Origin of the sequence: Shewanella chilikensis (assembly GCF_002836945.1) — a bacterium.
Taxonomy (GTDB): Bacteria; Pseudomonadota; Gammaproteobacteria; order Enterobacterales; family Shewanellaceae; genus Shewanella; species Shewanella chilikensis.
The window spans coordinates 1-115,343 of sequence record NZ_NIJM01000004.1; the positions used below are offsets into that span (position 1 = coordinate 1).

Annotated in this window: 106 protein-coding genes and 4 tRNA genes (1 of these 110 running past the window's edge); 56 read left to right on the forward strand and 54 right to left on the reverse strand. The window is 50.9% G+C overall.

All coding sequences use genetic code 11. From position 1 onward, the window contains the following. Positions 1–197: 197 nt before the first annotated feature. The 4 genes from CX651_RS02075 to CX651_RS02090 form a co-directional block, all read right to left on the reverse strand. Positions 198–273 (reverse strand) — tRNA-Thr (locus CX651_RS02075). A gap of 9 nt (positions 274–282) precedes the next feature. Beyond that, positions 283–356 (reverse strand) — tRNA-Gly (locus CX651_RS02080). 35 nt (positions 357–391) lie between these two features. Beyond that, a tRNA-Tyr gene (locus CX651_RS02085) sits at positions 392–476 on the reverse strand. Positions 477–484: 8 nt separating this feature from the next. After that, positions 485–560 (reverse strand) — tRNA-Thr (locus tag CX651_RS02090). Between the two features lie 233 nt (positions 561–793). Between CX651_RS02090 and coaA the strand changes: the two genes are divergently transcribed. Then, positions 794–1,741 carry a type I pantothenate kinase gene (gene coaA, locus CX651_RS02095; RefSeq protein ID WP_039036033.1) on the forward strand — a complete coding sequence of 316 codons (948 nt, stop codon included), beginning with the start codon at positions 794–796 and terminating at the stop codon, positions 1,739–1,741. On the opposite strand, the gene birA is transcribed toward coaA, so the two are convergent. The 6 genes from birA to CX651_RS02125 form a co-directional block, all read right to left on the reverse strand. Then, the gene (gene birA, locus CX651_RS02100; RefSeq protein ID WP_101053117.1) at positions 1,742–2,701 is read right to left on the reverse strand and encodes a bifunctional biotin--[acetyl-CoA-carboxylase] ligase/biotin operon repressor BirA; all 960 of its coding nucleotides are present in this window, start codon (positions 2,699–2,701) and stop codon (positions 1,742–1,744) included. Positions 2,702–2,703: 2 nt separating this feature from the next. Continuing rightward, entirely contained in the window at positions 2,704–3,729 is a 1,026-nt protein-coding gene (gene murB / locus CX651_RS02105; protein WP_101053119.1) for a UDP-N-acetylmuramate dehydrogenase, read from the reverse strand. A gap of 299 nt (positions 3,730–4,028) precedes the next feature. After that, positions 4,029–5,402 carry a M16 family metallopeptidase gene (locus CX651_RS02110; protein WP_373296787.1) on the reverse strand — a complete coding sequence of 458 codons (1,374 nt, stop codon included), beginning with the start codon at positions 5,400–5,402 and terminating at the stop codon, positions 4,029–4,031. Positions 5,403–5,458: 56 nt separating this feature from the next. Next, positions 5,459–6,787: a M16 family metallopeptidase gene (locus CX651_RS02115; protein WP_101053123.1), complete on the reverse strand. Its 1,329-nt coding sequence runs from the start codon at positions 6,785–6,787 to the stop codon at positions 5,459–5,461. 127 nt (positions 6,788–6,914) lie between these two features. Beyond that, positions 6,915–7,130 (reverse strand): hypothetical protein, encoded by a 216-nt coding sequence (locus tag CX651_RS19790; RefSeq protein ID WP_146225985.1) that lies wholly within the window; start codon positions 7,128–7,130, stop codon positions 6,915–6,917. Positions 7,131–7,411: 281 nt separating this feature from the next. Further along, entirely contained in the window at positions 7,412–7,765 is a 354-nt protein-coding gene (locus CX651_RS02125) for a hypothetical protein (protein WP_226565614.1), read from the reverse strand. A gap of 332 nt (positions 7,766–8,097) precedes the next feature. Between CX651_RS02125 and CX651_RS02130 the strand changes: the two genes are divergently transcribed. Next, complete coding sequence (locus CX651_RS02130; RefSeq protein WP_101053127.1) at positions 8,098–10,200, forward strand: putative bifunctional diguanylate cyclase/phosphodiesterase; 2,103 nt, start codon at positions 8,098–8,100, stop codon at positions 10,198–10,200. 186 nt (positions 10,201–10,386) lie between these two features. On the opposite strand, the gene CX651_RS02135 is transcribed toward CX651_RS02130, so the two are convergent. Next, positions 10,387–10,977 (reverse strand): tRNA-uridine aminocarboxypropyltransferase, encoded by a 591-nt coding sequence (locus CX651_RS02135; protein WP_101053129.1) that lies wholly within the window; start codon positions 10,975–10,977, stop codon positions 10,387–10,389. 454 nt (positions 10,978–11,431) lie between these two features. After that, positions 11,432–12,280 (reverse strand): PfkB family carbohydrate kinase, encoded by an 849-nt coding sequence (locus CX651_RS02140; protein ID WP_101053131.1) that lies wholly within the window; start codon positions 12,278–12,280, stop codon positions 11,432–11,434. 343 nt (positions 12,281–12,623) lie between these two features. Between CX651_RS02140 and CX651_RS02145 the strand changes: the two genes are divergently transcribed. Then, complete coding sequence (locus CX651_RS02145; RefSeq protein ID WP_101053133.1) at positions 12,624–13,790, forward strand: MFS transporter; 1,167 nt, start codon at positions 12,624–12,626, stop codon at positions 13,788–13,790. 75 nt (positions 13,791–13,865) lie between these two features. Here CX651_RS02145 and CX651_RS02150 read toward each other — a convergent pair whose 3' ends face one another. Then, positions 13,866–14,774, reverse strand: coding sequence for a patatin-like phospholipase family protein (locus CX651_RS02150; RefSeq protein WP_101053135.1), 909 nt, complete (start codon positions 14,772–14,774; stop codon positions 13,866–13,868). A gap of 332 nt (positions 14,775–15,106) precedes the next feature. Here CX651_RS02150 and CX651_RS19795 point away from each other — a divergent pair, with 332 nt between their 5' ends. Both CX651_RS19795 and CX651_RS20315 read left to right on the forward strand, forming a co-directional pair. Then, positions 15,107–15,280 (forward strand): hypothetical protein, encoded by a 174-nt coding sequence (locus CX651_RS19795; RefSeq protein ID WP_157822656.1) that lies wholly within the window; start codon positions 15,107–15,109, stop codon positions 15,278–15,280. Positions 15,281–15,459: 179 nt separating this feature from the next. Then, on the forward strand, positions 15,460–15,771 hold the full coding sequence (locus tag CX651_RS20315) for an excalibur calcium-binding domain-containing protein (protein WP_373296786.1): 312 nt from the start codon (positions 15,460–15,462) through the stop codon (positions 15,769–15,771). 243 nt (positions 15,772–16,014) lie between these two features. Here CX651_RS20315 and CX651_RS02160 read toward each other — a convergent pair whose 3' ends face one another. Further along, positions 16,015–16,938, reverse strand: a complete 924-nt coding sequence (locus CX651_RS02160; protein WP_101053137.1) for a LysR family transcriptional regulator — start codon at positions 16,936–16,938, stop codon at positions 16,015–16,017. A 179-nt stretch (positions 16,939–17,117) separates the two neighbouring features. Here CX651_RS02160 and CX651_RS02165 point away from each other — a divergent pair, with 179 nt between their 5' ends. Both CX651_RS02165 and CX651_RS02170 read left to right on the forward strand, forming a co-directional pair. Beyond that, on the forward strand, positions 17,118–19,094 hold the full coding sequence (locus tag CX651_RS02165; protein ID WP_101053138.1) for a ligand-gated channel protein: 1,977 nt from the start codon (positions 17,118–17,120) through the stop codon (positions 19,092–19,094). 174 nt (positions 19,095–19,268) lie between these two features. Next, positions 19,269–20,795, forward strand: a complete 1,527-nt coding sequence (locus tag CX651_RS02170) for an SEL1-like repeat protein (protein WP_101053140.1) — start codon at positions 19,269–19,271, stop codon at positions 20,793–20,795. 87 nt (positions 20,796–20,882) lie between these two features. Here the strand turns inward: CX651_RS02170 and CX651_RS02175 are convergent, their stop codons facing one another. After that, a complete protein-coding gene (locus CX651_RS02175) occupies positions 20,883–21,227 on the reverse strand; it encodes a hypothetical protein (protein WP_198552039.1) in 345 nt (114 codons plus the stop codon). 318 nt (positions 21,228–21,545) lie between these two features. On the opposite strand from CX651_RS02175, the gene CX651_RS20225 reads away from it, so the two are divergent. After that, positions 21,546–22,088, forward strand: coding sequence for a type II secretion system protein (locus CX651_RS20225; RefSeq protein WP_101053142.1), 543 nt, complete (start codon positions 21,546–21,548; stop codon positions 22,086–22,088). On the opposite strand, the gene CX651_RS02185 is transcribed toward CX651_RS20225, so the two are convergent. Beyond that, positions 22,085–22,954: an AraC family transcriptional regulator gene (locus CX651_RS02185; protein WP_101053144.1), complete on the reverse strand. Its 870-nt coding sequence runs from the start codon at positions 22,952–22,954 to the stop codon at positions 22,085–22,087. The genes CX651_RS20225 and CX651_RS02185 overlap by 4 nt on opposite strands. Positions 22,955–23,147: 193 nt before the next feature. On the opposite strand from CX651_RS02185, the gene CX651_RS02190 reads away from it, so the two are divergent. Next, the gene (locus CX651_RS02190; RefSeq protein WP_101053146.1) at positions 23,148–24,305 is read left to right on the forward strand and encodes an iron-containing alcohol dehydrogenase; all 1,158 of its coding nucleotides are present in this window, start codon (positions 23,148–23,150) and stop codon (positions 24,303–24,305) included. A 205-nt stretch (positions 24,306–24,510) separates the two neighbouring features. Here CX651_RS02190 and rpoH read toward each other — a convergent pair whose 3' ends face one another. From rpoH to ftsY, 4 genes are all read right to left on the reverse strand, one after another. Continuing rightward, entirely contained in the window at positions 24,511–25,368 is an 858-nt protein-coding gene (gene rpoH / locus CX651_RS02195; RefSeq protein ID WP_028780766.1) for an RNA polymerase sigma factor RpoH, read from the reverse strand. A gap of 171 nt (positions 25,369–25,539) precedes the next feature. Beyond that, the gene (ftsX, locus tag CX651_RS02200; RefSeq protein ID WP_101053148.1) at positions 25,540–26,505 is read right to left on the reverse strand and encodes a permease-like cell division protein FtsX; all 966 of its coding nucleotides are present in this window, start codon (positions 26,503–26,505) and stop codon (positions 25,540–25,542) included. Between the two features lie 3 nt (positions 26,506–26,508). Continuing rightward, positions 26,509–27,201: a cell division ATP-binding protein FtsE gene (gene ftsE, locus CX651_RS02205; RefSeq protein WP_025012145.1), complete on the reverse strand. Its 693-nt coding sequence runs from the start codon at positions 27,199–27,201 to the stop codon at positions 26,509–26,511. A 3-nt stretch (positions 27,202–27,204) separates the two neighbouring features. Further along, entirely contained in the window at positions 27,205–28,950 is a 1,746-nt protein-coding gene (gene ftsY / locus CX651_RS02210; protein ID WP_101053150.1) for a signal recognition particle-docking protein FtsY, read from the reverse strand. A gap of 225 nt (positions 28,951–29,175) precedes the next feature. Between ftsY and rsmD the strand changes: the two genes are divergently transcribed. Both rsmD and CX651_RS02220 read left to right on the forward strand, forming a co-directional pair. Then, positions 29,176–29,763 carry a 16S rRNA (guanine(966)-N(2))-methyltransferase RsmD gene (rsmD, locus tag CX651_RS02215; protein ID WP_025888876.1) on the forward strand — a complete coding sequence of 196 codons (588 nt, stop codon included), beginning with the start codon at positions 29,176–29,178 and terminating at the stop codon, positions 29,761–29,763. Continuing rightward, on the forward strand, positions 29,760–30,062 hold the full coding sequence (locus CX651_RS02220; RefSeq protein WP_044735467.1) for a DUF1145 domain-containing protein: 303 nt from the start codon (positions 29,760–29,762) through the stop codon (positions 30,060–30,062). Before rsmD ends, CX651_RS02220 begins: the two co-directional genes overlap by 4 nt. On the opposite strand, the gene CX651_RS02225 is transcribed toward CX651_RS02220, so the two are convergent. From CX651_RS02225 to CX651_RS02235, 3 genes are read right to left on the reverse strand one after another with little or no spacing between them, the layout of a single operon-like run. After that, entirely contained in the window at positions 30,053–30,535 is a 483-nt protein-coding gene (locus CX651_RS02225) for a hypothetical protein (RefSeq protein ID WP_101053152.1), read from the reverse strand. The two genes, CX651_RS02220 and CX651_RS02225, sit on opposite strands and share 10 nt — an antisense overlap. A gap of 47 nt (positions 30,536–30,582) precedes the next feature. Next, the gene (locus CX651_RS02230) at positions 30,583–30,918 is read right to left on the reverse strand and encodes a DUF4870 domain-containing protein (protein ID WP_037436274.1); all 336 of its coding nucleotides are present in this window, start codon (positions 30,916–30,918) and stop codon (positions 30,583–30,585) included. 17 nt (positions 30,919–30,935) lie between these two features. Continuing rightward, positions 30,936–31,640, reverse strand: coding sequence for an MOSC domain-containing protein (locus tag CX651_RS02235; RefSeq protein ID WP_101053154.1), 705 nt, complete (start codon positions 31,638–31,640; stop codon positions 30,936–30,938). A 147-nt stretch (positions 31,641–31,787) separates the two neighbouring features. On the opposite strand from CX651_RS02235, the gene CX651_RS02240 reads away from it, so the two are divergent. The 3 genes from CX651_RS02240 (at position 31,788) to CX651_RS02250 (ending at position 35,006) form a co-directional block, all read left to right on the forward strand. Next, positions 31,788–32,576, forward strand: a complete 789-nt coding sequence (locus CX651_RS02240) for a MipA/OmpV family protein (protein WP_157822657.1) — start codon at positions 31,788–31,790, stop codon at positions 32,574–32,576. A gap of 427 nt (positions 32,577–33,003) precedes the next feature. Then, positions 33,004–33,699 carry a response regulator gene (locus CX651_RS02245; RefSeq protein WP_101053158.1) on the forward strand — a complete coding sequence of 232 codons (696 nt, stop codon included), beginning with the start codon at positions 33,004–33,006 and terminating at the stop codon, positions 33,697–33,699. Further along, positions 33,699–35,006, forward strand: a complete 1,308-nt coding sequence (locus tag CX651_RS02250; RefSeq protein WP_101053160.1) for an ATP-binding protein — start codon at positions 33,699–33,701, stop codon at positions 35,004–35,006. The genes CX651_RS02245 and CX651_RS02250 overlap by 1 nt, the downstream gene beginning before the upstream one ends. A gap of 214 nt (positions 35,007–35,220) precedes the next feature. Here the strand turns inward: CX651_RS02250 and CX651_RS02255 are convergent, their stop codons facing one another. After that, positions 35,221–36,429 carry a multidrug effflux MFS transporter gene (locus CX651_RS02255; RefSeq protein ID WP_101053162.1) on the reverse strand — a complete coding sequence of 403 codons (1,209 nt, stop codon included), beginning with the start codon at positions 36,427–36,429 and terminating at the stop codon, positions 35,221–35,223. A 113-nt stretch (positions 36,430–36,542) separates the two neighbouring features. Here CX651_RS02255 and CX651_RS02260 point away from each other — a divergent pair, with 113 nt between their 5' ends. Beyond that, complete coding sequence (locus tag CX651_RS02260) at positions 36,543–37,502, forward strand: LysR family transcriptional regulator (RefSeq protein WP_025888907.1); 960 nt, start codon at positions 36,543–36,545, stop codon at positions 37,500–37,502. Between the two features lie 24 nt (positions 37,503–37,526). Here CX651_RS02260 and CX651_RS02265 read toward each other — a convergent pair whose 3' ends face one another. After that, a complete protein-coding gene (locus CX651_RS02265; RefSeq protein ID WP_101053164.1) occupies positions 37,527–39,398 on the reverse strand; it encodes a methyl-accepting chemotaxis protein in 1,872 nt (623 codons plus the stop codon). Positions 39,399–39,716: 318 nt separating this feature from the next. On the opposite strand from CX651_RS02265, the gene CX651_RS02270 reads away from it, so the two are divergent. Further along, the gene (locus CX651_RS02270) at positions 39,717–40,016 is read left to right on the forward strand and encodes a hypothetical protein (RefSeq protein WP_101053166.1); all 300 of its coding nucleotides are present in this window, start codon (positions 39,717–39,719) and stop codon (positions 40,014–40,016) included. Here the strand turns inward: CX651_RS02270 and CX651_RS02275 are convergent. Together CX651_RS02275 and CX651_RS02280 are read right to left on the reverse strand one after the other, a co-directional pair. Beyond that, positions 40,013–41,425, reverse strand: a complete 1,413-nt coding sequence (locus tag CX651_RS02275; protein ID WP_101053168.1) for a tetratricopeptide repeat protein — start codon at positions 41,423–41,425, stop codon at positions 40,013–40,015. The two genes, CX651_RS02270 and CX651_RS02275, sit on opposite strands and share 4 nt — an antisense overlap. A 47-nt stretch (positions 41,426–41,472) precedes the next feature. Then, the gene (locus CX651_RS02280) at positions 41,473–42,171 is read right to left on the reverse strand and encodes a hypothetical protein (protein WP_101053170.1); all 699 of its coding nucleotides are present in this window, start codon (positions 42,169–42,171) and stop codon (positions 41,473–41,475) included. Positions 42,172–42,358: 187 nt separating this feature from the next. Here CX651_RS02280 and CX651_RS02285 point away from each other — a divergent pair, with 187 nt between their 5' ends. Together CX651_RS02285 and CX651_RS02290 are read left to right on the forward strand one after the other, a co-directional pair. Continuing rightward, entirely contained in the window at positions 42,359–42,889 is a 531-nt protein-coding gene (locus tag CX651_RS02285; protein WP_101053173.1) for a DUF2780 domain-containing protein, read from the forward strand. Positions 42,890–43,059: 170 nt separating this feature from the next. Then, entirely contained in the window at positions 43,060–43,515 is a 456-nt protein-coding gene (locus tag CX651_RS02290; protein ID WP_101053174.1) for a tellurite resistance TerB family protein, read from the forward strand. Between the two features lie 34 nt (positions 43,516–43,549). Here CX651_RS02290 and yjeH read toward each other — a convergent pair whose 3' ends face one another. Beyond that, entirely contained in the window at positions 43,550–44,815 is a 1,266-nt protein-coding gene (gene yjeH / locus CX651_RS02295) for an L-methionine/branched-chain amino acid transporter (protein ID WP_101053177.1), read from the reverse strand. A gap of 141 nt (positions 44,816–44,956) precedes the next feature. Here yjeH and CX651_RS02300 point away from each other — a divergent pair, with 141 nt between their 5' ends. Next, complete coding sequence (locus CX651_RS02300; RefSeq protein WP_028780007.1) at positions 44,957–45,382, forward strand: Lrp/AsnC family transcriptional regulator; 426 nt, start codon at positions 44,957–44,959, stop codon at positions 45,380–45,382. A 194-nt stretch (positions 45,383–45,576) separates the two neighbouring features. Here CX651_RS02300 and CX651_RS02305 read toward each other — a convergent pair whose 3' ends face one another. The 5 genes from CX651_RS02305 to CX651_RS02325 form a co-directional block, all read right to left on the reverse strand. Then, entirely contained in the window at positions 45,577–45,867 is a 291-nt protein-coding gene (locus CX651_RS02305; protein WP_025010747.1) for a cytochrome c3 family protein, read from the reverse strand. A 22-nt stretch (positions 45,868–45,889) separates the two neighbouring features. Next, positions 45,890–46,831 carry a cytochrome c nitrite reductase subunit NrfD gene (gene nrfD, locus CX651_RS02310; RefSeq protein WP_101053179.1) on the reverse strand — a complete coding sequence of 314 codons (942 nt, stop codon included), beginning with the start codon at positions 46,829–46,831 and terminating at the stop codon, positions 45,890–45,892. Then, entirely contained in the window at positions 46,828–47,511 is a 684-nt protein-coding gene (locus CX651_RS02315) for a 4Fe-4S dicluster domain-containing protein (protein ID WP_025010745.1), read from the reverse strand. The genes nrfD and CX651_RS02315 overlap by 4 nt, the downstream gene beginning before the upstream one ends. A gap of 12 nt (positions 47,512–47,523) precedes the next feature. Next, the gene (locus tag CX651_RS02320; RefSeq protein WP_039035724.1) at positions 47,524–47,985 is read right to left on the reverse strand and encodes a cytochrome c3 family protein; all 462 of its coding nucleotides are present in this window, start codon (positions 47,983–47,985) and stop codon (positions 47,524–47,526) included. Between the two features lie 75 nt (positions 47,986–48,060). Continuing rightward, positions 48,061–48,525, reverse strand: coding sequence for a hypothetical protein (locus CX651_RS02325; protein ID WP_101053181.1), 465 nt, complete (start codon positions 48,523–48,525; stop codon positions 48,061–48,063). 642 nt (positions 48,526–49,167) lie between these two features. On the opposite strand from CX651_RS02325, the gene CX651_RS02330 reads away from it, so the two are divergent. The 5 genes from CX651_RS02330 to menE all read left to right on the forward strand — a co-directional run bounded on the left by CX651_RS02330 (position 49,168) and on the right by menE (position 55,048). Then, entirely contained in the window at positions 49,168–49,890 is a 723-nt protein-coding gene (locus CX651_RS02330) for a LysR family transcriptional regulator substrate-binding protein (RefSeq protein ID WP_224866838.1), read from the forward strand. Between the two features lie 139 nt (positions 49,891–50,029). Beyond that, positions 50,030–51,751, forward strand: a complete 1,722-nt coding sequence (gene menD, locus CX651_RS02335; protein WP_101053185.1) for a 2-succinyl-5-enolpyruvyl-6-hydroxy-3-cyclohexene-1-carboxylic-acid synthase — start codon at positions 50,030–50,032, stop codon at positions 51,749–51,751. Next, entirely contained in the window at positions 51,751–52,539 is a 789-nt protein-coding gene (gene menH, locus CX651_RS02340) for a 2-succinyl-6-hydroxy-2,4-cyclohexadiene-1-carboxylate synthase (protein WP_101053187.1), read from the forward strand. Before menD ends, menH begins: the two co-directional genes overlap by 1 nt. Continuing rightward, complete coding sequence (menC, locus tag CX651_RS02345; protein ID WP_101053189.1) at positions 52,539–53,582, forward strand: o-succinylbenzoate synthase; 1,044 nt, start codon at positions 52,539–52,541, stop codon at positions 53,580–53,582. Before menH ends, menC begins: the two co-directional genes overlap by 1 nt. 53 nt (positions 53,583–53,635) lie before the next feature. Beyond that, entirely contained in the window at positions 53,636–55,048 is a 1,413-nt protein-coding gene (gene menE, locus CX651_RS02350; protein ID WP_101053191.1) for an o-succinylbenzoate--CoA ligase, read from the forward strand. On the opposite strand, the gene CX651_RS02355 is transcribed toward menE, so the two are convergent. After that, complete coding sequence (locus tag CX651_RS02355) at positions 55,031–56,245, reverse strand: EAL domain-containing response regulator (RefSeq protein ID WP_101053193.1); 1,215 nt, start codon at positions 56,243–56,245, stop codon at positions 55,031–55,033. The genes menE and CX651_RS02355 overlap by 18 nt on opposite strands. A 309-nt stretch (positions 56,246–56,554) precedes the next feature. Between CX651_RS02355 and CX651_RS02360 the strand changes: the two genes are divergently transcribed. The 6 genes from CX651_RS02360 (at position 56,555) to CX651_RS02385 (ending at position 66,392) form a co-directional block, all read left to right on the forward strand. Continuing rightward, positions 56,555–57,178 (forward strand): response regulator transcription factor, encoded by a 624-nt coding sequence (locus CX651_RS02360; RefSeq protein WP_101053195.1) that lies wholly within the window; start codon positions 56,555–56,557, stop codon positions 57,176–57,178. Continuing rightward, positions 57,175–60,801 (forward strand): ATP-binding protein, encoded by a 3,627-nt coding sequence (locus CX651_RS02365; protein ID WP_101053197.1) that lies wholly within the window; start codon positions 57,175–57,177, stop codon positions 60,799–60,801. Before CX651_RS02360 ends, CX651_RS02365 begins: the two co-directional genes overlap by 4 nt. 505 nt (positions 60,802–61,306) lie before the next feature. Beyond that, complete coding sequence (locus tag CX651_RS02370) at positions 61,307–61,864, forward strand: fimbrial protein (protein ID WP_101053199.1); 558 nt, start codon at positions 61,307–61,309, stop codon at positions 61,862–61,864. A 65-nt stretch (positions 61,865–61,929) separates the two neighbouring features. Further along, on the forward strand, positions 61,930–62,634 hold the full coding sequence (locus CX651_RS02375) for a fimbrial biogenesis chaperone (RefSeq protein ID WP_198552041.1): 705 nt from the start codon (positions 61,930–61,932) through the stop codon (positions 62,632–62,634). Positions 62,635–62,694: 60 nt separating this feature from the next. Then, on the forward strand, positions 62,695–65,229 hold the full coding sequence (locus tag CX651_RS02380) for a fimbria/pilus outer membrane usher protein (protein ID WP_146225984.1): 2,535 nt from the start codon (positions 62,695–62,697) through the stop codon (positions 65,227–65,229). 56 nt (positions 65,230–65,285) lie between these two features. Further along, positions 65,286–66,392, forward strand: coding sequence for a fimbrial protein (locus tag CX651_RS02385; protein WP_101053205.1), 1,107 nt, complete (start codon positions 65,286–65,288; stop codon positions 66,390–66,392). 109 nt (positions 66,393–66,501) lie between these two features. Here the strand turns inward: CX651_RS02385 and CX651_RS19800 are convergent, their stop codons facing one another. Further along, positions 66,502–66,840 carry a hypothetical protein gene (locus CX651_RS19800; RefSeq protein ID WP_146225983.1) on the reverse strand — a complete coding sequence of 113 codons (339 nt, stop codon included), beginning with the start codon at positions 66,838–66,840 and terminating at the stop codon, positions 66,502–66,504. Positions 66,841–67,302: 462 nt separating this feature from the next. Beyond that, positions 67,303–67,917: an HTH-type transcriptional repressor FabR gene (gene fabR / locus CX651_RS02390; protein WP_025010659.1), complete on the reverse strand. Its 615-nt coding sequence runs from the start codon at positions 67,915–67,917 to the stop codon at positions 67,303–67,305. A 143-nt stretch (positions 67,918–68,060) separates the two neighbouring features. Between fabR and CX651_RS02395 the strand changes: the two genes are divergently transcribed. From CX651_RS02395 to mnmH, 3 genes are all read left to right on the forward strand, one after another. Next, positions 68,061–69,167 carry an acyl-CoA desaturase gene (locus CX651_RS02395; protein WP_101053207.1) on the forward strand — a complete coding sequence of 369 codons (1,107 nt, stop codon included), beginning with the start codon at positions 68,061–68,063 and terminating at the stop codon, positions 69,165–69,167. A 132-nt stretch (positions 69,168–69,299) separates the two neighbouring features. Next, positions 69,300–70,343: a selenide, water dikinase SelD gene (selD, locus tag CX651_RS02400; protein WP_101053209.1), complete on the forward strand. Its 1,044-nt coding sequence runs from the start codon at positions 69,300–69,302 to the stop codon at positions 70,341–70,343. Continuing rightward, positions 70,340–71,455, forward strand: a complete 1,116-nt coding sequence (mnmH, locus tag CX651_RS02405; protein ID WP_101053211.1) for a tRNA 2-selenouridine(34) synthase MnmH — start codon at positions 70,340–70,342, stop codon at positions 71,453–71,455. The genes selD and mnmH overlap by 4 nt, the downstream gene beginning before the upstream one ends. A gap of 67 nt (positions 71,456–71,522) precedes the next feature. Here the strand turns inward: mnmH and CX651_RS02410 are convergent, their stop codons facing one another. From CX651_RS02410 to CX651_RS02430, 5 genes are all read right to left on the reverse strand, one after another. Continuing rightward, positions 71,523–73,394, reverse strand: coding sequence for an MFS transporter (locus tag CX651_RS02410; protein ID WP_101053213.1), 1,872 nt, complete (start codon positions 73,392–73,394; stop codon positions 71,523–71,525). Further along, entirely contained in the window at positions 73,385–73,999 is a 615-nt protein-coding gene (locus CX651_RS02415) for a TetR/AcrR family transcriptional regulator (RefSeq protein WP_157822658.1), read from the reverse strand. Before CX651_RS02415 ends, CX651_RS02410 begins: the two co-directional genes overlap by 10 nt. Before the next feature lie 243 nt (positions 74,000–74,242). Further along, complete coding sequence (gene gorA, locus CX651_RS02420) at positions 74,243–75,598, reverse strand: glutathione-disulfide reductase (RefSeq protein ID WP_101053217.1); 1,356 nt, start codon at positions 75,596–75,598, stop codon at positions 74,243–74,245. Between the two features lie 128 nt (positions 75,599–75,726). Further along, positions 75,727–76,263, reverse strand: a complete 537-nt coding sequence (locus CX651_RS02425) for a hypothetical protein (RefSeq protein WP_101053219.1) — start codon at positions 76,261–76,263, stop codon at positions 75,727–75,729. A gap of 80 nt (positions 76,264–76,343) precedes the next feature. Continuing rightward, entirely contained in the window at positions 76,344–77,051 is a 708-nt protein-coding gene (locus tag CX651_RS02430; protein ID WP_101053221.1) for a hypothetical protein, read from the reverse strand. Between the two features lie 316 nt (positions 77,052–77,367). Between CX651_RS02430 and prlC the strand changes: the two genes are divergently transcribed. Next, positions 77,368–79,407, forward strand: coding sequence for an oligopeptidase A (gene prlC / locus CX651_RS02435; RefSeq protein ID WP_101053223.1), 2,040 nt, complete (start codon positions 77,368–77,370; stop codon positions 79,405–79,407). 114 nt (positions 79,408–79,521) lie between these two features. Next, positions 79,522–80,052, forward strand: coding sequence for a thioesterase family protein (locus tag CX651_RS02440; RefSeq protein WP_025009092.1), 531 nt, complete (start codon positions 79,522–79,524; stop codon positions 80,050–80,052). Positions 80,053–80,060: 8 nt separating this feature from the next. Here the strand turns inward: CX651_RS02440 and CX651_RS02445 are convergent, their stop codons facing one another. Continuing rightward, positions 80,061–80,714: a glutathione S-transferase family protein gene (locus CX651_RS02445; protein WP_101053225.1), complete on the reverse strand. Its 654-nt coding sequence runs from the start codon at positions 80,712–80,714 to the stop codon at positions 80,061–80,063. 353 nt (positions 80,715–81,067) lie between these two features. On the opposite strand from CX651_RS02445, the gene CX651_RS02450 reads away from it, so the two are divergent. Beyond that, a complete protein-coding gene (locus CX651_RS02450) occupies positions 81,068–81,757 on the forward strand; it encodes a DNA-3-methyladenine glycosylase I (RefSeq protein WP_101053227.1) in 690 nt (229 codons plus the stop codon). A 678-nt stretch (positions 81,758–82,435) separates the two neighbouring features. Here the strand turns inward: CX651_RS02450 and CX651_RS02455 are convergent. Both CX651_RS02455 and CX651_RS02460 read right to left on the reverse strand, forming a co-directional pair. After that, positions 82,436–84,544, reverse strand: coding sequence for a sensor histidine kinase (locus CX651_RS02455; RefSeq protein WP_101053229.1), 2,109 nt, complete (start codon positions 84,542–84,544; stop codon positions 82,436–82,438). A gap of 2 nt (positions 84,545–84,546) precedes the next feature. Beyond that, positions 84,547–85,929 (reverse strand): sigma-54-dependent transcriptional regulator, encoded by a 1,383-nt coding sequence (locus CX651_RS02460; protein WP_039035395.1) that lies wholly within the window; start codon positions 85,927–85,929, stop codon positions 84,547–84,549. A gap of 280 nt (positions 85,930–86,209) precedes the next feature. On the opposite strand from CX651_RS02460, the gene CX651_RS02465 reads away from it, so the two are divergent. The 8 genes from CX651_RS02465 to mutM are packed head-to-tail and all read left to right on the forward strand — an operon-like array spanning position 86,210 to position 93,173. Beyond that, positions 86,210–87,022: a substrate-binding domain-containing protein gene (locus CX651_RS02465; RefSeq protein ID WP_101053231.1), complete on the forward strand. Its 813-nt coding sequence runs from the start codon at positions 86,210–86,212 to the stop codon at positions 87,020–87,022. After that, complete coding sequence (locus tag CX651_RS02470) at positions 87,019–87,726, forward strand: ABC transporter permease (RefSeq protein ID WP_101053233.1); 708 nt, start codon at positions 87,019–87,021, stop codon at positions 87,724–87,726. The genes CX651_RS02465 and CX651_RS02470 overlap by 4 nt, the downstream gene beginning before the upstream one ends. Before the next feature lie 8 nt (positions 87,727–87,734). After that, positions 87,735–88,442 carry an ABC transporter ATP-binding protein gene (locus tag CX651_RS02475; protein WP_101053235.1) on the forward strand — a complete coding sequence of 236 codons (708 nt, stop codon included), beginning with the start codon at positions 87,735–87,737 and terminating at the stop codon, positions 88,440–88,442. Continuing rightward, positions 88,426–89,019 carry a molybdenum cofactor guanylyltransferase MobA gene (gene mobA / locus CX651_RS02480; protein WP_101053238.1) on the forward strand — a complete coding sequence of 198 codons (594 nt, stop codon included), beginning with the start codon at positions 88,426–88,428 and terminating at the stop codon, positions 89,017–89,019. Before CX651_RS02475 ends, mobA begins: the two co-directional genes overlap by 17 nt. 9 nt (positions 89,020–89,028) lie before the next feature. Beyond that, positions 89,029–90,834, forward strand: a complete 1,806-nt coding sequence (locus CX651_RS02485) for a bifunctional molybdopterin-guanine dinucleotide biosynthesis adaptor protein MobB/molybdopterin molybdotransferase MoeA (RefSeq protein ID WP_101053240.1) — start codon at positions 89,029–89,031, stop codon at positions 90,832–90,834. Between the two features lie 8 nt (positions 90,835–90,842). Next, positions 90,843–91,829 carry a GTP 3',8-cyclase MoaA gene (gene moaA / locus CX651_RS02490; RefSeq protein ID WP_101053242.1) on the forward strand — a complete coding sequence of 329 codons (987 nt, stop codon included), beginning with the start codon at positions 90,843–90,845 and terminating at the stop codon, positions 91,827–91,829. Positions 91,830–91,882: 53 nt separating this feature from the next. Continuing rightward, positions 91,883–92,341, forward strand: a complete 459-nt coding sequence (locus CX651_RS02495; protein WP_101053244.1) for a hypothetical protein — start codon at positions 91,883–91,885, stop codon at positions 92,339–92,341. A 16-nt stretch (positions 92,342–92,357) separates the two neighbouring features. Continuing rightward, complete coding sequence (gene mutM, locus CX651_RS02500) at positions 92,358–93,173, forward strand: bifunctional DNA-formamidopyrimidine glycosylase/DNA-(apurinic or apyrimidinic site) lyase (RefSeq protein WP_045283807.1); 816 nt, start codon at positions 92,358–92,360, stop codon at positions 93,171–93,173. Between the two features lie 7 nt (positions 93,174–93,180). On the opposite strand, the gene CX651_RS02505 is transcribed toward mutM, so the two are convergent. The 5 genes from CX651_RS02505 to coaD all read right to left on the reverse strand — a co-directional run bounded on the left by CX651_RS02505 (position 93,181) and on the right by coaD (position 98,499). Next, complete coding sequence (locus tag CX651_RS02505) at positions 93,181–94,902, reverse strand: ArnT family glycosyltransferase (protein ID WP_101053246.1); 1,722 nt, start codon at positions 94,900–94,902, stop codon at positions 93,181–93,183. Beyond that, entirely contained in the window at positions 94,902–95,576 is a 675-nt protein-coding gene (locus CX651_RS02510; RefSeq protein ID WP_071475709.1) for a TVP38/TMEM64 family protein, read from the reverse strand. The genes CX651_RS02505 and CX651_RS02510 overlap by 1 nt, the downstream gene beginning before the upstream one ends. A 1-nt stretch (position 95,577) precedes the next feature. After that, positions 95,578–96,309: a glycosyltransferase family 2 protein gene (locus CX651_RS02515; protein WP_101053311.1), complete on the reverse strand. Its 732-nt coding sequence runs from the start codon at positions 96,307–96,309 to the stop codon at positions 95,578–95,580. 199 nt (positions 96,310–96,508) lie between these two features. Continuing rightward, a complete protein-coding gene (locus CX651_RS02520) occupies positions 96,509–98,002 on the reverse strand; it encodes a capsule assembly Wzi family protein (protein ID WP_101053248.1) in 1,494 nt (497 codons plus the stop codon). Positions 98,003–98,007: 5 nt separating this feature from the next. Continuing rightward, positions 98,008–98,499, reverse strand: coding sequence for a pantetheine-phosphate adenylyltransferase (coaD, locus tag CX651_RS02525; protein ID WP_101053250.1), 492 nt, complete (start codon positions 98,497–98,499; stop codon positions 98,008–98,010). A gap of 313 nt (positions 98,500–98,812) precedes the next feature. Here coaD and CX651_RS02530 point away from each other — a divergent pair, with 313 nt between their 5' ends. From CX651_RS02530 to CX651_RS02550, 5 genes are read left to right on the forward strand one after another with little or no spacing between them, the layout of a single operon-like run. Then, positions 98,813–99,847 carry a glycosyltransferase family 9 protein gene (locus tag CX651_RS02530; RefSeq protein WP_101053252.1) on the forward strand — a complete coding sequence of 345 codons (1,035 nt, stop codon included), beginning with the start codon at positions 98,813–98,815 and terminating at the stop codon, positions 99,845–99,847. A gap of 51 nt (positions 99,848–99,898) precedes the next feature. Next, complete coding sequence (gene rfaD, locus CX651_RS02535) at positions 99,899–100,852, forward strand: ADP-glyceromanno-heptose 6-epimerase (protein ID WP_101053254.1); 954 nt, start codon at positions 99,899–99,901, stop codon at positions 100,850–100,852. A gap of 25 nt (positions 100,853–100,877) precedes the next feature. Beyond that, the gene (locus CX651_RS02540) at positions 100,878–101,738 is read left to right on the forward strand and encodes a glycosyltransferase (RefSeq protein ID WP_224866810.1); all 861 of its coding nucleotides are present in this window, start codon (positions 100,878–100,880) and stop codon (positions 101,736–101,738) included. A gap of 17 nt (positions 101,739–101,755) precedes the next feature. Further along, positions 101,756–102,532 carry a glycosyltransferase family 25 protein gene (locus tag CX651_RS02545; RefSeq protein WP_101053256.1) on the forward strand — a complete coding sequence of 259 codons (777 nt, stop codon included), beginning with the start codon at positions 101,756–101,758 and terminating at the stop codon, positions 102,530–102,532. A gap of 8 nt (positions 102,533–102,540) precedes the next feature. Continuing rightward, entirely contained in the window at positions 102,541–103,686 is a 1,146-nt protein-coding gene (locus tag CX651_RS02550; protein WP_101053258.1) for a glycosyltransferase family 9 protein, read from the forward strand. A gap of 173 nt (positions 103,687–103,859) precedes the next feature. Here CX651_RS02550 and CX651_RS02555 read toward each other — a convergent pair whose 3' ends face one another. From CX651_RS02555 to CX651_RS02565, 3 genes are all read right to left on the reverse strand, one after another. Next, on the reverse strand, positions 103,860–104,960 hold the full coding sequence (locus CX651_RS02555) for a glycosyltransferase (RefSeq protein WP_101053260.1): 1,101 nt from the start codon (positions 104,958–104,960) through the stop codon (positions 103,860–103,862). Continuing rightward, positions 104,953–106,026: a glycosyltransferase family 9 protein gene (locus CX651_RS02560; RefSeq protein WP_229839740.1), complete on the reverse strand. Its 1,074-nt coding sequence runs from the start codon at positions 106,024–106,026 to the stop codon at positions 104,953–104,955. Before CX651_RS02560 ends, CX651_RS02555 begins: the two co-directional genes overlap by 8 nt. 154 nt (positions 106,027–106,180) lie before the next feature. Then, on the reverse strand, positions 106,181–107,227 hold the full coding sequence (locus CX651_RS02565; RefSeq protein WP_101053264.1) for a glycosyltransferase family 9 protein: 1,047 nt from the start codon (positions 107,225–107,227) through the stop codon (positions 106,181–106,183). An 85-nt stretch (positions 107,228–107,312) separates the two neighbouring features. On the opposite strand from CX651_RS02565, the gene CX651_RS02570 reads away from it, so the two are divergent. Further along, positions 107,313–108,035 carry a 3-deoxy-D-manno-octulosonic acid kinase gene (locus CX651_RS02570; protein WP_101053266.1) on the forward strand — a complete coding sequence of 241 codons (723 nt, stop codon included), beginning with the start codon at positions 107,313–107,315 and terminating at the stop codon, positions 108,033–108,035. On the opposite strand, the gene waaA is transcribed toward CX651_RS02570, so the two are convergent. Then, a complete protein-coding gene (gene waaA, locus CX651_RS02575) occupies positions 108,005–109,285 on the reverse strand; it encodes a lipid IV(A) 3-deoxy-D-manno-octulosonic acid transferase (protein WP_101053268.1) in 1,281 nt (426 codons plus the stop codon). The two genes, CX651_RS02570 and waaA, sit on opposite strands and share 31 nt — an antisense overlap. Before the next feature lie 119 nt (positions 109,286–109,404). Here waaA and CX651_RS02580 point away from each other — a divergent pair, with 119 nt between their 5' ends. The 5 genes from CX651_RS02580 to glpG all read left to right on the forward strand — a co-directional run bounded on the left by CX651_RS02580 (position 109,405) and on the right by glpG (position 113,786). Further along, positions 109,405–110,049 carry a TetR/AcrR family transcriptional regulator gene (locus CX651_RS02580; RefSeq protein ID WP_101053270.1) on the forward strand — a complete coding sequence of 215 codons (645 nt, stop codon included), beginning with the start codon at positions 109,405–109,407 and terminating at the stop codon, positions 110,047–110,049. Between the two features lie 276 nt (positions 110,050–110,325). Beyond that, positions 110,326–111,519, forward strand: coding sequence for a glycine C-acetyltransferase (locus tag CX651_RS02585; protein WP_101053272.1), 1,194 nt, complete (start codon positions 110,326–110,328; stop codon positions 111,517–111,519). Positions 111,520–111,542: 23 nt separating this feature from the next. Further along, positions 111,543–112,568: an L-threonine 3-dehydrogenase gene (gene tdh, locus CX651_RS02590; RefSeq protein WP_101053274.1), complete on the forward strand. Its 1,026-nt coding sequence runs from the start codon at positions 111,543–111,545 to the stop codon at positions 112,566–112,568. A gap of 78 nt (positions 112,569–112,646) precedes the next feature. Continuing rightward, complete coding sequence (gene glpE, locus CX651_RS02595) at positions 112,647–112,949, forward strand: thiosulfate sulfurtransferase GlpE (protein WP_025888989.1); 303 nt, start codon at positions 112,647–112,649, stop codon at positions 112,947–112,949. A gap of 3 nt (positions 112,950–112,952) precedes the next feature. Further along, positions 112,953–113,786, forward strand: a complete 834-nt coding sequence (gene glpG / locus CX651_RS02600) for a rhomboid family intramembrane serine protease GlpG (RefSeq protein ID WP_101053276.1) — start codon at positions 112,953–112,955, stop codon at positions 113,784–113,786. A gap of 112 nt (positions 113,787–113,898) precedes the next feature. On the opposite strand, the gene elbB is transcribed toward glpG, so the two are convergent. Further along, positions 113,899–114,552, reverse strand: a complete 654-nt coding sequence (gene elbB / locus CX651_RS02605; protein ID WP_101053278.1) for an isoprenoid biosynthesis glyoxalase ElbB — start codon at positions 114,550–114,552, stop codon at positions 113,899–113,901. Positions 114,553–114,937: 385 nt separating this feature from the next. On the opposite strand from elbB, the gene polA reads away from it, so the two are divergent. Then, a protein-coding gene (polA, locus tag CX651_RS02610; RefSeq protein ID WP_101053280.1) for a DNA polymerase I crosses the window boundary here: on the forward strand, positions 114,938–115,343 show its beginning. It continues 2,363 nt past the right edge of the window; the window shows 406 of its 2,769 coding nt (coding positions 1–406); it begins with the start codon at positions 114,938–114,940; the stop codon falls past the right edge of the window.

Below are 115,343 nucleotides of genomic sequence, written 5' to 3' on the forward strand. Positions count from 1 at the left end.
GAGTGGTTTTACCATGGTCAACGTGACCAATGGTGCCCACGTTAACGTGGGGCTTACTACGTTCAAATTTAGCTTTAGACATGGTATTGCCTCAATCTAAGATTTTCTGGTGGTGAAACCATATATAGTGAAAAAGTCCGATGCAAATGAATGTCATCGAACAGATTATAAAGGTAGAAGTAGAATTTAAGAGAGGCTGGTGCTGATAGGCAGATTCGAACTGCCGACCTCATCCTTACCAAGGATGCGCTCTACCACCTGAGCCATATCAGCATGCAAATTTGGAGCGGGCAGCGGGAATCGAACCCGCGTTATCAGCTTGGAAGGCTGGAGTAATACCATTATACGATGCCCGCGCAACCTACTTAAGGCTACCTACTTACCTTGAAAATGGTGGAGGGAGAAGGATTCGAACCTTCGAAGGCGGAGCCGTCAGATTTACAGTCTGATCCCTTTGGCCACTCGGGAACCCCTCCAATAAAATTGGTGCCGGCACCAAGAGTCGAACTCGGGACCTACTGATTACAAGTCAGTTGCTCTACCAACTGAGCTATGCCGGCACTTCATTTCGGTAGCGGATATTAGGTAAATGTTGGGTCGAGTGCAATAGTAAATTGGTTTTTTTTCGCAAAAAAGCCCTGAATGGTGTTTTTTTACTCTGGCACTGCGTAGCGATTAGACTTCCCCCTAACCCTTTGTACACGGGATAAACAATTCGGTCTGGCATAGGGATTTTTTATTGTTCACGAATAATTCATGGTGTACTGTGCCTTGCCTGAGCAGAGGAAATCAGATGACAACAGCCAACTCAATTCAACAGGCATTGTATATGCCTTTTCACCGCCAGCAATGGGCCGAACTTCGTGAGTCTGTGCCTTTGACCTTGAGCGAAACCGAATTGAAGAAGCTGCGGGGGATTAACGAAAAAGTTTCCCTCACAGAAGTTACCGACATCTATCTGCCCCTCAGCCGTCTGCTTAACTTGATCGTTGGCGCCAAGCAGCAAAGAGGTTTGGTGTTAAATGAGTTTTTGGGGCAAACCCCAGCGAAGAGCCCATACATTATCAGTATTGCCGGCAGTGTCGCCGTAGGGAAAAGCACTACAGCCCGTATCCTGCAGGCACTGTTGAGCCATTGGCCCGAACACCCTAAAGTCGATCTGATTACCACTGATGGTTTTCTCTACCCGCTGGCCGAGCTGAAACAAAAAGGGTTGTTGCAGCGTAAGGGCTTTCCGGAAAGCTATGACATGAAGCTATTGGTGGAGTTTATCGCCGCCATTAAGTCAGGCGCCGAGTTGGTCGAGGCTCCTCTATATTCCCACATCAGTTACGACCGGCTTCCCGAAGTGCAGCAGGTCAGACAGCCGGACATTTTGATCCTGGAAGGCTTGAATGTACTGCAGACAGAGCTGGATTCTCCAGTGAGTATCAAGCGGCCTTTTGTTTCTGATTTCGTAGACTTCTCTATCTATGTAGATGCGGACGAATCACTGCTGAAACATTGGTATATAGACAGGTTCCTGCAGTTCCGGCATACAGCTTTTGCCAATGAACGCTCCTATTTCCACCACTATGCCAAGCTGAGCGATGCCGAAGCCGAACATATAGCCGCCAATATCTGGGACACTATCAACGGCCCGAACCTGAATCTGAATATCGAGCCCACCCGCGAGCGGGCACATCTTATTCTGAAAAAAGGTCAGGACCACCTGATGGATCAAGTGCTACTGCGAAAATAATCAAGCACCGCGTAAACTGATTTCCCCACCAACAAAATGCTGTGTGCCTGTATCTGTCTGCAGGATAACGCCGCCTTGCTCATCCACTCCCAGGTAGTGGCCGCTAATCTGCTGCTCACCCAGCAGCAGTTTGACCTGTTGACCGGCAAAGATATCGGCACTCTGCCACCTGGTGCTGAATGCCGCCAATCCTTGAGTTTCAAACAGCTTAATATCTTTCAATAACTGTTGGTAAAGATTAATAGCCAACTCCGTCTTGTCCGGCATAGAATCAAGGCCACTGAGATCGCTCCAGGGTTGATCCAGTTGTTCACCCAGTTCAGCAGGCATAGCCATATTCAAGCCTATTCCGATCACCAGATCGCATTCGCTGTCGGCAGTACCACTCATTTCAATCAGTACACCGGCAAGTTTACGGCCATCGAGATAGATATCATTGGGCCACTTCACTCCCAAACCTGTAATACCGAAAGACTCCAACACACTAACCAGAGAACAGGCGACCACCAGACTTAAGCCCATCGCCTGGGAAAGACCTTGAGAGAACTGCCAGTACAGGGAAAAGTAGAGGTGACTGCCGTAGGGCGACAACCACTGGCGTCCTCTACGCCCTCGTCCAGCCGATTGGTACTCGGCAATACAGAGATCACCATTACTCAATTCATCGACATGGTTGAGCAGGAAGGTGTTGGTACCAGCCAACTCATCAAAGTAAAAGCAGCGGTTATCTATAGCGGAAAGCAAACGCGGCTTGTCGATAAGATGCAAACTTCTCGCTAACTTATAACCTTTGCCTTTCACGCTGAAAATATCGATCCCAAAGGCGGCCAAGGCGCTGATATGCTTGCTGACGGCGGTACGGCTGATACCGAGCTGTTCGGCCAGTATCTCGCCGGAAACAAACTCACCCTGCTGCAACAGCTGTAATATTTCCCGCTTGCGCTTCCACTGTTCGGTCATCGTCAGAGACTCCTCTCTCCTGTTGCCGCAAAAATTCGCGGCTCGGGTAGTAATTCAACACCGAAACGCGTTTGCACTTGCCTGATAATTTCCCGCGCCAAATTAGCCACATCTTCACCGCTGGCGCCGCCTTTATTCACCAGCACCAAGGCTTGCTTATCATGAACTGCGGCAGCTCCCATCTGGAAACCTTTCAAACCTGCCTTATCGATAAGCCAGCCCGCGGCCAACTTAACAGTACCATCCTGCTGAGCATAACCCACCAAATCAGGAAAGCGTTCGGCCAACTTAAGATAGTCGGCAGCAGCAACCACTGGATTCTTGAAAAAGCTGCCAGCATTGCCAAGCACGGTAGGGTTAGGCAGTTTTTCCTGACGAACCTGACATACCTGCTTAAAAATCATAGGCGCGGTCACTTTTGTCTCTTCAGCAAGTGACTGCAACGGCCCATAACTCAGTTTGGGCTGCCAGTCTTTAGGCAGTTTCAAGCCGACAGAGGTGATCACAGCCCTGCCCTTGAGCTCGTTTTTGAAAATTGACTCTCGATAGCCAAAACCACAATCAGCGGCCTCGAGACGAGTTATCCCCCCGGTTTGCAGATCCAGATACTCAACCCAGTCACATACCTGGCACAGTTCAACCCCATAGGCACCTATGTTTTGAATCGGCGCAGCACCAACCGTTCCAGGGATAAGAGCCATATTCTCAAGTCCCGGCATCCCCAGCTTAAGCGTTTCACAAACCAATTCATGCCAGTTTTCACCGGCGGCAACCTTTAAATAGAAATGCGCTTGGTCCTCACTGACGTCGATTCCCTTGGTAGCGACTTGAATCACGCTCCCTTGATAATCCTCAAGCAACAATAGATTACTGCCGCCACCGAGGATCAGCATAGGGACATCATCATCCTTGTGCTGCATACAAGCCCGGACAAGCTCAGCGGTAGAACTCACTCTGATGAGTTCCCGACAATAACAATCGATTCCAAAAGTGTTCAAGGATTTAAGGGAGTGGACTAGGGCTGACATCTAAAGCTTTCACTGCAAATAAAAGCAGCATTGTAACGGGATTAACCGACTATTTCAGCCTTCAGCGGTTAAACATACTCAAACAAGTCAATCGTCTATCCAATAGAACTGATATCACACTTTAGCGTTCAACAGGAAACTCATTAGGGGGACTATGATGTAGCGATCATAGTGGTAAAAAGCTTCCGGTGTTATGACAGGCAATTGCAGATTAACTTTACCGGGAATGTGTCTGAATCACTGTGCTCCAAGCAAGACAGTCAAACAACAAGAAGCGTTGTTTGACTGCCATGAAAGGATTAACCGCCGAAACCGACATCCTTGATATCGACCCGGGTCACCTCGCCATACTTGGCCGCTATCGGGGCTATCTTGTCGCCACTGCCAATCAGCACCATCTGCAACTTATCCTTGGGGAAGTAGTTGTCAACCAACTGCTTGGTCTGCGCCAGAGTCAGTCCATCCACCCGTTGCTGGAATTGATTGATATAGGACTCATCAAAACCGTACAGGTACATGTCTGACAGCAGACCTGCCAACTGGCCGCTGGTTTCAAACTTGGGCGGGAACTGGCCTTTGACGTAGGCCTTGGCCGAATCCAGAGTCTGCTGATCTATCCCTTTCTGCCACAGGCGGCTGTAGGTCTTGAGTGCCAAGTCAATGGCTTCCTCTGTAGTAGCCGACTTGGTGAAAGTACTGATCATAAACACCCCTGAGTCACGATAGGGGACGAAACCCGAGCGCGCGCCATAGGTTAAACCGGCATTCACCCTCAGCTCATCGTTGAGCCAGGAGGTAAAACGGCCACCGAGTATGGTGTTGACCACAGTCAGGCCCACATAGTCAGGGTTATCCTGAGTCACACCCAGGCCACCTATGGTGAAGGTGGTCTCTATCGCGTCCGACTTATCCACCAGCAAGACTCGGCTGGCAGACAGAGTCGGCAGCCCCTGCTTGAGGTCAACGGCACGCAGCGATTCACTGTTGCTCCATTGACCGAATGCCGCCTGCAGCTTGGCCTTCATCTGCGCCGGGTCGAAATCGCCCACCACGCTGATAGCGGTATTGGCCGGTTGATAGTAGCCCTTGTGGAAGGCTCTCAGCTGGTTGACCGTCAACTGGGACACAGATTCGCTGGTTCCCGAAGTGGCATTGCCATAAGGATGCTGACCGAAGACCAACTTGTTGAAGTAGCGCCCAATCACAGACTTGGGACTCTCTTTCTCCTGCGCCAGCTCGGCGACTCTGCGGTTCTTGAGTTTATCAAACTCGCTAGCATCAAAGTCGGGACGGGTCAGCACATCGGCAAACAATCCCAGCATGGTATCAGCATCTTTGGCCATAAAATCGGCACTGAGGTAACTGCCCTCACGGCCGGCATCGGCATTCAGACTGGCACCGAGAAAGTCCACCTCCTGCTCTATGCTGGCCTTGGTGCGACCGGCGGCGCCAAGCAACAAGCCCTGAGCCGTCACCTCTGCCACACCGGCTGTGGTGTCATTGACGCTGCCGACTTTCACCACGGCGTTCAGGGTGATCAACGGCACCTCTTTCTGCGGCATCAGCATCAGCGTCAGGCCGTTACCCAGAGTGACTCTTTCATAAGTTGGCAGTACAAAGTGGCCGGTATCCTGGCTCACCTTCACCTGGGTAGACTGACAACCTGAAACCATCAAGGCTGCAGCAATGGCCACGGCGCCCAGAGAGGCCTTGAGAGAAAAAACCTTGCTCATTGATCCGCCTCCTCTTGTGCAGCCAGTACCCCCACAGTGCGGTTGGCCCGGCGCAGGTATGTTTCTGCCACCCTTTGAATGTCGGCCACTGTGACCTGGTTATAGGCATCCGGTGCCTGGAACAGCTTGTCGAAGCTACCGAAATAAAGTTCGTAGGTGCCCAGGGTATTGGCCTTGCCATTGATGGTTTCCATACTGCGATAGAAATCCATCAGCTTGATATTTTTGGCTTTTTCCAACTCTTCAACCTTAACGCCGTCACGGGCAATACGGTTGACCTCTTCAATCAATGCCTGTTCCAGAGTGGTGGCGCTGACACCTGGGGCCGCCACCCCAAGGATGTACAACAGGTTGGGGTCAAAAGACATGGGCATATAAGTCTCGGCGGCAATCGCCAACTGCTGGTCCACCAAAGCCTTGTAGAGACGCGAGCTGTTGCCTTCACTCAGAATCGAGGTCAGCAGATCCAGCGCGTAATAGTCTTTATTGGTGGTGGCCGGTACGTGATAGGCCAGCATGATATTAGGCGTGCTGACAGACTCTTTCTTGACGAAGACCCGTCGTTCCCCTTTTTGCAGCGGCTCGACTGTCTTCACCGCCTTGGGTGGCTCTTGCGCCGGGATAGGGCCAAAGTAACGCTGGGCCAGACGCTTGACCTCGGCCAGCTTAACGTCACCGGCAATCACCACAACCGCATTGTTGGGGGCATAGTAGGTCTTGTGATACTGCACCAGATCTTCCAAGGTCCAGGCCGCAATATCAGATTCATGGCCAATCACTGACCAGCTATAAGGATGCGCCCTGAAGGCCACACCTTTTACCTCTTCCTGCAGGGTACGCCAGTTGGAGTTTTCCAGCCCTGTGGTACGTTCTGAGGCAACTACGCCGCGCTCACTCTCTACCATCTCTGCATTGATATCCAGCGCCGCAATCCGATCGGCTTCCAGATCAAAAATGGTTTCCAGAGCATTGGAAGGGAACCAGTCGGTATAAACGGTCACGTTTTCAGTAGTGTAGGCGTTGTTGGCGCCACCGGCCGCTTCCATGGTGCGGTCAAACATCTTGGGGCCGTATTTCTTGGAGCCATTGAACATCATATGCTCGAAGAAGTGAGAGATCCCTGTGATCCCGGGCACCTCGTTGCGTGAGCCCACCTTCCAAAACAGATACATGTTGGCATTGGGAATGGATGAATCTTCCAATACCATGATTTTCATGCCGTTATTCAGGGTAAAACTCTGAATATCTTCGGCCGTGGTCGCCTGTGTTGTCGCCGCCCCAAGAAGGCTGGCTGACATCAGCAGGGCGGTCAGCGTACGCTTCATTGGGTCGCTCCTTGGCTGATTGCTGATTTCAAAAGATCCAATATCGGGTAAAAAAGCACTGCAAATCAAGTAACAAGTGATACAGAATTGTCAGATTTTGTAAGCAAAGTGCTTTATCCCGTACGGTTTATTTGCTGCTTAAGCTGGAGAGTGCCAGTGTGGTCAACGCCTCTATCCCCGTATTGAACGCTGCTTCATCGGCATAGAAATAGGGGGAGTGATTGCTGGCCGCCGTTGACGGGTCAGTCCCCTTAGGCGTTACCCCAAGAAAGAAGAAAACTCCCGGGGTTTCTTGCGCGTAGAAAGCAAAGTTCTCAGCCCATGTGATAAGCCCGGGTTCCACCAGCCTCTCCCCTTGCCGACCACTTGCTCCAGCAAGGGCCTGACTTCGGCTACCAATTCAGCACTGTTCACCAGCACAGGATAGCCTTGGACTGCCTCTGTCTTCGCCTCAGTGCCATTGGCTTGCGCTATCATTTCAGCGGTCTTGCTCAGTTGCCGTTTAATATTGGCTCGGCTAGAGGTTCTACTAATAGTAAATTGAGCGTCAGCCGTTATTGAAGACCTCCAAGTTTAGTTAAACGGCAAACACTTTAACTTGGGGGGCTGAAGTACTGATTTGGCTTAAGGCTCTATTTTCTTCTGTTTCAGCTTCTTCATCTTGGGCTCGTCGATTTTACGCTCTTTGGCCGCCGCCTCTTTGGCTTCCTGCAGGTATTTCTGTTCCCGCTGCGCCCTCTCATCAAACTGTTTACTGGCTTTTAACCTTTGCTCCTCCTGCCAATCTCCCGATTGCTGGCGTTTGAGCACCTTCTGTTCCCGCTCGGCAGTTTCCGTGGCGGCGGCCCTGGCTTTTTCCAGTTGCTCCTGCTCCAGACGCCGGGCATCTTCACTGGCCTTTTCACTCAGTTGAGTCAAATCAGCCGCACTCACGCCAAAGGCCAGCAACCAGCTCAATAACAGTATTAATCTCGCCAAAATTCGCTCCTGCTTAGAGAGAACAAAAATCCATCTTCCAAGGACTATCACACATTTTTTCACCAGTTTGACCGATAATGAAGGTTTTTAGCAACAAAACGAAATTTTGATTGAGCCAAAGAGTAGATCTGTTTAGCTTTAAACTAACGGATTGAAATGCTGTTCCACATAACCGTTTGCCCAACCAATAAGCTATAGGGTGCAAGGCAGGTCACCACATAGTCGGAAGTGTTAGCTTCCTTCCTGTTGGTTGAAAAGCCGAATATGCGGAGCTGTGTAAACATAACAAAGGGAAGTGGTTCTCAACGGAGAACGACAAGGGAGTATCCTGGATGATCCGATGGACACAACTGTTACAGAGCCTGGTGGCCGACACAAAACTCGGCCCCCAGTTGCAACTCTGGCGCAGCGAGCCTCACTCGACACCTCTGGCCTTATTCATGGGGTGCAAAATTTTTGCCGCCAATCAGGCAGCATTGGATTACTTCGCCTGTGTTCACCAGGAAATTCTCGATGCCACTCTCTACGACTTTGCTCCCCGACTGCAATTAGGCGGTCAGAGCAGTATAGAGTTGGCCAAAAAACTCATGCAAGCCGCGGCGGCCAGCTCTCAAGTACAGGAGTGGTTACACCTCAATCGCCACGGCAAAGAGCTGCCAACCCGCCTCTACCTGGAACCCGTCAGAATAGATAGTAATAAGATGATCTTGGTGAGGTTCGAAGCCTTGGATCGTCGCCTTAGTCCCAGAGGTGAAGCTCAAGACGTATTCGGCCTGCTGCCCCGCAGCGTATTGGCCGGAATTCTCGAAGAAAGTGCCGAAGCCGTTGTCATCAGTGATACCTCGGGCAAAATCCTTGCGGTCAATCGAGCCCTCTGCCGTCTTTGCGGCTTTAGTCAGGCGCAGCTGATAGGTCAGCAGTTGCAGATCCTCGAAACCGCAAACGATCCCAAGCAGAGAGAATGTCGTGCTGCGCTGGCGCAGCGGGACTTCTGGCAGGGAGAGGTCAGCCATACCCGGGTCGATGGCAGTCACTTCCCCGCCTGGCAGAGCAGTCGCAGGTTGCAGACTGAATCCGGTTGTTATCTGGTCACCATCTTCAGCGATATCAGCGAGCGTAAACAGCTGGAATCACGCCTGACAGAACAAGCCATGTTTGACATGCTGACAGGGCTTCCCAATCGCCGTCATATGAAGCGCAAGCTGCGCCAGGTTCTCAGAGCCAGTCTAGAGGCCTTCAACCAAGGAAAGCCAACCACGGGAGCCTTGATGTTTCTGGACCTCAACGGCTTTAAACATGTCAACGACTGTTTCGGTCATTCCATGGGGGACAGAATACTGCAACTGGTCGCCGCCAGGCTGGAAGCCGGTTGTATAGAGAGAGCCGATATCGCCCGTATGGGCGGCGATGAATTTACTCTGGTGTTGCAAGATTGCCGCGACAGGGAAGATATCTACCTTTTTGCACAGCAGATATTGGCTCTATTCGAGACCCCATTTGAACTGGAAGGACAAAAGTTTTACCTGGGTACCAGTATAGGTATCAGCCTTTTTGGCAACCAGGAGATAGACCCTTCCGAACTGCTGAGCCAAGCCGACACAGCCATGTACAGTGCCAAACGCAGCGCCAGCCATATCAATTTCTATGACAGCTCCATGAGTGAGGCCGCCGAACATAAACTTAAACTGCTCGGCGATCTGCGTCACGCCTTGGGTCTGGGACAACTAAGCCTGTTTTATCAACCCATAGTCAGGCTCAAAGATAACCATATGGCCGGTGCCGAAGCACTGCTGCGCTGGCACAAGAGTCCTCATGAACTGTTGGAAGCGGCCGATTTTGTACCCTTGCTTGAAGAAACCGGTCTAATAGTCACTGTCGGCAACTGGGTCGTAGAGCAAGCCTGCCGACAACTGGCTGTTTGGCGGCAACAGGACAACGACTTTATTATTTCAGTCAATATATCGCCGCTGCAATTAGAGCACCTGGACTTTTACCAACAGGTAAAATCTGCACTGCAACATCATCAGCTTCCCGCAGAAGCCTTGATTCTGGAGATCACCGAATCGGCATTGCTGGGCCACCCACGTCAGGCCAAACAAACCCTCAAACAGCTCAGGGCACTGGGCGTCAAAATAGTTCTCGATGATTTCGGTACCGGGCTGTCATCATTGAGTCGTTTGGGCAGTCTGCCACTGGATGGGCTAAAAATTGCCGGTGAATTTGCCGAGCAATTACAACATCAAAAAGGCAAACGTTTGTGCCAAGCCATAGTACAGCTGTCACAAGCACTTGAACTCAAATTTGTTGCCGAAGGAATAGAAACCGAATATCAAAATAATATGGTACGACAAATGGGGGATGGACTGGCTCAGGGATTCTTTTTCGGTTACCCCTTGCATCCAGAACAGTTTGCCTTGGCGCATTTTGATCTATAAGAGCTCGATACTAAGAAGGGTGAACAGAACTGTCGGCAACAGAGTTACTCTGCTACCACTCCCCTGCAAAAGCGGTAAGCCGACAGTCCCACTCCATCATCAAGGATGATGTAGGCTCATTAAAACCGGATTCACTTATAAATGTCGTGATCTACACGGAATTTTCGCGACTACTTACTCACTTACTCAATACCGCTCACGCACTTTGGCCGGCATCCGCCGTAGCCTCTGCTCCACCAGCTCAGCAAGTAATGCGTACATAGGTGCCACATCCAGCCCAGGCTCCAACTGAGACAGAGCTGCAGCTGCAGCCTCGAGTGTCGATAAGCTATCACTGCGATTAGCCTTGCGGATGCGATACGCTGTCGGCACCGCCAGTGGCAAATGCCTTTGAGGCAACGCCTGTAACCAAGGGTTAAGCCGATACATTTTCAAGGTTTTGCGCCAGGTGCCGTCCAGCAGGATAAGCCTTACAGCTTCTGATGAGTCATCCGCCTGCAACAGCTGACTGTTATCAGAAGGATAGAGCAAGAAAGTCGGCATGCTATCTGTTGTCAGTTCAGCTCTCAACTCGGCAAAATCCGCCTCGGTTTCTCCCACTATCACCCGGGTGTCCGGCACGGCCAACTGCAACAAACGCACACTATTTTTGGCATGCTCGACCTCCGCAGGATGCTGCAGCACCAGCAGCTGGCTACCAGGATATATTGCAGACACTGCAGTACAAACACAGGCCGTTTCTGGGTACCCACATTGTTCACAATAACAGCGCGACATACCTAATATCTTTCCTTAATCAGCACTTGCTCTCTTCAACGCCATCTTGCTATTTATAGTCAGGCTGATAGTCGATCATCTGCCAAGACGGCAGCTCAGTAATGCCAATATTAACACATGCCCCAGGTTAAATTCGGCTCAGAGTCCGATGCCAAAATGAAACGGTTAATGAGAGTCCACTGTATGACAACAATGCTTTATAAATAGAACAACTCTGTCCTCATCGCCTTTGCTTCCAGTTAGGTGACTAACAGAACTTGTCGAAAATCCGACCTCAAAAACAATGGTAAAAGATATAAAAAAGCCCCGCTCAAAGAGCAGGGCAAGCCAGTTAGCACATAAATAAGAAGGGAGAAACCCGCAGAGCCCTTAAGCTCTAACCAAAGATCGCCAGCAAGATTAAGCACTCTTGATGACAGCGGCATGACACTGATGCGGGATTTTTATGACAAACTCAATCCTGCTGTGCTTGCAGGTACTGACGCAAGGCGTCTCCCGGAATCGAGGTTTCCGAGGCAACCGCGAAAGCCGCCCACAAAGAGGCTTCCTTCATGGCCTGTTCCACTGCCATTCCCGATACCAAACCATGGATAAGCCCGGCGGCAAAAGCATCACCAGCACCCGTGGTATCCACCACTTTCGCCGGAACAGCAGCTATCAGAGCCTCACCATCCTCCTGATATAACACCGCGCCCTGCTCGCCTTGAGTCACAATAAAGTATTTAAGTGCGTCACCGGCTATCTGACGCCCAAACTGCCAGGGGCTGAGCTCGCTGCGTCCTTGCATATCTGTTACCGAAGACAGCAATACATGGCAGGGTCTTGGCCTGTCATCTTTGGCCAATTGTGCCACCACCAGAGTGTGTTCCAGCGCGGTTCGCGCCCAACTGACCGCACCTTCGGCGGATGAGTTGATATATAAGGCATCCCACTGCGACCACTTGGGCGGCGCCGGCAATTCAAATATCGGCCGTTGCGGCCGAATAATGGTGCGCTCGCCATCCGGGGTCATCACCAACAGCATTTCACAGGTATTGCCTGCTCGCCGCTGCACCCTGCGACAATCCAACCCTTGGGTACTGGCTTCGGCCAGTAGCCAATCGCCCATCTCGTCGCGTCCAACCTGACTCACCAGAGCCACATTATGGCCGGCCCATTCCAGACCTATGCCTGTATTGGCGCCACCACCACCCAAGCGTTGGCCACCATCCTGATAATGGAATCTGCCTCCGGTACGCAAGGGTTTATCCAGCAATAAGATTCGGTCACAGTTAAGGTTGGCAACGAGCAAAATCTTGGCCATAGAAATAATCCACAGAAACGAATGACCCCATCTTACCCCAGGGCAAACACTAAATGCAGCGCAGCCAACAACAAAGGCCACAAGAGGTGATATTGCCAAACGGCTAAAAACACCGTTTTAACTCAGCAAAAATTGCCATTTAAGCGAGTTTTTATTTACATTTATTCAAAGTTAAAACAGACTATTAAACATCCAGACTTTGGTGAAATTTTCTTTCCAAGACAACAAAATAAACTCACTTTACCCGAGCGCTACAGACTCCTATATTCGCGGAAAATTTCACCATTCAGACTTTTTAAACAGATCTCCGTTTAAAAGGTCGTTTTTCTATTTGGAGTCTGAGTTGTCCCAACCTCACGCCACCGCTCACAACAACAGTGCCTGGGTACCTGTTGCGGGTTTGACCCTGTTTGCTCTGGCTTCCGGCTATCATATGAGTCTGCTGCCGCTGGCATTGGACGGTTTTGGCTTGGCAACAGATCTGGCGGCTTGGCTGGCGAGTATTTTCTATTTCGGCTTGCTACTCGGGGCAACTTGTATTTCACCTGTCGTGGCACGCCTGGGACACAGAGGCGCCTTCATCCTGTTTCTATTGCTGCTGGCGGCGACAGTGGCTGGCATGCCCTTGGTGGTTAATGGTCAGTTTTGGCTGGCGGCGCGCTTTATTGCCGGGATTGCCGTGGCCGGCATCTTCGTAGTGGTGGAGTCCTGGTTGTTGATAGCCGACACCGCCAAGCAGAGAGCCAAGCGTTTGGGCTTCTATACAGGCTCACTCTATGGCGGTAACGCCCTGGGACAACTGGGTGTGGGACAATTGGGTGTCGATGGTGCCATGCCGCATATTTTGGTGGCGATAGTACTGGTGTTGGCCGTATTGCCGCCACTGCTGGCCAAGCGCTGCCAGCCACAAAAAATACAGCATCAGAAGATTAGCTTCAAAGAAGTCAGGCATGTCAGTCGCCCTGCCATCATGGGCTGCCTGGTTGCAGGTTTGGTATTGGGCCCCATCTATGGCCTGATGCCTGTGTTTCTCAGCGAGCAAACGGGTGACCATCAACTGACGGGCAAACTGATGGCCATAGTGATCCTGGGAGCCATGTTGGTGCAACCCCTGGTCAGTTGGTTGTCTCCCAGATTCAGCAAGACTCTCTTGATGGCGTTTTTCTGTTTGTTGGGCGCCGCCGGGGTTGTGGGTATTCTGCTGAGTCACAGCACTTTGGTGATGGGCTTCAACCTGTTGCTGCTGGGGGCTGCCGCCTTCGCCCTTTACCCTATCGCTATTACGCTGGCCTGTGACAGCCTCGACAGCAGCAAGATAGTGGCGGCAACCGAACTTATGCTGCTCAGCTACTCTGTGGGTTCGGTTATCGGGCCTCTGGTAGCCAACGGCTTCCAGCAACAGCAGGGGTTGCCCATGTACCTGGGCTTGTGTCTGACCACAACTTGTATCTATATGCTAATGTCCAGTGTGCGACCAACCCGTGGCCGGATGCCGGCACTGCGTCCCTGAGTCCACTTCCCGAGCTTAGTGTCAGCCATTCAGGCTGACACTCACTTGGAATGACCCGCTAAGCTCCTGAGTCATTTATGCTCTGTGGGCGTCGCTAGGCTTGTCAGCATAGCAACAAAACGCCAACACAGCAGGCAATGCCTCACGACCATCGGCCAGCCCTAAATGATACACAGCCTCTACCTTGTTGATGTCGCGCTCCAGCCTCGACAAGTCCAGCGCCATCTTAGGCTGGAGCACCATGGCACTTCCATCGGCAACTGCCTGCTGTAATTGCTGTTGTGCCTGGTTGTACACCTGATGACGCCTCAGCAAAGCATCGACAACCTTGGGGTAACGCCGATAAGCTTTTTGTGCCAGCCATTTAAATTTAAAGGCTGACTTTCTGTAATCTGCGGCCTGAGTCAGGATAATCAGTTGTTTTTGATAGCCATCTACTCTGGCTTGCTCTAGCGGAATAGGTGCCGCAATGCCACCATCAAGATAAGGCACCCCATTGATGACGACGGGTTTGGAGATAAAAGGCAGGCTGCTTGAGGCAATCAGTATCTGCAACAGCTCGTCGTGGCCACCAAAATCACTCATGCCAAAGAAGTCAGTTTCACCGGAAAGGCAGTTGAAAGCCCCTATCTTGAATTCGGCTCCCGAGGACAGGAAGGTCTCAAAATCGAACGGCAGCAACTCGTGAGCCATACGTCTATAGGTGAAGTCAGTATTGACATAATTGCCCGTCTTCAGCAGATGCCTCATGCCCATGTAGCGCTTATCTGCAAGATAACGCTGCTGAATTAACAGGTTACGCCCTTTCTGCCTGGAAAGGTACGAAGCCGGATAGATAGCGCCGGCGGAAACCCCTACCTGATAATCAAACATGACCCCGGCTTCCAAGAAAGCATCCAGCACCCCGGCGGTATAAATGGCGCGCAGGCCGCCGCCCTCCAGTACCAAAGCCGTGCCTTGCTGTTGCCTAAACGCTGTGACCATTATGATTCCCCCAATACAGCCAATAGCGCAGCATAACCAAGCATACCTCACAGGGAAAGCTGCTCTTGAAATACCCATACTTTAGAAGTAAGTGATTTGCCTTTGATTACTTAAGCTTATACTGATTTTCCATTAAGAAATCTGCCAAAAACATTCTAATTGATTACCAGCTTATCCTTGGTAAACCCTGGTGGCATCGGGTTTGGCTATGTTTGGCAAAATCACAACATTACGGTTATCAGGCGAGCCGGCATTATCAAACAACTGATTAAAAAGTAACTTATCTACCGTGGCAGGAAGCCATGCTGTATTGCCGGACAGGAGTTAAAAGAATGGATGCTAGAAATCAAGGGGAAATCTGCTTACTACCGCAGTTGGCCAACAAGCACAAACTCAAGCTCTATCGCTGTTGTCTGGAAGAATTTCGACAGTTGGGCTACTGGGACAAATATGTGCAGCAAGTGCAAGACGAAGTTAATAGGCTCCAAGCCTTGGCGGAACAATAAACAACATGACACCCGGCAACAGGGTGGCGCAGCTCAAATTTAAGTTGAAACATTTCCCGGAACAAGCTGCAATATCGACGCAAAATTTCACCTTGGACTGTCTAGCCACTCAGAAATACAAAGCCAACTTCAATTTGGCCAAGGATGCCGAAATACTTAAGGAAAAAAGATGAAACGCTTTGTTTTTTTATCTTATTTTTGGTTATGCCTGTTATCTGAGTTGGGTAAAGCTCAGCGGTAATGAACCGCAACAGCTGACCGACATTCACCAGAACACCCTAAGCAAGAGTATCCGCGAAGCGGCTCAAACCTCGCCGCGCTATGCCAGTCACTCTGTGGAGATGGATGTCAGATTCCACTGCGATGGACGCCAGTATTGCAGCCAGATGACCTCCAGGGCCGAAGCCGAATACTTCAACCGTTACTGCCCCAACACCAAGATGGACGGCGACAATGATGGCCGTCCCTGTGAAAACGACAGTCGCTGGTGAGTCACGCTATTTTTCAACCAGCGGCTATAGCTCACTCAGAACCAGACAACTGCCAACAGTTGCGGCCAAGTTTCTTGCCTTGATAAAGTGCTTTGTCGCACCACGGCTATCATGCTGGAAAGCTCATCGTCACATCCAAATCCAGTTCTGAGTATCAACACTTAAGTGACAAGCACAGCTTGGTGTTACTGATACAAAAACGTTTCATCCGTGAGCGGATTTGGTGATAAAACATACTATATTTCAAGGTTTAAAATCTGGACGAGATCCATGAGCGGCGAAACATGCCCCCAGGGTCGCTATCGCCTCACGGATTTTTGGCGCCTGCCCCTCACGCCCTGCGGTCAGGGCATAGACGCTGTACTGTGGCAGTTGCCAGTCAGGCAATAGAGGCAACAAAGTGCCCTGCTGCAAAAACTGCTGCACTTCAGGCTCCGGTAAGGCCGCATAACCCAAACCATCCAGGGTGAAGCGGATCAGACTCTGCATATTGTTGACCGCCAGACGCCCAGGCGTTAAAGACAGCTGCTCACCACTGACGGTATGACTCAACATATTGTCCTGCACCATACTTCCCTTATGGCACAGACGCTCCCAATCCTGCAGTTCACCAGGATGGCTTGGCATAGAGCGCCCTCGCCGATGCAGAAAGTCTGGTGCCACGCACAAGAGCATCTGCCAATCGGCCAGATGATGAGCCACCAGCGCCGAATCGGCCAAGGGCCCGATACAGATAGCCAGGTCTAGGGCGCAACCCACCAAATCTACCACCTCATCCTGCAACTGCAGCGTCAATTGAATGCCGGGATGCGCCTCCAACAGACGCCTTAACGGCTCACTGAGAAGGCCGCCACCAAATCCCACGGGGGCGGCTATCCGCAACTCACCGGCCGGAGAGTCCTTCAATCGACTCAACTGCAGCTCAGTCTCATCGGCAAGTGCGATCATCTGCACACAACTCTGGTAAAAGAGTTTTCCAGCCTCAGTCGGCGTCAACGCCCTGGTGCTGCGGTTAAGTAGCCCAAGCCCTAGTTGCTGCTCCAGCTTGAATATCTGCTGACTAACGGCAGAAGTACTCATGCATAACTGCCTGGCGGCGGCATTCATAGTGCCCTTCTCTACTGTGGTGGCAAATACCAGCATCGCCTTGACCATCTGCCTATTCATCTTTCAGCCCCATCAAAACAGCCAAAACATCTCAGTTACGGCAGTCGCTATAAAGCAATCCTTAACTGTGTTTTCAGAAAAATGCGCTTGAGAGGATTGTATCATCGGCGTAAATTCTCGCCATTGAAAATCATTCTCATTTACATAGTTTGCATTTATCATTCAGGAGTCAGAAACCTATGCCTTTGTGTCGAATCAGCCCACTGGCCAGCGCCATTGCCGCACTCTTACTCATACCTGCGGCTCAGGCCGATGAAGCGCCCCAAGACATGGAAGTCATAGTGGTCACAGCCTCCGGCTACGAGCAACAACTCAAGGATGCTCCCGCCTCTATCAGCGTGCTTACCCGAGAACAGCTGGATAGCCGTTTCTATCGCGATATTACCGATGCCATGCTGGATGTTCCCGGCGTTGTGGTTACCGGCGGCAGCGATCGCCGTGACATTAGCCTGAGGGGCATGGGAAGCCAATACACACTGATCCTGGTAGACGGCATGCGCCAGTCATCCCGGGAGACTCGTACCAACAGCGATGGCCCGGGAGTCGAAGGCGCCTGGACTCCGCCATTGTCGGCAATAGACAGAATCGAAGTGGTGCGCGGCCCTATGTCATCCCTGTATGGTTCTGATGCCATAGGCGGGGTGATCAATATCATCACCCGCAAGGTTCCGGAAAACTGGCAAGGCGAACTCAGGCTGGACAGCACAGTTCAGGAACGCAGCGAATCCGGCAATATCTATCAGGGTAACTTCTTTGTCAGCGGGGCCCTGATCCCGGACTGGCTGGGTCTACAACTCTATGGACAATACACCAAGCGAGAAGAAGACCAGATCACCGGCGGTTACCGCGGCCGAGATGCCAACAATCTCAGCGCCCGTTTCTCGCTGACTCCGAGTGACGACCACGACATCATTTTGGAGGTCAGCAGTGCCATTCAGGAATTGGACAGCACTCTTGGCAAAACAGTCGCCCCTCTCGCTCCCGGCAAACCCTGCGGCCGTTTTGGCTGCCCGGCGTCCTCCACCACAGAATATGAAAGCCGCAAGTATTCCTTGGCACACACGGGCCGCTGGGAAATAGGTACGAGTAACACCTGGGTCAAATATGAAGAGTTTGAAAACAAAAGCCGGGCAATGACCATCAAAAACACTGATGCCCAGACCAGTCTGATCACCGGCTTTGGAGATAGTCATACCACCACCTTTGGAGCTGCCTTCAATTACCAGGATCTCAGTGATAAAACAGGTAATCAGGTAGGTGACCGTAGCGACATCAGCAGACGCCAATGGTCGGTATTTGCCGAAAACGAATGGCGCATGAGCGACACCTTTGCCCTGACGGCCGGTTTACGCATGGATGATGACGAAAACTTTGGCGAGCACTTCAGCCCCCGTATCTATGGAGTCTGGAACCTGACTGACAGCACAACCCTCAAAGGTGGTGTTTCCACCGGCTTCAGGGCGCCAAGCCTGAGACAAACAGTGCCGGATTGGGGCCAGGTCAGCCGCGGTGGCAATATGTACGGTAACCCGGATCTAAAACCCGAGACCTCAATCAACTACGAGCTGGGGCTGCACACCGGCTTCGGCGAGAATATCACCACGGCCATGACAGTCTTCTATAACGAGTTTGAAGACAAAATTACCCGAGTACCCTGCCCCGAGAGTCAGTGTACCGATGGTCCGAACCGGTTTGGCTCGGATCCCACCACTTATGTGAATGTGGATGAGGCGGTAACCCAAGGGTTCGAGTTGGATTTCAGCTATGACATCAATGATGACATCCAACTTTCGGCCAACTACACCTATACAGACTCAGAGCAAAAAACGGGTCGCTATCAAGGCAGCCCTCTGAATAAACTGCCCAAGCACTTGCTGCAAACCTCCCTTAATTGGCAAATCAACGACAGCTGGGGCAGTTGGGCCAGAGTGCACTACCGAGGTGAAGAGAGCCAGCCCACCACAGGCCCTTCGTCATCGACTCTGGTAGCCCCCTCTTACACACTGCTGGATATAGGTGCCAACCTGCAACTGATGGAAAACCTCAAACTCAGCGCCGGTATCTATAATTTACTGGACAAAGAGATTACCCAGGAAGAATACGGCTATATCGAAGACGGCCGCCGCTATTGGCTGGGGATGACCTGGAGCTTCTAACGAGAAAGCCTTATGCCGTTTTTATAAACCAGGACAATTCTGGGATATACTGGCGCAGTTCAACTCTCTTACTCCAAAGACCGCGCACCGTCGCGGTCTTTTTATTACGGTTGCAAAAAACGTCATGACAGCGTTTACTGTGTCCGCGCCAACTTCTCAAGGTTAAGGAAAACAATGAAACTGATACTGATTATTATCGCGTTTGTGGCCTTCTTTATTGCCCTGAAAAAGTGGCAACGAGCCCAAGCGGTAAAAAGTGGCGACCCGGATGCCATGGCCAATGAAGGCTTGAGACTGATTGGCAGAAATAGCGTCGATGAAGGCATAGCGCTGCTGGAACAGGCCGCCAATAAAGATCATCCCGCCGCCGCCCAAATGCTCTATGAGTTCTATACCCGTCCCGAACTGGAGATGGTCCCCAATGATGCCGACAAGGCGATGCACTGGGCCGCCAAGGCCTCGTCATTGGACAATGAATTTGCCAAGCTCCATGACCTGATGCTGGAGCTGAACCAACACCCTGCTTTTGGTGACAATATTCAGCTACTGGAGCAAAACTTACTCCCCAGAGCCGAAGCCGGTGATATTGAGAGCCAAAGCCAACTGGGACGGGTCTATGCCCGTAACCCGATACTCGATAAAGATGGCAGCAAGGCGATAAAATGGCTCGAGTTGGCCGCTGCCAAAGATGATCCCGAGGCCTGCTTTCATCTGGGAAAATTACTGCAGGAACCCAGACAAGGTGAAGCCGATTTGCAGCAAGCAAGATTCTGGCTCACCAAGGGGCACCAGCTCGGTGAAACTGCCAGCGGCGGTCATCTGGCGGAAATGATGTTGCAAGGCCAAGGTGGCCCGGTGGATAAACGCCAGGCCGAACGACTCTTGATTGAGCAGGCAAAAGACAGCAGTTACTCGCAACTGACATTAGGGCAGCGCTACCTGAACGGTGACCAATTACCCCAAGATCTGCACAAGGCCAGAGAATGGTTGGAAAAAGCCGCAGCCGACGAAGAAAACAGCGTGGCGGCGACTATTTGGGCCGGTTTCCTGCTCGAGCACTCCCGCGATAGCCAGGATCACCTGCATGCCAAGGCATTACTGGAGCCCCTGGCGCAAGCCTGGGATCTTGGTGCCCACTTTCAGCTCGGTAAGCTCTATGAACAAGGGTTAGGTGTCAATCGCCAACTGCCGCTGGCACTGATGCATTTCGAGTTTGCCGCCATGGGCGAAGAAGCCGAATATTTCGCCGCCAAAGAGACTCTGGCAGCACGTCTGAGCCAATCGGAAAAGCAGCAAGCCCAAGCTCTCAAACAGGAATATTTGACCCTGCACCCCATAGATAACCTGGCCCAGGCCAGATTGGACCTGCTCAAGGGCCAAGCTCTACTGTATGCGGATGAGCAAGAATACCAGGAGCTGCAACAAGCGCTGCACTGGCTGGAAAAGGCCGCCTTCGGCGGAGAAACTCTGGCCTATGAAGAGCTGTATGAAACCTGCCTCAAGCTGGATAAACGGGTAGATGCCGCCGTATGGCTGTATCTGGAACTGGCAGAACATAACCAGTTTGGTTTTCAGGGGAATCTAGTGCTAAAACAACAGGAACTGCTGCAAAGCTTTACCGAGGCCGAAACTGCCTGGTATGAGCAGCGTCTCGAAGAGGTTCGGGCGCAGTTGCCGCAAAATAACCCCGAGGCCGCCTGAGCTGTGTTAAACCTTTGAAGACAGACCCCGGCCTTGGCCTGGGTTTGTCTTTTCTGAGATGATTGCCAAAACCGCTAACCCAGCAGTTCAGCCTTTATTCTTGATGGTCCAATAGGCGGCGTTGACACCATCTTCACGAAACTCGATATCCACCGGGTACTCACGCTCACAACCTTCTACTATCCAGCGTTCATGCCAGTAGCGCTCACCGACTTCGCCTTTGGGCATCGCCAGCACAAAGGCAAAAAACTGCTCCGGCACCTCGCAGCCGCGGCGAGCCACTTCGGCGGCCACGCCCGGCATAGCATCCTTGAGCAGAGTTTCATTGGCTAAAGTGCCTTGCTGAACTATCTCCTCAGAGAAGTATTCCCCTTCGGCCGCGGCTACCGGCAGTGACACCAGCAAGCCACACAAGATCCCAATCCATTTCATCTGCTTTCCTCCCTGATAGTTTCAGTATCAATATTAGCCCGTCATCCCGCCACAGGCTCAACCAGCCTAGTAGAAGATGGGTCTGCTTTAGGTCGCCGGAGTGTGAACAAAGCTGTAGTTTCATGTAAAACAATATCTTAAGCTTTAATGTCTTTGGATTTATGCACCGAGGCAAAATACCATTAAGGAATCCATGGCAGCGACCTTCCCTATATCCACTGCCACTCTCAGCTTGCCAGACGTCAGAGGCTTGGCTAGACTGCCGCATCGGCGACGATTCAGTTGGCAATATCTCTATTCTATAAACCGGGCGATGTAATGAAAGCAAAGCAGTATCAGGGCTTTACCCTAATTGAACTTGTAGTGGTGATTATTATCCTCGGGATCCTGGCAGTGGTGGCCGCACCCAAGTTCCTCAATCTGCGCGACGACGCCACAGAGCAGGTACTTAAAGGCCAGTATGCCGCCTTTGAATCTGCGGTGAAACTCTATCACAGTGGCTATCTGGCCAAAGGATATCAGGGCGCCATCGACAACCTCGCCAGCTTTGGTGATGGCAGTGTTGATTCCAGTGCCAACGGCTGGCCCTATGCCACAGCAGGCAAAGACACCCATATTTTCGACGCCTGCGAACAGTTGTGGCATGGCCTCACAGATACCGACCTCAGCATCGCCTATGTGGAAGATGCCAATCTGCCTACAACCACTGTCGACGTGGCCTATACCTATAAGCAAACGCCCAATACCTGTATCTACCGCTCAGTGTATTTTATCCAGCAAAATGAAGAGACACTGATCATGGAATATCTGCCGGATACGGGTGAGGTCTCGGTTAGCAAAACCTTCTGGAGTCAGCCTTAAAGCCTGGCTGTTTCCCCCGGACTCTGGTCAAAGTAACGCTTGAACTCCCGACTGAATTGGGCCGGGCTCTCATAGCCCACTTCCAGTGCCGCTTCCTTCACCTTGAGGCGCTGTCTTTGCAGTAGCTCTTTGGCCTTATTGAGGCGGATCTTCTTCAAGTACTGAATGGGCGATGAGGCGGTTACCTCCTTGAAACAGCGATGAAATGCCGAGGGACTCATGTTGACCAACTCGGCCAGCTGCTCTACCTCCACACTTTCACGATAGTTCTGGTGCAGATATTTGAGCGCCTTCTCTACCCGGGATAAACGGGTATGACTGAGCGCCAGCGCATATAAAGGCGCCGCATTGTCGGAAGCCAACACCCGAAACAGCAACTCCTGCACCATGGCCTTACCCAAGATCTCGGCTTCCAACGGCGACTGCAGAGCCAGCAGCAAACGCTCGACACAGCAAAGCATATCTTCGCTGTTGGCGGCAACAAAGAAGCCGCTCTGACGGGCATCATCGAGATCCTTGGGCATCTTGTGGTGTTGATCCATCATGCGGATCAACTGGTTCAGTTGCTGCAGATCTATATCCACCATGAGTACCAATACCGGTTCTTCCTCGGAAGCAAAGGTTTCACACTCCACCGGCATAGGCACTGTCATCACCAAGGTGTTCTGCGGATCATAGTCGTAGATCTTATCTTCGAGATAGACACGTTTACGCCCCTGGCCGACTATCATGATCCCTTGGGAATAACACATGGGGCCACGGCTGCCATAGGCCGAACTGCGAAACAGATGCACCCCTGGCAGGCTGGTGCTGTTGACCCCTTCATGCACCGCCAGGGCCGCCATTAAAGCTGCAATATCACTCATAACACTCTCCAATCATCAGGGTTTTGATACTAGCACCATCACAGAAAAAAGCATCAAAATAGCCAAATTTAAGCCCCTATTAACCAAACCAGGCAGGAATAGGCATAAACGCTCCAGCAATGTGTATTTCAATCCAAGCTGAGAGGACTAAGATGGCAACCATAGTTTTTCGGCTGTAGAAGAGAGATATATCATGCTCAATTTCGACTATCGCAACCCTACCCACATAGTATTTGGTAAAGACAGACTGGCAGAACTGGACCAACTGGTACCGGCCAATGCCAGAGTGCTGGTGACTTACGGCGGTGGCAGTGTCAAACGCTTCGGCACCCTGGACAAGGTCATAACCGCGCTGGGCGACCGTGTTGTATTTGAATTCGGCGGCATTGAAGCCAACCCCAAATACGACACCCTGGCCAGGGCTGCCGAGCTGGCGCGGCGCGAATCCATCGACTTTCTGTTGGCCGTCGGTGGCGGTTCAGTGATGGACGGCACCAAGTTTATTGCCCTGGCGGCAAAATTCGATGGCGACAGCAGCAGCTTGCTGCATCACGGTTTCAACCCGGTTCCTGTGACAGAGGTACTGCCTGTCGGTACAGTGGCGACACTGCCGGCTACAGGCTCAGAAATGAATGCTTTTGCCGTGGTCAGTCATCAGGGTGGCAAGTTCCCTGTAACTCATCCACAGAGTTTCCCGGTATTCTCCGTGCTGGATCCCAGCCTGACCTTCAGTTTGCCGAAGATCCAGGTCGCCAACGGCGTAGTCGACTCTTTCGTGCACGTGGTCGAGCAATACGTCACCTTCCCCGTGGATGCCAGAGTTCAGGACAGAATGGCCGAAGGCATACTGAAGACCCTGATTGAAGTGGGCCCTGTCACCGTGGCCGAGCCGGAGAACTATAATGCCCGCGCCAACCTGGTGTGGAGTGCCACCTCGGCGCTCAACGGTATGATAGGCTGCGGCGTACCGGCAGACTGGACCACTCATATGATAGGCCACGAACTGACCGCCATGTTCGGCATAGATCATGCGCAAACGCTGGCCGTAGTCCTGCCCTCTGTATGGCGGGTGCGCAAGGAACGGAAACGCGCCAAGCTGCTGCAATATGCCGAGCGGGTTTGGGATATCACTTCGGGTGATGAAGACAGCCGTATCGAGCAAGCCATTGCAGCCACTCAGGCCTTCTTTGAACAGGTCGGCCTCAAGACTCGCCTGCGCGACTATGATGTGCCGCAAGAGCGTATCGCCGACGTTGTTGCCGCACTGGAAGCTCACGGCATGACGGCCTTGTCTGAAACCGGCGATCTTGGTCTGGACAGCAGCCGTGAAATCCTTGAGCTTGCCTGGTGACCGACCGATAAGACTGAACTTTGAGTCAGTGAATTAACCCACTCAGCTAAATCAAAAATCAGCAAAAGGTGCGAGAAATACCGAGATTATCCAGGTACAAAACGTCTGGATAATACTTTAAACGCCCGTCAAGAAAGCATAATGCCGTTCACTTGAGGTGAACGGCATTCATTAGCAATCAAAACAACACACTAAATAAGTTAGGTTATACGTCCATACAAGCCTTGAGCTTGTTCATGGCGTTTTTCTCCAACTGGCGGATCCGCTCGGCAGACACCTGATAGGTATCGGCCAATTCCTGCAGTGTGGTCTTTTCATCGTCCAACCAACGGGCCCGCAGAATATGCTGGCTGCGCTCATCCAAGGTCTTGATGGCAGACAACAGCTTGTTCTGGGCATTGGATTCCCAGTTGTCATTTTCTACCTGAGCCGCCAAGTCGGAAGAGTGGTCTTCCAGATAAAGCGCCGGGGCAAAGTCATGATCATCATCGTGATCATTGGTCAGGTCGAAGGCCGGATCCTGCGCCGCCATCCGCGACTCCATCTCGGTCACATCCTGTTTGGATACGCCAAGATTTTCGGCCACCATGGTGACTTCTTCATCGCTGAACCAACCCAGACGTTTCTTGGCCTTACGCAGGTTGAAGAACAATTTACGCTGTGCCTTGGTGGTGGCAACTTTAACTATGCGCCAGTTCTTCAGCACATATTCATGAATTTCTGCCTTGATCCAGTGCACGGCGAAAGACACCAAACGCACACCCACATCAGGGTCGAAGCGCTTGACCGCCTTCATCAGGCCTATGTTGCCTTCCTGGATCAGATCTGCCTGAGGCAGACCATAACCCGCATAGCCGCGGGCAATATGCACCACAAAACGTAAGTGCGACATAATCAGTTGCTTAGCCGCCTGCAGATCACCGGTTTCCTGCAAACGCTTCGCCAGCTCATACTCCTGCTCGGCGTCCAGCATGGTCATGCTGTTTACCGAATGGATATAGGCCTCGAGACTGCTGCTCCCTTGGGGAACCATCAGTGCCATTGATTGCGTTTGATCAGTCATTCACGCTCCTGTTTCTTACTGCTTTGATGCTCATTTCGGGTCGAAAAAAATGCTGATGAGCCGATGCACTATCGGTCAATTGACATATATTGTCAACGCCGTATCCAACACCCGGGGTTATTTTTACCCCGAAAATAGGACAATGCAAGTGAAGATAAGTTCATTTTTACATCAGTGAGGCTCTATGGCTCGCAGGTGTTGGCGCACCGACAGGAAAGACCCCAGCCAGCCCAAAAATGACGCCAGTGCCATCATCTGCAGCAGCTCGACAAAACTCAGGGACTGCATCTCAAGTTGGCTGCCATATAGGCCCAAAAGCGAGGCCAGCGCTCCATCCAGATACCAGACCAAGAGGTTGATTATCACCCAGGCGAGCATACCGCCGATAACACCATACCAGATGCCGGTATAGAGAAAAGGCCGTTGAATAAAGGCTTCTGTGGCCCCGACCAGCTTCATGACCTCAATTTCACTGCGCCGATTCATGATAGCCAGGCGAATCGTGTTGCCTATGACCAGCACCACTGCCAGGATCAGCAGCGCCGCCAACGCCAGCACAGTACGTTCCAACAAGCGCACCAGCGCCTGTAAGCGCTCCAGCCACTCGATATCCAGACGGCCAAAGCTCACCTCTGGCTCACGCTCCAGCTTGGTCAAAAGCTCTCTGGCGCCTGTTGGGCTGGAATACTTTTCGGTGGGGATCACGCTGATCACCGCCGGCAAAGGGTTGCTTTCCAGATAGGAGAGCGCCTCGCCGAAACCAGACAGCTGTTGGAACTCCGCCAGTGCCTCGTCACGATTGATATAGTCGACCTCATCGATTTCCGGGTAGACCTTAATCCGCGCCAGCAGGCTCTGAATACTCTGCTCTGAGCGGTTCCCCTCGATAAACAAGGAGATCTGTGCCGCGCTGTTCCAGGATTGGGTAATGGTCTCGGCATTTTTTACCAGCACCTGCAAGGCGGCCGGCAAACTCAGGCTGACCCCCAGCACTGCCATAGTCATCAGCGATGAGATAGGGTTGCGCCACAACTCACCCATGCTGGCCATGGCATGCTGTATATGGCGGATAAAGAACATCACTATCCGGCCGGAAAGCGGGAGTTTACTGCGGGTCAATGAAGGCTGGGCAGACATAGCTTATTCCTTAGCGCTCATGGGGCTGGTCCCCAGTTCTTCACCACCTATCATCCGTCCCTGCTTCAGGGTTAGGGTGCGGTATTTCATTCTGGCGATAAGACCGAGATCATGGGTGGCAATCAACACGCTGGTGCCCGCATCATTGAAGGTTTCAAACAGCCTGAGAATATCCATGGATAGCTTGGGGTCCAGGTTACCGGTCGGTTCATCGGCCAGCAATAGAGGGGGTTTGTTGACTATCGCCCTGGCAATGCCTACCCGCTGCTGCTCACCGCCCGAAAGCATGATGGGATTATGGCGCTCTTTACCATAGAGCCCCACCATATCCAGAGCACCGGCTACCCGCTTGCGGATCTCCCCCAGGGTAAAACCTTCGATAACCAAGGGCAGCGCCACATTGTCAAACACGCTGCGGTCCATCAATAGATGGTGGCTTTGGAAGATCATCCCGATATCGCGGCGCAGATAAGGCACATGGCCGCGCTTGATACCGGCGATATCATGACCGTTGATCCATACCCGGCCGGCACTGGCGCGCTCGATAACAGTGATCAATTTGAGCAAGGTACTCTTACCGGCTCCGGAATGTCCGGTAAGAAAGGCCATTTCGCCCCGCTGAAGATGAAAACTCACATCAGACAGTGCCTTTTGGCCCCCGGCGTAAATTTTGCTGACCTGCTCAAATCGAATCATATATCAATTATCCGTCTTCTCCTGACTGAACAGGGCTTCGATAAAGTCTTTGGCATTGAAGGTACGCAGATCGTCTATCTGCTCTCCCACGCCTATGTAACGAATAGGAATACCAAATTTATCGGCAATGGCAAAGATAACTCCGCCTTTGGCTGTGCCATCCAGCTTGCTGATACTGATACCGGTAACCCCGACTGCTTCCTGGAACAGTTGCGCCTGACTGATGGCATTCTGACCCGTACAGGCATCCAGGGTCAGCATCACTTCATGGGGAGCGTCCGGATCCAGTTTCTTCATCACCCGAACCACTTTCTTCAGCTCTTCCATCAGATGGCTCTTGTTCTGCAATCGACCTGCGGTATCGGCAATCAACACATCGATATTTCTGGCCTTGGCAGCCTGCAAGGCATCAAACAGCACAGAGGCGCTATCGGCACCTGTATGCTGGGCAATCACAGGAATATCGTTGCGCTGGCCCCAAACCTGCAGCTGCTCAACCGCAGCCGCGCGGAAGGTATCACCGGCTGCCAGCATGACAGACTTGCCTTCGCGCTGATACTGTTTGGCCAGCTTGCCTATGGTGGTGGTCTTGCCAACGCCGTTGACACCCACCATTAAAATAACGAAAGGCCCGGCGGCATTGTCCGGCACCAGAGGCGCACTCACAGGCTCCAGCGTCGCCAGCATCTCCTGCTGCAGCAATTCATATAAGGCTTCGGCATCCTTGAGCTGCTTGCGTGAAGCATGATCTGTCAGGCTGGAGATCAACCGACTGGTGGTTTCCACCCCAACGTCGGCAATAAGCAGTTGCTCTTCCAGCTCTTCAAACAGGTCATCATCAATCTTTTTACCACGAAACAGCCCGATAAAACCGCTACCGATATTTTCGCTGGTGCGCATCAGCCCCCGCTTGAGGCGGGCAAAGAAGCCCTCTTTAACAGGTTTTGCCTGTGGCTCAGGTTGAGCTTCTTCCTCGGCAACCTGTTCAGCCTGGGCTTTTTCAGCGGCCAAACGTTCAGCTTCGGCTTGCTCTGCCTGCGCCTTTTCAGCAGCAATACGCTCGGCTTCTGCCTGTTCTGCCTGCGCCTTTTCAGCTGCCAGACGCTCGGCTTCTGCCTGTTCAGCCTGCGCCTTTTCAGCAGCAATACGCTCGGCTTCTGCCTGTTCAGCCTGTGCCTTTTCAGCTGCCAGACGCTCGGCTTCTGCCTGTTCTGCCTGTGCCTTTTCAGCCGCCAAACGTTCAGCTTCGGCTTGCTCTGCCTGTGCCTTTTCGGCCGCAATACGCTCGGCTTCAGCTTGCTCGGCCTGCGCCTTTTCGGCAGCAATACGCTCGGCTTCAGCTTGTTCTGCCTGTGCCTTTTCGGCAGCAATACGCTCGGCTTCAGCTTGTGCCTTTTCGGCAGCAATACGCTCGGCTTCTGCCTGTTCTGCCTGTGCCTTTTCGGCAGCAATACGTTCGGCTTCTGCTTGTTCAGCTTGTGCCTTTTCGGCAGCAATACGCTCGGCTTCTGCCTGCTCGGCTTGTGCCTTTTCAGCTGCCAGACGTGCTGCTTCTACCTGCTCGGCTTGTGCCTTTTCAGCCGCCAGACGATCAGCTTCGGCTTGTTCGGCCTGCGCTTTTTCAGCAGCTAAACGTTCGGCCTCTGCCGCGGCTTCTGCGGCTTGTTGTTCGGCGAGTTTGGCCGCCTGCTCGGCTTCGTCGTTGCGTTTGTCTTTACGAAACCAGGAAAAAAAACCTTTCTTTGCCATCAGTGCTACCAGTGCTCAACATCGTGGGGGATCTTCAGGAGCCGGGCTCCCGCTTGAGGTCGCAACTATTTCCCTGGAGCAACGGGGCCTGTTACTGGCATTCCCGAGCGATAAAGGGCTTTAGCTTCATCTCACCTTTTCGGCTGAGTTTGTTATAAAATAGCGACGCTTTTAAGGTGGCATAGTCTACCACTTTCTTTCTTCAGGCAAAATCACGGGGGCAAGATGGCCAAAAATAGACCGGGCAGCGGTCAGGTTCGTATTATCGCAGGCCAATGGCGCTCGAGAAAATTACCCATCCAAGATCTGGAAGGGCTGAGGCCAACCACAGACAGAGTGCGGGAAACCCTATTTAACTGGCTGGCAGGAGAACTCAGCGGCAGCTCGGTATTGGACTGTTTCGGTGGCAGTGGTGCTCTGGCATTGGAAGCCCTGTCTCGCTATGCCGCTTTTGCCAGAGTCTATGAGCTGCAAAAAACTGCCGCTCAGCAACTGCAGCAGAATCTGCAAACCCTAAAATGCGATAGTGCCGAGGTCATTAACGGCGATGTATTGGCCGGTTTGGCGCGCCCTGCCGATCGCCGTTTCGATATCGTGTTTATCGATCCCCCTTTTCGCAAGGGGCTGGCCGAGCAAACCCTAACCCTGCTGGCCCGGCATCAATGGCTCAACCCAGGCGCCCTTATCTATCTCGAAGTGGAATCAGAATTGCAGCAGTTGCCGATACCGGCTGACTGGGAAGCATTGAAAGAGAAGCAGGCCGGCCAGGTCAGCTACCGCCTGTATCGCTTCCCGGGAGGAGTAGAGTCATGAAAGCCGTATTAGTGTTGGGAAAACTGGCGACCCTATTGGCCTGGGTGTTGATGTTTTTCAACCTGTTCAGCCCGTTTGAAGGTAATATCGGCGTGATACTCACCATACTTCTCGGGGTAACCGCCATGATGCATGGGCTGCAGGTGCTGATATTTCACACGATATTTTGTCAGTTGTTGCCGCTCAAGGCAAAAGACTATCTCAACGCCTTTCTATTCGGGGTGTTTGCCTTGCTGGATTACCGCCAACGAGCGCTGAGTCAACTGGCTGCAGAAACCTCGGCAAACACTCAGGATTGAGGCGGCAAAGGCGCCTCTTTACCCTTGGCCAATATTTCCAGAATTTGCTGCAAATGCTGGCTCAAAGCATCAGCCTCAGCTGCCGCAAACCTTTGCTTAAGGGATGCATCGAGTTGAGTCGCCAGCTCAGCCTTCACAGCAGAGAGAGCTGGTTGGTTCTCTTCAACCTGTAACTTGGCAATGCTGAGAGCCAACAACTTAAGCTCAGGCAACAACTCTATTTGCTTCAATGGTGCCAATAAACCTGGGTCGTCATCACTGAGTCGTTGATCCAGAGTCATCAGCAGTTGGTCGACCCGCGCCAACGTCTGCTCTCCGCGCTGATACAGAGGGGTTATGGCAACATCATTGGCAAAGCCAGTGAGTTGATAGAGGGTCACGCTCAGCGTCAGCACGATTAACAACAGCGGCAGTGACAACCCGAACACCAGACCGACCCAAAAGTTATTGATACCGGATAAAAAGGCTCGCATTGCTCCTCCGCTGTCTGCAACAAGGCCATCCAATGGATGGCCCGGGATCATAGGAATTTGATTGCCAAGGGGTACTTGTATTCCACCCCCTCACTGGCCTTGACCGCTGCGACTATGGTCACCACCACATCGAAAATCGCCAGTACAGCCACCAGCACCAAACCTATGCCAACAAAGATCAGGATCAGGCTGATGATGGTGTAAATGATCATACTGATTTTGAAGTTCAGGCAATTACGGCCGCAAACATCGACAAATTCAAACTCTTCCCGTTTCATCAACCAAACGATCAACGGCCCCAAGATAGTGCCGAAAGGGATCAGGTAACCGGCAAAACTCGCCAGGTGCACCAACATTCCCATGTCTCTTTCCTGCTTTTCCATGCTGTTTCCTAACTTTTTCAGTTCAAAGCCAAACTATCCGGGCCATAGAGGCGCATCTGCCAGTCTTCTATGCTGCCCCGCTCCAGTCGGCGCTGCAAGCTGCCAACCCAACTGGCCGCCAAACCTTCACAGCTGAGCAGCCTGTCATAGGCGGCCGCATCAAATTCGGGGCGAAAATACAGCTTCATCGCCTCGGCGACACTGATATCGGTACGCCTTTGTTTCAGTATCAGGGCATCCTGACAGCTTATGATGCCAGGCTTAAGCACCCGATAGAACCAACCTGACATACCTGTTTGCTGCATGGCAAGGGCAAAGTCCCTCTGACCATATTGGTGATTGAGCTTAAAACAGGGTGAACGTGGTTGGGTGACCTGCAGCTCGACTTCGCCAAAGCTGAGGATATCGCCGATATGAATATCTGCCTCGGTCAGGCCAACACTGCTGATGTTTTCTCCCATGGCCGGAGCATCCTGCCCCGCGGTTATCAGCCCCATGCGCCGGTAGTGGCCATAGTGCTCGCGAGGGAAATGATGCAGTACCCTATCCGGGCCACCATGATGTTTGGGATCCGCCTGGGCATCACCCGCAACCCTGTCGCCGAAAACCTCCAGTGTCTCCATCCGAGACTTGTTATCTATCCCGCTTGCCAGCTTGTCCCTGAATGTCAGTTTATCACCGGCATACAGCCCAGAAATCTTGTCAATCAAACACTTGGTCACGTTACGTCTCCCTTCGGGTGCCAAAGCCCGATCATACTCCAAGCTTACGGGACAGATCACGGACATTTCCATACAAAGCGGCACTATTGTATGGCCGCAGCGCCGAGGACAATGCCCTGGATTTCTTATGTATTCAGGAGAAGTAATATGAAAGCATTCAGATTCAGCGCCCTGGCCCTCATTGGCGCTGCAGTAAGCAATGCCGCCTTGGCGGACAACACTGACGTTTATATCCGTAATGGCCAGATTTACAGCCATGAAAACAGTTTCTTTGTCTCTGCCGGTGCCTATCAGGGCAGCGAACTCTATCAAGGCGTCGATTCCAAGCTGCGTCCCTTTGGCAACCTGGGTTATAACGGCAAGGACTTCAACGCCTCACTGGCCAATATCAACTACCGCTTCTTCGGTAATGATAAAGATCTGTTCAACCTGAGTCTGTATCTGGGTAGTCCTGGTATTGCCTTGAAAGGCTCAGACGCTGCAGCGCTTGGAGGCATCCATGAACGTAAGCTGAGTGGCGATCTGGGTATCAATCTGGATACCCAACTGGGATTCGGTACTCTGTCCACCTCGGTACAACATGACGTAACCAACAGATACAACGGCTTTATCGGCCAGGTCCGTTACGCCGTACCACTAAACCTGGGCTGGGGCACTGTCGTTCCCTACGCCGGCGTCAGCTACTTAAGCCGTGACTTTACCCAATACTACTTCGGAGTCAGCAAGGCTGAAGCCAATAAGCAGCATAAGGACTACCAACCGGGCAAAGCCTTCACCTACAACGCAGGTTATAAGCTGATTGTGCCTCTGAGTGAACATCTCGAACTCAGCCAAAGCAGCAACTTCAACTACCTGGATTCCGCCATTGCCGACTCGCCGATTGTCGATGGCAAACAACAGTGGAACGCCAACCTGGCACTGACTTATTACTTCTGAATCTGAGGTCATTGGATGAAATCGCTTAAAAACCTCTTTCTTACCATAGGTTTAGCCATAGTAGTCAGTGGCTGTGCGACCCATTATGACACCCAGAAATTTTCCTGGGATCTCGACAAAGACTTAACGAGAACTCAGGTGGACTCAAATACTTGGTGGAATAACTACGTTAACAACCATAACGACAAATACATAATGGCGGCACTCTGTCAGAAACACCGCTACTCCCAGTACTGCAAAAGTTAATTTATAGCGATCTATAACTTGGATTTTCGGCTGGCTATATTTTCAATACTGTCAGCTGCATTACTGGATGTTCGTGGGTAAAGGGGTGACCAAGTCCCCCTTTTATGTCAATTGAGCTGTCACTTATGTAACCGGAGTGATAATTTTGCTTTATCTAAACCCGCATGCTTATCGGCAGGAAATGGCAAACACTCGCATAACACTCGTAGAAGACGATAATAAGATCAGTGACCTTCTGACAAATTATCTCAGAAACCAACATTTTGATGTAGAGCGAATAAACGATGGTAGTTGCGCAGGACAACTTATCCTCGAGCGTCAGCCTGAACTGGTGATCCTGGATCTTATGTTGCCGGGAAGCGATGGCTTGAGTATTTGCCGTGAAATCCGCGCCCAATACCAAGGCAAGATACTGATCCTGACCGCCAGTGAGGACGACATGGATCAGGTGGCCGCGCTGGAGATGGGCGCCGATGATTTTGTCAATAAACCAATCCAACCCAGAGTACTGCTGGCCAGGATCCGCATGTTGCTGAGACGTCAGGAAAATGTGCCAACGGAAAGCAATCGCGAACGCCAGTTCGGAGAACTCTACCTGGATAATGCCCGCAAGCTTTGCACCATCAGTCAAACAGAAGTCAACCTCACCACTGCCGAATTTGACCTGCTATGGCTGCTGAGCTCACATCCGGATGAAATACTGTCACGAGAGTATCTGGTCAAAGAAACCCGCGGCATAGAGTACGACGGAATAGACCGCAGTATAGATAACAAAGTAGTGATTTTAAGAAAGAAATTAGGTGACAACCCCAGCTTGCCGCGCAAGATAATCACGGTAAGAGGCAAGGGTTATCTATTTGTACCGGATAGGTGGTAATGAAACGGCTGTTTATCTTCTCCTACCTGGTGCTGGTGTTTCTGTTTTTCACCTGCTTCATTTTTGTCTTTCAACTGGACTTCTTTTCCTCCGATGAGTGGGAAGCCGACTATCAGGATCGCTCCTATATATCACTGAGCCAGTTGTTATCGGATATTTCGGCGGCCGAGGGCGTTGCCAGTGCCGAGTCATCACTTCAACAAGTACTAGGCAACCTGCACAAACAGCTGAGGGTCATCTCGCTGGACTCGGATGAGCTGTCGGCTGACGAAAAACAGCGCCTGAGAGAAAACCAGCGTTATATCAAAGATGTGGAAGAGGATATCTCCTACATCATGTTCCAAGGCTCAGACAAGGTGTATGCCATCAGCCGCGATGAGTCCGCACCCTTCTGGCAGGAATACTACTTCAAAGAATCCATTGCTTTCTGGGTGCTGTTTCCGGTACTGGCTTTTATCAACTTTGTGCTGCTCTACCTATTGGCCCGGCGTCTGCGCCGCTTGGAGCGGGTTCACAACGCCTTTGCCAATGGTAATTTCAAAGTTAGAGCCAAAACAGGTGTTTGGCACAAAGTGGGGCACCTGAACCAATCCTTCAACCAGATGGCTGACAAGATAGCCAAACTCATCGACAGCAACAAACAACTCACCAATGCCGTAGCCCATGAAGTGCGTACACCTATATTCAGGATCCGTTGCAATCTGGACATGCTGGACGATTCAGGCGTTCGCCCGGAGCAAATGCCCTATCTGGAAGGCATACATCAGGATCTGGATGAACTTGGCACCATGGTGGACGAATTGTTGCATTACGCCAAGATGGAACGGCGTCAGGCGCCATTGCAATTGAGCTGCCAATCATTGAATACCTCGCTACAAGAGCTGATTGCCCACCTGCAGTTTGAAACCGATATCGCCCTTGAACTCACCACCACAGAACCACTGGAGGCCCTGGTAGACCTGCGCCTCTGGCACAGAGCAATCAGTAATATCATCCGCAACGGCTACCGTTATGCCAGCCAAAGCGTCAGCATAAAGCTGAGCGGCGACACTGACAGAATCAGGCTGCATATTGCCAACGATGGCCCGGGGATCCGGGATGAAGACAAACAGCGCATTTTTGATCCCTTTGTTCGCATCGACAAGTCACGGGATCGCGACAGCGGCGGTCACGGCCTGGGACTGGCCATCAGCGCCCAGATCATTCGCCAACATGGCGGAGACATCACCATTAGCGACACCGCAAACGGCGGCCCAAGTTTCGATATCTGGTTACCTAAACCGACAACAAGCTGCCAAAACAGATAAAAAAAGCCCCGTTAAAAAACGGGGCACCAGCAAATCAGTGGGGAATCAGCGAGTGAATCACCGCGCCATAAAGAAGACTCGCAATCGAGATTAAGCCCATCACATGACAAGCTTGTTACTCTAATAAGACATTGGTATGAAAATAAAAAATGCCCGCTGCAGCGGTCAACTGCAACGGGCCAAGGGTGAAACCTTAATCTGTTGAAACTAAAGCTCAGTGATGCGCACACTGTTGCTCCTGATGCCAAGCATTAAAACGGCTCTGGGCCATGACCAGCAGCAGCACCATAGACAGGCTGCCCATCACCAAAGTCACGGCAAATGGCGCACCGAGGTCGGTTTGCTGCACCAGACCGGCCAGCAAAGAAGCGCCGCTCATCTGAATGAAACCAAGCAAGGCCGCCGCAGTACCGGCGCGCTCACCGAAGGCCGCCAACGCCATACTGGTTGCCGGACCCAGCAGGAAGGCAAAGCCGACACACAGCAACATCATGGGCAACATAAAGCTCATGGCGGCAGCCATACCTTGCTGAGGACCATAGATCTGCAGTACAGGTTGTATGGCGGCAGAAGCCAGCAACAACCAGAGCGAAAACACAACAGTCGTGCGATTTCCAAGGCGTTTGGTGACCACTGGCGCAGCAAAACAGGCAATAATATTCACCAAGGCGTTAAGGCCAAACAGGCCACTGAATGCCAGTTCTGACATACCCAGATGATCAATCAGCCACACAGGAGCGTAGGACACATAACTCAATATTGAGGCCATACCCGCCATGCAGCAGAAGGCATAAAACAGGAAGTGGCGTTCGGCCAATACAGGCTGATAACGGCCCCAACGGTACAGCGGCCCACTGCTGACGGTATTCTGCGGCCGGGTTTCTGGAAAACGCAGGCTCACCAGCAGCAGGATCACCAAGCCGTAAACAGCCATCAGCCCAAAGGTAGAGCGCCAACCGAAGTGCATCGCCATCACGCCGCCAATCGTTGGTGCCAGTGCGGGGATGACGCAAATCGCACCGTTGAGATAGCTGTAGATGCGGGTACTTTCAGCCGGTGTGTAACAGTCACGCACCGCGCTAAACACCACAATAGAAGTGGAGCAAGCTGCCAACCCCTGCAATACCCTGGCAATCTGTAACCATTCGAACTCCATGGCAACCACAGCCAACAGCGCACTGAGCACATAGAGAGCAATTCCTCCCAATGCCACAGGCCTGCGGCCAAATCTGTCTGCCAAGGGGCCTATGAGGATCTGTCCCACCCCCATGGCGAACAGGAAAAGCACCAGAGTCGACTGGACTTCGCCGGCACTGACGCCATATTCACTGGCCATGGTTGGCAGAGAAGGCAGATAAATATCGATGGCCAGCGGGCTTAGCAGCACCATGGCCATCAGCATAGGCAGGAGTCTTTTTGCCATAGGTTGTCGTTCAATCCTGAGTGAAAACTGAGATGGGGCACATTCTAATGAACTGGTGGTATGAAAAGAAATGATATAATCTCACAACATAATTTCCTCTGAGGAATATCAGGGTGAATCTGGATAACCTGGCCCGTATCGACCTCAACCTGTTGGTCATGTTGCAGGTGCTGCTGGAAGAGCGCAGCGTGACCCGCGCCGCCAATCGGCTGCACCTGAGTCAATCTGCATTGAGCAAGAGTCTCAACCGTCTGCGCGACATGTTGGGCGATCCTCTGTTTCAGCGCACCGCTCACGGTCTCAAACCGACAGCGCACGCCGAACAGTTAGCACAACATCTACCTATCGCCTTACAAAGTTTGCATCAACTGACCCAACCTCCCGTGTTTACCCCGGCCAGCAGCAACCGGCAGTTTTCGCTCACCATGGTAGAAAGCGCCTATGAAACTCTGCTGCCCAGTTTTATCGGTCGCTTGCTCAGCAACGCCCCCAATGTCAGGCTCGACTCCTACGTCTGGACCGAAAAATCCATGCAGGCACTGCAGCAAGGGCAGATAGATTTGGGTATTTCGGGAAGGGATCTGCAGCCCAGCTCCAGCTTTCACTTCAGCCAGTTGCCGGAAGGGATCCTGTATCAAACTCTATTTCAGGATCATCAAGTGTGTCTGGTACGCGAAGGACACCCGGCGCTGCAAGCTCAAAAGAACAAAGTCTGGGATCTGGCGGCCTACCTGGCGCTACCCCATGTACAGGTGCGTTGTGAGGGTAATGATTGGTGGGCGCTGGACTACTTTCTGGCGGATCTCGGTCATCATCGCCGCCTCAGTGCTACAGTGCCCGACTTCTACGGTGCTGCCAGTATTTGCGCTCACAGTGACTTGGTATTTACCCTGCCCTCCAGTTTTGCACTGCACGCCTGCAAGCTTTACTCGCTGCAGCAATTGCCGCTGCCGATAGACTTTATGCCCATGGCTTATGTGTTGCTCTGGCATGAGCGCAATAACGACGACCCCGGCCACCGCTGGATGCGGCAGCTGATAGGTGACAGCATGAGCAGTAAAAAAACCGCCTGAGCAGCGGTCTTGGGTTAAATGTGATTAGAGCACGAAGGTCGCAACCTTGGCATTGAGGTCGGTCGCACGCACCTTGAGCGCCTTGGCGTGCTCTAGGTCGTCCATGGCGGTGGCGGTGATCTCATCGGTAACGTCCTTGATGGCCGTGGTGTTTTGGGTAATCTCTCCCGTTACCTGAGTCTGCTCTTCCGCCGCCGTGGCTATCTGCCCCGCCATATCGGATATCTGCGCCACAGCAATAGCTATCTCTTCCAGCGCCTTGCTGGCCTCTTCGGCATCGCCGACACTGCGACCTGCCATCTGGCGACTGTTTTCCATGGAGGCAACCGCCCTGGCAGTGGTATGCTGCAAAGCCTCTATGGTGTCGTGGATTTCGGAGGCCGATTCCTGAGTACGCTGAGACAGAACCCTCACTTCATCGGCCACCACGGCAAAACCGCGCCCTTGTTCACCGGCACGGGCAGCCTCGATGGCGGCGTTCAACGCCAACAGATTGGTCTGTTCGGCCACCCCTTGAATTGCGGTGAGAATACCGCTGATAGCCTGGGCATGACGATTGAGCTCATTGATCACTTCGGTGGTTTGGCCGACTTCCTCGGCCAATGAATGTATCGAGTTTCGGGTCTGCAGTACCAAACTCTTACCCTGCTGCGAGCTGCAGGAAGATTGCTGCGCTGCAGTAGCGGTCAACTCGGCGTTGGCAGCAATCTCCTGGGTGGCACTGGCCATTTCAGTAACTGCGGTCGCCACCATGGTCACTTCCTGCTGCTGCCTTTGCAGCTCAGCAACCGAGCTCTGGGTGGTGTTCAACCCCCGCTCAGCATCCAGATCCAGTTCGGCCGCCAACTGACGTATATGGCTTATCAGCTGATGCTGGGCCGAGACAAAGCGGTTGAAGTTGTCGGCCAGCTCGGCCACTTCATCATTGCTGTCGACCGTGATCCTTTGGGTCAGATCGCCATTGCCGTCGGCAATCCGTGCCAGCGCCTGGGATACCCGCCCAAGGGGAGCCAACAAGAGTCCGAGAAACCAAGAGATAGCCGCCGTACTCACCAGCAGCACAAGCGCCGCCAAACCAACCTGGGTCCAAAGCAATTTGCCGAGCGGTGCTTCAAGTGTCGCCTTGTCCAGCAGCAGCAAGAGCTGCCAGTCGGTATCCGGAATAGCCGTTGCCCAAACAAGTTTGTTCCGACCATCGGCATCAAAATACAGGGATTGCAACTGCGCCGTTTTTTGAATATTGGCCAAAATGCCCGCACCGAGATCATCATCAATTTCGGCAACCGGACGCATCGCCTTGCTGCCATCCTTATAAGCGATTACGGTACCGTCGTTATGCATCATGATGGCAAAACCAGCAGCCGGGATCGCCATGCTGTTAACCTCAGCCACCAGAGTATCAATTGCCAAGTCGCCACCTATCACCCCTTTGGCGGTTGGCTGCGCCAAAGAGATCACCTGAATACCATAGCCGCTGTCGATATAGGGTTTGGTGATAATGGCCCGGCCTTTAGCCATGGCGTCCTGATACCAGGGACGACTGCGGGGATCGTAATGACTGTTGTCCACATTGGGGTCGGCATCCTGCATTTTGCCATCATTGCCACCGAAGTAGACAGACTCCAACTTGCCGGCTGCACGGGCCTGCTGCAGTGCAGGTACAAAGTCATCACTTATGTATTCCTGCAAGGATGAAACCACGTTGGTGCGAATCGCCAACCACTCGGTGACCCGCTGAGCCTGCATCTCACCAATACGCATTAACTCTTGCTGACTGGCTTGCAGCAATTGTGTTTTCTGAGTGCTGTAGCTTTGCCAGGAAAGCAGCACCACGATCAGAGTCAATGCCAGTGCCACACACACCAGCAACTTGTGTTTCAATGAGCGGAGTTTCATCTTCAGCGGGGTCCGATATTTGAGAAAAGGCAACAGCCATAGGCGCGGTACGATTTGGTCGAAATGATTACATATTCTGTCGCTGCAGTTGAGAGTTAGTTCACAATCATTTGAAAAACCAGCCTAAGCTGCAACAAAAAACACTTTTCAAGTATTAAATCACAGTTGATGAATAAATATTTATTCGGGGAACTCCTACCTCTTAACGCTTTCTTAATAAAGCGGTATTAAACATGATAAATAATGAAGTAGATTTAGACCTGACCTGAGCCAAGCACGGGGTCATACTTGGACCCAAGCAAGTCCGGAGGAAGAAACATGTATCGACAGTTTGTGCAGAATCTGCCACTCAACCCCAGAACCTTGACGGGAGCATTGCTGAGTCTCTGCGCTTTTAGCCTGGCCCTCTTGCTTATGCCCCTGGTATTGATATTGGCAGCAACCACACTCCTGTGTCTGAGCCTGTTTGGCCGCAACTACTTAAAGCGTCAATTGGCTAGTATCCAGCAGTGCCGCCACAAAGGCAGACAAAGAGATCTCTATGACTTGGATCCCAACCTGTGCCGGGATTCTGGATTGGGTTCAAGAGGTCGAATCCTAGAACACGAACCGGACTAATCGGCGAGTAGTTCCTGCGCCCGTTTCAGGGCACGCCGCTCATCCGCAGACTGGCTCAGTTGCAATACGCTCTCCACCTGTTGTTGCAGTGACTGCCACAAGGGGCCTATCACCTCCAGTTCACGCTCATCGGCACGCTCTCGCGCCAGTCGCAACCAGGCAACAGCCTCCACTACATCTATGCGTCCAAGGCAACCATCGGTCAGGGCTATCGCCAATTCAATCATGGCGGTCACACTGTGACCATAGCGAATAACCTGCCTTAAGTAACTCTCCGCCTGAGACAGATCCGAACCAAATGCAGCATCATCGTTAAGCATATGCTGCGCCCGCGCCAACATAGCATCCAGTTGCCCCTGCTCTGCCGCTTCAGCCAACCATTGTTCACTGGCCCCAGGGTCGGCTTCACAGCCTTCGCCACGGGCCAACATCAGGGCTAGGTGGTATTGAGCGTGGGGATCTCCGGCTCTGGCCGCCCGGGTGATGTGTTCAAAAGCTTGTTGCAGCTCGCCGCGTTGATAGCAGAGCACCCCGAGATTGGCCATAGCCTCAGATTGTTCGTTGGCGGCAGCAGCACTGAGGAAACGCTCTGCCTCGGTTTCATCTTTAGCCAGCTCACCGCTACCTACCAGATAAAAGTAACCCAGGAGTGCCATGGCATCGGTCACGCCGGCCTCGGCGGCTTGGCTAATCGCCTGCTGCCCGGCGGCGATATCAACGTCGCCGCGATAGCCATGAATTAGGGCGACTCCGTGCTCAAACAGTGCCTTGGGTTCGTTTGCTGCCGCCTCGGCAAACCAGTGTGCTGCCTTGGCCAACATGCGCGCCGAATCGCCGGCAAGCGGCTCGTCAGCCTTATCTTGCAGGGCCTGCTCCTGGCCCCGAGCAATCAGAGCACGATTCTTGAGCGCCATCCCCAACAGATATTGCGCCTCGGCATCATCTTTCATTACGGCCCGATAGCAGAGCTCACGTCCGGCCTGTAAATCAAAGTCATCGAAACGGTATTCAGGAGCTTCCCGGCCCTTTAGCCTGGGATAGGCCAGTTCCATCAGTTTCAGCAGATCGCCGATGGCTTTTTTGGCCAGCGCCAGCAACTGAGTTTCGGTAAGGTGAAACTTTTCCGGATGGGCACCGCGGTTGCCATCGGCTCGCAGCCTATGCAGCGCCCGGGTGATACGCACATCTATCAGCCGCAGGCGATTGAGCTGTTCGATACGATCATAAAGGTTAGGGCTATCAAAAGTGAGCTCGGCGGACTCGGCCAACAGCCCAGTCAATTTGTGAGCAAAACTGCGAACATGCAGCAACGCCTGGGTTGGCACATCCTGCACATAACGCTTGGCAGTCCGGTACTCCCGGGCCAAGTCTTCTGACACACTGGCAATAAAGGCAACATCATCCAGCACAGTCTAACCTCACAGGGCCGCAGGAGCGGCCGGCAGAGAGTTGATGATTAGCCCTTGCGGGCAACGCGATAGAGGCGGAATAAGGCCACATTGACGAACAAACCAATGAAAGCCACCAAGGTATCCACCACCAACTGCAGTGGCATACCACCTGCCTGCCCCAGTTGCGACAGCACACTCCCTATAATAAGCAGCGGAAAGTAGCTCAAAAGCACCAAGATTGTCTTGCCGGTGAGACCGCTACTGAACTCAAAACTGGCCTTAATCGCCTGTAGCGGGGTCAGACGCTCGACCACCACCATAAAGTTAACAAAAGCCAGGCGGGCAAACAGATACAGACTAATCCCCATCCCCAGGATCCATACCGGCCCAATGGCTGCCAGGATCATGGTCGGTGCAGCAATCGCCATGCCGGAGAACACCCCGGCCAACATCAACCCCGGCACAAATGCCAGACTGGACTTTAATACCTGGCCCGTACTGGGCTGCATTCCTTCGGTACGCAGTTCCATAAATAGTGTCAAGGCCGCAATAAGCACAGAGAAGATCACCATCAAGGCGATCACAGCCAGCATATGAGGGGTACCGAATTGTGGGTTTTCAGGATCGGCACTTTGCAACTCGGTACCGAGCCACATTTGAATACCCACCTGCAGTAGCAGCAAGGGAACGGTCAGCATTGCCAGCTGAACGATATGATTACGGAAGAAGTTATAAGCTTCGGTCAGGATGGCAGACAGAGACATGCAGCTTTCCCAAAAAGGTTGTAATTAAAGGATCAAGATAGACGCCAAGGATACCCAAATTCCCACGCCAATGCACAAATGAAATACAGCAAAACGACCGCCTGTCACGCAAAAGCCGTGCATCAACGCCTGAGATAAGACTAGAATATGGCCCCAGAAGACCTTTTATATGCACAGGAAAGCAGAAATGAAAGCTTATATCACAGCAGCCGTAATCATGGGCTCACTGTTGGCGACACCAGCGCAGGCCGGTTGGTTCGACAAACTCACCAACAACACCCAGACCCAAAACGATACGGCTACCAATAACCAGACCACCACTCAAAACAGTGAACTGGTTGGCACCGTGATGTCACAGCTGGGTCTGACTCAAACCCAGGCCGAAGGTGGCCTTGGCAGTCTACTAGGACTGGCCAAGACCTCATTGGGGCAAGAATCTTTCTCCCCTATTGCCGACAGCATTCCCGGTATTGATGGCTTGCTGGCCGCGGCGCCCAAACTGGATGGCAACTCAGGGATGACGGGCCTGCTGTCCAAAGCCGGAGACCTGGGTAACTCTCTACAGGGCAGCGCCATGGTCTATGATGCCTTTGCCAAGCTGGGAATTTCCAAAGAGCTGGCAGCACCCATGATAGATATAGTCAAAAACTACCTGCAAAGCAGCGGCGGTGAAGGCACAGCCGATCTATTGACTAAAGGATTGGGCTCACTGCTGTAAAGCAGCCCGTACTATCAGTGGGAACCTGCAGCCACTGATAACGTCTAAAAAGTGTGGCCACTCGGTTTAAGCGCGCATCGGCAGGGCCGGATTTTATCCGGCTCCAAACCGCAAACCACGTGGCCCGACACGTTTAGAACCTATACTGAACCAACTGACAAGAGAAGCCTATGATCGCCAAGCTCAAGCAGTTTTTGAATGCCCACCAACAAAGTCAGTCCCCGCAGGAACAACAGAAACAACTGGAACTGGCAGCCGCCAGCATGTTGTTGGAAGTGGTTTATGCCGATGAGGAGATGTCCGGCACCGAATCCCAGCTGTTACCCGAACTCCTTGAACAAACGCTGGGTATCGCCACCGAAGCAGCGGCCGAGCTGATAATTGAGGCGAAACAAAGCCGTCACGATGCCACTTCACTGTTTGAGTTCACCTCAGCCATCAATGATAGCTTTACCCTTGATCAGAAGCAGCAGCTGATCCTGGCGATGTGGCGTGTGGCCTATGCCGACGGCGAACTGTGCCGCTACGAAGACCAGATCATTCGCCGCTGTGCCGACCTGCTGTATCTCAAACACTCTGAGCTGATCCAGCTGCGCAACCAAGCCATGACTGGCGGCACAAACTGAGCCCGTCCTATATTGCATGCTTTATTGCACGCTTTTATTGCATAGGGATCACCGGCGGCAATTGGCGTTTCTGCCACTGCTGCTGCAACGTTAGCAATACGGCCAGCACACACAGCAACCCCAGGGCGTAGGCCATGGCGCTGCCGAGTGCAAACGCCAACAAGACACAAAGCGCGCAGCTTAGCAGTACCAAAGGCAGGTAGCGTTTGCTCAGCAAGCGAATGGCAGCCAGCATGGACAAAAGATAGATCACCACAAATACCCCGTTGCTCCAGGCAATCAGCTGCTCGAGTTGTTGGCCTGAAATATAGGTCAGCACTATCACCAGCCCCATCACCCCCAGCACGGCCGACAAAGCCCTGACCGGTACCTGATAACTGTTACGCTCACGGAACCAGGCCGGCAATATTCCCTCGGTACTGAAGCTCCAAAGCAGCCGCGATACACTGGCGGCATAGACGTTCACTGCCGCCAGACCACTGGCAATACCCAGCACTCCTATCACCTGAGCACCGTATCCGCCGAGCAAGGTATCGAATGCGCCTATCATGGCGACCTTGGTATCCACTTCCACCAGCAATAACAGCAAGGTACAGACCAGATAAACCGCACCGACCAAAATCACCCCTATCACCATAGCGGGAATCAAGTCCCGATCCGGGCGCCGAAAATCGTTGGCCAAGTGAGTCATGGCCTCCACGCCGAGGAAACTCCAGAAGGCAATGCCTATCGCCAGCATCACACCGTCATAGTCAGGAGTGGAATGAGCGGTCAAAGACACCAGCTCACCTGCCTTGGCACCACCGGCGCCGAACATCATCACCACCACGGCAACAATCCCCAGTGTCAGGGCAAATTGCGCCTTGGCCGACACTTGAATGCCCCTGAGATTGAGTAGCCAAAGCCCGAGCAGAACCAAGAGTTCACAGCCCACCTGCACCCAACCGGACACGGGAACCAAGGCGTTAACGAATTGGAAAGTCATCAAAATGGCGGCGGGCGCGCCGATAGGCACAGCCATCAAAAAGCTCAGGCCTATGGTGCGGCCCAGGGTACGGCCAAAGGCTCGTTCGACAAAATAAGCGGGGCCAGCAGCGTGAGGGAAACGGCTGGCCAAACGGGCAAACACCAAGGTCACCGGAATAATGGCTAGGGTCAACAGAGCCCAAGCCAGCAAGGCGCCACTACCGGCTTTGGCGACTGTCATCTGTGGCAAAATAAACACCCCGGTACCCAACAATGTGGTGGCCATTAAGCCAGCACCCTGCCAGCGTCCGATAGTTCCTGTAACTTGATTCATCTGCTAAATTATCAGTATCTTGAATGGCGCCAGTATAGTCGTTCTCCGGCAGAATTTCTGTCATTCGTTTCCGTCAAATACGGCTTTTAAGCCGACGAAATGACGGCAAATCAGCAAAAAACACACAAAACGTCAGGTAGCATGGATAAGTTCGATAAAGCAATCATTAATGCGCTTAAAAAAAACGCCCGCCGGAGCATTTCAGATGTGGCAGCCGAAGTGTCACTGTCCCGCAGCGCCGTCTCGGACAGGATCAAGAAGCTCGAGCAAAATGGGGTGATCCGTGGTTACCAATTGCTGCTCAGCGAATCCCAAAAAGAAGCTGTGAGTGCCTACTTTGAAATTCAACACAAATGCCCCCGCTGCAGCGATGTGGTGCATGTATTTCATGCCATTCCGGAAGTCGTGACCTGCCATGGTATCTCCGGCGACATGGATCTGCTGGTGTTTGTCAAAACGCCATCCATGCGACGACTACATGAGATCCGCGAGTATATCGATACTCATACCGAGATAGTGAAGATTAAAACCCATGTGGTGATGAGCGAGTGGATTAATAATCAGTGAGCTAAAACCAAGAAAAGCCACCCGCGTGCTCAATAGGTGGCGAGTCCCGTGGAGGATCGGGAAATGCGTCAAAAGCGCAATAACAAAGTGGCTTCCTGCCCAATCACTTCCTTGTCTGCAACGTAATAACGTTGCTTCAGGATGCGGCGGTGCTTGTTCTTGACTGCAAAGCCGCCGCATTCCTTAACCTCTTATTAGTGGCAGTCTTTGCAACCCGCTGCCGGGTCTTTTTCTTCGTGAGCTGTGTGACAGTCAGTACAGCTGAGCACGCCATCATGTTTCTTGTGTGCCTCACCTTCGAGCGACTTCATATCACCGTGACAGGAAGCACATTGCTCGTTTTCAAAGGCATAATCGGCGGAAGGCGAACCATCTTTATGGCAGGCTTCGCAGCCGGACATTTCCGTGTGAGAATCAGCTATTGGGGCTGCCAGCAGTGAACCGGAGAAACCCAGAGCCATCATCAGAAGCATTTTTTTCAACATCACATTTTCCTTTTTATGGGGGTTAAGCAATCGTCATTTGTCCTGTGTACAGGATGAAGTGGCGCAGCAAAATGACCCCCAACAGACTCAGGGTTGCTGTCGCTGCCACATAAGACCATTTACGCTTGGCCGTGGCGGTCATAAACAGATTCATGGCTAATGGGATAGAGAGACCACAACCCAGGATACCGAGCCAGAACACCCAACCCCAGAAACCTTCCCCTATGGCATTGAAGGCCGCAACCTTGCTTTGTCCACCGGTAAGCACCAGCCCGACAAAGAAGGTGAAGATCACCGCAATTTCCACCAGGATCAGTGGGATCTCTATCTTGTGAATAAAGTGCACTTCTTTGCCATCGGGGTTACCCTTGAGCAGCACACCACCGAGCAGAGACGCCGCCGCACCGGAAGATAGACCGGAGATCAGGAACAGCAGCGGTAATACCGGATTCTTCAGCATGGGGTAACCGGGCAGAGCCGACAGCAGGAAGCCGGTATAAGCCCCCAGCGCCAGAGACAAGATCACCAATAAACCTGTTAAACTGGGTTCATGTTTGGCCAAAAATCCGGTCACTTTGAGCACCACGGGGAAGCGCTGCTCACACCAGTCATCTATCGGTTGACGGAACACCATGGCAATCCAGGCGAACATAAACACCATATAGACCATGAGGATCATCACCCCGATGGACATCACCGAAGTGGGGTTATAGAACACCAAAATCTTCCAGAAATGGAACGGCTTGGTCAGGTCAATGACCAAGATCCCCAAACCCGCCATCACAGTAAGTGGGGCGACCAAACAAGCGGCCTGGACAAAGCCGGAACGCCAGGCATCCTGTTTCAGGCAACGGTTTTTCAGCAATACGGCAAAGAACATGGCGCCCGCCGATACCCCGGCGAAGAACAGATAAAACGCAATGGGCCAGTGCCAAACCAAAGTATCAAAATGAAAAGGACTCATAGCTTAATCTCCCCCTGTTTGGCCACAATCTTGAACAGCTTGGGCCGGGTGCCGAGATCAACCTTGGATCTCTGGGTTGGGTTGGCCCGAATCATCTGCACCACTTCTGAACTCGGATCTTTCAGGTTACCGAATACCAAAGCCTTGGTTGGGCAGGCTTCTACACAGGCCGGCTGTTTGCCCTGCTTGAGTTGAGTCTCACGGCAGAAATCACATTTGTCGGCCGCTTTGGTAACCGGGTTAATAAAGCGCACCTGATAGGGGCAAGCCGCAATACAGTACTGGCAACCAACACACTTCCAGGCATCCACAGTCACAATGCCGGTTTTCTTGTCTTTAAACGCCGCACCGGTTGGGCAAACGTTGACGCAAGGCGCGTCTTCACAGTGCTGACAAGACTTACGGCTAAAGTGGTAAAACTGGTTCGGGTATTCACCATATGGGCCAGTGCGAATAATCTCCAACCGGGAAACCCCTTCAGGTACCTGGTTCACTTCCCGGCAGGCATCACTACAGGCATTACAGCCAATACACTTGGTTTCATCATGGAGCAGGGCATAGTTGATGCCAGAGTCATGATCGGCGCTGGCAACCGCCTCATTGCCACTCAATGGATAGAGAGAGGCACCGGCCATCAGGGCACAGCCCCCTTTTAAAAAACGTCTTCTGGAATTTTCCATTACTCTTACCCCTTAGTTGACCGTATGACAGTCACGGCACAGCTTGCTGTGCTGTGTGCCAGTTGCTTGCTTCATTGGATCGTCCAACGGGTGCAGCTTGTGGCAGGCGGCGCAGCTCAACTTGTCGGCGTGAACATTGTGGGTCCACTCTTTCTCAGCCAATTTCTGTGGCTGGTGACACTTGAGACAAGTGGCATTCTGGGTTGCAGGAGCAATCCCTTCCTGAGGAGTAAAAACTCTTAAATCATTAGGTTTTCTTGGATGTTTTCCTTTTTCCCCATGACAGGTGCTGCAACTCATATTGAGCTGATCCTGACCATGGTGTCCCTGCATTAAGCCATTGCGTTTGTGACACTTCACACAGGGATCACTGTTGATTTTCAACGCGGTCTCGGCATATGCAATGCCGCTTACCCCCAACAAACAGGTCATAGAGGCCGCGCCTAATATTGCACGCCATCGAATACTGGACATCTCGGGTCCTCACTTTCAATTGGATATAACAGGGACTAAAGGGTAGCGGTCTAAACCGCCACCCGTTATTGCAGCCTAAGCCGTCAACATCTGCTCAAGGTGCTGTGCATCCAGAGGATTAGAGCGTTTCATATCGATGAGGCGAACGTTGAGCTTTTCGAGTAGGCTCTTTGAGTTGGCGCTTTCAGCATCACTGAAATCTGAAATTACCATTTTTATTTCTGAAGAATTCTGATCTATCAATACATAGTCCAGGCGCGAGTGACTCGCGGTCGCATGTGGGTCAATATCAACCACTGAGTCCAACGCCACATTGCTACAAACTTCGTATCGACCATTGGTTAAAGACTTCAGAGATTTAAAAAAGTCTAAACTCTGCTTGTCAAAGAACCGATTTTTGAGCTTTATCTCTTCGGCGTTTTTTTCGTCTGACTTAAAGAACTTGATACAAGTCATTACAAATACCACCAGCACGAATGGCACTGCAATAAAAAGCACGAAATAGATAAAGGCATAACTTAGAATAACTGAAGTATCCATATAATAACCCTCCAAACATCATTTTTAGTTTTAATACGCTTAATTGCGCAGTTGAATTATTACTATCTACAGCAATATGAATTTTGATCACCATCAAATAACCGTTGAGGAAAAGACTGAAAGTTCAAAACATAAGACATTGACTACATTACCATTTTGCAGAAAACATACTGCTAAAAATTAGAAATAGCATTTAGACAATGCGATATTTGAAAATGCACTATTTCACTATTTGAAATATACAGAGTTAATGAGAATCTCTCTCACAAACCTCCTTGAATCAGTCAAAAAAACAGCATTTAGTGATCTAGAATACAGAATCGGAAATAGCTTCGAATAAAATTATTCTTTCTGAAAAAACAGGTTAATATAGATGTCGGATGTACCACTAAAGGAGTATTGCAGATGAACCATATTGACTTTGAAAAACTGGATATTTTAAGTCTTTCCATTCTTGTTAGCTTATACGAGAACAAATCTGCAACACACGTTTCAAAACTTTTAAACGTACCCGCACCTAAAATAAGCCGTTGTTTAAAAACAGCCAGATCTATTTTTGGTAACGAACTATTTTTAAGAAAGAAATATGGCCTTATTCCCAATGAATTTGCGGCCAAGGTTTACCCTATTGCAAAAGAAATAGTGAACTGTGCCAAGGGCTTCAATCAGCTTGGCAATCCAGCATTTGCAGGCAACAAAAACTTTGAGCTGGTCACCCCTGGGCTTATCTCTTACGCCTACCCCAAGGCGTTGATGCAGGCCATTAAACAACAGAACAAGCAGTTGCATATCAATTTGAACTCCTGGGGCTGCAACTCATTGCAAGGGATAATAGACGGCAACATCAGTGCAGGACTCTGCAGTTGCCATTACCCTCAAGAGTTGCAAGCTATCGGCAGCAAATTACAGATAGAAGCCCTGAGAAAACTGGATAGCCTCTACCTTATCTGCAACAAAAATCATCCGCTGCTCTCCCGTGAGCTAACCCTGGAAACCATTGCCGAATATCCCTATATCAATACGGATCTGGGCCTTGGGCCCAACAGTCTTAGCCCATTTGAAGACTACTGCCGGATCAACAATCTGGATCTGAATGTTGAGATGACTATCACCGGGATCTCATCTCTGAGTGCCTATCTCGAAGCCTCACAGGCGGTGGCCTTGGTGCCCTATAAGGCGGTATTCGATCTATTGGGCGAAGAGCCCCTGTTACACCTTTGCAAGCTGTCGGAAATGGAAACCACCCGGCTGTTCAATGTCACTGAGCCACTGACACTGACACTGCTTAGCCCCAGCGGCCAACAAGACCCGGATCTGGAATGGATTCGTTCACAGTTGCGTTTGGTGAGCGGGACCTTGCTGTAGACTTGTGATAACAATCTAAACAGGATCTCAGCCTGCTCTTTACGACTTGAAGTATACAGACAGATTTGCCCAAGAGTTCATACAATAGCGTTGCCAAAAGCGGTACACTAATGAGCATTCGATACTGGGTAAGCTGTTTATGCAAATCAATTCTCACGCCGAACTCAATCTCCTTTGGGGTTCCCTCATACTTGAAGAACTGGCACGCCTTGGGGCTCAGCATGTGTGCATGGCGCCGGGCTCGCGCTCCACGCCTCTGACGCTGGCAGCCGCCCGCCAGGACAAACTGAAACAACATCTGCACTTCGATGAGCGAGGACTGGGCTTTATGGCACTCGGACTCGCCAAAGCCAGTCGGGCTCCGGTCGCCATTATCACCACCTCGGGAACAGCCGTGGCCAACTTGTATCCGGCCATCGTTGAGGCCTGGTTGACTCAAGTCCCCTTGGTCGTGCTTTCCGGCGACAGACCGCCGGAGCTGATAGCTTGCGGCGCCAACCAAGCCATACTCCAACCGGCAATATACGGCCAATATGCCAAGCAGTTGAACCTGCCGACACCGGATCTGGCCATAGCCCCTCAGGCACTGCTGACTCAGATTGATGAAGCCGTGGCCAACCAAAGCATGCCGGTCCACATCAATTGTATGTATCGTGAGCCGCTTTACCCAAGCAGCCTGGATGCCCCCAGAAGCCAAGCCATAGAGCACTACCTGCAACCTCTGGCGAGCTGGCAACAGGCAAGCACACCCTATAACCAATATGCCACCAAAGGCATGGGACAAGTCCCAAGTTGGGATACCATGGCGCGTTTTGTTCACGGCAAGGGGGTTATCATCGCCGGCACTCTGGACAGTGCCGATAATCCACAAAAGTTGGTCGAACTGGCCAGCAAACTCGGTTGGCCGCTGCTGACAGATGCCCAGTCTCAGCTGCGCCAACATCCTGCCGCGATAGGCAATGTCGACCAACTGCTGCTCAACCCCAAGGGCCGAGCCCTGCTGCAACAGGCCGACCGGGCACTGGTGTTTGGTGGACGCCTGCTGTCGAAACGCTTGATAAGTTATCTGGAACAGCAGAACTGGCACCAATATTGGCAAGTATTGCCGCAGCAGATGCGCCTGGATCCCAGCCATAAACCCAAGCAGATCTGGCTGGCAGAGCTGCAACAGATAGCCGCCCTTGAGTGGCCACGCTCGTCCTCCGCCAATTGGGCGCTGGAGCTCACCGCCCAGAATGAGGCGCTCAATGAGCTCTTTGTACGCCAAATCGATAACGGCGAGTTCGGTGAGGCTCAGGTGATAAGAGCCATAGCGGCAACCCGCACCGGTGAGCAGCAGCTGTTTATCGGTAACAGCTTACCGGTACGGCTTTATGATATGTTCGCGCCCATCAGTTGCTGCGCCGCCATCACCTATACCAACCGCGGTGCTTCGGGGATAGATGGCCTGCTGGCCAGTGCCTGCGGCGTCGCCAACCACAAGGGCCAGGCCACCACCTTGGTGCTCGGCGATCTATCGGCGCTGCACGACCTCAACTCTCTGGCATTGGCACGCCAGGCTCAGGGGCCATTAGTGATAGTGATACTCAACAATGATGGCGGCAATATCTTCAATATTCTGCCGGTACCAGATGAGCAAGTAAGGGCTCACTATTACCGATTAAGCCACGGGCTGGAGTTTGGTTATGGCGCGGCCATGTTTGGCCTACCCTACAATAGGGTGGAAGACTTCCAGGGCTTTATGGATGCCTACAGTGAAGCGCTCAACTATAACGGCGCCTCGGTTATTGAGGTTTGCGTCAGCCAAACCCAGGCCAGCGACCAGATAGCCAGCATAGGCCAATGGGTAAAGCAAAGCTAATGTTAGCCACAACGACTCAGGGTTCAGCAACCCAGCCGCCTTTGGTGCTGCTGCACGGTTTTCTCGGTAGCAGCCATGATTGGCACGAGTTGCTGCCGCACCTGAGTCAGGACTACTACTGTATTGCGGTCGATCTCCCGGGCCATGGCCGCAGCGGTGATATCCAAATCGACAGCCCAGGCTTCAATGACTGTATTGCCTTGCTGCGTCATACACTGCTCAAGGTTGGCATCCCACGTTTTCACTTATTGGGATACTCGCTTGGCGGCCGTATCGCGCTGCATCTGGCGCAAACCTGGCCCGAAGCACTGCTGAGCCTGCATCTTGAGTCCTGTCATCCTGGCCTGTTATCCCATGATGAACGTCACCAGAGGGCGATGGCCGATAAGCTGTGGGCCGAACGTTTTAACACTATGCCGATTGAGCAAGTGCTGGCCCTCTGGTATCAGCAAGCGGTATTTGCCGACCTATCAAGCGCCGAGCGAGAAGGTTTAATCGAAAAACGCCGCCATCAGCAGCCACTGGGCCTAATTAACTGTTACCAGGCCACCTCACTGGCACTGCAACAGGATCTGCGCCAAGTGCCGGCCAAGCTTGCCTGCCAAAGCCACTACTACCTAGGGGATCTGGATGCCAAGTTTAGCGCTCTTGCCAAGGCCTGGCAGCCGCAAGCCGGATTCAAGCTGCATACCATTGCCGATGCGGGCCATAATAGCCATCAGGCCCAACCCGGCGCTTTTGCCATGGCGCTCAAAGGCGCCCTGAACGCGATTTCAAGGGGTGAATGATGCATCCAGACTCACTGTCACTGGCCCGCTATAGGCTGCCGCTGGAAACCTCACTACCTGTGGGCAAGCAAAGAATCGAACAGAGAGCCGGGCTGGTTATCAAGGCCAGTTGCGGCAATGAAGAACATTTTGTGGAAGTCGCCCCCTTGAGCGGCCTGGATGCCAACGGCGAGCCACTGCTGGGGTTCAGCCGTGAATCACTGACAGAGGTGACAGAAGCAGCCTTGGCGCTGATGCCAGCACTGGCCGCCAAAGAACTTAAGTTGAGTCAGGCGGCCGATGCCTGTCAGTATCCCTCGCTCGCCTGGGGGCTAAGTCTGCTCGATGCCAAACTCAAAGGACAACTGCCACAGCGTTGGCCGGCCTTTGAAACCATTCCACTCATCTATCACAGGGAAGAAGAGCCACTGGCGCTACTGCAACAAAGGCTGGCGGCGCTTCCCGATACGGTTCTCAGAGCCAAGATCAAGGTCGCCCAGACCAGCATGGAGCAAGAGCTCAGACTGATCCATGCTGTATTGGCCGCCAAACCTCATCTCAAACTCAGGCTGGATGCCAATCAGGGCTTTGAGTATCAACAAGCTGTGGATTTTTGCGCTTGTCTGCCCAAGGCCTGCATTGAATATATTGAGGAACCCTGCCGCCGCGCCGACGATAACCCTGCCCTATTCAAGGCCACAGGGATCCGCTATGCCCTGGATGAAACTCTGCTGCAAAGTGAGTTTGTACCTGACTGCAATGACTTCGCAAGCGGTCTCACGGCGCTGGTGCTTAAGCCGATGTTGCTCGGCAGCTTAACCAGACTGCAAACCCTGATCGAACAGGCCGAAGCGGCCGGCGTGCGCGCCCTATTGAGTTCCAGCCTGGAATCTTCTCTGGGAATTGCCGATCTGGAGGCGGTCAGTGCCCTCTTGACCCCCAACGAAGCCCCCGGACTGGATACTCTGGCGCCTTTCGGACGCGATATTATCGTCGGCCAAGGCCATAAGCCCCGTCTGGACTTTGCTGAGCTGGAACTCTTGGGTCAATGGCCCTGTCTGTAACCGCCAAGCTCTGACAGCCTCTGCAACCCCCAATTTCAGTAACAGGAAAGCACATGACCTACTCGCCCCTTCACCTCAGTGGCCAACAGACTCCGGATGCCGTCGCCTTGGTAGAGGGCGGTATCAGCCATAGTTATCAGGCAGTAAGCCGGCAAGTATTGGCGCTCGGCGCTAAGCTTCGAGCCTTGGGGTTGCAGCGCGGGGATAAACTGGCCTGTGTGGCCGCTAACTGCCGCGAGCTGATGTTGTTGTATTGGGCTTGTTTGGATCTGGGGCTGCTCTTTTGCCCGCTGTCACCCAAGTTTCCGGATAGTCAGCTCCAGGAGCTGCTTGAACGTTTACATATTCGCTTTATCTGGTGTCCGGATAATGCCAGGAATAAGCTTTGGCAAACGCGGGATATCACCCGAGTGCAGGCGGATTTTGCCATTCTCGAATCGAATTGTATCCCAGCCGAGATAGCCACTGTCTCGGCCGATACGCCGCTCAATATTATTCTTACCTCGGGCTCCAGTGGCTGCCCCAAGGCCGCAGTCCACTGCCTTAACAACCATATCGCCAACGCCAATGGTAGTCGGCAGTTGATTCCTTTGGCGAGTGGTGATGCCTGGTTACTCTCGCTGCCGCTGTTCCATATCGGTGGCCTGGCAATCCTCAATCGCTGCGCCCTGGCGGCCGCAGCCGTGGTGCTGCCGGACAATAAGCTGACTATGGCGGCGCAGTTGAGGCGTGATGCCATCACTCATCTCTCGCTGGTGGCCACCCAGTTGCAACGCCTTTTGGACGACAGCCCGGAAAGCCTTATGGGAGTGAAGTGCCTGCTACTCGGCGGCGGCGCCATAGGCCAAGGCCTGCTGGACAGGCTATCCCCCTTGAAGGTGAAAGCCTTTACCAGTTACGGCATGACAGAGATGGGCTCGCAGATCACCACGGGAATGGCCCGCAGCGATGGCAGCAGTGGCCGCCTGTTACCCGGGCGCGAGCTCAAAATAGAACAGGGAGTTATCTGGGTCAGGGGCGAGACCCTGTTTATGGGTTACCTGCAGTCGGATGGCAGCATAGTTAAAGAGACCCAAGACGGTTGGTTTTGCACCAAGGACAAAGGCTTCTGGAGTCAGGATGGGCTACTGCATATTCAGGGGCGGGTCGACAATATGTTTATCTGCGGCGGCGAGAATATTCAACCGGAAGAGGTGGAAGCGGCGCTGAAACAGCACCCTGCCATCCTGGATGCCATCGTCTTTGGTGAAGATAACCCTGAGTTTGGCTTACTGCCGGCCGCCATTTTGCGTTATCAAGGCTCACAGGCGCCGAGCGAAGCCGAACTGACCGCCTTCCTGGCAGACAAGCTGGCTCGCTTTAAGCGCCCGAGACACTATTATCCCTGGCCGCAACAGGTTGCCGAGGGGCTCAAAGTGCAGCGCCAGCAGCTTATTGCGGCGCTAAATTCAACCATGAAGCCTTAAAAGTTCATTTTGTAAGAAGTGTTTACAAAAGTCAGCCTCGCTCAATGGATGAGAAAAGTAAAACCCCTGGCCCAGATTGCAACCGAGGTTTTGCAATAGCTTGAGCTGGGCAGCCGTTTCAATACCTTCGATAACCAACTGCATGTCGAGCGAGTCAGATAATGCTATCACACTGGATATCGCAGCTTTGCATCTGGGCTCAGTATCCAGACCGGCCACAAAACAAGCATCCAACTTCATTTGCGAAAAAGGAAGTTCACACAGGCGAGCCAAAGATGAATAAGCAGCACCAAAGTCATCTATCGCCAATTCGCATCCTAGCATGCGTAAACGGATTAAATTTTCCATATTGAGGGCCGGCGCCAATATAAGGCCTGATTCCGTTATCTCTATAGTGACCAGTTTCGGTGGAAGTTTATAATCCCGGATCAATTTGGAGATTTGATATACGAGCTCAGTGGAGTTTAATTGGGAAATGTCCAGGTTGTAGGCGAGTGATAAGCGATAGTTCTGTTCCAACAATCGCTTTTGCAATTTAATCCCCTGACGGAATAATTGGAGAAACATCTCATCCAGCAAGCCATAACGAATGAGAGGTTCGATAAACAGATTAGGATGTAACAACCCGAACACGGGGTGCTGCCAACGCACCAAGACTTCCGCTCCTTCTATTTGTAAATCCGTGACACTGAACTTGGGTTGGTAGAAACCAACGAACTGATGTTCAGTGACCGCTTCCTTAAAATCTCTGAAATTCAAAGAGAACCAATTTGGAAGCAGTTCTGGTTCAGGTGATACCGTCTGCGGTTCGTTCAGTTCACGATAACATTCGATCATAGCGCTCAAGTTTTCAATCGTCGGTGATTTGGCTAAATCACCAAGATACTGAAACCCCAACAGTTTAACCATCTGGGAGACAGCCCGGCGCAGATCTTTGTCGACATCACTGTAAAGGGCTACCCCACGGATCTTGAACCTGGCTCTAGCCTGGCGCAAAAAAGACAAACCATCGGTTCCAGCCAACATCAAGTCGCAAATTACGATATCGACTTCCCTATGCTGCTGTAGCCAGGAAAAAGCGGCTGTCGCGCAGCCAAAGCTGAAGACTTCCACACAAGTTAACGACTTGAGGTTGTGCTCCAGCACAGTGCGTTGAAAAGGATGATCCTCAAGCACCAACACCTTGCATTTCTTCATTATTTAAGCCAAAAAAACTGATATGGATATAAATAGCAGTTAGCATCATTTATCAGTAAAAATAACTAAGAATTCTTTTATTAAGTTTATATAAAATCCTATATAGCTAAATTTACGCCAACACACCGTAAATGGTCTTTCTCACACTATTCCTAATTTATTTTGAAATAATATAAGTCCGCTAATATTATAATAAATGCAAAACCCAACAGAAAAGGCTGAAAGTTCGGTAGGAAACATCCTACTTACATATGAAAATTATTCTGTAACAATTGATTTGGAATGATTAGAGGGACAGAAGTTTATAATATGAAGAACATTATTGTTGTCGATGACCATCCAGTAGTGATTATGGCTATAAAAATCATACTCGAGCAAAATGGCTTTCATGTCACAGCCACAACAGATAATGGAGTAGATGCGCTAAAACTCATAAGAGAGCACCAACCTGATGCCGTTGTTCTGGATATAGGCATACCACAACTAGATGGTCTTGAGGTTATTAACCGATTGAATAGTTTGGATTTACCACCAAAGATACTGGTACTGACGGCACAGCCTTCTGAATATTTTGTCACCCGCTGCATACAGGCCGGAGCCTCTGGTTTTGTCTCTAAACAAGAGGATCTAACAGAGGTTCTGGGAGCGCTGAGAGCAGTATTATCCGGATATTCATACTTTCCAAATAACGCCTTCATCCATCATAAACAAAATAAACAACTGCCGGAGTCAGATAAATTGGCACAACTATCTGGTCGAGAAATGATGGTACTTCAACAGTTGTCACACGGCCTATCCAATAAAGAGATTGCCGATCGCATGTTACTCAGCAATAAAACCATAAGTACATATAAGACTCGTTTACTGGAAAAGCTTAACGCCCGTACCCTGGTCGATCTTATCGAAATATCCAAGAGAAACCATATCATATGAAAAAAGCCCCTCTTATCCAGGCGCTCTACTTAATATTGATTTTTTTATCTTTAGTTTCACAGCAGGTCAATGGGACAGAGTTGAATACTCCAGGCATTTCTGGCCATGCCGGCATGAGTAAAATTAGGATAATCCTGACCGATGAGCAGTGGCAATGGTTACAACAACAGCAAAGTATCCGAGTAGGAGTTGTTACTCCGGATAACCCACCATTCGATATGACCATGGATGGTAACAGTGACTACTATGAGGGCTTGAGTGCCGATTACCTGCAGCTTTTGTCTGAAGCCCTTAAGCTCAAAATAGAACTACGTTTATTCAATACCAAAGAGGACGCTATCTTAGCTATCAAGGCCGGTAAACTGGATCTGCTAACCGGGGCCTCCGGTTACGAAGCATCCCAAGGGTTGCTGCTAAGTCAGGCTTATGTCGATAATCAAGCTGTATTATGCACTTCAGAAAAACTAGCTGCAGAGCAGACTCCAACCAATATTGCTATGCCTTATGATTATCTGCCGGAGGTCGACCTTGCCCCCCTTCTCCCCAAAGCCCAAATCACTCGATATCCCTCCAAACTAAAAACAGTAGCCGCAGCCGTGTTCGGTAAAGCTGATGCCGTAATCATGGATCTGTTCTCAGCCAACTACATAGTTAACAACTATTTTGCCAAGAAGTTGCGGATAACGAAATTTTTGCCCGTTGAGCCCCAAGGCTTAAGCTTTGCCTTAAGTAATGATAAACAGCAACTTAAAGAAATAATAGATGAAGCATTGAAGCAACTCCCGGAAAGTGAACATTGGGCCATCAAAAAACGTTGGAGTGGAGGCGGCCTGAATCTGTCCAGAAAAAAGCTCGATCTGGATCTGAGCGAAACGGAACTGGCTTGGCTAAAGCAACATCAACCGATAAGAATTGCGGCCAATAAGTTCAATGCACCTATGACCTATTTTGATCAGAATGACAGGTTACACGGTTACGCGGCTGACGTTTTGGAGATCATCAAGCTTTATAGCGGAATTGATACCGTCATTATCAAGACACAAAATTTCCATGAAATTGAGCAGCGTCTGCAAGATAAAAGTGCCGATCTAGCTTTGTTATCTCCTTCGGATAAGCGCCAAAAAGAACTGATATTCACTAAAGAATTTTCTAATGCGCCTTTTGTTTTTATCTCCCAAAAAGGTCTTCACTTCAATCAGGAAAAAACCAACTTAAAAATCGCCCTCCCAGTAGCACATATCTCCTCGGAAATACTGCCTAAAGTGTTACCACAAATAGAGGTGGTAGAAGTAAGCAACTACATGGATGCCCTGGAAGCCACCTTAAAAGGTAAAGTAGATGCCACTATAGCTCCACTTGGAATCGCAGACTACTATGTCAATCACTATTATGGGCACAAACTTGCAATACAAGGCATTATTGACGAGTTACCACCGGCAACTGCGGCCTTCGCCACGAGTAAGAGCAACCCTCAATTAATCAGTATTCTCAATAAGGTTCTGGCCATAATCCCTGCCGATGAATTGCAATCTATAGGGAATAGATGGCGCAGCAATGCCGTTCCCGGACAAGAGACTTGGCGCGATTACAAATATACTATTTATTCAATTACTGTTGCTGCAATACTATTGATTACTGCATCTTTAATCTGGGCCTGGTTTACCCGCAGCCACTATATAAAACGGCTTATGGTTAAAAAGAAACTACAACAACAACTTATATTTATGCAAGAGGTGATCGACAGTATTCCCCACCCTATCTATGTCCGTAATACAGAACGCCAACTAATTCTCTGCAACCAAAGTTATTTACAATTCTTCCAAGTATCAGCTCATGACTTGATAAATAGAACTGTGTTGGAACACAGTGATAGGCTAAGTGATGTTCACTTGATAGATCAAAATTATACCCAAGCTATTAGTGAAAACAGAGCATGTTACGAAGACAGGCGCATATATTTGGATGGAAAACTTATTGATGTTTACCACTGGTTCCGACCTTATAAAAACGAACAAAATCAGATCCAGGGTATTATAGGTGGATGGATAGATGTCAGCGACCGCGTCGAATTAATGCAACAGTTAAACTTGGCCAAGGAACAGGCAGAGAAAGCCAGTGTCGCCAAGACTCAATTTTTGGCAACCATGAGCCATGAAATACGTACACCTATGAACGCGATTATAGGCTTGCTGGAGCTATCGATGAAACGATCTCAGAAAAATCTGTATGATTTTAAGTCTATTCGTGTTGCTTATGATTCAGCCAAAGGACTACTGGAACTCATAGGCGATATTCTCGATATAGTTAGAATTGAGGCAGGACAGCTAAGCTTGAACCCAGTACAGACGGAGCTGAAGCAAACTCTGGATTCTGTAATTCGTATCTTCGAAGGTATAGCGATTCAAAAAGGCTTACAATTAATACTTGAGATGGATCCTGAACTACCTAAGTATGCACTGTTAGATCCTCTAAGGGTTAAGCAGATTTTATCCAACCTAATTGGTAATGCCATTAAATTCACCGACCAAGGTAATGTTTGCCTCTCAGCGCTTAAATCGCAAAATTCCAAAGGTCAAACCGAGCTGGTTTTCAAAGTCGCTGATACTGGAACAGGTATGCCAATAGAGGAACAACAAGACTTATTTAAACCTTTCGTTCAGGTTCAAAATGGTGCCCATAATAAAGGAGGGACAGGTCTGGGGCTCCCCATATGTCGCTCCCTGTGTGAAATGATGGGCGGTTCAATTAACTTGGTCAGCGAACCGGGTCAGGGGACTTGTATCAATATCCGAATACCTTTACAAGTTACCAATGAAGCTGCAGCTGAAGAAAGCCCAACATTCCCTTCCTCAGATGTAATCCCTACGGCACAAGTGCAGCATGTGTTGATAGTGGATGATCATCCGGCCAACAGGCTGCTGTTGTCACAGCAACTTAAATATCTGGGGCACAGCATTGATGAAGCGAACGATGGTCAGGAAGCTCTCCATCTCTTCAACCTACACCCCTATCGAATAGTCATTACCGATTGCAATATGCCGGAGATGGATGGTTATGAGCTTAGCCGCAAGCTAAGACAATTGGAACAAAGCCGTAATCTTTCACCGGCGATTATCTTAGGTTACACAGCCAATGCCCAATTGGAAGTCAAAAAAGCCTGTATCTCTGCAGGCATGAATGATTGCCTGTTTAAACCTATCAGTTTAGCTGAGTTGAAAAAAGCCTTGGATAACCTCCACCTGGTGCTCGAGCAAGAACCGCTCAAGCCTAGCTTCCTGCCAAGCACTTTGGACAAATTAACTGGCGGAAACCTGGAGCTAACAGAGCAGTTATTGCTGGAACTGTTAAATGCCAATGAGGCAGATTTAATAAAATTACAAACGGCACTGAATAAGGGGGATGAAGATGATAGCAAAAGCGTAGCCCACAAAATTAAAGGTGCGGCAAAGATTATCTCAGCTACCTCCATCGTCAAACATTGCGAGCAGTTAGAACATGCGGAAACCATAGAGGAAGCCCGTGTAACTTTGGTTTCGCTCAGTGATTCATTGGAACACCTTGCTCGAGATATAAAAGCATATCTAAACTCAGAGAAAAGAGAACCAATGGATTTTATGCTCTAAAACAGACTTAAAACTTTAAAATTATTGAAATGGCACAATACTATTGATTGAGTTAAGTAAAAGCTATTGTGATTAAATAATAAGCTGTCACTGACTTATATTGTGACATTCTCTGTATCAACAACTTATCAAGCTTGCTTTTTACAGTACGCCAGCATAGCATAAGGATTAAATACAGACATTTTAAATCGCACCCAAGACAATATAATAATAACCAAACACTCAAAAAAGTGTCCCTAAAACATAAAGCCCAGTTCAACAACAACAAACCCTGTAGGACTTTTCCTATAGGGTTAATGTTATTTCCGATCTACCCCCCTCCCCCTTTCATATTAGCAACAATTAATTGTAGTATCACCTTCGAAGTGGTTCGAGCTTAGCTTGAATAATATAGAGCTCAAAATTTTATTTTGAGATTTTAGGTTTTACCTAGGTTTCTAAATTCTGCAAGTATACAAGCGCATACCACCTATTCTTTAAATCTTAAGGATTAATAGGTAAACATATGAAGAAAATAATTGTATTAGCGGTATCTTTAGCTGGTTATGCTTCTTTGGGAACTGCCAATGCAGCATCAACAGGTCAAATTCAATTCGTTGGTGAAATCACTGGAGCCACTTGTAATGCTACGGTTAATGGCACTAGCAACGCCACTGTAACACTGCCAACTGTCAGTAATAGCCAACTTCAATCGGCTGGTAATACCGCCGGGAAAACCAGCTTTACCATTGAGTTAAGTGAGTGTACTGCACTAGATTCTATGACTCAGGGTTCTGCTTTCTTCGAGTCGGGCTCGGCAGTCAATATAGCAACTGGTCGTCTTAAAAATACAGCGCCAACTAATGCCGCAAGTAACGTGACATTGCAGTTACGTGACGCTTCATCTGATGCAGCAATCAAAGTTGGCGACTCGACTCAAACAACATCAAACACTTATGTCAACTTGCCGACCACTGCCGGAGGTAAGGCTCAACTGCCTTACACTGTAGAATATTATGCTGAGAATGCAGTAACTGCTGGTAAAGTTAATTCATCAGTAGTTTATTCAATCCAATATAAGTAAACCTTTTATTAAATAGAGATATAGAGGGGGGAGCTCCCCCCCCTATCATCAAAAAGGACAACACTGTGTTTCGCTTCTTTTACCTTATTCTAATTATAGTTTCATTAATATTTACTATAGGAGTTGCACCACAAGCATTAGCCAGTGTGGTCATTACTGGCACTCGTGTAATCTACCCTTCTGATGCGAATGAGGTGAGTGTAAAACTGGATAACAGAGGAAATAATCCAGTGTTGGTTCAAAGTTGGATTGACAGCGGTGAAGTTGATACAAAGCCTGACTTTATCAATGTTCCATTTATCATTACTCCTCCAGTTAATAGAATTGATCCAGATAATGGACAAAATCTAAGAATACGTTACACAGGAGATATTCTTCCAACTGATAGGGAGAGTTTATTTTGGCTAAACGTACTTGAAATCCCCGCCAAGCCAAGTTCCGAAAGCAATGAAAATTATATACAAATGGCATTTAGAACAAGAATAAAGCTGTTTTACCGACCAATTTCATTAGAGTTGGATGTTAAGGACTCTATGGAAAAGATTAGTTTCAACCGACTTGACAATGACACTGTAAGAGTTGATAACCCAACCCCTTTCCATATTTCCTTTGCAAAAATTGTATCCAATAAAAAAGAAATAGATGGCGAGATGGTATCACCATATTCATCTTTGGATTTCCAATTACCTAATCAAGCTGGAAATAAAATTGAAGCAACTTATATCAATGATTATGGCGCCATGAAACTTTTGGAATATTTAGTTAAATAATTATCAGGCTAATGTGGACAACAATATTAGCATTAGCCAAATAACTAAATCGAGGTCAAATTGAAAAAGTTATCAATAAGTAATTTCATTACACTGTTAGTCGTTAGCTATACACTATCATTTGGTTGTAGGATAACTCTTGCTGAGACCTCCACATCTGTTGGCGCATCATCTACTAGCGTTACCTTTGATTCATCTCTATTGAATATGGTTGGATCAGATAGCTTCGATTTAAGCTATTTTCAAGATGGCGCATCTGACCTTCCTGGTAATTATAAATCTGCAGTATATATCAATAAGATATTACTTGGGTATTACAATATTGAATTCAAGGTAAACAATAATAAAAAAGTATACCCATGCCTGAGTCGAAACTTGATAAAAGATATTCAACTCAATCCAGATGAATTACCCATATCCATTGATAAAAACATCGACTCATGCATTGACTTGAAAAGTTATATCACCACGGCAAACGTTAACTATGATAGCGGAACTCAACACCTTGATATTATTCTTCCTCAAGCGTATCTGTACAATAAAGCAAGGGGAGAAGTTAGTCCTGAACTATGGGATGAAGGCATCAACTCCGGTATTTTTGGATACAATATCAATGGTTACAGCAGCCGTTCCCATGGTGAAGATTACAACTCTTTATTTGCAAACTTTAGAACAGGAATCAATATTGGGGCATGGCAACTAAGACATAATGGTAACTACTCTTCTGTTGAAGGGGGAAGAGAGAACTATAACGCTATCAATACATATATACAACGTGATATCCCTTCATGGAGAAGTAGTGCTTTAGTCGGACAATCAAATACTTCTGGGCAAGTCTTTGATACCTTACCTTTTGTTGGCCTTCATTTGGCAAGCGATAGAAGAATGTTACCTGAGTCTCAGCAAGGCTACGCACCTCAAATAAGGGGGGTAGCGAAAACGAACGCACGAGTTTTTGTCCGCCAAAATGATCAAATCATTTACGAAACTAATGTAACTCCAGGTGAATTTCTGATTAACGATCTTTATCCTACCGGATTTGGTGGGGATCTTGTTGTTACTGTTAGAGAATCCGATGCCAGTGAACACTCATTTAAAGTACCTTATGCTTCTGTAACTCAGTTGTTAAGGCCGGGTACAATACATTATGAATTTACAGCAGGTAAAATTCATAGTGATAACTTATTAAGTGATCCTGATATTTATCAGGCAACTTATCAATATGGTGTTAATAATGCCTTCACTAGTTATGGTGGATTTCAGGCCAGTGACGATTATTACGCCGTGCAACTTGGTGGCGCAATTGGTTCTTCTATCGGTGCATTTGCTATGGATATTACCCACGCAAGAACCCGCTTAGGAGACGGCGTTGAACCTATGGATATTAATAAAAAAGTAGAAAATATAACAGGACAAAGTTATCGACTAAGCTACAGTAAGGCCATCAGCGAAACAAATACCAATCTATCATTGGCAGCATATCGATTCTCAACCGATGGATATATGGACTTTATGACAGCAATGCAAACCCGTGATGCAGTCTCTTTAGGCTATTCACCTGATTTGATTTCCAGATCAAAGAATCGATTTACTATTACAGCAGCACAGAGCCTGCCCGAAAATTGGGGCCAATTTTACCTGAGCGGTTCAATACAAAACTATTGGAACCAACAAGGAACTGAGAAACAGTACCAACTTGGATACAATAACCGTTATAAATTTTTGTCTTATGGTTTGAGTATAAACCGTAGCTTTTCCAGTATAGGAACAGAAGAAACCAACTATTTATTGAGCTTGAGTCTACCCCTTGGGAAAAGTAACTTTTCGCCACAGATGATGGTAGATCTTTCCCATAACACCAATGGCGATAATAGCCAACAGTTAGCAGTATCAGGTGTATATGGTGCAGAGAGTCAATTAGGTTATGGAGCAACTATTACCAAAACGGATAAAGGCGGAACCAGTCATTCACTAAACGCCAATTATCGGGGGCATGCAACCACAGTGACTGGTAGTTATAGCCATGGAGATAACTACAACAGCGCTGCTGCAGGGATAAATGGCACTATCATAGCTCACTCAGGCGGATTGACTCTAACACCCTATGTGGCAAACACCTTTGCTTTAGTTGAGGCTATAGGTGCTGAGGGGGCAAGTGTATCTGCATATCCTGGCATTCATCTTGATAGCAATGGTTATGCTGCAGTTCCTTATTTGAAACCTTATCAGATAAATGAAATTAATATCGATCCAAAAGGAACCCCGGCCGGGGTCGAATTGGAGTCTACCTCTCAAAAAGTAGCCCCTCATGCAGGAGCTGTGGTGAAGTTAAGCTATAAGACCAAGCAAGGTAGTTTGATTCTAGTCAAAGCAACTTATAACGGAAAGCCATTGCCATTTGGGGCTTATGTTACAGATAGTCAAAATAATCATATTGGCACTGTAGGCCAAGGGGGCATACTCTATGCCAGAGTTGAGCAAAATAGTGGAAAATTGAATATCCAATGGTCTGAACTGGAAAACTGCGCAATTGACTATCAAATCAATGAAGAAGCACAAGATGGATTTCATAAACTCAACTCAATTTGTCATTAGAAATAACTCTACCAACAATAAGGGTCAGTTTAGCTTAAAGAACCTGGTGAATCTAAATGAATAATATACAAAAATTTATTGGTATTTTTTTTATTTTCTTAAGTCTTGTGATGCAACCTAAAATGGTTGAAGCCGTCGATTGCTCGCGAACTTCAAATTTTATTGATTCCCAAATGCCTTTGGCTGTTAACAATTTAACAGTTAACCCTGACATGCCTAATGGTACTGTTATTTTTAAGCAGAATTTCTTGTCAGGACAAACGCTATCAGCATATTGCAATGCTTCAAACATTTCATATCAAGCTTATATAGAACATAGCTATAGCTCACGACCATACTCAGCTTCCCCGTGGAAGGGAGGGCCTTATCCGCAAGCCACCATTTATCAAACTGGAGTACCAGGAATTGGTGTAATGATGGCTGCTAATAACAGTCCATTCCCAAGTGATAAGAAGTTTAAAACTCCCACCCAAGAAAATATAAATCGTGATTACCGCTATAATAATTCTCATATAACTTTGCTGTTAATTAAAACAGGAAATGTACGGCCTGGTACAATTAGAGGGATGAACTTACCTACCGGTATTATAAGGTTCAAAGCACCCGGTACAAATTTTTTATGGGCAAGAGTTAAAATACAAGGCACCATCAATATAGTATCACAAACTTGCAATGTTTCGAATGTAAATGTTCCCATGGGACAACATAAAATAGGGGATAAGTTAACCACAACCGGAGCAACAACAGACTGGGTCGATGCATCTATCAGGCTAACTAATTGTCCGAGGTTTTACGGCACCCTCAATGATGGCAATAATACCTACTATAATTACACTACTGGTGCATCCAATACTGGAACTTACACTAAAAACATCTTGGGCGTATCCATATCCCCGAATACAAGCATAATCGATAATAGTCAAGGAATTATGAGCATAAAGTCAACAACGAATAGTGCTAAAGGGGTTGCCATTCAGCTTGCCGAGTTCTCCAATGGGTTTAACCAATATATAAAATTTGGAAATCTTTTAAATTATACTTTATTAAATAACAATAGAACAACTTTTACCATTCCACTGAAGGCAAGATATATCCAAACTGAATCCAAAGTCACTCCAGGTAGAGCTGATGCCACGGCCACCTTCACCTTGACTTACAAGTAATATCACTAAAAGCATAATTGTGAGAATGGCAGTCATCGGACTGCCATTTCTATCAATTTTCAATCAAGGAGCATACTGAAATAACCTTAAGAAAAGTAAGATTAACAAATCAATCTAATGTCATAATCAAAGAGGCTCGCCAACGACGATAATGATATGGCAAAATAGGTTGAGGTAAAACCCAACGAGACTCACTGTCACTCTTGTAAAGTGGAATATCTTGGCTTCTTAAGAAGCTCTCCAAGCGAAAAGGGTGTAAACGACAAAAAATAATGTCACAACCTGCCAACTGCTCAACGTATAACTCGTCTTTTGAAATATGGAGTCCAGTATCCATCAGCCAGTAGAGTGTCTGATGATAAATTTCATATTTATGTTGTTTCAGAAAAGCTATCCCCCAACCTGGTTCAGCTGTTAATGCCAACTCTCGGTAAGTTCTGAAATCCATTGACAGCCTCCCAAAGATAGTTTAGGCAGACTATAAAGACTTGTTTAAAGAATATCGTTAAGAAAAATCCCTATTAATGTACGAAAATTCTGACATTGGAATTATGTCAAATGGCTATTACAGTTCTCTTTTCCAGGCAACTCTCTTTAATGGCATTGTTGGCTAAAACAAATTAAATATATTTCATAGTAAGCTAATGGCGGGTTTTCTAAACTACTACAAATTCGGTCTCCAGGTATCGCAGAAAAATCATCGTCCAGCTTGAAGGCTTAGAGCACTATACCAAAGGCTTATATTCAACGATTCTCTATCCACTAATAATAGCTTGCTTAAAATAAAACATTTAGAAACGGACCTGAGGAGGGAAAAGTATTATAGGGTGTACCAAATCTAAATAGGTCAGGTTTATCTATTCAGATTTGGTTGACCGTTATTTTTTCCAGAAAAATCTACATCCGCAATTTAGCGGCTATCACGCTTTTGCTGCAGCGCTTCGGCACCCGTTGCCACCATTCGCAGTTGAGTCACCAGTCGGTCGGCCAGGATCTTACGATCAGCACGTTTCATATCCAGGGCGGCGGCGCCGGCATTGAACACCAGAGTCACCAATGCCTCAGCCTGTGCCCTGGCCAACTCAGGGCTGCGGCCGGCGGTGTCCTCGGTGTAGTGCGCCAGTTCCGAGATAAAGTGTTCAATCTCCCGCGCCACGGCGGCACGAAAGGCTGCCGAGGTGCCTGAGCGTTCATGCAGCAGGATCCTGAATACGTTGGGGTTGGATTCCAGTACTTCCATAAAGGTGTCGACCGAGATGCGGATAACACTGCCACCGGCCTCGGCGCGCTGACGTCCCTTACGCATCATCTGTCTCAGCGTCAAGCCACCTTCATCGACCATGGTCAGCCCCAGCTCATTCATATCCTTGAAATGACGGTAGAAAGAGGTTGGCGCTATATTGGCTTCCCTGGCCACTTCCCTAAGACTCAGGCTGGAAAAGCTGCGCTCGGCACTCAGTTGATTGAATGCTGCATCCACCAAGGCGCGGCGGGTTTTCTCTTTCTGCTGTGCTCTGATACCCATCTTTATTCCATTCACTGGATCTGTTGCGCAAATAATACAGGCTTTACTCAATAATCACATCCTCGGCTGGTGTCACTGTGATTGTGCTCCAATAGCAACTTAGCGTACACTTGTTAGCTTAAAGCGTTTTGGAAGTCATCATAATGAAAAAACCTCCCCTCATCTGGACCAACCTGATCCTCTTCCTGCTGACGTTTGCCGGTGCCTGTATTCTGGTGCCTTGGCGAGGCATCAGCCATGGCTTTGAGCTCAGCGAGTGGCTCACCTTCGTACTGTTGGCCTTCGCCAGTGGCTTGTCTATCACCGCCGGTTACCATAGGCTGTGGTCACATAAGGCTTATAAGGCTCACCCGGCCGTGCGTTTCCTGTTTGCCCTGGGCGGTGCGCTGGCGTTGCAGAACAGTGCCTTGCATTGGGCTTCGGATCACCGTATCCATCACAAGCATGTGGATGACAATGACAAGGATCCCTACTCAGCGAACATGGGTTTCTGGTATAGCCATATTGGTTGGATGCTCAGGGAATATCAGGCACAACGTTATCACGACTATAACAACGTCAGAGACCTGCAAAACGATGCCATAGTCATGTGGCAGCATAAGCATTATCTGCTGCTGGCGCTATTGATGAATGTGGGCCTCCCCGCTCTGCTTGGCTGGTTGAACGGCGATATCCTGTCGATGTTGCTGCTGGCTGGTCTGCTCCGCCTGGTGGTAGTGCATCACTGCACCTTCTTCATTAACTCGCTGGCGCATATCTGGGGCAAACAACCCTATACAGATCGCAACAGTGCCAGAGATAACGGTGTGCTGGCGCTGTTCACTTATGGTGAAGGTTACCATAACTTCCACCATATCTTTGAAAACGATTACCGCAATGGTATCCACTGGTGGCATTACGACCCCACCAAGTGGTTGATCCGTTTCCTGTCCTGGTTTGGCCTAACAAAAGACCTGCGCAAGAGCCCTCAGGAGCGCATCGAAGCCGCCAAACTGCAGATGCAATTCAAGCGCGCCCAGCATAAGGTGGCCCATCTGCCCAATTGCGAGGAGATCCTGGAAAAGCTGCAGGCAGAGTACGAGGAATTGAAGAGCCACTTGCTGGCCTACTTTGAAGCCAAGAAGGCGCTGCTTGAGGCCCGCAAGCAGCAGTTGGCGGATAAGCATCTGCTGTCTCAGGTAACGGAAATGCGTTTACGTTTTCACGCCCAACGAAAACAATGGCGCCAACTACGAGCCAGCATAGCTTAAGACCTTATCGTAGCCTTGCGAGGTTTGGCGATCGGCTTAACAGAATTTACCTGAGTTGTGAAACGGTCGGCTTGTACTGCGACCGTTTCTGTTTATGATCAGGGGTTATTTCAATCACTCAGGGACCCGGCTATGTCAGATCAGTCAGTAAAACTCACGGAATACAGCCACGGCGCAGGTTGCGGTTGCAAGATTTCTCCCAAAGTCCTCAGTACCATTTTGGCGTCTCAACTGCCGGACTTTAAAGATCCCCGCCTGTTGGTCGGCAACCAGAGCCGGGATGATGCGGCCGTGTATCAGTTGGATGATCACACCGGCATTATCAGCACCACAGACTTCTTTATGCCGATAGTCGATGACCCTTTCACTTTCGGCCGTATCGCGGCAACCAACGCCATCAGCGATATCTACGCCATGGGCGGCAAGCCTATTATGGCGATTGCCATTCTTGGCTGGCCGGTGAACAAGCTGTCACCCGAGATAGCCCAGCAGGTAGTGGATGGTGGACGCCAAGCCTGCATGGATGCCGAGATCATGCTGGCCGGAGGCCATAGCATAGACGCGCCTGAGCCTATCTTCGGCCTGGCGGTAACCGGCACAGTGGCGCTGGAGCACCTCAAGCAGAACGATACCGCCAAGGCGGGTGACAAGCTCTATCTCACCAAACCTTTGGGAATTGGCATACTGACCACGGCGCAGAAACAGAAGAAGCTGGCGCCGCAGGATGTCAATATCGCCCCTGAAGCCATGTGCCAACTCAATAAGATAGGTGCCGAAGTCGCCAAGATAAGCGCGGTTCACGCCATGACAGATGTGACGGGCTTTGGTCTGGCAGGCCATCTGCTGGAAATGTGTCAGGGTTCCAACCTCAAGGCCAGCATAGATACCGCCAAACTGCCGTTGCTGGAAAAAGCCTCCGAGTATCTGGCTATGGGCTGTATCCCGGGCGGCACCCACAGAAACTTTGATAGCTACGGAGAGCACCTCCCCGAGGTTTCCGAGCAACAAAAAGCCTTATTGTGCGATCCGCAAACCAGCGGTGGCTTACTTATCGCCGTCAGCGCCGAGGGTGAGGCAGAACTGCAACAACTGCTGACCAGCCAAGGGTTGGAGCTGCACTGCATAGGTGCGCTCGACCATCGCGACGACAGTCAGCAGTGGGTGGAGCTGATATGAGTCGACAGATAATCGCGCCTGCAGAGTACCGGGAGATCTTCCTATCCGATCGTCCCCTGGTCGATCTGCGGGCGCCGGTTGAGTTTGCCAAGGGTGCCTTTCCTGCCAGCACCAACCTGCCATTGATGAATGACAGCGAAAGGCAGAAGGTGGGCACCTGTTATAAAGAACATGGGCAAGCTGCCGCCATAGAGCTCGGCCATTCACTGGTCAAAGGCAAGATCAAGGCCGCGCGTATTCAAGCCTGGCTGGATTTCTTCAGCGCCCACCCAGATGCCAACCTCTACTGTTTTCGGGGTGGCCTGAGATCTCAGCTGACCCAGCAATGGATCCGCGAGGCCGGTCTTGAAGTGCCCTATATTCAGGGCGGCTACAAGGCAATGCGCCAATACCTTATCGATACCATAGATAACACCCCGCAGCAGCAACAGCTGTTGATCCTCAGCGGTATTACCGGCTCAGGCAAGACAGAGTTTATTCTCAGTCGCAGCGAGTCAGTGGATCTGGAAGGCACTGCCAATCACAGAGGGTCGAGCTTTGGCAAGAATGTTACTCCGCAGCCCAGTCAGATCAATTTTGAAAACAGTTTGGCTCGGGAGCTGTTGAGGCATCAAGAAAGGCAAGAGTCCTGTCTGCTGCTGGAAGATGAAAGCTTCCTGATTGGCCGCCGCGCCATACCCAAAGTCTTTTTCAGTGCCATGCAACAGGCCCAGGTTTTGGTGTTGGAAGAGCCACTGGAGGCCAGACTCCCTCGTCTTCTGGATGAATATGTGCACAAGATGCAGCGAGGTTTTGAACAGCATTATGGCGCAGAAGAAGGCATGGTGGCGTTCGGCGCCTATCTGCGTCAGAGTGTCGAGGGCATACGTAAGCGTATGGGGCACCAACAAACTGATCAACTGTTGCAGTTAGTCGACTCAAGCTTGCAGACCCAGCTGCAACGCAACACTACAGAGCAACATCTGGAGTGGATCTCGCTACTGCTGGAGAAGTATTACGACCCCATGTATCAGTACCAGCTGGAGAAAAAGGCCGAGCGGATCATCTTCCGCGGTGACCGTCAGGCCATTCACCAGTGGCTGGATGAGAGGCGGTCAAACCGCTCCAAATGAATTCAAAAGCAAGAGAGATTCAATCTGAAGAGCCCGGCAACTGCCGGGCTCTTTCGTTGACATTACCTCAGCTGTCGGGTTTGGCCAGCAGATCGGCTACCCGCTGTTGCAGCGAGTGGCGGCTCTCCTCCGCGCCGGGTACCTGAGCTGCAATATTGACCTTAAGCCTTGACCAGAAACGTCTTGGACGGGTCGTCAGGGCATGGCCATCTTTGTGGCTGAAGAAAGATCCCCACAAACCTTTGAGCGCCATTGGCACCACAGGCACAGGATCCTTTGCCAGTATCTGTTCGATACCGGGCCGAAACTCATGTAACTCACCATCAGGAGACAACCTGCCCTCAGGGAAAATACACACCAACTCCTCATTGGTCAGCGCCTGGTGAATACGCTCGAAGGCTCGGGTGTAGGTATCAGCGCACTTTTTCGGTGAGCAGATAGGGATCACCCCGGCGTGGCGGAACAGATACTTGAGCAAGGGCATTTCACTTATGCTCTTGTCCATCACAAAACGCACCGGACGAGTGGATGCTCCCAGCAACACCAAGGCATCGACGTAACTGACATGGTTACACACCAGCACGGCGGCCCCCTGCTTGGGAATGTTTTCCCGGCCTTCAACCTTGAGACGGTACAAGAGATGGCTCAGCAGGTAGCTGATAAACCTCAGCGTAAATTCAGGCACCCTGCTATACACATACAAAGCTACCACAGCGTTGAATACCGCCAGCAGAGTAAATAGCTGAGGGATCGACAGACCCACCAGCTCCAGCAAGATGATTGACAATATCGCCGAGCACACCATAAACAAGGCATTGATGATATTGTTGGCGGCTATGGCCTGGGCACATTCACCGGGGGCCGAACGCGACTGAATAAAGGCGTACAGAGGCACAATAAACAGGCCGCCACTGACGCCCACCATAAACAGTGCCAACATCAACCTGAAGTGTTCACTGCGGCCGACAAACTCGGCTATGTCGTAGAGATATCCCGCCGGCAGTTGGCTGTAGTCAGGAATGGCCCACAGCAGATCCAGGCCAAAGAAGGTTAACCCTGCTACCCCGAAAGGCAACAATCCCAGCTCTACATGGCCAAAGGAGAAACGCTCACAAACAAAGGAGCCGACCGCAATACCTATGGAAAACAGCGCCAACAGCAGCGACACCACAGTGGCGTCCGAGTGCAGCGAGCCTCTGGCAAAATTGGGGAACTGGGTCAGGTAGGTGGCACCCAAAAACCAGAACCAGCTGATTGCCAGAATCGCCATCCAGATTGACGGCGTTTGCCGTACCCGCTTGATACTGACCAGAGTGCCGGACAAGGGCGCAAAGCGTACCTTGTCTATCGGCAACGGCGCCGGCAGTGATGGAATCGCCCGGCTGGAGAGGAAACCGGCCAAGGCCAGCACAGATACAGTTATCGCCGCCCACATCAGGCCGTTGTCACTGGTTACCAGCAGCCCGGCACTTAGAGTGCCTATCAAAATAGACAGGAAGGTGCCCATCTCTACCCAGGCGTTGCCGGTTACCAACTCGTCCTCTCTAAGCGCCTGCGGCAGCAGCGAGTATTTTACCGGACCAAAGTAGGCCGATTGGGTGCCGGTAAGAAACAGCAGCAGCAACATCAACAGATAACTTTGCGCCATAATCGCCGCGGCGGCGCAGGACATGATGATAAGCTCCAGCAGCTTTAACCTACGGATCATCAGCGCCTTATCCATATTGTCGGCTACCATGCCCGCATGGGCGGAAAACAGAAAGAAAGGCAGGATGAAGATCCCCGCCGCCAGATTGACAAACAAATCCACACTCATCGGCAGGTTATCGACCTGGCTGTAGGTCACCAGCAGCAGCAACACATTCTTGTAGATGTTGTCGTTGAGCGCCCCCAAACATTGAGTGGCGAAATAGGGTAAAAATCGTTTGCTCAGGAACATACACCCTCCTCCTGTTGCATTGCCGTCCACCACAAGTGCACCTGAAATGTCAGTAACTGCAACCAAGAAGCCTGACTGAAAAGCTTATCGTCCAGCGCCAGGCCGGTTAGCCCATGGATACTGCTCCAGAAGCTACGACTGGCGAGCGCCAGCTTGGATGAGGGCAAGTTTGGCAACAAGTCACCGAGTTGCTGTTCGAGCAAGCCTATCAGCTCGGCAATCAGCTGTTGTTGCGATTTGGGCAGAGGTTCTTCCGGCCCCAGATGTAAGGCAAACACCAAACGAAATGCCTGGGGTTGGCTATGGGCAAACTCGGCATAAGCCTTGGCCAGTGCCAACAGCTTCAGCTCGCCGGTTGCGAATGTTTGTTCACACACCAGCTGTACTTGCTCAAGCAGACGCTCCAAGACCCTGGCGGATACGCTCAGGAGCAGATAGTTGTAGCTACCAAACAGGTTGATTAGGGTACTGGGGGCATAGCCCACTTGGGAGGCGATCCGTCTAAGACTCAGGCGGGTATATTCCTCCTGCGTCAACAACTGCTCGACGGCATCCAGTGCCATGAGCCGGATCTCTTGATGACTGTGTTCCTTGCGTCTTGCCATAGTGTCCATTCCTGAAAAGAGATGGCAGCAGACTAACAGCCTTCAAAATAAAAAACAATGTTCACAATGTGACATTTTTTAACCAAGATTACGGAAGGCAATTGATATCTTCTAAGGTAATCACTACCTACAAAGTACACCAAATAATATGGCTTCAGCGTACTCTCTCTAATAGGGGCAAAACTAAAATAGGCCAGAAGCACTGCTTCTGGCCTATTTTACCTGCGATATGCATCCACTTGTTTAACGCATAGTAACAAACTCTTCTGCGCCCGTTGGATGGATAGCGACTACGGCATCAAAGTCAGCCTTGGTGGCGCCCATCTTGATGGCAACGCCAAAGCCCTGAAGGATTTCATCCATGCCAAAGCCGATACCATGGATCCCGACGACTTTTTCATCGGCGCCGGCACAAACCAGCTTCATCTTACAAGCCTGACGGTGCGCAGTAACCGCTGTGTACATGGAGGTAAAGGAGGAAGTGTAGACCTTCACCTGATCCTCACCGAAGCGCTCTTTGGCCTCAGGCTCTGTCAGCCCCATGGTGCCAATTGGCGGGTGGCTGAAGACCACAGTCGGGATGCAGTCATAGTCCATCTTGGCATCCGGCTGGGCGCCAAAGAGACGCTCTGACAGCAAGCGACCCGCCTTGACGGCAACCGGTGTCAGCTCTACTCCGCCCGCCATGATGTCACCGACACAGTAAACCCCTTTAGCGCTGGTGTTTTGCTGGGCATCAGTTATCACATATCCCTTGGGATCCAACTGCACATCGGTATTTTCAAGGCCGATATTGCCTGTGGCCGGTGCCCGACCAATGGCCCAGATCAGGCAGTCCACTGTGTACTCTTCAGCGTTTTCCAGCACCAGAGTCAGGCTGCCATCGGCATTTTTACGCACTTCCTTGGGAATACTCTGGGTATGCAGCGAAGGCCCTTCGCTGGCCATGGACTCCATCAGTGTTTCATAGAGCATGGGGTCGAAGTTACGCAGCGGCGCATGTTTGCGTACAAACAGATGGGTTTCACTGCCAAGGGCATGCAATACACCGGCAATTTCCACCGCGATATAACCGGCACCCACTACGGCTACCCGCTTGGGCTGTTCACGCAGGGCAAAGAAACCGTCCGAGTCTATGCCATATTCTGCCCCGGGAATGGCGGGAATGCTGGGCGCGCCACCGGTAGCTATCAGAATATGCTCGGCACTATAGTGTTCGCCGTCGACCTCAATGGTGTGGTTATCAACAAAGCGGCCATAGCCGTTAACCACAGTGACTTTGTTGTTGGCCAGACCGCGTTCATAGGAACCATGGATCCGTTCGATATAGGCTTCACGACTGGCCACCAGAGTGTTCCAATCAAACTGGTTGACGCTGACATCAAAACCATAATCTTTGGCATAGAGATGCATGGCTTCGGCCACTTGGGCGCCATACCACATGACCTTTTTGGGCACACAGCCGACGTTGACGCAGGTACCACCCAGGTGTTTGGCTTCAATCAGCAAGACCTTGGCGCCACGCATAGCGGCTCTATTGGCTGACGCAATACCACCGCTGCCCGCACCCAGGCAGATATAGTCAAAATGTTGTGCCATGTTTATCTCCGTAGATTGATACTGACTAACTCGCCCAACAGGGCGACCTCCCGTCTGACGGGATACTTGTGAGCCATTGTAGGGGGATTCAGATCAAGTGACCAGACCAGAGTCTGCCGGTAAAAATTTCAATGATACAAGCGGCAGCGGGAATAATCCTGAGTCTCAGGCCCTGAACCCGAGCACTTGAGGCAACGAAACTGCTGTTGATGCTCACCGAGTTCAGCCTGCAAATATCTGGCAGTGTGGGAATCTTTCTGCCTGAGGCGCCGCTCCAGCTCTGTCATTCGCTTATCCAACCAGCGACAACTGGGATCATCGGCGATTTGGCGGCGAGGCTTGGATGCCTGCTTTTTTCGGGATTTGGTTGGTTTACTGTCGCGCGAGGCCTTGGGCAGGGGCGCAGACTCATATTCAAGTGCGGCTTCAAACTGCTGTGGAATGGCAATAGGATTGCCCTCGCTGTCGAGCACCCACCCCAGAGGGAGCGAACCTGACTCTTTGCCCGGGTCGCTGAGTTGCTTATCTATTGAGGGCTCTGAACCCGACACTGGATTCAGGTCTGGATTCAAGTCTGAGCTTGATTCGGCCTGGGATTCAACCAATGGGGCGACTCCCAACCAAAGGAGCAGGCAGCAAAGCCCGCCGATTCTGTAGGTTAACATTCCCTGTCCCTCCGCATCGATCCGTCGATGCTGTTTGTCTTCACATCAGAGTCTAGAAGCTGCGGTGAATGTTAGCCAATTTAAAACTGCCACTGCAGATGCAAGCCGGCATAAGACTGAGCCAGATCGCCATGCCAACCCTCTGCTTGCGCCTGCTGCTTGATATCGTCCTGCGCTATGCTGTGGCTCAAATGCAAGGAAGCCACCAAAGAAGGGGTTAATGAGTAGCATGCCTCTACACCAAGCTGCAGATGATTGGGGCCATCATGGGTCTGGCTGGCATAGCCAAAGTCGAATCCCTGGGTCACATAAGGGGTCAGAGTCAGTTGCTCGTTCACTTGCCAGTGGCTGTGCAGGCTCAACTCAACAAAATAACCCGATGCTTCAGTAGCATAGGTATAGTTAATCGATGGCGTCAGCCAACTCAGCCCCTGATAGGCGAGATAGGCGTACACCTCATTGTCATGGGCGCGCTCATCACCGTAAAACTCCAACCGCTGCATGCCGACTCCGGCTTCCACTGATTCGAGTGGGTTGAAACAGTATTCCACCCCGGCATTGAGCTCGGCGTAGTTAACACTGTCAGCTCGGCCAAACAACACGAAGGCCCCCAGGCCATCACGGCTATGCTGAATGCCACTCCAGGCAATCCCTCCCGCAGACAAGTTGTCCCGCCCCTCAGAAACATAGTGACTGTCCCACCCCAGCATGAGTATGGTTTCGGCAGCCTCATCGGCCAATAATGTATTGCAGCACAGGAGTGTCAACAACAAGAACGGATAGCGCATAAAACGTACCAAACTTACAAAGTAAAGCTATTTTATTTCACCAGCCATACATGTAAATGATAATGAATCGTGTTTTGGATCCAGTTATCATTTATCGCTTTTTTGTGCATTGTTCAACAGACTCTTTCCGACGACCCGATAAGCGCATATTTCATGGATGTGTTTCTCACCTATGACAGCAATCGCTTTGATCACCTTGATAATTCAAAGCAGAACCCTTATCTATTAGCCACGCCCCTGAATATTCGCCGCCATGGCGGCAAGACCAGGCATCCAATGCAGGCCCTATGGCCCACGCCCAAAGAGAGGACAGACAATGACCAATCCGCTGCTGACAGCACAGGAGCTGCCACCCTTTTCCAGTATCAAGGCCGAGCATATTCAACCGGCGGTCGAACAGGCCATAGCCAAATGCCGCGATAAAATAGAGGCCGTGCTGGCCGCCGGAGGCCCTTACACTTGGGAGAAGCTGGTGGCACCTCTGGAGCAGGTAGACGATGAGTTGAGCCAGATCTGGTCGCCGATTTCCCATATGAATTCTGTACTCAGCAATGAAGAGTGGCGCGCCGCGCACGATGCCTGTCTGCCATTGTTGTCTGAGTACAGCACCTTTGTCGGCCAACATCAGGGCCTGTATCAGGCCTATAAAGAGCTCAAGGCATCGGCGGAATTTGCCCAGCTCAGTCAGGCGCAACAGACTGTGATAGAACATAGCCTGAGAGACTTCGAACTGTCGGGAATAGGCCTCAATGATGAACAAAAAGCCCGCTATGGAGAGATTGTAAAGCGCCTGTCCGAACTCAGCAGCACCTATTCCAACCAACTGCTGGATGCCACACATGCCTGGAGCAAGCTGGTTACCGATGAAGCCGAATTGGCCGGTCTGCCAGAGTCTGCCATTGCCGCCGCCAAGGCGATGGCAGAGGCCAAAGAGCAGCAAGGTTGGCTATTCACCCTGGATTTTCCATCCTATCTGCCGGTCATGACCTACAGCGACAACCGCAGTCTGCGTGAAGAGTGCTACCGCGCCTTTGTTACCCGCGCTTCGGATCAAGGCCCCAATGCCGGTGAGTTCGACAATGGTCCGCTGATGGACGAGATCCTGGGCCTGCGCCATGAGTTGGCACAGTTACTGGGCTTTGATACCTATGCCGATAAGTCCCTGGCCACCAAGATGGCGCAATCGCCCGAGCAGGTTATCGCCTTCCTCAATGAGCTGGCGCTGCGCTCCAAGTCTCAAGCCAAGGCCGAGTTGGCCGAACTCAAGGAGTTTGCCAAGGAGCATTATGGTGTAACCGAGTTGGCGGCCTGGGATCTGGGTTACTACGGCGAAAAGCTCAAGCAGCACAAGTATGAGATATCTCAGGAAGAGCTACGCCCCTTCTTCCCCGAAGACAAGGTGCTCAGCGGCCTGTTCTACACCATCAAGCGCTTGTTCGGCATGGATGTCAAAGAGCAGCAGGATTTCGACAAGTGGCATAAAGATGTGCGCTTTTTCCACATCCTGGATGCCGAGGGCGAACACAGAGGCAGCTTCTATCTGGACCTCTATGCCCGTGAAGGCAAGCGTGGCGGCGCCTGGATGAATGATTGCCGAACCCGGCGGATGACGGCCACCGGCCTGCAAAAGCCGGTAGCCTACCTCACCTGTAACTTCAATCGTCCTGTGGGTGACAAGCCGGCGCTGTTTACCCATGACGAAGTCACTACCCTGTTCCACGAATTTGGTCATGGTATTCACCATATGCTGACCCGCATCGATGTCGGCGGGGTTTCCGGCATCAACGGCGTACCTTGGGATGCCGTGGAGCTGCCAAGCCAGTTTATGGAGAACTGGTGCTGGGCCGAAGAGGCGCTGGCGGAGATCTCCGGCCATTATCAGACCGGGGAGCCGCTGCCCAAGGCGATGCTGGACAAGATGCTGGCCGCCAAGAACTTCCAGTCCGGCATGATGATGCTGCGGCAACTGGAGTTCTCTCTGTTCGACTTCCGCCTGCATCAGGAGTTTGATCCGGCCAAGGGCGCCCATATTCAGCAGATGTTGGATGAGGTTCGACGCCAGGTGGCAGTGGTCACACCGCCTGAGTTCAACCGCTTCCAGAACGGTTTCGCCCATATCTTTGCCGGTGGTTATGCCGCTGGCTACTACAGCTACAAGTGGGCCGAGGTGTTGTCTGCCGATGCCTTCTCCCGTTTCGAGGAGGAAGGTATTTTCAACGAGAGTACCGGACGCGACTTCCTGCACAACATACTTGAGATGGGCGGCAGTGAAGAGCCTATGGTGCTATTTACTCGCTTCCGTGGCCGCGAGCCCAGCATAGACGCACTGCTGCGTCACTCAGGGATCCAAGCCTGAGGCAGAAGCAATTGATTAGGCGCCTGCGGGCGCCTTTTTTGTGAGCCAGTTCTCGCTTGCCGTCTGGTATGACCTTTGATAGCCTTTAATGCCTCTCAACTCTTGGACCCTTTGATGAACCTCTACTTTCGCCTGTTTTGGCTGCTGCTCTGGCGAGTGCGCCGGGCAAACGATATCGGTTTTCTCGGCACCAGCCGCATCCGTTATCGGGCTTTACCGAGTGACTGTGACATCAACCTACACCTGACCAACTCCCGCTACCCGGCATTTATGGATCTGGCCCGCACTTATATGATGGCCGAAATGGGCTTGCTGAAGCGCTTTCTAAAACTGAAATGGATGCCGATAGTCAATGCCGCCGAGTTCACCTATGTAAGGGATATCAGGCCATTACAGCAGTTTGAAATTGCCTCTCGCGTGGTTGGCTGGGATGAAAAGTATTTCTACATAGAGCAGCGTTTCCTGTCGGACAGAGGCCTGCATGCCATAGTGCATGTCAGAGGTTTGTTCGTCTGCAAACGCAAGCCGGTACCCACGGAAAACCTGTTGACAGAAGCCGGGTTCGATGAGACCACGCCCGAGTTACCGGCAGAGATCATCAAGTGGAAGTCGTTCCTGGATCTCAAAAAGGCCCGTAACAGCTGAATTCTTGTTCAGGGGATGGGCCTGAGCCCACTGCTGGCCTCCTCCTGAGCCAGAGTCACTTCATCCTGCACCAACATCCAGGAACCCCGCAATTGCGCCTGCAGCCAGTAGCGCCCCAAATGCTGGTAGTCCAGTAAGTTAAAACTGCGCTGCAGGTAACCAAGACAAGGGATTAAGGCACAATCGGCCAAAGTGAACCCATCTCCGCAAAGCCAATGATGCTCAACCAGGCGTAAGTCCAAGGCCCGCAGGCAAAGTCTGAGACGGTTTTCAATTTGACGCTGCACCAGGGGAAGTTGCTGCTCTTCCGGTAAGCTATATTGCTGCTCCAGCTGATAGAGACTGCTGTTGAGGTCGTTATCGGCAATTCTGTCATAGAGACGCACTTGCAGATTGAGCTCGGGCTCCTTGGGCAACAGCCGGGTGCCGGCGTCCATTTTATTGTCCAGATACTCTATGATAATGCTGGATTCAGGCAACAGGCTACCGTCCTGACACACCAAGAGTGGCAGCTTACCGGATGGATAGAAATGCAGATAGTGTTGGCGCTCCAATGGATCCTGCAGATCCGTTACCCGGGGAAAGAAGTTTGCCTGCTTTTCATAAAGTGCCAGCAGCACCTTTTGCGAATAACGCGACAATGGATGGTAGTAAAGCTCCATAGACAGGGATCCCCATGGTTACCAACTTTAACTTTAGTTGCTGGCTACCGCTTAGGGAAGGCGTGACCCGTTACCATGAGTGCCGCGAGGCATTATCCACCCTCTGTTTGCCCCCACTTCCGCTTGAAAGGTCCAACGTGGAGAGATGTGATGGGCACCTTTTCAGGTGGTAAACTTATTATCTGAATTCGGGCATCAAACGTCTGTTGGGGCTGAACATTCACTGAAAAAAGTCCTGCTTGATCAGTCTTGGAACCAAGCCTCAAGTATTGCTGTTAATCCGCTGCCATCTTTATCCCGATTGGTATTACACTGGTGCGGCAGCAACTGAACCAATCAAAAGGGAAAAGCACATGAGCAAGCCGGAAGATTTTGCCACCATCTATGCCAGAGCCTGCGAGCGCAAAGGCGGCGCCGAGCGACTGGAGAGCCTGTTACCCAGGGTCTGTTCCACTGAAGAATTGCTGGAATACACAGATGCCGAGTTGCTTTCAGCACTCAGCAAACAGGTATTTCAGAGTGGTTTTGTCTGGAAAGTAGTGGAACACAAATGGCCGGCCTATGAAGAGGCCTTCTTTGGCTTTGAACCCATGAAAGTGTTGATGCTCTCCCCCGAGCAGTTGCAGGCCCGAGCTGAGGACAGCCGCCTCATTCGCCACCAGAAAAAGACCCAAGCCATTTATGACAACGCGCTCATGGTGCAGGATATCGCCAGAGAACACGGCAGCCTGGCCCGATATATTGCCCTCTGGCCGGTGGAGGAGATCACCTCACTGTGGCAGGAACTCAAACGCCGTGGTGCACGCTTGGGTGGCAATACCGGCCCCTATTTTTTGCGTGGCATAGGTAAAGACAGCTTCCTGCTGACCGCTGATGTTCAAAACTATCTCAAGAGCCACAAACTGGTGGATGCAGGCTTCAGCTCAAAGAGCGGCCTGGCCCAGGTACAAGCGGTATTCAATCATTGGCAGCAGAGCAGCGGCAGGAGCATGGCCGCCATCAGCCGCATCCTGGCTTGTAGCACAGGGGACAATCGCATCTGAGGCCTGAGATAAATTTGACTTAGATTCAGACAAAAACAGTTGCAATCGAAAATGAGAACTATTATCATCTGTTTTGCGTTCCAAAACTCATCCTTAACTGAGAGTCAGTTAACCGCTAGTCGACTGAGATTTGCTTGAAGTTATGGTGTTCCTGAGTTTGCAAAGCACGACATTGCTCACACACTCTTTTAGGCCGGGTTAATTACCCGGCCCTTTTTTTGTGTCGAAGCTTTATGCTCCTTCTCTCCATCAGCGCTTCCCCATGCCGTTCGGCTATTTCTGAATTCGATATTCCCTCTCTACGAGCCTGCTTGGGAGATCCGGCACTAAGTAAGGGGCGTTAGTCTGGATTTAACACCCAAATAGCTAATGACTCCCGGCCTGAGAAACTAAGTTTAAAGTAATTAAAAATCATTACCTTAAGGGATTTTCTGTTCAGAAATCTAAGGTAGGAAAAATTAGGCTGGAAAATTTTACCGCGAAAAGCCAAAAAACAGTTGCAAACATAAATGAGAACGATTATCGTTAACTTGCGTTCCAAAACTCATCCTTAGCTTTAGGCCCGCAGTACCCGCTGAGAGTTATGGTGTTCCTGAGTTTGCAAAGCACGACATTGCTCACACACTCTTTGTGGCCGGGTTAATTACCCGGCTCTTTTTTTGTTTGTAAACCAATAGCCTACCCGAATAGCAAACCATCATAGGGGCCAGACTGATCCTCTTTGGCCATATGGTAAATACTGACAGTAAACTGCGTCCCCTTACCCAAAGTCGAGCTGACTTCTATGGTACCGCCAATGCGTTTGATAATACCGTAGCTCAGCGACAAGCCAAGCCCGGTACCATCCTTACGAGTGGTATAGAAGGGATCGAATATCCGGCTCAACTGCTCCTGTGGGATCCCTGACCCCTCATCTTCAATCTCTATCTTGATCCCCACAGGCTCATCCTGCTCCACCCAGTCATAGGTGCGGATCCAGATCCGTCCCTTACCATCCATAGCGTGAGCAGCGTTGACCACCAGATTGATCAACACCTGCAGCAGTTGCGGACGATTCACCTGCACCGGATAACTGGCATTCAGCTCAGGCAACAACACCACTTCCTGTTTACCCAATGAGTGACGTACCAACAGCTGCATCTCTTCGATAATAGGCGTGATTTGATGCATCTCCAGCGGCGCATTGAATTCACCGGGACGGCTGTACTGCAGCAAGCTGCGAATAATTGTACTGATACGGCCTACCTGCTGGATGATGAGGTCTATCTCCTCCTCAACGACCTCAGCATTGTCGCCAAGCTCCACCCGCAGCAGTTCCATATTACCGAGGATTACGGCGGTAGGGTTGTTGATCTCGTGGGCAATCCCTGCGGTCAGTTCCCCGAGGGCAGTCAACTTTTCATTGGTTACCAACTGCTGACGGGTTTCGTTCAATAATTGCACGTTGCGCTGCAGCTCTTCGGTTTTTTCCTGCAGGCTACGGGTACGTTCCTCGACCTTCATCTCCAGTTGCTCGGCCGCCGCTTGAATTTGCGCATTGCGGCGCTGCAATAAATCGAGCATACGGTCGAACTGCTCGGCCAGGTTGGCCAGCTCATTGTCTCTGTCCAGTCCCAGCTCGCCGATACGCAGATTACGCCCGGACTGCACCGCCTTAACCACTTGGTGAATACGCTCTATCGGCTGCAACAAACTGTAAGCGCCGCGATAAACCAAGAGTCCGGAAACCAGCAACACCAACATCAAAATGGTGCCCAATTCTATGATATTAAGCAGATAATTGTGGATAAAAGGCGACTCGGAAAAACCAGAATAGATCATGCCTATCCGCTGGCCACGAATATCGGTCAGCGGCGCATAGGCCGAGATAAACCAGTCGTTGTACACAAAGGCTCTATCGACCCAGAGTTGGCCTTTAACCAACACCTGCTGACGCACCTCTTCAGACACCAGAGTGCCCAATGCCCGGCCGCGATTCTCATCCTCTTTGGGGAAGAAATGCAGAGGCACATTGGTGCTGATGCGAATATTGTCGAGGAAGATAGTCACAGTGCCTATGGAACGTTCCGGCAATGTGCCCTTGTCATAGACCAGATCGCGAATATGATCGACGATACGAGTGTTGCGATTAAACAGGATCCCGCCATCCAGATACCAGCCGACCTTGCCGTTTTCATCGGCTACCGGCAGCAGGCTGCGGCTAAGCATGCCCCGTTCTTCCACTTCTCTGTCGGGATTTTGTGCCCTCAGAGTCATTTTCACCGGGATCTTGGCACGTTCGGCCAACTCGGGATCGATTCGCGCCAGCCGCGAGCTGGACAGCACCATCAGCCCGGAATAGGCGCTTTGTCCCTGAACCAAGGGCAGCATCTGCCGCAAATCGGGATCGGCCGCAGCATCAGCGATTCTAACCAAACGCAGAAAATCGAGATCCAACGCCTTACGTTGCTGATCCAGAAAAACACTGAGCTCTTTCTGCTTCAGTTGCTCCCCTTCGAGTATCGAGCGAAAATGGGTCTGGAAGTCGAAGGACTGCATCACATGTTCCAGCTGCTTTTCCTGGCGCTCCTGCACAGCAGCCAGTGTATTGTTGGCCACAGTCAGGTCGGCTTTGACCTTCATAAACAGCTGTTTGCCTGTGTAGCTGATGTTCCAGTAAATGGTGATAAACACCAGGCTCACCAGCGTCAGCAAGATGGGCAACAGAGTCAGGATCAGAATGCGATAACGCACCTTTGCCTGCAGCTGCTGCCAGCTCAGGCCAAAGAGCCGTTTAAACAGTGACAAGCTCAGACCTCCGACTCGCAGTCAAACCACTCTTTATATTTACGATCCAGAGTCTTGCGAGACACTCCCAGCACCCGGGCTGCCGCCGACTTATTGCCGCCGTGGGAATCAACCACGGCCGTGACATGGTCTTTTTCCACATCCTTGAGCGCCCAGTCGTGGGGATAGCCAGGCTGGGCATTCAGTTCGGCCTTGGGCTGTTCTTTCCAGTATTCCGCCGGTGGTTTACCGAGCAGAATGCAGCGCTCTATCATGTTGCGCAATTCGCGAATATTCCCAGGCCACTGATGTTGCTGCAGTTTGAGCAGGTCTTCATGGCTCCAGACCACCTCTTTCACCCCGAGCTCTGCGGCCAACTGGCGGGTAAAGTGATGGGTCAATTCCACCACATCATCCGGTCTTTCCCGTAATGGCGGGATAACTATGTCGAGCACATTGAGACGGTAGAAGAGATCGCGGCGAAAATGCCCGGCTTCAACCTCTTCAGCCAGCTTACGGTTGGTTGCCGCTATCACCCGGACATCAATATTAACTTCTTTTTCACTGCCAACCGGACGAATCGCCTTTTGCTCCAACACCCGCAGCAAGGCCGTCTGCATTTTCAGCGGCATTTCCCCGATCTCATCGAGGAAGATGGTGCCTCCGGAGGCAAAGCTGAATAGACCTTCGCGATTGCCCTTGGCACCGGTAAAAGAGCCAGCGGTATGACCAAAGAGTTCACTCTCCAGCAGCTCGGGAGCAATGGCGCCGCAGTTAACCGGCACAAACGGGCCCTGACGACCACTGAGCAGGTGAAGTTGCCTGGCCACCAGCTCCTTACCCGTGCCGGACTCACCTTCGATAAGCACCACCGCATTGGTTGGTGCCACTCGCTCTATCACCCGCTTGACCTCCATCATGGCATCACTGTTGCCTATGATGGTGGAGGAATAGCCACTGGACACTTCCCGGCGCAGCATTAAATTTTCCCGCTTCAGCAAGCGCCGCTCGATGCAGCGGTCGACCGCCTTCATCATCTGCTCTAGATGGAAAGGCTTCATGATGAAGTCGGAAGCGCCGGCCCTGAGTGCCTGAATCGCCACTTCCATATCGGCATAGCCCGTCATAAAGATAATGTCGGAGCGCCGCTCCTGATCATCCAGCGCCTCACGCCACTCAATACCTGAGCGGCCGGGCAGACGTATATCCACAATCAGCAGGTCGAAGTGACAACGACTGCGCAGTTGTTCGGCTTCTTCTATGCTGGCGGCGGTTTCTACCAGGGCAAATTTCTTTGCCAGCGCTTTGTTGAGAAAACTGCGCATACCGGGCTCGTCGTCGACGATCAACACGGACACGGCAGAAGGCATTGGCTTAGACTTTAGTGGCTTTTCTATCTGGCTCATATTGTCGGCTTCAGGACATTTTGACTCAATTGAAATAGATTCTATCATTGATACGGTAAAAATTGGTCACTATGAACCAGCGAAAAAGCCGATTGGGACAATTTGTCTGACACTTATTTACCAAGCTTGGGATCCAGTTCACATATTGGATCCCTCAATATCGGTTTAGAGCAGACATTCATCTTTGGCACCCAAATTGCTTTATTGGGTGCGAGTACAAGGCCGTGGCCCGCTGGCTTATGGGTTCGGCACACTTATAAAATCATGCCAAGGAGCAATAATGTTGAACTTGAAACAACTGCTGGGTCTTGCCATTGCGGCAGGCCTGATGATCTCTGCCCCGGCTTCCGCTCAGGAAACCATCAAGCTGGCCACCACCACCAGTACTGAAAACTCAGGTCTGCTGGGTTACCTGCTGCCAAAATTCGAATCAGAATCAGGTTACAAGGTACAAGTGATTGCCACAGGTACAGGTAAGGCTCTGAAACTGGGCTCTCAAGGTGACGTGGATCTGGTAATGACTCACGCTCCTGGCGCAGAAGCCAAGTTCGTTGCCGACGGTTTCGGTGTTGAACCTCGCGGCATCATGGAAAACGACTTTGTTGTCCTAGGCCCCAAGAACGACCCAGCCAAGGCTCGTGACAGCAAGAATGCCGAAGAAGCCTTCGCCAAAATCGCCAAGTCAGGCGTACCTTTCGTTTCCCGTGGTGATGATTCAGGTACTCACAAGAAAGAACTGCTGATCTGGAAAGCTGCCAACGTGACTCCAGACTTCAAAGGCTACACTTCTGTAGGTCAAGGCATGGGTAAAACCCTGCTGATGGCTAACGAACTGCAAGGTTACACTCTGTCTGACCGTGGTACCTTCGTGGCTTACAAAGCCAAATTGGACTTGGGTATCGACTTCGACGGCGGCGCCACTCTGGCCAACCCTTATCAGGTAATCCTGATCAATCCTGCCAAATACCCTGATCTGAATCACAAAGGTGCACGTGCCTTCAGTGATTGGTTGATTAGCAAAGAAGCACAAAGCATGATCAACAGCTATAAAGTTCAAGGTGAACAACTGTTCAAGGCAACTTACGGCAAATGAGTGAAGGCTGGTTAGCCCTTATACAGCAGGCCCTCGGCCTGCTGTTTTCCAGAGACCCCGAAGTCTGGTCTATTATCTCCGTCTCTTTCTCGGTATCTTTCGCGGCACTGCTGATCACCTTGCTGCCGTCAATGATACTGGGGTTCGCCTTGGCGTTTGTTCAGTTTCCCGGCCGCTGGCTGGTGACTAATCTGGTGCAAACCCTGCAATCCATTCCCACTGTGGTGGTGGGCCTGCTGGCTTACCTACTGCTAACCCGTAACGGCGCCCTGGGCGACCTGCGCTGGCTCTTTACCCAAAAGGGGATGATCCTCGGACAGATGATGATCTGCGCCCCGGTACTGATAGCCATGAGCCATGCCGCCTTCACCAGTGTCGACCGCCGCGCCTGGGAAACCAGCCGCACCCTGGGTGCCAGCTGGAGCTCGGCTATCTGGGTGGTTTGCCGCGAACTAAGAGTACCGCTGTTACTGGCGATTATCGCCGCGTTTTCCCGTATCATTACCGAAGTCGGCTGTTCCATGATGGTTGGTGGCAATATAGCCCATGTTACCCGTAACATACCCACCGCGATTTCGCTGGAAACCAGTAAAGGGGACTTCGCCCAGGCCATAGCCCTTGGCTTGGTACTGCTGGTGCTGGCACTGATACTGAATTTTGCTCTGGGTACTCTGCGCGGCAGGGCCAGTCCCAGAAGTCATTAGGACGCTTGATGATAAAGCTGATAGCCCAAGATCTTGAGATGCGTTTTGGTGAACGCCTGTTATTTCGCGCCCGGCAACTGGAGTTTTGTCAGGGTGAAGTCATCTATCTGCAAGGTGACAATGGCTGCGGTAAAACCACTCTGATGAAACTGCTGGCCGGTTTACTCAAACCCAGCGCCGGTACCATCTATACCCAAGGATTTCCAGCGACGCCCTGGTGGCGAGGTGATACCTTGCTCGGTAAGGCTATTTACCTGCATCAGCACCCATACTTGTTTGAAGGCAGTGTCAGCTACAATCTGCAACTGGCGCAAAAATACAGCGGCTTGAATAAAGCCGAGCAGCGCACTAGGATGCAAAGCGCGATAGAAAATGCCCAACTGGGGAAACTACTCAAAACCAACGCCTCAACGCTGTCCGGCGGTGAACGGCAACGGCTGGCACTGGCCAGAGCCTGGCTGTTGAAACCCAAGTTACTTATGCTGGATGAACCCATATCCAATATGGACAGAGCATCGCAACAAACCGTTTTTGCTATGATTGCCGAATTGAAGCAACAAGGCACAGGGCTGCTGATCAGTAGCCACCAGCATTCAGAACTGACAGCACTTTGTCACCAACATTGGCATATAGAATCACAACAACTGACAACCTCAGCCAATTTGACCCTGGCCACGGAAGAACTGCAGGAGGAGAACTATGTCGCAGCGCATTGATGCGGTGATACTCGCCGGAGGCATGGCCAGGCGTATGGGCGGAGAAGACAAAGGCCTGGTAGATCTGCTGGGGCGCCCCATGATTGCCTACGTTATCGACAGGGTAAAACCTCAGGTGAATCAGATCCTGATCAACGCCAACCGCAATCAAACACGTTATGCTGAGTTCGGTTTTCCTGTCATTGCCGACCTGGAACAGGGCTACCCTGGGCCATTGGCGGGGATGATTAGCGCCCTGGACAAAACAAACGCCGATCTGCTGTTGGTGGTGCCTTGCGACTGCCCTTTGCTGCCCAAAGACCTGGTCGAGCGTATGGCGCAAAAGCTGCAGGCGTCAGAAGCGGATCTCGCCGTGGCATCCGATGGCGAGCGTGAGCAACCAGTGGTTATGCTGCTCAAACCGACGGTGAGGGATTCGATGCAGGCGTTTCTCGATTCTGGCAGGCGCCGTATCGATCTCTGGTACAGTGAACACCCGGTAGTGGTTGAATCATTCGCCGATCAACCCAGCGCCTTTATTAACGTCAACACCAACGAACAAAAACAACAACTCGCGGCGGAAATATCCCAAGCTTAAGAGGTTTTTATGAGCACTGTCTTTACCAATCCCCTGTCCATTCCCGTGTTGGGCTTCTGCGCCTACAGCGGCACAGGCAAGACCACGCTGCTGAAGCAGTTGATCCCTGAGCTGAATCGTCGTGGTTTAAGACTGGCAGTGATCAAGCACGCCCATCACAACTTTGATATTGATGAGCCGGGTAAAGACAGCTATGAGATGCGCAAGGCCGGCGCCAGACAGATGTTGGTGGCCTCCCATGTGCGTTGGGCCTTGATGACTGAAGATCCGCTGGACAGAGATCCGGACCTGCTGCATCTACTCGGCCAGTTGGAACAGGACAAGGCCGACCTGGTGTTGGTGGAAGGCTTCAAGAAACTGGCGCTGCCCAAGATTGAATTACACAGAGCCGCCCATGGCAAACCCTTTATCCATACCGAGGATCCCAATATCCTCGCAATCGCCTGCTGTGATGAAACCAAGCTGCCGGGGGAGATCCGCCGCCTGGATCTCAACAATGTGGCGCAAATTGCTGATTTTGTGCAGCAGTATGTTCGCGAGTATCGCCCCGAATTCAAGTCCTCTTCAGCAAGAGCCCTGCCCTTAAGTGCCTGTGAGCTCGGCAGCGAACAAAATCTGTCGGTACGTCAGGGCATCGACCATATCCTGGAGCAAGTCAAACCCGTCACAGAGACAGAGCTGTTGACGCTCGATGAGGCCGACAACCGTATTCTGGCCCAGGACGCCATATCACCGGTGAACGTACCGCAGCAGACCAACTCGGCAATGGATGGTTACGCCTTCGCGTTTCAAGACAATATGTCACAATCCTTTGAACTGAAAGGAGAAGTGCTAGCCGGTCATCAATATTCTGGCCAGTTGCAGCCGGGTGAAGCGGTACGAATTATGACAGGTGCGCCGGTTCCTCTTGGCGCAGATACCATTCAACCCAGAGAGCTTGCCACCGAAACCGATGGCAAGGTCAGCTTCAGTGGCAAAATCTATCGCGGCCAGCACGTGCGTCTGGCGGGTGAAGATATAGCCCAAGGTGCCGTGGCCCTTGGCAGTGGCACACGTTTAGGCGCTGCCGAACAAGGCCTGCTGGCTTCACTGGGACTGTTTGAGATGCCCCTCAAACGCCGCCCCAGAATTGCCGTATTTTCCACCGGCGATGAAGTCAGCCAACCCGGCACTGAGCTCAGGGCCAACTGCATCTACGACTCCAACCGCTATACCATCAAGGCGATGGCCAAACGCCTTGGCTGTGAAGTGCTGGACTTGGGGATCATCGAAGACTCGGAAGCCGTTCTGAGCCAAACATTGAGCCAGGCGGCGAATCAGGCCGATGTGATTATCAGCTCGGGCGGGGTGTCCGTCGGCAATGCCGATTATATCAAGACAGTGCTGGCCCAGCTGGGGGAAATCAACTTCTGGCGTATCAATATGCGCCCGGGACGCCCATTGGCGTTCGGTAAGATAGACCAAACATTGTTCTTCGGCTTGCCCGGCAATCCTGTGGCCGTGATGGTCTCTTTCCTGATGTTTGTTCAACCGGCATTGCGTAAACTGGCCGGTGAACCAAGCTGGCAGCCAAGACTATTACCGGCGATTGCCGATGAAGCCATGCGCAGCCGCAGCGGCCGCACCGAATTCAGCCGCGGCATCATGACCCTGGGAGATGACGGCCAATTACACGTACGCACGACCGGTGCCCAGGGCTCAGGCATGCTCAGCTCCATGGTCAAGGCCAACTGCTTGGTGATCATCGGCGAGGCCGATGAACGCATAGAGGCGGGTGAAACCGTCTATGTACACCCGTTTGCAGACCTGCTCTGAGGCTGCCCTTGAACAGCCTGAGTGACGGCTTTGGCCGCAAAATAGAGTATCTGCGCCTCTCCATTACCGACAGGTGTGATTTTCGCTGCATCTATTGCATGAGTGAAGATCCCTGTTTTCTGGAGCGGGAACAGGTACTGAGCCTGGAGGAACTGGCCTTTATCGGCCGCGCATTTACCGAGCTTGGCGTCAGCAAGATACGCCTCACCGGCGGCGAACCCTTGGTACGCAGTGATTGCGACCGCTTGGTGGCGCAGCTGGCGGCGCTACCCGGGCTCAAGGATCTTTCCATGACCAGCAACGGCTCCAGGCTGGCCAAGCTGGCTCCGGCGCTGAAAGCCGCCGGCTTGAACCGCCTTAATATCAGCCTGGATACTCTAAAGAGCGAACTCTTCACCACCCTAACCCGTAACGGCAAACTGGAGCGGGTGCTCAAGGGCATAGATGTCGCCAAAGCAGCCGGCTTTGACAGGATCAAGATCAACGCCGTGATCCTCAAGGGACGCAACGAAAACGAAATTATCGATCTGTTGGAATATTGCCGTCAAAAGCAGCTGGACATCGCCTTTATCGAAGAGATGCCTCTGGGTGTGATGGAAGAGCGTTCTCTGCCAAGGCACATGAGCAGCAGTGATGTCAGGGAAATTATCAATCAACGCTGGCCACTGAGCCTGTCATCCAAGCGTACCGGCGGCCCGGCACGTTACTACAGCATGGCCGACAGCCCTATCCATATAGGTTTTATTTCACCCCACAGCCATAACTTTTGCCATGAGTGCAACCGGGTCAGAGTCACGGCCGAAGGCCGCTTGCTGCTGTGCCTGGGGAACGAACACTCACTGGATCTGAAGCAGATCATCCGCAGCCATCCTGGTAATATAGACGTATTGAAGCAGGCTATCTTCGAGGCGATTCAGCGCAAGCCCAAAGAGCATCACTTCGACGATCCCAATCAGGTGCAGATCCTGAGGTTTATGAACAGCACGGGTGGCTGATACCTGCCACCGTGCTACACTGGCGATTCGACCTCAACCAAACATTCTTGCCCATGGCACTGACCCGCAAACAGTGGAATAACATCATTATTCTGGCCTCCATCCTGATGGTGTCGGTACTGACCTTGCTGGATAAACGCATGAACTCAGTGCCCGATACCCGCGAACTGTTTGACAGCCATACTGAACTGCAGCAGCTGCAACTGGGCGGGATCTGGTTGGCACAGGCCGCCAATGGCCAATGGCAGTGTGATCCCAAGGTGCTCAATTGCGCCGACTGGAGTCAAGCCTGGCTCAGTATTCGGGTATCACCATTAGCCAGTAAGCCTGAACTCACCCAAGATGAGCGGCCACGAGAGTTGCTGTTGAAAGTCAGCGGTGCTGCCGAGCCACAACTTTGGCTGTTCTACCCCCATCAGGGACTGCTTAAATCTGCCGCCGGGAACTGGTATCTTATTCCCCCTAGCCTCAGAAGTGGTGTTATACCTCTGCTGAGTGTATCCACAAGCTGATAGAGCAGAAAGCCTTATGCCAGAATTGCCGGAAGTGGAAGTGACCCGCCTCGGGGTTGCGCCGTATCTTGTTGATCAGACCGTCAGTAACCTTATCGTTCGTAATCCTTCACTGCGTTGGCCGGTACCCGAAACGGCCCGCAATATCATAGGACAGACCATCAGAGCCGTGCGCCGCCGCGCCAAATACCTACTGCTGGATACAGATGCAGGTACCTGCATAGTGCATCTGGGGATGTCCGGCAGCCTGCGGATTTTGCCCCGTAGCACACCGGCGGAGAAACACGATCATATAGATCTGGAGCTGGAAAACGGCCGGGTGCTGAGGTTCAACGATCCGCGCAGATTCGGTGCCTGGCTCTGGTGCGAGTTGCCGGAAACGGCACATCCGCTGCTGGCCAAACTGGGCCCCGAACCTTTAACGGATGCCTTCAATGTCGAGCAACTGCACGCGGCGCTCAAAGGCAAGAAGAAGGCGATAAAACTTTGTCTGATGGACAATGCCATTGTGGTGGGTGTCGGTAATATCTATGCCAACGAAGCCCTGTTTGCCGCCGGGATCCACCCGCAGGCCGAGGCCGGTAAAGTAGATAAAGAGCGGCTGACAGTGCTGGTCGCCGAGATAAAGCTGATCCTGGCTCAGGCCATCAAACAGGGCGGCACCACACTGAAAGATTTCACCAATGCCGAAGGTAAACCGGGTTACTTTGCCCAGAAGCTGCACGTCTATGGCCGCGGTGGGGAAACCTGTACCCAATGTGGCCATATGTTATCCGAAATACGCCTGGGACAGCGCACCACAGTGTTTTGCAGCCTGTGCCAAACGCGCTGACTCAAGACTATTCCCGCATCCACTGTCCCGGATGCGGCGTGTAGTAACTGACCATGGTCTTGGGTTCCTGACACTCGGGTAAACTCGCCGATGCCGCCAGCAAATACCAATCTTGCCTGTGAGCCGAGCCCATGTTCTGACCCTTACTCAAATCAAAGCATTCAAGGGTTACCCACCCAGGAACCAGGAGATAACGTTGTTTACCTTGTTGCAGCCACTGCCAGGCCCGGCGCTCCTGCTCGGCGGTGGATGCCAAATAGCTAAAATGGGTAATACTTATGGGAGAAAACAGAATAAACTGCTCCTTGAAGCGGATCAGCCCAAGCTCGGCTTCCTCACCTATCACCTCGGCAGTATGCTGCATCAAGGCCTTGGGAGTACGTATTTCATCGAGTAAAAGATAGCCCCAGGTACTGACCAGAAGCCATCCCAGGATAGTTACAGCGCCAGCCCTGAACAGCGAAGGCTGCTTCCTTAACCACCAAATCAAAATTAGCCAGGAGGAACCGAGCACCATAAACAGATAGCCGATACCTGTGAGATCATCGGTATAGTCCGCCAACCTCTCGAGCAATTTGGGATGGTGCAGCAATGCCAGCACGCCTAAAGTCAGCAGCCCCCCCCCCAACAACCACAGCAAGGCGGAAACCAAGCGCTCAAACCACAGACACAACTGTGCCTTCTGCAGTGCAGCCGCAATGGCCAGCGCGGCCATAGGCAGTGCCGGCAAAATATAGAGGTTGCGCTTGCCGGGGCTGATACTGAAAAATACCACCACCAACAAGACCCATAACAGCAAGACGGCAATGCCTGGATCTGCCTTAATAGCTGCCCAGAGTCGCTTTCCGTAAGCCAATGCCAATAAAGGCAGTGGGAACCAGAGCCAGGGAATGACACTGAAAACAAAGAAATACCAAGGCTTGATATGATCCCAGGCATTAACGTAACGCTCACCCGTCTGCTTAAACAGAATATTGTTCATGTAAGCCAGGTGCTCCGGGCTCGCGGATGCTTGAACCGTCAGTATCATGGGAACCAACCAGAGCGCAATTACGGCTAGCATAACAACCGGCCCCAATAGCGCCCGCCAGCGCCAGCTCTCTCGCCATAAGCCTCGTTGCCAGCTGTAAAATGCCAACGGCAACAGCAACAGCAGAGGCAGAAAGCCAACCCCCTTGGTGATAACCCCCAACCCCATAAAGCCCCAGGCGGCGAAATACCAGCCCCAACTCGGCCCTTTGAGGAAATGGCGCAATAGACCATAACACCCTAAAGTAACCCAGCACATCACCATGGCATCTATCTGGGCATTCTTGGCCTGCATCAAAAATTGCGGCACCAATAGCAGCAGCAGAGCGGCATTGCGCCCGGTGCGAACATTCCAAAGTCTGGCGCCCAGATCGTAGACCAGCATCACTGTCAACAAACCACACAGAGCATTGGGCAGCAAGAAAGCCAGCTTGAGATCACCAATCAAGGCGTAGCAAAGTGCTATGGCCCACATGAAAACCGGCGGTTTATCAGGATAAAATTCGCCGCCGCGACTGGGAAACAACCACTGACCGCTACTGACCATTTCTCTGGCGACTTCGACAAATCTGGGTTCGTCAGCAGGCCAGGGAGAGCGGAATCCAATTCCCAGCAACATAATAAACAGGGTCAGCCAGAACAATGCCCAAAACACCCTGGTGTAACTATCACTGTCAAAGTAGCTACGCAGCCAATTCATCAAAGCTCCTGTTTATCTGTGACCAAATCATCCACCTGACGACTCAGGCGATTACGGTAAAGGTAAGTTCCTATAAAGCTGGAAAGCAGCAAGAGCACCAGACTGATGCCAAGTTGATACTGATCAGACAAACCCAAACCGGCCCCGGCATAGGCAAAGATCAGCATCTGCGGTAAATAACCAATGAAACTGCCAAGCAAAAAACCGCCGACAGGAACCCGGGTTGCCCCGGCGAAAAGATTAGTCAACAGGTTACTGCCCACAGGTAACAGCCTGATCATTAATACTTTGAGCCAGGTGCGATGGATGATCATCCGTTCAAAACGTTGCAGCCGTATACCAAAACGTTTTTGCAAGAATTCGCGTACCGTCAAGCGGGCGCAGTAAAAGCTGAGAAGGCAACCCGCCAAGGCGGCAAAAGTAGAAAACAGGGCGCCAACAGCCCCCCCCAGAGCAAAACCGAAGACAAAGGCAATGATCTGTCTTGGCCCCCCCACGGCAGTAAACAGGGTGCCCACAGCAAACAGTAACGCCAGTCCACCACTCCCTTGGCGCTGAATAAAGTTGGCAACCCAATTACTGTCGGTGAGATGCTCAAACCAGCCTGCCTGAACGGCCAACATCAGCCCAAGCAAGACAGAGAGCAACAACAGTGTCTTTAGCAAACGCTTCAACTTAATCCCGGCGGCTGTGTTCAATGCTGTCTATCTCGGCAATTTTGGCCCGGCGGATCAACCACATCACCCCCAAGATGTCGACGATTCCCACCCAGAGTCGATTCCAAGCAGTATATTTTGAAATACCGGCTTGTCTGTCTCTGTGATTAACCACGGAAATGCGCACATCTCCCCCCATGCGGCGGATAAGCGCCGGAATATACCTGTGCATATGGTTGAAATAGGGAAGTTTCAGAAAACTGGCTCGTGGAAACAGTTTAAGGCCACAGCCGGTATCCGGAACGCCATCGTGCAACAAAGCATCGCGTACCCGGTTGGCAAAACGGGATTGAAAGCGTTTCCAAGCTGTGTCTTTACGGTGTTTTCGATAACCTGCGATACAAAAATCAGCACTGCTCATTTGCGGGATAAGCCGGATCATAGCGGGGATATCGGCAGGATCATTCTGCCCATCGGCGTCCAGCGTCACTATATATTCCCCCTTGGCCTCGCGCACTCCCGTGCAGATAGCCGTGCTCTGGCCTGTACTGCGTTTATGACGGATAACTCTGGCATCACAGCCATTTTGCTCTACGGTTTGTAACACTTCTTCAGCAGTGTTATCGCTGCTGCCATCATCCACAACCAGAATTTCAAATGGAATTGTACTTGCCAAGGCCTGACAGATTTCGTTAATGAGAGGGCCTATATTGCCGGCTTCGTCTTTGGCGGGTATTACGACTGAAATCAAAAATAAGCTCCCGGGATACTGACCTAAAAACAGTTCAAGCCTATGAAACATAGGCATGAACTGCAGCATAGAAGTCGTTTCTTAAGGCTAAATTATGTCAACGCCGCTTTTTACGCAACCATTAAACCCAACATTGATAACATTCCGGTTACAGGCATAAAAAAAGCCGGCTAAGCCGGCTTGGGGAAGATGTTATTTCTCAGAATCTGTATTCGTAACTGCCAAATAGGCTGGCATCGGTATCGTTATCAGTATCGAATTCCGAACGGGAAGCGGTTCCCCCAAAAGTCATCATTCCCTTCAGCAAGGGCATTCGATAGCTGAGCTCCAACATCAATAGGTCTTCCTTGGCAGGCTGAGGTGCCCAACCATGAGCAGGAGACTTGCCGTCTTTATTGAGTTGAGCATAGCGCAGGTAAGCGTTGATGCCGTGGCTGTCGGCAAATTGCCCCACCAAGCCCAACACATAAACCTTGGCATCGCTGTCATAGGTGGAGCCCAAAGAACGTTGATAGTAACGTGAACCACTCAGGTAAGTGCTATGTTCATAGAAACAGTTAAACACATTAGGGTCGCTGCCACAGGCTACCATTGTATCCGTATACTCGAAGAACAGCTTATATTGTTGCTGCGCCAGGTTGAAGCGGGTATCAGCACCCACCAGCATGGCACAGTCGGCAATCTGCCATGGCGCCGAACCGCTGGAGTCTTCACAGGTGCGCTCCAGATAAAGGCCGAAAGGCACGTTAAACAGAGTGTCGGCATAACGAATATCGAAGCCCGCCATCTGGTTGCCCACCTTGGAATTCATAGAAGGGTCGCAGCTAGCTTCTCCATCGGCACACTCGGTCCCCCCTGAAATAGCATCCCAGAACGAACTAAGATCACAATCCTGGCCTTCACCACAAAATTGCGTGGTCCAGGAAAGGCCTATTTCCAACTGTTTGAAGGGTCTGACACTGCCGCGCATATTCCACAGCAGGGTATCTTCAATGGCCCTGTCGTCGTTCATCCAGCTGATGCCGGTAGTCAAGGTCCACGGGCCAATCCAGGATAACCAAGGGGTTTCAAAGCCAGCGGCATTGTTGCGACTGAGCATCACAGACGGCATGGGCCTGGCATTATTTGATTTATGCAAGGCCGAATCAAACCCTGGGCCCCACCACTGCTGCACAGTGCCTGCGGTCACTATCCAATTGCCCAGTACCACAGCCATGTAGGAATCATCCAGACGGGCGTTCTCATCATCCTGAGCATCATATGCCCCGGTTCCTGCAACCTTGAAGGCAAAACGTTCTCCGACATATTCATAGGAGGCACTCAGTTGTCCCTCCTCACGATAGTCAGAACCAAAATGTTGAAACCTGGCAGCATCGGTTGCCGCCGTTGCCTTGATGGCCGCATTACCGCGACTGTCTATCGCCTGACGATAGTAAAAATTCACCCTGGAAAAGGCGTCGGTCAACGCCGGGGTCAGGGTGGCCGGCTCAACTTTGGCCAAGTCGGCACCGATACCTGCCCACATCAAGGGATAGGTATTGACCGGAACCGTGATTACCCCGGCATCGGCCAGCGCTTGTATATCGGCTCTTAAATAAATGTCAGAACTATCAACCCAAGGCGCCGCTTGACTCATAGTACTCATTCCCAGGCCAATGCCCAGTACCAAGCTTTTGTACAAAAAACTTCTCATTGAAATTAACTTCCTTGCTTTTTGATTCGGGTAACCAAGGCCTTGGCAACATCCGGATGAACAAATTGACTGACATCGCCCCCGTGCAGCGCGACTTCCTTGACCAAGGTCGATGAAATAAAAGAGTTTTCTTCTGCCGGAGTCAAAAAGACACTCTCCAGTTCAGGGTGGAGCCGACGATTCATATTGGCCAGTTGGAACTCATATTCGAAATCAGACACAGCGCGCAGCCCACGAACCAACACATTGGCACTCTGTTCTTTGGCAAAGTCCACCAGTAGCCCGGTAAAGCCAACCACCTCGACATTGTCCAGATGTGAGGTCACCTTGTTGAGCATGGCGACCCTTTCTTCCAGAGTAAAACAAGGCTGCTTCGATGGACTGGCCGCCACACCTATCACCAAGTGAGAAAATAGCGCAGCGGCACGTTGGATAAGATCCGTATGCCCATTGGTGACAGGGTCGAATGTTCCGGGATAGATGGCTTTCGTGTACATGACTCTCTGCCCTAAGTTGATGGTGTAATCGCGCCTAGTTTACCGAGTTCTCTCCCAGGATTGAACCATTGACATCGAATCGGTGTGGTTAATCCTTAACAACGGTTGTACCCAGGAGAGTCTGAGTTCAAGGCATTTAGCGACCCATGCAAATCTTTCAGACGAAACCTGATTATGAAAGACGAAAACACAGATCTATGGAGTTTAAATTGGTATACTGACACGCCTTTTTTCGTGAGTGATCCATTGATGTTCGCGAGGATGTAGACATCAATGGACCACTTAAGTTTTTACAATGAGTTGATTTTTTCATATGTTAAAAAGAGTATTGGTCATCAAACACGATAAAATTGGCGACTTTGTCCTCATGTGGCCTGCACTGTATTTACTCAGGCATGCTTTACCGCAAGCCAGTATTGAAATGTTTGTCTCTCCAGCCGTAAAGCCATTTGCTGAAGTATGCCCTTATGTTGACCATGTCATTGTCGATAACGGCAATGACGAAGAGATTGGCGAAGCCATCACCGCCAGGCAATATGACGCAATTCTCATCTCTCAATCCGAATACCGTATCTACAAAATCTTACGTCACATAGATGTTGCCTATAAACTCGCTCCTAAGCATAACTGGTACCAATATCTCTATAAACATAGAGCCAACGTTCAGTATCGTAAGGGAGAGCCCTGTTGGCGTGGAGCTTGCCTACTGGTAGAGCACTTCCTTAATCACTTTGGATACAGTATCCCAGCACTTCCCAAACAATATTGGGATAAGCAAGCCGTGCGAGACAAATGGCAAGCCTATTACGAACATTCTGCAGGTGAAAAGTTAATCTTTGCTCATCCGGGTACAGGCGGGTCATCCGGTGCGCTCGCCCCAAAGGACTTTGCCTACCTATTAACACAGATAAACGCCAATACTAAAATCGACTGTAAGTTTGTACTCACCTTCAACGGTGACGAAGAAGCATTAGCGCAAATAATCAATAAAGATTTACAAGCTAATGGAGTCAAAGTGGTAATGGCTAAACCTTTAGCCGGCCTTGCCGACTTTGCCGAATCACTGGTCGCTGCCGACATGTTTATCGCAGGTTCAACAGGCCCTTTACATATCGCAGGGCTTCATGATGTGCCAACTGTAGGGTTTTACGCTGGGAGGCGTTCAGCGCCCAAGATTCGCTGGCAAACTTTGACCCAGAGCCACAAGCGTCTAGCCTTTACTCCACCGATAGGCAAAAAAACTGGCCGAAATATGGCACTAATCGATTTTGACGCTGCGGCACAGGAAATTGCACAGTTTCTAGATACCTTTTATGGTGAGCCCCAACCACTCACCTCGGATTTATAACATTTAGCGACTCAAAATTGATATGAGTCACACGAAAATTGGAAAATACTTATGATAGTAGTCACAGGTGCCGCAGGCTTTATTGGAAGCAACTTAGTTAAAGCGCTCAATAACTTAGGACGTAGTGATATTATTGCCGTAGATGACCTGACCGACGGCACCAAGATGTTTAATCTCGCCGACTGTGAAATCGCCGATTATCTGGATAAAGCAGACTTCATCGAACAGATAACCCAAGGACAATTCGATAACAAGGTTGAAGTGATCTTCCATCAAGGCGCCTGTTCGTCGACCACAGAGTGGGACGGCAAGTTTATGATGGCTAACAACTACGAGTATTCCAAAACCCTGCTCCACTTTTGTGAGCGTACCGGCAGCCAGTTTATCTATGCATCTTCGGCCTCTGTTTACGGCGGCAGCGATAAGTTTGTCGAGCAGCGGGAGCTGGAAAAGCCGCTCAACGTCTATGCCTACTCCAAGTTCCTCTTCGATCAATATGTCAGGCAACATAGCTTCACGACTCAAGTGGCCGGACTACGTTACTTCAACGTTTATGGACCAAGAGAACAACATAAGGGCGGCATGGCTAGCGTAGCCTTCCACTTCAACAATCAGATCAAGGCGAATGGCATCTGCCGCCTATTTCAGGGCCACGACGGCTTCGAAGATGGTAAACAACTGAGAGACTTCGTGTATGTCGAAGATGTAGTCAAGGTCAACCTCTGGCTATGGCAAAATCCGAGTGTCTCAGGGGTGTACAACTGTGGTACGGGTCAAGCACAGAGCTTCAACGATGTGGCCAATGCGGTGATCGCTTATCACGGTAAGGGGGAAATCGAATATATTCCTTTCCCGGATAAGCTCAAAGGCGCCTATCAAAGCTATACCCAGGCGGATCTCACTCGGCTTAGGGCTGCTGGATATACTCAGGCCTTTAAAACAGTCGAGCAAGGAGTACCCGAGTATCTGGACTGGCTGGCCGCGCAACACTTTATCGGTCAGTAATTAAGCCTTGAGGAGCCCATTTGTAATGAAAGACAATCAATTGAAAACAGCTATTTTTACGCTTGCTATTGGTGATGAAAATCCCATGTACCGTGCCGCGTTACTCAGTTTCGAAAGATATGCCGAAAAAGTCGGTGCTGATCTTATCGTTTCAAAGGAGCTCCATTACCCAATCACCATCACAAATCCAAAACATACCGCCAGCCCTGCATGGACAGAGAAGTTATATATCAAGGAGTTATTGAAAAAATACGATAGGGTACTGTACCTGGATGCCGATATCATTATTACTCCAGATGCTGACAACATTTTTGAAGTTTATAATGAACTAGATACTATTTATCTATTTAATGAAGGACAGTTGCTAGAACGTCAACCTGTGATAGACAAAATCTCTGCGATCATGGGTGAAATAAAAGACTGGCCAAAAGTAAATGGACGCCCTGTCTACTATAACCTAGGCTGCATGCTAATTTCACGCCAATGTCCGGTATTTGATATTGCCTCATTATCTGATCTTCAGAAACTTTGTAATCACATAAAGTACTATGAACAAACTTATGTAAATTACCTGATACAACGTGATAAGCTCAAAAATAAAAGCATATCTTCACGGTTTAACCGCATGGATGTTTTAGGGGCAGAAAATTATAAACAAGCCAGCTTCATCCATTATGCTGGTAGAGGCTATACTAACTCTTCTTTAAAACGTGAAGTCAGATTTGTAAACGACTTCTGCGACATATTTGCTAACCAAATAGATGCTGACATTTTAAAAGAAATAAAAAGTGACGGCTGGGACTTGTTTATCGACAAAGCACATAAGCGTTATAAGCTACCGAGAACGATCATCAGTGCCTTGGCTAAAGCCTTCGTCACCATTTAAGGAAATAGCTAAAACTCATGATGAAGTATAAGGTTTTCGTTATCAATCTAGCCCGCTCTACTGAGCGGATGGCCCGCATTTCCGAGCAACTCAATCGTGTTGGAGTCCCCTTCGAACGCATAGAAGGTGTTGATGGCAACCTACTAACAGATGAAGAAATTGAACAGGTTTCTCCTGCCAAATTAGTGCAAAAAAACTATTACAGGGCGCTAAGTAAAGGAGAGGTCGGTTGCAGTCTTAGCCACAAAAAAGCATGGCAAAAAATTATCGATGATGACTTGGATTTTGCCTTCATCCTTGAGGATGACATCTACCTAGAAGACAATTTCTCCGAAGTGGTCGACTTAATGCGAAACCTACCCACAAAAGAATGGGATTTCATTAAGCTTTATCCACTCCGCAAAGGTGGCCAGAGTAATATTAGGAATGCTTATACTTACCATAAGCACAAATTTATTAGCTATCATAAGTTTCCAATTAGCGCTGTAGCACAGGTAGTGAGTAAAAAAGGAGCGAAAGCACTTATCAAAAACATGCCTTATGTGGTACAGCCAGTTGATGGGCACCTAAAATCCTGGTGGACGCTAGGTATTTATCCTTTTGGACTCATCCCATACTGCGTTTCAGTCGATCTGACGGGCCTATCGGACATCAACCCTCATGGGGGGCTTGAAAAGATGAAGCAACGTAAATTAACCAAGCTATATCTTAACTGGCAACGTGCCCTGGCGCGGCTTTTTGCAACGCCTAAGCTTGACAAAAAATTCACACAGTTTACCAACTATCTAAAATAGAGATTCTTGTGTCTGTCATAATTGAACATTCAAGCATACTGAAAGCTAAACGTGTCTTGTACATGACACACTTGGCCATTGGTGACTTTGTCTACCAAGGTGTTTGGTTACGCGCCTTTAAAGCAAAATACCCTCATCTTAGTATCGATATCTGGTTTGATGACTGTCGCAGTAAGCCCCACGATTGGGCCAAAGGCCGCAACAAAATTCTATCGGAATGGATAAATGCAATAGGGGATTTCGACGACGTCTATCCCATAGTGAGCAATTTGAATCAACGTCAAGCAGCAATCCAAGCCGCTCGAGAAAAAAACTACGATATCATCATTTTCGTAGGGAAGAATCGTAGCGAACAATTTGCAAAGATTGCACGTCAAATCTCATCGACAGCCGTAGTTGTCGCCACCATGAACTACACCCTAAGAAATCTATTTAGCAGTAAAATCCATGCTGGCAAACTCGATGGTATTCTCAACTACCGTGATATAGCTAAAAAAAGCTCACATGTTACAGAGTTCTATGGTCATTGCTTTAATCAATTTCTAGGATTAGATACCAAAGATCTCATTAACGGCAACAAACAACTCGATATTAATATTAGTCCAGAATATCAATCTAGTGTCCAACCCGTGATAACCTCACTCACACAGGGTGACTCAAATAAACTCATTATTTTTATCAATCACCTATCAACGGCGACGAAAAAAGACTACCCTTGGCCTCAAGTGAAACAACTGATCCAGCTTCTGAATTCAAAATATGCCAACCTGGTATTCATAGTCAACACACCGCCAGATAAGCTTGAATCTGTCACTGCAGAGATAAGAGCAGATAGAGATTTAAATCCAAAACAGATCACGACTTTTACTGCACTGAATAATTTCTTTGAGCTTCCAGCTATCATAGGTCTTTGCGATCTAATTATAAGCGTAGATACAGCTACTGCTCATCTCGCTGTATGTATGTCTAAGCCTCAAGTAACTCTAATGGCCAGCGACTTTAAGCTCTGGCAACCACTGGGGGATAGCATCATCCTTGAAGGTACAGGTAAAGCAAGCTCTATTGCCCCACACCAAGTCGCAAATGCAGTGGAAAAGCAAATCCTAAACTTCTATGGTGAAACAGAAAAATTTCAGCCTTTAATCAACAATTGAGCATATGTTGAACATAAATCTAGGCAGGGAAAACTTTATAAAGCATTATTTATTAATGCTTTATATTTAGCCCACCAACAACGAGGCTGTAATATCAGGGCTTGTAAAACGATTAAACAAGCAAGAACTTAAGTAAGTAGGCTGCAAGTAGTGAAAGTTCTATTCCATTACCCTTAAGAGGACTCACAGAGGCTCAGATAATCGGCAACAATTTTGTCGATAGTCACCTGCGTAAGGATCTGACTGTCGGCAAAAGGCGGATAATACTCCAAGGCTTGCTCCAACTTCTGACTTAAAGCCTTACTATCCCGTCTTGGCACCAGATATTTAGCCAATTCACCCGTTAAAATCTCATCAGGTCCATGGGGGCAGTCGGTACTGATCACAGGTGTGCCGCACAATAACCCCTCGACCAGGACATTACCAAAGCCTTCATAATCGGAACTTAGCACTAATAGGCGCGCCGCCTTTATCCAGGGAAAGGGGTTGGCCTGAAACCCGGGACAGATGATGCGATCGGCCACGCCGTATTTTCTGGCCAGTTTCATCGCCTTCTTGGGATTGTTACAAAGCAGCACCAGCGGCAAAGGCTTATGCATCTTGGCAAGAGCCTGAAATAGTATGTCATGACGTTTTTGCCGTGCGACACGACCAACATGGATCAGATAGTCCCCCTTGGGAATATCCGGGTGTTCCTCTGCAGCCTTTGCCCTTATCGCTTCTATATCGAATGGATTATATATAGTACGCATACTGCGGGGAGAAATTCGCCCGCTCTGGCGAATTTCCTGAGCGATCCCCTTGGAGACTGTGATCAACGCCTGGCCGTTCAGTGCCAGCTTGGTTCTGAGCATTGCAAGGTAAGCTAATAGTCCGAGTTTACGCTCACGCTTCAACTCCTCTTCAATAGAGTTATGCACCACAATATAGAGCGGTGATACGCCGGCACGAGTTAGCAATAAATTGCTCTTGTCCAAATTAGACAAAATAAGGTCAAAACCACCATAAGTCTGTTCGAGTTCATCGAACCATTGCTTTACCCTGGCAACCGAGCGACCCAACCGCCACCAGGCAATGATATGCCGCTCACCTTCATCGAAGCAGACATGCAAGGGAATTTCCTCAGGGACTGCATAATCATAATGAGGGGTCAGCACCAAAAGATGCGGCTCATGTCCCAAACGTTTCAGTTCAGTCGCCAGGGTTAAGACTATCTTCTCTGCACCGCCACCGGCGAGGCTGTCTATAGCTAAGCCGATCCGTTTACTACTCATAATCAAGCCCCAATAGTCGCGCAATCTCCATTATGCAGATATCCAACCCCTTGGCCTCCCCCTCTTTATCCATATTGGCAACTAACTGCGCTACAGTTTGTGGTTCCAACAGGCGCTGTACCTGAGTACACATGGTATCGGTCTCGATATCGCTGCTGATGGCTAAGCCCCGCTGCACACAGCTATCAATCCGCTTGGGTTGATCCTTGGAAACAGCCACAGCCAACGTTGGCACCTTAAGAGCTATCGCCTGCAGCAGGGTATCGCCACCGCTTAGCACAGCGCCCACTGCGCCATCAAGCAGGTTGATAAACTCCACGCTGGAGAGCCGATCTATACTCACTACACCCTCTAACCTAGGCAGAGGTTTAGGATAATTAGGGCCAAACACCATGACGCTGGGTATTCCCATCTTTTGATAACAGATCTGCGCCACTTGGGCAAAACGCTCAGCCGCCAGAGTTGCGCCGACATAATGACCGCCAGAACCTGCGCTATAGAGGAGATAGCCCTTGGGATTTAAGCTATATTCTTGCTGCAACTGCTGTTGCAACACTTTATCGGGTCGAGCGAAGATAGGACCGGTAAAGATGGGCTCGGCCCGCTTAATCAGGTTTAACTTAAAGCGATCGAAACGACTAATATCGCCAATCACAAACTCAGGCTGTACCACCCAATGACTGTCAGTGACCAATGCCCGCACAAGCTTCATGCCACGAGCACGTTTGCGTTTGTGTTGGCTGATAAAAACTACCTTGGCACCGCTGCGATAAGCATGTTTCAGCTGTGCCTTACGTCCTGCGGCATCGAAGACCACTAAATCAGGCTTTAACTTTGAGATCAACTGGTTCACCTCTTTCACTCGCTTGGTGGGAGTGTCGTCAACCAGATGCGTTGGATAGGGGCAATACTTGGCATAGGGGGCGCGACTGTTAAGCACAAATTCAATCTGTGCTCCGGGCCAACGCTGCATGATCTCGTCGGCCACTATGGTGGAACGCATATATTCACCTATTCCCTCTTCACAGGAGACAGGTACAAACAGAAATTTTGGCGCCACGGACATCGACATTATCCCTAAAATAAAATGGAAAAACCCCATCCTCCCTCATTGCATCACTCAACTGATGTTTGTCAGCAGATGAGCCCATCAAGCCTGAAGTTTACCATTAATCAGAAGCTCCTTACTATTGACCGGAGTATTGTTGTGGATCGCTTGATTAAGTGCTTTCGCTTGCTGGCAACAGACGATCCAATTGGGCAATTACAGGAGCCACCGGGATCATCTCCATCAGATGCGCGCCTTTGGCGCGTGTACCCCAGGGAACCTCACCTGGATATTGCAAGGCAATTACCTCATCATAGACACTGACCACGCTATCCAAACAGGTATAAGGCCCAGTGCGTCCAGGATTGGAGTGGGCGTATAGGCCGATCACCGGTGTTCCTTGGGTTACAGCCATATGAGCAGGACCGGTATCCGGCGCCAGGACTATGCTCGCCTGTTTCAAAAGCGCCAAAAGCTGCGTCAGCGAAGTCTTACCCACCTGGTTTTCGATGCGCGCATCGCCATGTTCAAGAATGGCCTCGGCAAGCTGATACTCCATAGGAGCGGGACCGCCGCAAAGCAACACACGATACCCCTTTCCCAGCGCATGATTGGCTACTTGAGCATAACGTTCTGGCAACCAATTTCGCTCTGCCTTACTGGCGGCAGCGCAAATAATCAGTGCCTTATCCCCATCAGGGATCAACTGACAGGCAAACTCAGTATCGGCAGGGGGCACAGGAATGTTCCACTTAGGCTGAAGATCTGTCACCCCCAAAGCCTTAGCGAAGCCCATAAAGCCTTCCAATACATGGGGTGTGGCCAACGGAGCCACCTGTTCATTGGTCACCAACCATTGTCCCTCTTTGGCCCTGGCCCGGTCAAACCCTATGCGCACCTTGGCGGGGATCATCAATGAGGCTATGGTAGCCCGCAGCGCCACCTGCATGTGCAACAGCACATCGAAACGACGCCCCTTGAGCGCCCGCCGCAGATTGAAGTAACTCTTCCAGCCTTGGCCTTTGTCGAACACCACAAACTCCACCCCGGGCAGGTGTTTGAGCAGTTGATATTCTATCTTACCTATCACCCAGGTGATGGCCAGTTGCGGATACTGACGCTGAATCGCCTGCACCATGGCGACGGCATGGCAAACATCACCAATCGCCGACAGGCGCAGCAAACAGAGAGATTGAATTTTCGCTGGGTCAAGACTCATGGACAGAATCGGCTTCTTGGGTGCAAACCCCAGATCTTAATGTAGAATAGACCCAGGTTCCAAGCTTATAACGAACAAATAGCCGATGCAGATTAAAAATACCGCCAAGGGTTGCCTGGCGCTGAGTCATGCCGCCCCACAAGCCCTGGATGAAACCTGGTTTGACGAGTCTTTTTGGCGGCAACAGCAAGCGATTGTCGGCTCATCCAAGGGGCGTTACACCACCTGGTTTGTCGAGCATGGGAAACAGCAGTGGGTATTGCGCCACTATTGGCGCGGCGGCCTGATGGAAAAGTTCAGCAAAGATGCCTACCTATTCACCGGCGTCCCCAAGACCCGTGCTGTAGCAGAACTGGCGCTCTTGGAGCAACTCTTTGAAGAAGGTTTACCTGTGCCCGAGCCAATTGCCGCCAAAGTGGAACGCTTCGGTCTCTGGTATCGGGCCGATATTCTGATCCGCCGCATTCATGGTGCCGAGGATCTGGTGGCTCTGCTGCAAAAACAGGCCATGTCGCGCCCTCAGTGGCAACAACTCGGCGCCTTGATTGGCCGTTTCCATCAGCGTGGTGTCTACCATGCCGATCTCAACGCCAAGAATATTCTCAGCAGCGACCAGGGCTTTTATCTGATTGATTTTGACCGAGGAGAGCTGCGAACCCCGGCCGACGGTTGGCAACAGGCCAATCTCAGTAGGCTGTTGCGTTCCTTCAACAAAGAAAAACGCAAACAGCCCGAGCTGCAATTTACCGAAGATAACTGGCAGTGGCTGCTGGAAGGCTACCGCGGCTCAGCTGACAACAAAGCCTGAGCCAACCGCAATTGCTTCTGCAGTGCTCCTCTGTTGCTGCTGACCACTTCCAAGCCGGCTTGGGCGGCACGATGTCTCGCGTTGCTGTCCTGCAACAGTGCCGTTATGCCACTCGCCAGCGAGGCGGCATCCTCAACTTGCAGCAAGGCCCCGGCATCTTGCAACATGCAGGTTATCTCGGCAAAGTCCCAATGATGGGGGCCGACAAAGACCGGCAAGCCCAAGGCCGCCGGCTCCAGCGGATTATGCCCGCCATTGGTAATCAAGGTGCCGCCGACAAAGGCCAGATCGCCGCAGGCATATAACCCCAGTAACTCCCCCATGGTATCCCCGAGCAGCACCTGAGTCCCGGCAGCTAGCTCATGACCACTGCTGCGCCGCACATAGGCAAACCCAGCCTGCTTGATTGCCGTGGCGGCATTATCGAACTGCTCCGGGTGTCTCGGTACCATGATCAACAAAGCCTCAGGCCACAGCGCCAGCAAGCGTTTATGGCACTCCAGCATGGCGGCAAACTCCCCAGGATGAACACTGCCGGCAACCCATACCGGGGACGGGGACGAGGCGCGCCCCCACAACTGCCTTTCGCCTCTGGCCTTAGTTATCTTGTGCTGATCCAGCTGCAGGTCGAACTTAAGGCTGCCGCACACACTCAACTTGTCGCTGGCAACGCCGAGAGCGATAAAGCGTTCGGCCTCGGCTTGAGTCTGCACGGCCACCTTATCCAGCAGTTGCAACATGGGCAGGCTAAGCCCGGCCCACTTTTGGTATTTGGCGGCCGACTTGGCCGACAACCTGGCATTGGCCAGCATGATGCCGGCACCCTGTTTTTTGGCCTGATGCAGTAAGTTGGGCCAGAGTTCAGTTTCCATCACAATCAGGTTTGCAGGCTTGAGCCTGTTTAGAAAACGCCGCACACACCAGGGAAGATCGAACGGCAGATAACAATGCTGCACTGTGTCACCAAATGCCTTATTCACCTCACGGGAACCTGTGGGACTGGTGGTCGTTACCGTGACAGATAGATCAGGGTTGGCTTGCATCAATGCCTTGATCAGCGGCACAGCTGCCAAGGTTTCCCCCATGGAAACAGTATGGATCAACAGGTCTGTCGGTTTGGCCTTGAACAAGCCGAATCGTTCACCCCACCGGCCACGGTAATCCGGGCTTTTCAAGGCCCTAAATGCCAGATACAGCAGTAAGAGTGGCGACAACAGATACAGCAAGAGTGAGTAACGACTAAGGTTCATTGGCGGGATAATTGAGTTTTGCCTGATGGATTGTCACAATGCTAGCATAATACCCGAAGCAGCATAACCAAGAGCCATTCGCCGGATTGCGGATGATGCCGCAACCATTTAGGACTCAGATGAAAACCCGCGATAAAATCATCCAGGCCAGCCTGGAACTCTTCAACGAACACGGCGAGCGCTCCATCACCACCAATCATATCGCGGCCCATCTGGGAATAAGCCCAGGCAATCTCTATTACCACTTCCGCAACAAGGAAGACATTATTCGTTGTATTTTCGACCAGTATGAAAATCATCTGGACCTGGGGTTTCAACCCTATGAAGACAGGCAAGTCGATGTCGAGTTGTTGATTGGCTATTTCGATGCCATGTTTTATACCCTGTGGCAATTTCGCTTTATGTACGCCAACCTGGCCGACATCCTCAGCCGCGATGAGGCCTTGAAAAAGCGCTATCTGGAAGCCCAGCAAAAGGTGTTGACCCGCTCTAGTCACGTACTGCAACAGTTGTGTCAGGATGGCTTTCTGCAGCTGGAGCAAGACAAGATCTCCAGCCTGGCCGATACCATCAAGATGATAGTCAGCTTCTGGATCAGCTATCAGCTGACCCAATCCAGCATAGCCAATATCACCAAGTCTTCACTCTATGAAGGCCTGCTCAGGGTGCTGATGATCTTTAAAGCCTACGCCACCCCCAGTTCCACCTCGACCTTCGAGCGTCTGGAGCAGCACTACCAAACTTTAGCCCACCAGCAAGACTAACCCTACTGTCTTTGGTCTTTGGTCTTTGGTCTTTGGTCTTTGGTCTTTGGTCTTTGGTCTTTGGTCTTTGGTCTTTGGTCTTTGGTCTTTGGCATCTGTCATTCAGATGCCTTTCTCCTTCTCGGATTCCCTAGTTTTTCTCATCTGAAATAAGCACTAGCCCTAATCTGATTTATCCCTGCCGACCCAGCTCAAAAAAGAGTGTTGAGCCATTGGCTTTAGGGTTAAAATGCCACCACTCCAATAAACAGAATAATCCAATCAAGGAGACTTAAGGTGGCATCTACCTCATTCTACGATCAGATCAACCAACAGCTTGCTGACGTCAAGGCCGAAGGCCTGTACAAGAGCGAACGTGTAATAGTTTCTCCACAGCAACCGGCCATTCGCGTCAATGAAGCAGAAGTTATCAACTTTTGCGCCAACAACTACCTGGGGCTGGCCAATCATCCTGAATTGATCAAGGCGGCGCAGGCCGGATTGGCAGACCATGGCTTTGGCATGGCCTCGGTACGTTTTATTTGCGGAACCCAGGATATTCACAAACAACTGGAAGCCAATCTATCCGAGTTTCTCGGCATGGAAGATACCATCCTTTACTCCTCCTGCTTTGATGCCAACACAGGTCTGTTTGAAACCCTGCTGGGCCCGGAAGATGCCATAGTGTCGGATGCCCTGAACCACGCTTCTATCATTGACGGTGTTCGCCTGTGTAAGGCCAAGCGTTTCCGCTACGCCAACAATGATATGGCCGATCTGGAAACCCAACTGATCGCCGCCCGCGATGCCGGTGCCCGCCATATCTTGATAGCGACAGATGGAGTGTTTTCCATGGATGGGGTTATTGCCAACCTCAAGGGTATCTGTGACCTCGCCGACCAATACGGCGCTCTGGTCATGGTCGATGACTCCCACGCCGTTGGCTTTATCGGCCAGAACGGCCGCGGCACCCACGAATATTGCGATGTGATGGGGCGCGTCGACATCATCACAGGCACCTTGGGTAAGGCGCTGGGCGGCGCTTCCGGCGGCTTTACCGCGGCCCGTAAAGAAGTCGTCGATTGGCTGCGTCAGCGTTCACGTCCTTACCTGTTCTCCAATTCACTGGCGCCTTCCATCGTCAGCGCCTCGATTCGGGTGCTGCAGATGCTCAAAGAGGGCCAGGAACTGCGCGAAGCGGTATGGGAAAACAGCCGTTATTTCCGTGAAAAAATGGCTGCAGCCGGATTCACCCTGGCCGGAGCCGACCACGCCATAGTGCCGGTCATGCTGGGTGATGCCAAGTTGGCCAGTGACTTCGCCAACCGCCTGTTGCAGGAAAATATCTATGTTATCGGCTTCTCCTTCCCGGTTGTACCCAAGGGACAGGCCCGTATCCGTACCCAGATGTCGGCGGCTCATAGCCGTGAACAGCTGGACAAGGCCATCGAAGCCTTCACCCGAATCGGCAAGGAGATGGGTATCATCTGATACCTATCCCATGGAGTAACATAATGAAAGCACTGAGCAAACTCAAGCCTGAACAAGGCATCTGGATGGTAGACGCGCCCAAGCCAGAAATGGGCCATAACGATCTGCTGATCAAGATCCGCAAGACCGCCATCTGTGGTACCGATGTGCATATCTACAACTGGGATGAGTGGTCACAAAAGACCATCCCGGTTCCTATGGTTGTCGGCCATGAATATGTCGGCGAAGTGGTGGATATGGGCCAGGAAGTGCGTGGCTTCAATATTGGTGACCGGGTGTCAGGCGAAGGCCATATCACCTGTGGTCACTGTCGCAATTGCCGTGGTGGCCGTACCCATTTGTGCCGCAACACTGTGGGTGTTGGGGTTAACCGCGAAGGCGCCTTCGCCGAATACCTGGTGATCCCGGCCTTCAACGCCTTCAAGATCCCCGATGATATCAGCGACGATCTGGCCGCTATCTTCGACCCCTTCGGCAACGCGGTACACACTGCGCTGTCGTTCGATCTCGTCGGTGAAGATGTGCTGATCACCGGAGCCGGCCCCATAGGCATTATGGCCGCCGCGGTTTGCCGCCATGTCGGTGCGCGCCACGTGGTAGTTACGGATGTCAACGAGTACCGTCTGGAGTTGGCCCGTAAACTGGGGGCGACCCGAGCCGTCAATGTGGCCAAGGAAAAACTCGAAGACGTAATGAGCGAACTCAACATGACAGAGGGCTTCGATGTCGGCCTGGAAATGTCCGGTGTGCCGTCAGCCTTCCACTCCATGCTGGATACCATGAACCACGGTGGCAAAATTGCCATGTTGGGGATCCCGGGTGGCGATATGGCGATAGACTGGAGCAAGGTCATCTTCAAGGGTTTGGTGATAAAGGGCATCTATGGCCGGGAAATGTTTGAAACCTGGTACAAAATGGCCAGCCTGATCCAGTCCGGATTGGATATTGCACCTATTATCACTCACCATTACAAAGTAGATGACTTCCAGCAGGGCTTTGATGCCATGCGTTCGGGTCAATCCGGCAAAGTCATTCTCAGCTGGGATTGATCCCCAAACAGGGCGCTGTACTCATGCAGCGCCCTGATGCACACTGTTAATAAGCACTACCTCTTTTACAGGCAAACTATGTCCAGTTACCAACACCTTTCTGTCGTTCAACTCCAGCAAATGATGGCCGAAGATGCCGAGCTGCAGATAGTCGATATCCGCGATCCGGCCAGTTTCGAGACGGCCCATATTCCCGGCGCCGTTCGCCTCGGTAATGACAATCTGGCCGACTATCTCAGGGACGCCGATATGGATAAGCCCTTGGTGGTTTGCTGTTATCATGGCATCAGCAGCCAAAGTGCCGCGGAATATCTGCAACATCAAGGATTCGATGAGGTCTACAGCCTTGATGGCGGTTTCGCTGCCTGGCCGAGGGACTGAGACATGGAAATCGGCCGCCTCCCCAACGAACGCGCCGCCCAGGCGCTGGTAGACTACCTCAAGGGTGAAGGGATCCCCTGTCGCATCACACATCTGGAACAGGGGGTGGCCATCCATGTTATTGAGGACACAGACCAAGCCAAGGGGCGCAAAGCATTTCTCGACTTTGTCCAGGATCCGTTAAACCCCAAGTACTTGCAGGCCTCTTGGGATCATGGCGACAACCGAATCCGCTTTGACTATGGCGCGCCATCGCTGCAACTGCTGAGTCAATTTATTACCGGCGCCGGACCGCTGACGCTGATCATTCTACTGGTCTGCATAGCTATCTTCGCAGCCATGAACCTGGGCTACGGCAATCAGGTTTTCGAAGCCCTGGCTTTCTTCGGCGCCACTTCGGATGCCGGTTTCAGCCAATTCTGGCGCTTATTTACCCCGAGCCTACTGCACTTCTCGGCGCTGCATATCACCTTTAACCTGCTCTGGTGGTGGGTCTTGGGTGGCAAAATAGAAAACCGTATCGGCATTGCGCCACTGCTGACTCTACTGCTGGTCGCCGGCACTTTGCCCAATATAGTGCAGTACTATCTCAGTGGCCCCAACTTCGGCGGTCTTTCCGGGGTTGTATATGGCCTGGTGGGTTATACCTGGGTCAGCGGCCGCATGAGCCCAGAGAAAGGCATAGGCCTGCCACCGGCCATGATGGGCTTTATGCTGCTGTGGCTGGTACTTGGCTTTATGGATGTGTTTGGCCTTTCGATAGCCAACGGCGCGCATCTAGGCGGGCTCTTGGTCGGGCTGGCCCAAGGCTGGCTCGACAACCGCAAGAAAAGCTAATCCTATGTGGCTCAGGTTTGTACACGCCAAAGTCATTCTGCACAGCAGGCTACAGTAAAAAGAGGGAGCTCAGGCTCCCTCTTGAATAGGTTCAAAAGAACTTGGACAGGGCTTAGGCCAGCTCCAACACCTTAGCCACCAGCTTTTCAATACCACTATTGGCCTCGGCAATGGAACCTGCCAGCATGTAAGCTGGGGTGCTGACTATCTTGCGCTCACTGTCGACCACAATTTGATCTACCTTGGCATTTTGATGTTCACCGCCCATGGCAGTAAAGGCCGCTGCGGTTTCGGCGTCCGTCCCTATGGTGCCTTTGGCCCCCTTACCATAGAGGCCCGGGATCATCACAGGCGCGATACAGATAAAGCCCACCACCTTTCCGGCACTGATAAAACGGCTGATAAATTCACGCACCGGGGCGGCAATCTCACTATTGCTGCCATTTACGGCAAAGTTACAGAGGTTTTTGGCGGCCCCGAAGCCTCCAGGAATGATCAGGCCGTCGAAGTCGGCCAGATTCAACTCGGACGTCGCCTTGATATCACCCCGGGCAATTCGAGCAGCCTCCACCAACACATTGCGCTGCTCAGTCTCCACGACTTCACCCTTGAGATGATTGACCACATGCATTTGAGGAATATCAGGGGCAAAACATTGGTACGCTGCGCCGGAGCGAGACAGGGACAGCAGGGTCAACACTGCTTCGTGGATTTCACTGCCGTCGAAGACACCGCAACCACTGAGAAGAACTGCAATTTTTTTCATTAAAAAATCCCTCTTATGTCATTTAGGTTTAACAAACCAATTACAAACTGGTTGATCTGATTAAAAAACATGCTAACTTAATTCATCGTCTCTGCTAAGAGGCGATTTTTACCGCTACCAAGGTGCAAATCTGGAAAAGGAATTTAAAAAATCCACAACCGATAAGATTTGGTAAAACTTTTACCTGACTCACAAAAAAACAAATAACAAATAAATATCAACAAGTTATAAAAACAACTTCGAGTTGTTCTCTACAGTGTTTCTCTATGTTGATTTTTTCACTCACAGACTTATCCACAGGCTGAGGGTGATTTTGTCATGGCCGAAAATGCCTTGGTATGGCATGCTTAGCAGCACTTAAGACAGCTTAGATTGAAACAAAACTATGCCAACAATAGCAGAAAACCCCCTCGTCCTTGTGGATGGTTCTTCCTACCTCTATCGGGCCTACTATGCGCCGCCTCACCTGACCAACTCCAAGGGTGAAGCAACCGGGGCGGTTTACGGCGTAGTCAACATGTTGCGCAGCTTGCTGGGCAAATACAAGCCACAGCAGATGGCGGTTGTGTTTGATGCCAAAGGCCCCACATTTCGCAACGATATGTATACAGAGTATAAGGCTCATAGGCCTCCCATGCCTGATGATCTGCGTAGTCAGATAGCGCCTCTGCATGCCATCATCGAAGCCCTGGGCTTACCACTCCTATGTATTCCCGGCGTAGAAGCCGATGACGTGATAGGCACTCTGGCCTCCCGGGCCAGTAAAGAAGGACGTGCCATTCTGATCAGCA

Coding starts and splice junctions, on each gene's coding strand:
- CX651_RS02560 (WP_229839740.1), bottom strand. CDS start 106,026: ATGTCCGTGGCGCCAAAATTTCTGTTTGTACCTGTCTCCTGTGAAGAG.
- CX651_RS02495 (WP_101053244.1), top strand. CDS start 91,883: ATGGCACTGACCCGCAAACAGTGGAATAACATCATTATTCTGGCCTCC.
- rfaD (WP_101053254.1), top strand. CDS start 99,899: ATGATAGTAGTCACAGGTGCCGCAGGCTTTATTGGAAGCAACTTAGTT.
- ftsX (WP_101053148.1), bottom strand. CDS start 26,505: ATGTCTGCCCAGCCTTCATTGACCCGCAGTAAACTCCCGCTTTCCGGC.
- CX651_RS02325 (WP_101053181.1), bottom strand. CDS start 48,525: ATGGATACTTCAGTTATTCTAAGTTATGCCTTTATCTATTTCGTGCTT.
- CX651_RS02285 (WP_101053173.1), top strand. CDS start 42,359: ATGAAAGCTTATATCACAGCAGCCGTAATCATGGGCTCACTGTTGGCG.
- CX651_RS02410 (WP_101053213.1), bottom strand. CDS start 73,394: ATGTTCCTGAGCAAACGATTTTTACCCTATTTCGCCACTCAATGTTTG.
- glpG (WP_101053276.1), top strand. CDS start 112,953: ATGGAAATCGGCCGCCTCCCCAACGAACGCGCCGCCCAGGCGCTGGTA.
- CX651_RS02175 (WP_198552039.1), bottom strand. CDS start 21,227: ATGAAATGGATTGGGATCTTGTGTGGCTTGCTGGTGTCACTGCCGGTA.
- ftsE (WP_025012145.1), bottom strand. CDS start 27,201: ATGATTCGATTTGAGCAGGTCAGCAAAATTTACGCCGGGGGCCAAAAG.
- CX651_RS02315 (WP_025010745.1), bottom strand. CDS start 47,511: ATGGAAAATTCCAGAAGACGTTTTTTAAAAGGGGGCTGTGCCCTGATG.
- CX651_RS02265 (WP_101053164.1), bottom strand. CDS start 39,398: ATGAAACTCCGCTCATTGAAACACAAGTTGCTGGTGTGTGTGGCACTG.
- CX651_RS02220 (WP_044735467.1), top strand. CDS start 29,760: ATGAAAGCCGTATTAGTGTTGGGAAAACTGGCGACCCTATTGGCCTGG.
- CX651_RS20225 (WP_101053142.1), top strand. CDS start 21,546: ATGAAAGCAAAGCAGTATCAGGGCTTTACCCTAATTGAACTTGTAGTG.
- birA (WP_101053117.1), bottom strand. CDS start 2,701: ATGACCGAACAGTGGAAGCGCAAGCGGGAAATATTACAGCTGTTGCAG.
- CX651_RS02280 (WP_101053170.1), bottom strand. CDS start 42,171: ATGTCTCTGTCTGCCATCCTGACCGAAGCTTATAACTTCTTCCGTAAT.
- CX651_RS02250 (WP_101053160.1), top strand. CDS start 33,699: ATGAAACGGCTGTTTATCTTCTCCTACCTGGTGCTGGTGTTTCTGTTT.
- CX651_RS02385 (WP_101053205.1), top strand. CDS start 65,286: ATGAATAATATACAAAAATTTATTGGTATTTTTTTTATTTTCTTAAGT.
- tdh (WP_101053274.1), top strand. CDS start 111,543: ATGAAAGCACTGAGCAAACTCAAGCCTGAACAAGGCATCTGGATGGTA.
- CX651_RS02190 (WP_101053146.1), top strand. CDS start 23,148: ATGCTCAATTTCGACTATCGCAACCCTACCCACATAGTATTTGGTAAA.
- CX651_RS02565 (WP_101053264.1), bottom strand. CDS start 107,227: ATGAGTCTTGACCCAGCGAAAATTCAATCTCTCTGTTTGCTGCGCCTG.
- yjeH (WP_101053177.1), bottom strand. CDS start 44,815: ATGAATCAAGTTACAGGAACTATCGGACGCTGGCAGGGTGCTGGCTTA.
- elbB (WP_101053278.1), bottom strand. CDS start 114,552: ATGAAAAAAATTGCAGTTCTTCTCAGTGGTTGCGGTGTCTTCGACGGC.
- CX651_RS19795 (WP_157822656.1), top strand. CDS start 15,107: ATGGATGCTAGAAATCAAGGGGAAATCTGCTTACTACCGCAGTTGGCC.
- CX651_RS19800 (WP_146225983.1), bottom strand. CDS start 66,840: ATGGATTTCAGAACTTACCGAGAGTTGGCATTAACAGCTGAACCAGGT.
- gorA (WP_101053217.1), bottom strand. CDS start 75,598: ATGGCACAACATTTTGACTATATCTGCCTGGGTGCGGGCAGCGGTGGT.
- CX651_RS02160 (WP_101053137.1), bottom strand. CDS start 16,938: ATGAATAGGCAGATGGTCAAGGCGATGCTGGTATTTGCCACCACAGTA.
- CX651_RS02470 (WP_101053233.1), top strand. CDS start 87,019: ATGAGTGAAGGCTGGTTAGCCCTTATACAGCAGGCCCTCGGCCTGCTG.
- CX651_RS02505 (WP_101053246.1), bottom strand. CDS start 94,902: ATGAATTGGCTGCGTAGCTACTTTGACAGTGATAGTTACACCAGGGTG.
- nrfD (WP_101053179.1), bottom strand. CDS start 46,831: ATGAGTCCTTTTCATTTTGATACTTTGGTTTGGCACTGGCCCATTGCG.
- CX651_RS02150 (WP_101053135.1), bottom strand. CDS start 14,774: ATGGTCACAGCGTTTAGGCAACAGCAAGGCACGGCTTTGGTACTGGAG.
- CX651_RS02440 (WP_025009092.1), top strand. CDS start 79,522: ATGAACCTCTACTTTCGCCTGTTTTGGCTGCTGCTCTGGCGAGTGCGC.
- CX651_RS02360 (WP_101053195.1), top strand. CDS start 56,555: ATGAAGAACATTATTGTTGTCGATGACCATCCAGTAGTGATTATGGCT.
- selD (WP_101053209.1), top strand. CDS start 69,300: ATGTCAGATCAGTCAGTAAAACTCACGGAATACAGCCACGGCGCAGGT.
- prlC (WP_101053223.1), top strand. CDS start 77,368: ATGACCAATCCGCTGCTGACAGCACAGGAGCTGCCACCCTTTTCCAGT.
- menH (WP_101053187.1), top strand. CDS start 51,751: ATGTTAGCCACAACGACTCAGGGTTCAGCAACCCAGCCGCCTTTGGTG.
- CX651_RS02355 (WP_101053193.1), bottom strand. CDS start 56,245: ATGAAGAAATGCAAGGTGTTGGTGCTTGAGGATCATCCTTTTCAACGC.
- CX651_RS02415 (WP_157822658.1), bottom strand. CDS start 73,999: ATGGCAAGACGCAAGGAACACAGTCATCAAGAGATCCGGCTCATGGCA.
- CX651_RS02365 (WP_101053197.1), top strand. CDS start 57,175: ATGAAAAAAGCCCCTCTTATCCAGGCGCTCTACTTAATATTGATTTTT.
- CX651_RS02230 (WP_037436274.1), bottom strand. CDS start 30,918: ATGGAAAAGCAGGAAAGAGACATGGGAATGTTGGTGCACCTGGCGAGT.
- CX651_RS02320 (WP_039035724.1), bottom strand. CDS start 47,985: ATGTCCAGTATTCGATGGCGTGCAATATTAGGCGCGGCCTCTATGACC.
- waaA (WP_101053268.1), bottom strand. CDS start 109,285: ATGAACCTTAGTCGTTACTCACTCTTGCTGTATCTGTTGTCGCCACTC.
- CX651_RS02555 (WP_101053260.1), bottom strand. CDS start 104,960: ATGAGTAGTAAACGGATCGGCTTAGCTATAGACAGCCTCGCCGGTGGC.
- mnmH (WP_101053211.1), top strand. CDS start 70,340: ATGAGTCGACAGATAATCGCGCCTGCAGAGTACCGGGAGATCTTCCTA.
- CX651_RS02520 (WP_101053248.1), bottom strand. CDS start 98,002: ATGAGAAGTTTTTTGTACAAAAGCTTGGTACTGGGCATTGGCCTGGGA.
- fabR (WP_025010659.1), bottom strand. CDS start 67,917: ATGGGTATCAGAGCACAGCAGAAAGAGAAAACCCGCCGCGCCTTGGTG.
- CX651_RS02485 (WP_101053240.1), top strand. CDS start 89,029: ATGAGCACTGTCTTTACCAATCCCCTGTCCATTCCCGTGTTGGGCTTC.
- glpE (WP_025888989.1), top strand. CDS start 112,647: ATGTCCAGTTACCAACACCTTTCTGTCGTTCAACTCCAGCAAATGATG.
- coaA (WP_039036033.1), top strand. CDS start 794: ATGACAACAGCCAACTCAATTCAACAGGCATTGTATATGCCTTTTCAC.
- CX651_RS02170 (WP_101053140.1), top strand. CDS start 19,269: ATGAAACTGATACTGATTATTATCGCGTTTGTGGCCTTCTTTATTGCC.
- CX651_RS02240 (WP_157822657.1), top strand. CDS start 31,788: ATGAAAGCATTCAGATTCAGCGCCCTGGCCCTCATTGGCGCTGCAGTA.
- CX651_RS02475 (WP_101053235.1), top strand. CDS start 87,735: ATGATAAAGCTGATAGCCCAAGATCTTGAGATGCGTTTTGGTGAACGC.
- CX651_RS02290 (WP_101053174.1), top strand. CDS start 43,060: ATGATCGCCAAGCTCAAGCAGTTTTTGAATGCCCACCAACAAAGTCAG.
- menE (WP_101053191.1), top strand. CDS start 53,636: ATGACCTACTCGCCCCTTCACCTCAGTGGCCAACAGACTCCGGATGCC.
- CX651_RS02140 (WP_101053131.1), bottom strand. CDS start 12,280: ATGGCCAAGATTTTGCTCGTTGCCAACCTTAACTGTGACCGAATCTTA.
- CX651_RS02465 (WP_101053231.1), top strand. CDS start 86,210: ATGTTGAACTTGAAACAACTGCTGGGTCTTGCCATTGCGGCAGGCCTG.
- CX651_RS02110 (WP_373296787.1), bottom strand. CDS start 5,402: ATGGTTTCAGGTTGTCAGTCTACCCAGGTGAAGGTGAGCCAGGATACC.
- CX651_RS02425 (WP_101053219.1), bottom strand. CDS start 76,263: ATGTTAACCTACAGAATCGGCGGGCTTTGCTGCCTGCTCCTTTGGTTG.
- CX651_RS02185 (WP_101053144.1), bottom strand. CDS start 22,954: ATGAGTGATATTGCAGCTTTAATGGCGGCCCTGGCGGTGCATGAAGGG.
- CX651_RS02540 (WP_224866810.1), top strand. CDS start 100,878: ATGAAAGACAATCAATTGAAAACAGCTATTTTTACGCTTGCTATTGGT.
- mobA (WP_101053238.1), top strand. CDS start 88,426: ATGTCGCAGCGCATTGATGCGGTGATACTCGCCGGAGGCATGGCCAGG.
- CX651_RS02305 (WP_025010747.1), bottom strand. CDS start 45,867: ATGTTGAAAAAAATGCTTCTGATGATGGCTCTGGGTTTCTCCGGTTCA.
- CX651_RS02300 (WP_028780007.1), top strand. CDS start 44,957: ATGGATAAGTTCGATAAAGCAATCATTAATGCGCTTAAAAAAAACGCC.
- CX651_RS02460 (WP_039035395.1), bottom strand. CDS start 85,929: ATGAGCCAGATAGAAAAGCCACTAAAGTCTAAGCCAATGCCTTCTGCC.
- coaD (WP_101053250.1), bottom strand. CDS start 98,499: ATGTACACGAAAGCCATCTATCCCGGAACATTCGACCCTGTCACCAAT.
- CX651_RS02445 (WP_101053225.1), bottom strand. CDS start 80,714: ATGGAGCTTTACTACCATCCATTGTCGCGTTATTCGCAAAAGGTGCTG.
- CX651_RS02130 (WP_101053127.1), top strand. CDS start 8,098: ATGATCCGATGGACACAACTGTTACAGAGCCTGGTGGCCGACACAAAA.
- CX651_RS02450 (WP_101053227.1), top strand. CDS start 81,068: ATGAGCAAGCCGGAAGATTTTGCCACCATCTATGCCAGAGCCTGCGAG.
- murB (WP_101053119.1), bottom strand. CDS start 3,729: ATGTCAGCCCTAGTCCACTCCCTTAAATCCTTGAACACTTTTGGAATC.
- CX651_RS02255 (WP_101053162.1), bottom strand. CDS start 36,429: ATGGCAAAAAGACTCCTGCCTATGCTGATGGCCATGGTGCTGCTAAGC.
- rsmD (WP_025888876.1), top strand. CDS start 29,176: ATGGCCAAAAATAGACCGGGCAGCGGTCAGGTTCGTATTATCGCAGGC.
- CX651_RS02430 (WP_101053221.1), bottom strand. CDS start 77,051: ATGCGCTATCCGTTCTTGTTGTTGACACTCCTGTGCTGCAATACATTA.
- menD (WP_101053185.1), top strand. CDS start 50,030: ATGCAAATCAATTCTCACGCCGAACTCAATCTCCTTTGGGGTTCCCTC.
- CX651_RS02580 (WP_101053270.1), top strand. CDS start 109,405: ATGAAAACCCGCGATAAAATCATCCAGGCCAGCCTGGAACTCTTCAAC.
- CX651_RS02370 (WP_101053199.1), top strand. CDS start 61,307: ATGAAGAAAATAATTGTATTAGCGGTATCTTTAGCTGGTTATGCTTCT.
- CX651_RS02165 (WP_101053138.1), top strand. CDS start 17,118: ATGCCTTTGTGTCGAATCAGCCCACTGGCCAGCGCCATTGCCGCACTC.
- ftsY (WP_101053150.1), bottom strand. CDS start 28,950: ATGGCAAAGAAAGGTTTTTTTTCCTGGTTTCGTAAAGACAAACGCAAC.
- mutM (WP_045283807.1), top strand. CDS start 92,358: ATGCCAGAATTGCCGGAAGTGGAAGTGACCCGCCTCGGGGTTGCGCCG.
- CX651_RS02225 (WP_101053152.1), bottom strand. CDS start 30,535: ATGCGAGCCTTTTTATCCGGTATCAATAACTTTTGGGTCGGTCTGGTG.
- CX651_RS02570 (WP_101053266.1), top strand. CDS start 107,313: ATGCAGATTAAAAATACCGCCAAGGGTTGCCTGGCGCTGAGTCATGCC.
- menC (WP_101053189.1), top strand. CDS start 52,539: ATGCATCCAGACTCACTGTCACTGGCCCGCTATAGGCTGCCGCTGGAA.
- rpoH (WP_028780766.1), bottom strand. CDS start 25,368: ATGACTGATCAAACGCAATCAATGGCACTGATGGTTCCCCAAGGGAGC.
- CX651_RS02115 (WP_101053123.1), bottom strand. CDS start 6,787: ATGAAGCGTACGCTGACCGCCCTGCTGATGTCAGCCAGCCTTCTTGGG.
- CX651_RS02545 (WP_101053256.1), top strand. CDS start 101,756: ATGATGAAGTATAAGGTTTTCGTTATCAATCTAGCCCGCTCTACTGAG.
- CX651_RS02270 (WP_101053166.1), top strand. CDS start 39,717: ATGTATCGACAGTTTGTGCAGAATCTGCCACTCAACCCCAGAACCTTG.
- CX651_RS02135 (WP_101053129.1), bottom strand. CDS start 10,977: ATGTCGCGCTGTTATTGTGAACAATGTGGGTACCCAGAAACGGCCTGT.
- CX651_RS02530 (WP_101053252.1), top strand. CDS start 98,813: ATGTTAAAAAGAGTATTGGTCATCAAACACGATAAAATTGGCGACTTT.
- CX651_RS02245 (WP_101053158.1), top strand. CDS start 33,004: ATGGCAAACACTCGCATAACACTCGTAGAAGACGATAATAAGATCAGT.
- CX651_RS02395 (WP_101053207.1), top strand. CDS start 68,061: ATGAAAAAACCTCCCCTCATCTGGACCAACCTGATCCTCTTCCTGCTG.